We start from the raw sequence: 114,063 nt of genomic DNA, 5'->3' as shown, positions 1-114,063 counted from the left end.
GGAACTGGTCTTCGACTGCGTCTTCTCCGACCAGTCCCCCGAGGCAGGCCCGCAGTCCGGTTTCTGCCGCACACCGGCCGGCGACGAGGTCACCTTCGGAGTCGGCGATCCCGAGGGGGGCAAGGGCGCGGGGGTACGGGCGTTCGCCGGCCCCCGCTGGGATCCGTTCATCCTCGACGCCCCGGCGGCGCTGAAGACGATCGCAACCGGCGAGCTCGCGTTCACCGACCCGTCGGCGATCTTCCTGGACGGCAAGAACGTACTGAGCATCGTCGTCGAACTCGACTGCGCGCAGCTGCTCGGCCGGACGGACGGCCTGGTCGGTGTGGTCGCGGAGACCCTGACCCGGGGCCGGCTCACCATCCGGATCGAGCGGACCGGCCGGCCCGAGGTCAAGAACCTGCTGCTCGGACCGAAGCAGTTCGACCCGGTCAACCGGGACCTGGAGATCCGCGACCTCTACAACATGGAAGACGGCTTCCACCTGGCCGACGGCTATCTCGGCGCCTACCGGGCGCGGCTGAACGCCAACCTCGCCTTCTGGGACGGTCTGGACGGCACCGTCGACTGGCCGGCCGACGAACACGGCGACCACCCACTGACCAAGCTGGTGCTCGCCGACCAGCTCGCGATCGACATCGGCAAGCCCTATCAGGAGCACGGGTCGTTCTTGGAGATCGAGCGGGCCGCCCTGGCGGGGCGGGAGCACCGGACCTGCGGCGGGCGAGCGCTCAACGACGACGTGATGGACACCTTCTTCACCCTGCTGGTCAACGCCGGCAACGGGCCTGTGATCCGGGACGGCGTCGATCGGTCTTCGCGGCCGGCGTCAAGTGTCTTCCCGTACCTCTCCCCCGCGAATCCCACGCCCCCGCAGCCACCCGAACACGTGTAGGCGGCCATGACCGACGTACTCGACCTCGACGACATCCAAGCCGGCGCATTGCACGAGCGGCCGTCGCCGTACGTCGGCGCGTACGTCCTGCTGCGGGTGAACGACCCGGACGACGGCCGTCACCTGATCCGCCGGCTGATCCCGCTGATGTCATCGGCCCGGTCCGTCCTGGACCGCACCCCGTCCGCGTGGATGACGGTCGCCTTCACCTATCAGGGGTTGCACGCACTCGGCGTACCGCAGCAGTCGCTCGACAGCTTCTCCCCCGAGTTCCGGCAGGGCATGGCGGCCCGCGCGGCCGAGCTTGGCGACGTCGGTGCGAGCAGCCCCGACCACTGGGAAGAACCGCTGGGCAGCCATGACGTTCACATCGCCCTCGCCACCCTCGCCCCGGACCAAGCGAGTCTCGACGAGCTGGTGGAGCGGGCGCGCAGCGCCCAGGACGAGTTCCCCGGGATCGACGTGATCTGGCGACAGGACTGCCACCAGCTCGCGTCCGGCCGTACGTCGTTCGGTTTCCGGGACGGGATCGGGCAGCCGGCCGTGGAGGGCGTCGGAACACAGTCGACGAATCCGGGCGAGCCGCCGATCAAGGCGGGTGAGTTCGTCCTCGGCTACCCGGACGAGACCGGGGCGCTGCCGCCGATGCCGACACCGGACGTACTCGGCCGCAACGGCACCTACGTGGTGTTCCGCAAGCTGCACACCCGAGTCGCCGCCTACCGCCGCTACTTGCGCGAACACGCCGCGAACCGGAGGGAAGAGGCGCTGCTCGGAGCGAAGATGGTCGGCCGCTGGCAGTCCGGAGCGCCGCTCGCGCTCTCCCCGGACGATGATGATCCGGAGCTCGGTGCGGACCCGAAGCGCAGGAACGACTTCGCCTATCGCGACGATCCGCGCGGGTTCAAGTGCCCGGCCGGGGCGCACGCCCGGCGTGCCAATCCCCGCGACTCCCTGGAGGACGAACAGACCGTCGACGTACGGCTGCATCGGATGATCCGCCGCGGCACCAGCTACGGTACGGCGCTGCCCGACGGAGTCCTCGACGACGACGGGGCGGACCGGGGCATCATCTTCGTCTTCGCCGGTGCGCATCCGGGGCGGCAGTTCGAGTTCGTCAAGACGCAGTGGCTCAACGACGGCATCTTCATCGGCGCCCCGCAGGAAAGCGACCCTCTCGTGGGGCCCCAGAACGGAACCGGAACCTTCACCGTTCCCCGGCATCCGATCCGCCGTCGCCTGCAGGACATTCCGCCGTTCGTGGTCACCCGCGGCGGCGAGTACTGCTTCGCCCCTGGCCTCCGCGGGCTGCGCTGGCTGGCCGACCTGACCGAGGAGAGCCGATGACTCAAGCCACCGGAACCGACCGCTGGAAAGACCTGGATTTCGGTCCACCCGCACCGGGTGACGCCGACCCGGCCGAGTCGGTGCTGCTCGACTACACGTCCGCGGGCGCCGTCGCGGTCATCACCCTGAACCGGCCACAGGCCGACAACGCGATCACCACCGAGATGGGCGCCCGGCTCACCGAGGTTCTGGAGACCATCGCGGTGGAGCCGGCGATCCGCGTCGCGATCATCACCGGCGCCGGCACCCGCGCCTTCTCGGTCGGCAGCGACCTGCGCCAGCGCAAGAGCATGACCAAGCAGCAGTGGTTGCGCCAGCGGCAGGACTTCGACCGTACGTTGTACACGCTGCGTCAGCTCCGCAAGCCGATCTTCGCCGCGGTCAACGGGATCGCCTACGGCGGCGGTTCCGAGATCGCGCAGAGCACCGACTTCATCCTCGCCTCCGACAGCGCCACCTTCGGCCAGCCCGAGGCGATGATCGGGCTCGCGGCCGGCGGCGGCTCACCGGTCCTGCTGCCCCGGGTCCTGCCGCCCGGCAAGGCCCTGCAGATGCTGATGACCGGTGACCCGATCACCGCCCAGGAGGCGTACCGGCTGGGGATGGTCAACGAGCTCCATCCCGCCGACGAGCTGATGCCGGCGGCCCACCGCGTCGCCGCGAAGATCGCGAGCAATTCGCCGACCGCCGTACAAGCCGTCAAGCGGGCGGTCCAGCTGGGCGCCGGCCAGCCCGTCGAGCAGGCGATCTCGATCATGATGGAGGCGCACTGGCGCTCCGCGGTGCACCCGGACCGGATCGAGGGAATCGGCGCCTTCAACGACAACCGGGACCCGCACTTCCAGGACCCCGACTACTGACACGCCAGCACCGAGGAGCGCATGCCATGTCCGTCACCATTACCGATGCGATCGCCGCGAATCGGGCCGCGCTGGCCATGATCAAGGAGGAGCCGTTCAACGCCGAGGCGCCGCACGCAGCCCTCCGCGATCACATCACCTCGACCGATGAGCACTATGTCCGCAGCAACTTCGCGCTGCCGGAGCACGACGGGGCCCTGCACGTGGGTGGCGCGGTCGCCGCTCCCCTCTCGCTCACACTCGACGACTTGCGGGCGTTGCCGGCCGCCGAACACGCCGTCACCCTCGAGTGCGCCGGCAACGGCCGCCTCGACACCAAGCCGTTGCCGACCGGCGAACCGTGGGGCGGCTACGCGGTATCGACGGCCTACTGGAAGGGGGCCCGACTCGCCGACGTTCTGGCACAAGCGCGGCCCGGCGCGGACGGCGTCGAGCTCCGCTGTGAAGGTGCCGACCACGGCAAATACCACCTCAGCTCGGTCCTCGACGACGTCGACGACCTGACCTTCGTCCGCTCGCTGCCGCTGGAGTACGCCGCAGGTCCGGCCGCCGAGATCCTCATCGCCTACGAGATGAACGGCGAACCGCTGCGGCCCGACCACGGCGCGCCGTTCCGGCTGGTCGTGCCGCACTGGTACGCGGTCGCGTCGGTGAAGTGGCTGACCCGGCTCGACGTACTCACCGAGCCGTTCGTGGGCGAGTTCCAGACCGGCCACTACATCTACCAGTGGCCGGACCGGCCGTTCGAGCCGGTCACCCACATGCGGGTGCGGGCCCGGATCACGGACCCGGCGCCGAGCTCCACCATCCCCGCCGGCACGTACACGATCCGCGGCAAGGCGTGGTCCGGAGACGGTGCAATCACCGAGGTCGGGCTGAGCTTCACCGGTGAGAGCGAATGGAGCCCCGCGGTGGTCGAGCCGCCGCGAACGCCGTACGAGTGGCAGGACTGGAGCTACTCGTGGGAGGCGACGCGCGGCCGGCACAGCCTGCGGGCGCGCGCCACGGACGCGGCCGGCAACGTCCAGCCCGACGTACCGCCGTGGAACAGGATCGGCTACGGCAACAACGCCATCGAGATCTCGTACGTCGACGTCCGCTGACCGGTGCCGCCGACTCAGGCGGGTGCGGGGTTGGCGGGAGCGGGTGAGGACTGTTCGCGGCGGAGCATGAAGCCGGCCACGACGAAGACCAGGCCCCAGCACACCGCGATCAGACCGAGCCAGATCGCGATCCCAACGGCACCACGGCCGGGGTTGGCGACGAAGAACACGCCCAGGAGGATCGACAGCGCGCCACCTACGAGGAGTAACCAGCGGGGTGTGAGCCGGTAACTGCTGAACGCCGTGAAGACCTCGAACAGCCCACGGACGATCAGCCAGATGCCGAAGATCCAGGTCAGTGTCTGCGCGGTCACGCCCGGACTGAAGATCGCGAAGAACGCCACGACCAGCGCGATCACCCCCAGCAGCGCACGCCCCAGCCGACTCCCCTCCGTGCTGGGCCGAAACACCTGCACCAGCAAACTGATGCCCTCCAGCAACGCCCAGAATCCGAACAGCACCATCAGGGCGAGCCCGGTCTCGATCGGCCAGACGATCACCAGGATCCCGAACACGATGCCGACGACTCCGCGGGCCACCATGATCTTCCAGCTCGACGTGAACAGCTCCCGATCCATCTCCAGACCTCCCGGCCTACAGGCCGCTCTCCGCCTGCAGGCGGCCGCTCTTGATGGCGTCCATGAACACCTGGTAGTCACGCTCGTTCTGGTCGGCGTACGCCTCGGCGTACTCGACCATCGCCTCGGGGAAGGCGTCGTCGCTGTTCAGGTACGTCGCCAGCGCGATCCGGTCACCGGATCGCGCATGGGCCCTGGCCAGCGTCCAGCCGCACAGCTGGCCGTACATCGTCATGCCGCGCGGATCCATCTTCTCCACCACTGCCGAACCCTTCATGTCCCGCAACTGGCGGACGTAGAAGTCGCGAGTCTGTCCGTCGATGCCATCGACCCGCTGCCAGCCGAGGAAGATGTCACTGGCTGCCTGCATGAGCCGTTGCCCCAGCACCACGCGCTCGCCCTCGTTGCGGGGCGCGGACCGCTGTCTGAGCACCGTGGGCACCATCGTCTTGAGCACCGAGGGCACGGCCTCCTTGACCTGCAGGAGTAGCGGATCTCCGTCGTCTCTACCGCGCAGCATCACGATCCAGCACCGCGTGCCGACGCTGCCCACCCCAACCACTTTGCGGGCCATGTCGACGAACTCGAACTGGTCGAACAGGTCCCGCTGCTCGGGCGGCAACGACCGGCGGTAGAGGGTCAGCAGCTCCTTGATCCCGGTCTCGAGCTCTTCCCGGCCGACGTCGGGCAGGAGATCGGCGATCGGCACGACCAGCGGTGGGTCGGCCTTGATCCGGACGCCGTCATCGGTCATCTCGGTGAGCTTGGCGAAGGCCTTGAGGCTCCCGCTGCCGCGTGCCTTCAGCAAGGTCTGGTCGACGTTCCTGCGCCGGCTCGCGCTCATCTTGCTGCGCAGGGCCTCCTCGACCTCGTCGATGTCGGCACGGGCGTACCAGACGTCGAGATTTCGCATGGTCGCGAAGTCGGCACTGGCATCGCGATAGCGCCGGACGGTCTCCAGGACGCACTTGCGGCGCTCCTTGCGCGAGAACCCGTTGCTCCGGCCGGCCACCGACAGGCTCGCGGCGAGACGTTTGACGTCCCACTCCCACGGACCGGCGATGGTCTCGTCGAAGTCGTTGAGGTCGAAGAGCAGGCGCCGTTCGGGAGATCCGAACACCCCGAAGTTCGACAGGTGGGCGTCACCGCACAGCTGTGCGGTGAGGCCCGACACCGGTGCCGCGCCGAGGTCGGCGGCCATCCCGAGGGCGTTGCCCCGGAAGAAGGTGAACGGGGACAGCATCATTCGGCCGTGCCGCACCGGCACGAGTTCGGCGACGCGGGACCGGGCCTGCGCCTCGAGCAGTGCGACCGGATCCGGACGGTTCGAGGGAAGTACCAGCTGTCCCTGCTCGCGCGGCGGGAGCGCTGCCCGCGCTGCGAGTCCGAGGCGGGCATGGTCGGACGGAGCGAGACGACGGACAGCGGGTGCCAGTCCACCGTTGGCGCGGGCTGATCTCGCTGTGGGTACGGCTCGCCCTACCCTCACCATCGTGGTCCGTGCACTCATGCTGCTCGTTCCCTCCGGACATGGTCGAGCCAGGGCGTCAGACTCAGATCCGCTAGGGACCCAGCCAACACGGGGATCGCTTGGCCAGCATCACCCGCGCCGGATGAACCGCCCGCCCTCGGTTCGGGCTTCACTGAGGCTGTGAGAGGTACCAAGGTCGGCTACGCCCAGCTCCCGGCGCGGTCCCGCCGCCGCCTCGCCGTGGCGTCGTTGCTGCGTTCCTTGCTGGTGTCCTTGTTCATCGTCGCCGGCTATTTCCTCCTGCCGATGCGCCTGGACGGCACAGTCGCCGTGGTCGGCCTGGTCGGCGGCCTTGCCGTCGTGTCGATCCTGCTCGCCTGGCAGATCCGCGAGATCGCCCGCTCGCCCTACCCACGCGTCAGAGCGATCGGATCCCTGGCGACGTCAGTGCCCTTGTTCCTCGCGGTTTTCGCGACCACGTATTTCCTGATGGCACGGGCCGAACCGGCGAACTTCAACGCTCCGTTGAACCGGCTCGGTTCTGCGTACTTCACGGTGACCGTCTTCGCGACCGTCGGCTTCGGCGACATCGTGGCTGTGTCATCGTCGGCCCGCGCGATCGTCACCGTGCAGATGATCGGTGATCTCGTCATCGTCGGTCTTGTCGCTCGCATGCTCTTCGGTGCTGTCCAGCAGAATCTCAGTCATCGGGAGGACTGAGCGGATCCTTCAGCCGGATCATCCGGAAGGAGACCACCAGCCCGGCAAGGCCGGCGAGAATCGGAATCCCGAGCGCCACCTGAAGGGCGATAGGCCGTGCTTCGGTATTGATGCGGATGATCTCGTCCCGAACGTCCTGCGGTTGCTTGACGAGCAGCTCGTCGAGCGCGGTGTTGCTCATCACCTCGGCATCGGTTTCCAGCGCCTGGGCGACCTGCGCCTTCTCCGCCGGCGGAAGGACGGTGCTCGAGTCCGACAGGGCCGTGAAGGTGAAGGACAGCGTGGCCAGCATGATCGCACCGGCGAAGGCCAGCCCGAAGGACAGTCCGAACGATCCGGCCGCCGAGTTGACGCCGGCCGCCTCGCTGACCCGTTCCTCAGAGATCGGCCCCAGCGTGTAGTTGTTCAGCTGCGACACCAACAGACCCAGACCCACGCCGGCGACGATCAGGGGTCCGATGAGGATCCAGCCGGAGTCGGCCCGGGGAACGATCGGGATCAGCATCAGCAGGCCCGCGGTCAAGCACACGTATCCCCACCTGATGATGCTGGTCGGGCTTCGCCCGGCCGCCTTCTTCTCGGCAAGGATCGCCATCCCGAACATGCTGAGCGACAGCGGCGCGAGGGACAGTCCCGCCTCCATCGCGTTGTACTCGAGCACCATCTGCAGATAGATCGGCAACACGATCATGGTGCCGCCCAGAGCGATCTGCTGGAGCATCTGCCCGGAGATGCCGAGTCGGTAGACAGCGGAGCTGAACAGGGCCGGGTCCAGGAGTGTCGGCTTGCCCTGGCGCTTGCGTCGCACCAGCCAGTAGATGAACGCCGAGAGAGCGATCGCGCCCGTGGCGATGATCAGGCCGACGAACTCCCCGCCCTCCTGCCACACCAGGATGCCCAGCACGATGCCGCCCATGCCCAGCACCGACAGGATGGCACCGACCACGTCCACTCGCCGGGATCCCGTGTACGGCACGTCGTGAACGAGACTTTGGCCTGAGACCACGACTGCGATCACCACGACCTCGAGCAGGAACGCTATCCGCCAGGACAGGTACGTGGTGATGAAGCCTCCGAGCAGCGGTCCGACCGCGGCAGCCAACGCAGCAGCGGCCCCGACCATGGCGTAGGCCTTCACCTGCGCCTTGCCTTCGAAGTTGCCATGGATCAGTGACTGCATGGCGGGCAGCAGGAGCGACGCTCCGAGGCCACCCACCACGGCCCAGAACACGATGATCGCGGTCAGGCTCTGAGCCAAGGTCATCGCCAGGGCACCGACCGCGTAGCCGAGCAGACCCAGCAGGTAGGCGCGCTTGCGCCCGATCAGGTCGCCGACCTTGCTTCCGATCAGGATGAACGCCGCGGACACCAGCGCCTCGAGCGCGATCGCGGACTGGACGCCACTCACCGTCGTGTCGAGATCCTTGACGACCGAGGAGATGGACACGTTCATCAGCGAGGTGTCGACGACGAGCACGAACATCGCCATCGCCAGGAGGACGGCAAGCCGTGGGTTGGCCGCCGTCCCCGCCGGAACGCTCCTGGTCTCCTCAGTCATGACAACGGCTCAGCCGGCGAGAATCTTGGCCTTCTGTGCCTCGAACTCTGCCTCGGTGAGAACACCTGACTGCTTCAGCTCGCCCAAGGTCTTGAGCTGGTCCAAGCGGTCCGCTGTGGCATCCGGCGCCGGTGCGGCCGGCGCGGGTGCGGGTTCGGGTTCGGCCTGTGCCGCGTCGGCGTCCTGCTGGGCGAACTTCTGGTCTTGGTGGTGCCGGACCCGGCCCGCGACAACCGACGCGGTACCCGCGACAGCCGCGGTCCTGGCTAATCCTCGCAACAGTGGCATGTCGGGCTCCTCAACTCGTCGGTTCCAGGGCTTCCAGGGCGTCGAGTGCTTCCATCACGTCCTCGGCCGGAATCCGCCCGCCGGCGATCAGCTGACCGCCAGACTCCAGGGCCGCCGCGACGAACGGAATCGCCCAGGTGTTCTCGTACACGATCAGCGCCGCCAGGGTGCCGGGCTGCATCGCACCGGCCACCTCGAGAAGGTCGTCTTCGGCCAGGATTCCTGACCGGGCACCACCGAGGTCGGCGAAGCTGCCGGCCTGACCTGACGACTCGGCCAGATCAACCATGTAGGTGGAGCCGTCGGCGTCCTTGCCGACCAGCATGACGTCGTACACGTGGACGATGCCGCGCTCGACGAGGTTCACCAGTTCCTCGGCCGCCCTACCGGTCAGCCGGTTGCCCGTGAACTCGAGGAGTACGTAATCGATGGGTCCATGAACCTCTGTATCTGGCATGACTCTGCATCCCTCCACACGGATTGTTCGTCGCCACACTGTCGCGCGGCTGTCAGCAGGGCATCACCCGCGCGGGATGAACTCAGGCGGACACGCTCGCAGCGGCCGGCGGACTGACCTGCCGGATACTCAGGATCGTCAGGCCCGCGGCCTCGAGCATCGCGACCAGATCGGCGATGCCCTGCTCGTCGTTGACCCGCAACCGAAAGACCCCGGACGTCTGGTGATGAGCCTGCCGGCCCGCGCAGAAGACGAGAACGGCCGGCTTCAGCTCTCCCTGAACGGCGACTTGGTACGACGGGCGGAACTCAGGTGCTGTCATCGTCTCCCCTTCCCGGATCGATCTCGGTCCACTCCGTCGATGCCGACGCCGGGTCCAGGATCCGGCGAACCTCGACCACCTCGATGCCCAGGGCCCGAAGTCTGGCCAGCAGGCCGTAGAGCGCCGACTGGTCGGGGATGCTGTAGACGACGGTGCTGGCCTGGTCGACGGCAAGTGTCTCCGCACCCATGTCGCGAAGATCCTGTTCGGGTACGGCGCCCGCCACGCGGATCTCGTATGTCGCGTCGACCATCGAACCCACACTCCGTTCCCAACGTGTGCGTTCGACGCTCGCAGGGGTCGGGTACCGCGGCTTCATCCCTGTGGGGTGAACTGGCCGCGTTCGGCCCCGAGCGCCACCTTCCACCGCGTCTCAAGGAGAGACCACTAGGTGTCGAATTGTCCGGCAATCGGACGAGAAACGCTGGTTTTACAGGGCATTCCGTGATTTCGTCAAGATGTGCGACTCGCAGCGCACCGCCTCCCCAGCGTTGAGTGATGCCGCACGCGCCAGGAGGGGGACCATGCCGAGCAATCAGCACGCAGGGGCGGACAACCGACGCAGTACTTCACCGGACGCACCATTCGACAGTCGCCTGAGGTCCAGACCCACGATCTCGGCGATTCCACCGGGGACAGTGCCGCGGCCGCGTCTTGTCGATCGCGTGAGTCTGGGCGTTCAGCTGCCGCTCACCTTGATCAGTGCGCCCGCAGGCTTCGGCAAGACCATCCTGCTGGAGTCGTGGGCAGCGGTTTACCAGGGTCCGGCCGTCGTCAAGCGAATCGCCTTGGACGCCGGCAGCGAAGATGCCCCGGCCATGGTGGAGTCGGTGCGCGAAGGTCTGCAGGGCCGCGATCACGACGTACTGGTGCTCGTGGTGGACTGCGGCGACCTCGCGGTGACGCCCAAGTTCGGACGGAGCCTCCATCGCCTCATCCGCGGCAATGCCGGACGCGTCCGAGTCGTGCTGGTGACGCGGTCCGACCCGCCCGTCCCCCTGCACCTCTACCGACTGGCGGGCACCATCGCCGAGATCCGGGCCACCGACCTGGCCTTCACGACGGACGAGACCGCAGCGCTGATGCGCGCGCACAAGCTCGAACTGACTGCCTCGGAAGTCGCCGAACTCCAGGCCCGGACCGACGGCTGGCCCGCCGGCCTGATGTTCGCGGCCATGAACCTGGCCGGGAAGGCCGACGCGGAGCGGGTCATCCGGGAGTTCCGCGGTGACTCCGGAAACCTGGCGGCGTACCTGATGACCGAGGTCCTCGACGCTCAGCCGCCGGAGCTGCGCCAGTTCCTGCTCTCCACCAGCATCGTCGACGAGGTCCGGCCGGCGCTGGCCGAGGCGCTGACCGGGCAGGCCTGTGACCTTCGGTCGTTGCAGTTCCTCTCCCACGGCAACTCGTTCATCCGGCCTGTTCCGGGGACAGCGGACAGCTACACCTACCAGCCGCTGTTTCGAGAGTTCCTTCGCGCCCAACTGCTGTACGAGCGGCCTACCGCCGTCCCGGCGCTGCACCGCGCTGCGGCTGCCTGGTTCGCCCGGGACCATCTGCCGCTCGAGGCGATCCACCATGCCGTCACGGCCGGTGAGTGGCAGCACGCAGCCCGGTACCTGGTGGAGGATCTCGACGTCGCCGGTCTCCTCGTCGGGCGCCGGCGTCGGCAGCTGACAACGTTGTTCGCCGGAATTCCCGACGATCTGGACAGTACCGAGGCCGCGATCATCAGAGCCGCCCGCGCGCTGGCCAAGTTCGATGTGGACCGCTGTACGGCGGAACTCGGCAAGGCCACTGTCCGGCTGGACCTTCAGCTGTCGGCTCGACGACAAGCCGCCGAGTTGGCCATCACAGTGCTACAAGCGGTCTGTGCGAGCCTCAGCGAGAATCCCGAGGGCGGGCTGGTCGCGGTCCTGACCGCGGAGGCCGACCTGCGAGCGGCATCGCCGGAGTCAGCTATCGCGCATCCAGAAGCGAGGCTGCTCATCGCCGACTGCAAGGGCAGGGTGCTGCTCCAGCACGGAGACTTCCCGGCAGCCCTCGCGGCCTTCACCGAAGGCATCGCGCTCGCGGAGGACAGCGGTGCCCACGAGGCCCTCGTCGACTTCCTCGGCATGGCCGCGCTGGTGGAAGCGGCCTGGGGACATCTGCGGCGCGCCGGGGAGGTCGTCGCGCACGCGACCGCGCTGGCGGAGTCGGGGGCGCAACTGTCGCAGTCCGCAATCGTGGCCGGGGCCTGGGTGTACACCGACCGGGGCGATCTGCCCAGCGCCGAAGAAATGGTGCAGCGCGCTGCCGAGGCCGCGCCCACCCACGACGCGCGAGTTCTCGCTGCCGCACTCGCTCTGGTTCGGGCCAGGCTGCTGCGGGCAAGCGGCGACATCGATCTCGCCGCTGCGGAACTCCGAGCGGCGCGCCGCAGCTACGGCGTGCAGGGTGGCTGGCTCGGCCAGGCGCTGACCATCGACGAGGCGAAGATGCTCGTGGCACAACACCAGCCACGAGAGGCCGTGACGGCGATCGAGCAGTCCGCGGGTCGCGACCACCTCGGCTCGCGTCTGGTGCTGCAGCGAGCAGCCACCGAGGCCGGCGAGCGCCCGCCCGCTCAGCCACTCCCGGCCACGGATCGCGTCGTCGCACTCGACACCCAGGTGGACGGCTGGCTGGTCCAGGCCGCGGAGTCGATCAGGACCGGAGACACCGGTCGAAGTGGGATCTGCCTGGAGCGGGCCCTCAGACTGGCCGCCCCCGAGCAGCTCCGCCGTCCGTTCGCGGAGGCGCCGCCGGCGGTGCGAAAGCTGCTGCAGCCGTCCGGTGAGCTGATGAGACACCACCCGTGGCTCCGCGCGCCGAGCCTTCGCGGTCGCGACCGCACCGCCGATCGCTGGGCAGTGGCCCGGCCCGAACTGGTGGTCACCGCCGCATTGACCAGCAAGGAGCACGAGGTACTCGAGTACCTCGCCGAGTTACTGACCACCGAAGAGATCGCCAGCACCATGTACGTCTCCGTCAACACGGTGCGCAGCCATGTCCGGAGCATTCTTCGCAAGCTGAGCGCCTCGCGCCGCAACGAGGCCGTACGGCGGGCGTGGGAGCTGGGACTGCTGCCCTCACGCCCAGAGGCTTAGGTACTCATTCAGGCGCCATGCCTGGGCCGCACCTCACGACCGTGGAAGGTCAGTGCCCAGATCACCAGGATGTCCACGGCGATCATGATCGTGCTCCAGCCCGGAGCCGCGGCGAGGAACGCCACGTTCACCAGAATGCTCAGGACGGCGAGGATCACTCCGACGACCCTGGCCCACACCTGCCCCACGAGGACACAGAATCCGGCCACGAAGACGACGGTGCCGACGATCAGGTGCGTCCAGACCCAGCCGGTGTAGCCCATGTGGATCGCGAGACCGTTCTTCTCGACCACGTAGTACCCCTCGTTGAACAGGGCGACGAACCCCTGGAAGCCGTGCGAGAGGCCGAGAATGATCATCATCACGCCGGCGAACGTGATCGGGCCGACCCAGATCCATCGCGGCTTCGCGGCGCTTCGATCGGTGTCCGGCATGGTCGCCTCCTCAGCGTGGCAATCCGGGTCGCCAGTCGTAGATGACCGACGTACGCAGGACGAGATCCTGCACCGAGTGCTGGTGGCCACCGGCGCACAACAGCAGTCCGAGCGGGAACACGGCCGCGAAGACAGCCCGCAGCAGCGCGACGAGCGGGCGCACCCGTCGGCCGCGACGGTCGACCACCCGCAGTGCCATCACGTGGCAGCCGTAGGTCCGTCCGGTGGTCGACCAGGCGACGCTCAGGTAGACGACGAGAACCAGCAGCGCGGTCCCCACGCTCGGCAGCGGCGATGCCTCACTGAACTGGAAATCCCGTGGCCGGATCAGGAACCTCAGCCCGTTGACGCCCACATAGCCGGCCAGCACCGCTACCGCTACGACGACCGCGTCGATGACACTGGCCACCGATCGGGTGACGAGGCCCGCTCGTCGTCCCTGGTACGGCTGGGCCTCCCGCGGGACGATCGACACGGGCTCGTCCGTTCTCATGGTTGCGTGGGCGTCATCTCAGATTCTGTCCGGCCACGCCGCAGCCTCAGCCGGGCGACCACCCGGCCCACGGCCTCGTCGCCGGAGATACCCTGCATGCGTACGCCGCGCACGGTGTCGGAAGCCACAGATCCGGTGGACTGCCGGATCATCTCGGCGAGGTCGACCTCCGCGATGACACCTTCCGCCATCCCGGCCATGTCGAGTCGCTTCAGCACCTCTGCCGCCACCGCGGGAACCAACCGGTCCAGCATGACCGACAGTTGACGCTCCGCCTCCGCACGTCCTTGGCCACCACGCTCGGCCAGGGCTGCCAGCCACGTGGCGGCCTGGTAACGCTCCGCCAGCATCGGCGGCCGCAGGATCACGACGGCGACCGGGTTGAGAACCCCTCCGACCCGGCGCCTGACCGGGCTGAGAGCTCCCCCGAGCCGGCGCCCTACCGTCTGCGCGGCGGCCGCTGCCAGCACTGAGGCCCCGACTGCCGCGTCGAGCACGGGGATCGCGTCCCGGCTCGCCGGCGGCGCGTCAGGCGGGTTCTCGGACTGCTCTGAAGTACCCACGCGACCATGCTGCGTCCGCCCGCCAGGCCCCGCCTCATCCATGGTGGGGGAGACCACCAGGATGAGTGAGGTACTCGACACTCAGGGTCAGAACTCATTGTTGCGGCGCATCTGGCGGGGGCGGCCGTCGGGGTCGTAGATCAGCCGGTACAGCGGTTCGGCCCAGAGCGCCTGGAAACGGGTCACGTGTTGCGTCACGTGCGGACGGATGTGTCCGGGTGGCCGCCTGCCCTTCTTGCCGCCGGCGTACCAGGCCTCCAGGTCCGCGGCGGTTCGCTGCCACAGCTCGAACCCCGTCAACGGGTCGAGCTGCGCGAGGTCGGCGACCGGCCGGCCGAGATGCTCCGACCACACCTCCAGCCGCAGGTCCCGGGCGAGCCGACGGGCGCCCTCGGCAACCAACTCCCGGTCGTCGGGAGTCGGGTCCAGCACCGCACAGGTGAGTTCGCTGTCACAGGTCCAGGAGCGGCGGTTGAAGTTGTCCGAGCCGCAGGTGAACCACACGTCGTCGACGATGCAGATCTTCGCGTGCACGTAGATCGGCGCCCCCTCGGCGTTCTCCAGGTTGTAGATCCCGACCCGCTCGGGCGCGGTCCGGCGCAGCATCCGCACAGCGCGCAACTGACCGAAGCGTGCCGGCGGCCCACTCACGGCACCGTCGGCGTCCGGGTACCGCGGTACGACGATGATCACGCGCAGGCTGGGCGAGCGTTCGAGGGCATCGTGGATCCCCTGCGCGATCAGCTCTGACCACAGGTACTGGTCCTCCAGGTAGATCAAGTGCCGGGCATTGCCGAACGCCTTGCCGTACGCCCGGGCGATGCTCCGCTCCCCCTGCGGCGCGAACGGATAGCCGGGCCGTTTGTGGGCATATGTTCGCAGTACCTGGACGGCGTGCGGCCCGGCCGGCGGCGGATCGGGGAACTGCTCCGGCAGCGACTTCGGATGGCGCGGCATCCGGGCGAGCCGTTGCACGATCATCCGGTACGGCGTCCGCCGGTCGAGCGGATGGCCGTCGTCCCAGCGCTCGATGAAGGTGCGGAGCAGATCGCCGACGACCGGTCCGCGGATCTCCAGCGCCGCGTCGTGCCACGGCGTACGGTCGCCGTACCTGCGATCCATCGGCGCCTGCTGTGGATCCCCGAGATGCTCGCCGTCGTCACGGCGCTGGTGGGACAGGTCGATGCCGCCGACGAACGCGACCGCCTGTTCCGGCCGGCCGTGGTGACGGATCACGAACAGCTTCTGGTGATGCGAGGCCAGGCGCCGGACCCGCTGGTCGAGCAGCACTTCGGCGCCGGCCTTGTTGAGCTTCGTTCCCAGCCGCTGGTTCTCCTGAGCGTTGAACTGCATATGATCCGAATGCGATCGCCAGAGCAGCGCTCTGACCTCGACTCCTGATCGGGCCAGATCGGCCAGCACGGTTCCGATCGTCGGACCGTCGGGCAGCAGCTTCTCGTCCGCGTCGCCACGCCAGTCGGTGAAGAAGATCCGGTCGCCGGGCCGCAGCGCGCACAGTTCTTCGTACAAGCGACGGAAGTACGTCGCCCCGTGGATCAGCGGCCGAACCAGGTTGCCGTCGACCCAGGACCCGTCGATGTCTCCCACCCGGTCGATGTCCGTGCCGGGATTGCCGCGCTCGTCCGGGGTGAGGAACCATTGCCCGGCAGTGTGGTCGGTCATCGTCACACCCCCTCACACGTCCGCGGTATCGCGCGAGATCCCGCTGCGCTGTCCGAGCTGTTCGAGGTACGCGACAAGCACGCGATGGAGCGCGTCCGCGCCGCGGATCGGGTGGTCCGGGATCACCAGGTCGGGTGGAGCCAGCAGCATCGCCCGTCCCTGCCAGCCGCCGAGTCCACCGTGACAGCCGACCAGACCTTCGAAAGCGGAGACCTCGCCGGTGTCCCGGTCGACGGAACTGTTCACATACAAGTCAGGTGCCTCGGGCATCGATACCGCTCTCAGCAGGTCGGCCGAGGCGTGCGGCCCGAACGGCGCCAACGGGTCATCGCCCGTCACCTTGGCGTCGGACAGCCGGTGGACACCCGACGGCCCGAGCACCAGCGGCCCGTGCTCGGTGCTCATCACCGCGACGAATCCGATCCCGTCGTGGTTCACGAGCCCGGGGATGAGAGCCGGCCATCGATCGGTGATGTCCTCCATCGTCAGGCGGCGCTCCTCAGCGGCGTACACCAGGCCGAGGTTGCCGGACCCGAGGACGACGAGGTCCGAAGCGGTGGTGACCGCCGGTGGAGCGGAGCGGTCCTGCACTCGGAGCGCCGCATCCCGGGCGACCCGTCGAGTTCCGGAGCCGCCGCCGGCCAGATCCGTCAGCAGGCCGTTCAGGCGCCCCCAGCCCTCGACCGACTGCTGGACCGCCTCGACCTGTGCCGCGGTGAGCTGCGAGCAGACCGCAGCCAGGTCGATCCCGTACCGATCGGCGAAGATCGCTCCCTGGGACTGCCCGTGGTCGGACAGGACGACCAGCCGGTACGGCCGCGGTGCTTCCGCGGCGACGGCCTCCAGGCATGCCAGCACGTGATCGAGCCGATCCAGCGTGCCCAGCGACTCCGGCCGCAAGGAGCCGGCGTGATGGGCCACCTCGTCGTAGTCGACATAGTCGACATACACGACCCGGGTGCCGTGAATCATCTCCTCGGCCACCAGTGCGGTGTTGAGATCCCGCAGTACGACGTTCGTCACCGCCCGCATACCGGCGAACAGCCAGCCACGGTGTCCCCTCGGCAGAACATCGCGACGGCGTTGCCGACGTGACTCGAACCTCTCCCGGGCGATCTCGGCGATCGCCCCGGACAGGCTGCCGGCGAAACCGTCCGGCCGGGCCAGATACCAAGCAGCGCGACGACGTGTGTCGGCCGAACCGCGCTTGAGTTCGATCTTGCTCATCGTCAGCACCGACCGCTCGGCGTCGCCGCTGAAGAGGTTGGAGATACTCACGCCGCCATCGGCCAGCAGACCGCGGCCGTCGGTGGCCCGGCGCTCGATCTCGGCCGCGTCAGCGGCCCGGTTGCTCACCAGTACCCGCCCCAGGGCCCGGTCGTACCAACGGAAGGCGGGTACGCCGTCGATGCGGCCGTGCAGGATCCCCAACTGACTGGCAGGCGTGGTGGGCGGGAGCACCGGGGTCCACTCCACCAGCCGATAGCCGCCTTCGCGGATCCAGCGACCCATCGTGGGCAGGGTGGCGGCCATGAGTTGCCAGCGCAGGACCGGGAACGGCACGCCGTCGAGCTGTACGAAGATGACGCCAGGAGCCTCGGGATCGTCGACTTTTGTCCGCCGCCGCCTGGTCCGGCGGACGAGGGTTGCCGTGAAGGCTTCCGGCGTACCGGAGGAGCAGAGCCACGCCACGATCGTCGCCGCGGCCGCCGCGATCCACGCCGCCGCGAGCACGACCCAGAACGAGTCCGCCTCGACCCCCGGGATCAGGGTGAGCGCCAACGCGAGGATCGCGGCCTGTCCGAGCACCGCCAGGAGGAGTACCGCGAACCATCCGATCGCGGCACTTGCGGCGACGAGCAAAGGACGCACCAACGCACCGACCAGGAGGGTCGCCGCGGCCGCGGCGAGCAGCTGTGGGAACGACGAGATCCTGAGGCCGGGCAGGACGGCGTCCGCGATGGCAAGGGCCAGCACCGAGCTGACATAGGTGGCGACGATCCGGCCGAGATCGCCGGTGCGGACCAGCGGCGTGGACACGGTTTGTCCGGCCGTCACGTACGGAGCGCGCGCGGACGCGTCAGCGCCCAGATCACCCACACGTCGAGGGCGATCAGCAGCAGCGCCCAGAATGGCTGATAGGGAATGAAGAAGAAGTTGTCGATCGCACTCAGCACCACCAGGAAGAGGGCGACCACACCGGCCCAGCGCGCTCGGGAGAACAGACCGAAGGCGGTCGCGACGAGCGCCAGGCCCAGGATCAGGTGGATCCATCCCCAGGCGGTGATATCCAGATCGAAGGCGTAGCCCCTGACCCGCACGAGGTACTCGTCGTTCAGGATGGCGGCAAAGCCGGCGATCACGTGGAAGGCACCGATCAATAGCAGCATCGCGGCGGCGAAGGCGACTCCGCTCATCGCCCAGCCCGAGTCGGCCTGCGACTCGACAGTGCGGTCGTCGGTCATCTGTGTCCACACCCCTCCTGCTCGGTCCTCGACGGACGTCGAGCGCGGGTCGACAGTAGGACCGCACCGACGGGCGGCGCGTCACCCTTGGCGGACGACGTACCAGGAGTCGGCGAATGATCATCCGGGGTGGGTGATGCTGGCCAGGGCGATCTGAGCGATCTTCGAAGCCCAGGCGGGTCGGGAAAGGGAGGTTGCGACGATGTCCGCAGGCTCGACGGACTCCCCCGACGGCCGGAGGCCGGAAGCCGGCTCGTCGCCTGCCCCACTGGCACTGCCGCGCGGAGTCATCATTCTCCTCGGCACCGGAGCCACGGTTCTGACGGCCGCTGGGCTGCGCGGCTTCGCGGGGATCGTCGGTCCTGTCTTCCTCGCGCTCGTCCTCACGATCGCGGTGAGTCCACTGCGCCGGCTGCTGGTCAGGAAAGGCGTCAAGGGGTGGCTCGCCGCGCTGATCGCACTTGTGGTCGTGAACGTCTTCTTGCTGGGAGTCGCGGCAGCGCTGGCCCTCTCGGTCGCCAAGCTGGCGAGCCTGCTGCCCACCTATGAGGACAAGTTCACCGCGCTGGTCGCGGATGCCCGCAGCTGGCTGGCCGACCATGGCGTGGGCCAGGAGCAACTCGAGGCTGCCCTGAAGAAGCTCGACCTCGGGGCGCTCTTCGACATTCTGCAAGGCTGGCTGAGCGGACTCCTCGGGGTCTTCTCGAGCCTGGCCTTCGTCGTCGCCGTCCTGTTCTTCATGGGCATCGACTCCACCCATTTCCCGGACCGCCTGCGCCAGGCGGCGCGGGTCAGGCCGGAAGTCACCGGCGCCCTGACCGGCTTCGCGCGTGGTACGACGCGGTACCTGATCGTCTCCACCGTCTTCGGGCTGATCGTGGCCATGTTCGACGTCGGGGTCCTCTACCTGCTGGACATCCCGCTGCCCTGGCTGTGGGGGCTGCTCGCCCTCATCACCAACTACATACCGAACGTCGGGTTCTTCATCGGGGTGATCCCACCCGCGCTACTGGGGCTCCTCGACCACGGCTGGGCGACCTTCCTGTGGGTGATCGTGGCATACAGCGTCATCAACTTCATCATCCAGTCGATCATCCAGCCGAAGGTCGTCGGCGACGCGGTCGGGCTGTCCACGACTCTGACCTTCCTCTCCCTGGTCTTGTGGGCGTGGATCCTCGGCCCGCTGGGCGCCGTACTGGCCATTCCACTGTCGCTCCTGGTCAAGGCTCTGCTCCTCGACGCCGACCCTTCCACCCGCTGGCTCGGCGATCTCATCTCCGGCGGCCAACTCCCGGAGGACACCACCCCGCCGGCGAAACCTGCGGAGCTGCCTCCGGGCGAGGTCGCCGCCGAACCGATCGGATGAGGAGATCGCCATGTGGCGCTCAGTGCTGCTGCACGAATTCCCGGATCACAACATCCGGTCCCTGCAAGGTCTGCCCGGCAGCTTGTCGCCGGGCTCGCTCGTGCTGAGCCCGTCCGAGGGCACCGTGTTGATCGCACCAGGCCGCAGTCTCCACTACGTCCTCGAAACTCCCCTTCTCGAGGTGATCGGGGTCAGCTGCCTGCTGCGGATCAAGCACCCAGGCCGAGCCGTCAACTCGTCGCTGCAGATCCTTCGCCTCGGTGATGAGTTCACCCTGAGTCTCGAACCGTTGACCACGTTCCAGGCCCTGGTCCGGGTCCGGCTCCACCGGGTCTGGCACGACATCGGCCAACTGCCGAACCCCAGTGCGCACTTCGCGGAACTGAGGTTCGACTGGCACACCAGCGGCAAGACCTACCTTCGAGTCGACGGGCGCCTCGTCGGCTATCACGATGCTCTGAGTCGAGGTTCCCGGCTCACCATCTCCGACGTCGTCTTCGGCTCGCCGGAGCCGCTCGCCACTTCGTCCGACCCGCACTATCAGCTGGGCGAGTTCCTCGTCCGCGCCCGCACCCGCCGCGCGCGCTGGTCACGGCGGCACGCGACAGCCGTGCGCAAACCCTGACGTCTGCGGCTACCGAGCGGTGCGGCGTTCTTGCGTCGCCGCCCGCGCTGATCCGTTCACCAAGGTGACGATGGCGATCCCGACGGCGAGGTTGATCACTGCTGTCGCGACCTTCGACGACGTCGACCCGCTGGTGATGAAGGGCGCGAGCGCTGCCGCGACGGTGGCCAGCATCATGATCCAGGTGAAGAACTGATGGGGCCGGGGCGTCGAGATCAGCAGCAGATGCATCAGGCCGGTGGCGATCAGCGCCGCCAGAGCGCAGTACAACGCGTACCTCCCCGTGTCCGCGTCTCCCCAGGTGCCCTCGCCTTCGGGCGCCAGGACGGCTACGTCGAAGACGCCGCGGGCGAGCAGGATGCCGACGATGGCGATCAATGCGGCGACGACGGCCGTGGCCGCGCCTCCGGCCCACAGCCGACCGGCTGCTACCGCGTTCGCACCGCCGTGCGTGGGCTGAACTGTCATGACGTGTGCTCCTTCTCATTCGGCTCCGATGGTGGCCAGCGGCGAAGCGCCAGCCGCCCGGTCAACCGCCCGAACAGCGCTCCTATGGTCACCCCGACCAGAACGTCGCTCGGATAGTGCACGCCCGTGTAGACGCGGGAGAACGCGATGACCGACGCCGTCACCCGCAAGGCCGGCCGGAGTCCGGGCAGGACGCCTCCGACGGCAACGGCGAAGGCCGCTGCGGACGCGGAGTGTCCGGACGGAAAGGATCCCGAGGCGGGCATCCGCACCCACCGCTGCACGGGTACGCCGAGGCCGCGCCGGTCGGGCCGGAGACGTTCGCCCGTCAGCTTCTTGATCGGCTGGTTCACCACGAGGGACGTTGCCCCGATCGCGGTGAGCCCCGTCACCGCGGCGCGCCGGCCCCGCGGACCGCCGAACACCGCAAGGGCACCGGCAACGACGAACCACAGCTTGGAGAAGTTGGCGAAATCGGACACCCGCCGGATCGGCTCGTCCAAGGCCGGTGTCGACAGCCGCGCGACCGCTCGGTAGGCAGCGCGGTCATAGCCGGAGATGCGGTGCAGTGAGGCGCTCACGCAACGGGTTCCGTCACCATGTGAGCTCGACCTCGAGTTCGCTCCCGTCGTCCCCGAGTTCGAACTCGAGCTTGAAGTGCACCTGGTCAGGAACGCGGACCTTGACCCGCAGGCCGCCGCGGTCGAACTCGACCTCGTTCTCCTTGGCAAGGCTGTCGGCGAGAGCGTGCAAGCGAGCCGCGGCGTCTTCTCGGCTCATCGACGCCTTCTCTTTGACCTCGATCAGATCCATTGCGGCCTCCTAGGGGTTGGGACTTGCCGGCTTCCGGTCTCGGCCGAGGGCGATGCGCACCAACTGGACCAGTCCGTCGCGAAGGCCCTCGGGAGCCAGCGCCGACGGCGAGGATCCGGGGTGCTGGTGCGCGATGCGCACCCGGAGAGCTCCGGGTCGGATGCGGAACCGCAAAGGCGCGTCGAAGATGAGCGCCTCCCCGTCGACGCCGGCCGGCAGCGGGCGATCGGCGTCGACCTCGAAGGAGGGAGCCGACCACTCGCGCCATGGACGCTGGAGGGGGCGTTGACCGCCGTCGGCTGGTGCTCCGATGACGGTGATGCCGAGCAGGCCGTCGTCGATGTGCGGTCGGGTGCCGGAACCAACGGCACGACCGAGGCGGTAGCGGTTGTTGGACACGAGCACGGCCGCACCCCCGCGATGTCCATGGCCGCCGGGGCCGGTCCAGCGCATGTCGAGATCGCTGCCACCGGTACCGAGCGCATCGGGAACGGTGTCGAGGATGGTCCGGATCTTGGCAGCGCGGTAGCCGGTGCGCTGTACTGCCTCGGCGTACACGCCGAGTGACACGTTGTTGACGAACACCCGGCCGTTGACCTCCGCGAGGTCCACCAGCCGCTCGCCGCCATCGACGAAGGCGTCGAGAGCACCGACCACATCGTCACGGTCGACCCCGAGGTCGAGCGCGAAGTGGTTGCGGGTGCCGGCGGGTATGCAGGCGTAGGGCAGCGAGAGTTCGGCGGCGACCGCGGCGACGACCGCCTGCGATCCGTCCCCGCCGGCCATCGCGAGTCCGTCAGCACCCCGGGCGACCGCGCCGCGGACAAGGGTTTCGAGGTCGTCCCCGCGCTTCAGCTCGATCGGCTCGATCCCGCGGTCGCGTGCTTCCTTGGCGACAGCGAAGCGTTCTGCCTTTCCCCCGCCGGATTTCGGGTTGTAGAACAGCACCGGATGCTGTGGGGCGGGCACCCGCGGCAGATCCACGTGGCCGGTAAAGGTGGCTCGTGACGCTGCCAGAGTGACCAGGAGCCCCACCACGACGAGCAGATCGACGCCGAAGTTCCCACCCACGGCAACCAGGACCACCGCACCGGCCAGCGCCAGGCCGGCCACGGCCAGCCCTACGACGCGCGCGATCCCTCTCCGCAACACGCCGTACCAGGCCGCGCCGGCAGCGATCACCACGCAGCCCAACACGAAAAGCCCGCGCGGGAACTGACTCACCGCGACCACGACGGCAAGCACGACCGTCGCCGCCCCTACCAACAGCGCCACAACCGCGGCAACCCGCCGCCTCACGAATTCCACCCCATCGGCCCGCCCTCAGCATCTCCGCCTCGGCGCCGAGCCCCGACGCCAAGCCCATCCTGTGCGGCCGCTCCCATCGAGGCATCCCACACCCCGGATGATCTGCTCCCGGACCGGCCGTCAGGCTGGCGTCGTGGCGTGATCCTCCCTCAGGGGTGATGCGGTGCGCCCGGGTTCTGCCGGATCGTCGGAGGAGTACGCCGATCGCAGGGTGGGGACCCGGCTCGTCCGACGAGTCGCGCCTGCGATGGCGAGAAGGGGCGGCCGATCATGGCGACGAAGGTTGAACATCCGACTCTCGACGAGCGCACCGCACGAGGTCTGGAAGCGCGCGCCCGGGTGAATCCGGACAGTCACGCCGGTTGGGTGCCCGCCGCGGACCGGCCGGACCCGGTAGCGCTCATCGAGGAGCAGAACCTGCGGCGTGACGCGGACCTGGTCCCGGTGCGGCACGGCCGGATGATGGTCTCGCCGTTCACGTTCTACCGTGGCGCAGCCAAGATCATGGCCACGGACCTTGCCGACACGCCCACGGCCGGTCTCGAGGTCCAGCTGTGTGGGGATGCCCACCTGTCGAACTTCGGCGTCTTCGCGTCGCCGGAGCGCAACCTGGTGTTCGACATCAACGACTTCGACGAGACCCTCCCAGGCCCGTTCGAGTACGACGTCAAACGGCTGGCCGCGAGTTTCATGGTGGCGGCACAGAACAACGGATACTCGGAGTCGGACGCTCGCGCGATCACGAAGGCCTGTGTCACCTCCTACCGGGAGACGATGGCCGACTTCGCCGCCCAGAGAACCCTCGACGTGTGGTATGCCCACATATCCGAGGACGAGATCAACCAGTCGGTGAATGCCCTCCTGGCCGGAGCCGACAGCAAGGGCAAGGGATCCAAGAAGGGTAAGGGCAAGAACAAGACCGCCGACGAGGACGGCACGGGCGGGATGACGGCGAAGCAGGTGAAAGAGGCCCACAAGCGCTTTACGAAGAATGCGCTGAAGGCCCACTCCCGCAACAGCAATCAGGCCCTGTCCAAGCTCGGCGAAGAGGTCGACGGCCGCTACCGCATCGCCAGCGTCCCGCCGGTGATCGTCCCCGCGCGCGAGCTCCACACCGCGTACGGCGTGGAGCCCGGAGATCTCGAGGAGGTCGTCTTCGACCTGTTCCGCGACTACCGCTCCACCCTTCGGCCCGACGTTCGGCAACTGCTCGAGCGCTTCGAGGTCATCGACTGGGCCCGCAAGGTCGTCGGCGTCGGCAGCGTCGGAACGCGAGCGTTCGTCGTCCTGCTGCAGGGCCGTGACCGCGGCGATCCGCTGTTCCTCCAGGTCAAGGAGGCCACCAGGTCGGTTCTCGAAGGGCCGTTGCGCAAGAGCGCGTTCAGGCAGCCGGGCGAGCGGGTGGTCCAGGGCCAGCGCTTGATGCAGGCCAGCAGCGACATCTTCCTCGGCTGGTCCAAAGGGGTTCAGGCCGACCGGTACTTCTACTGGCGCCAACTGCGCGACATGAAGGGCTCAGCGCTCGTGGAGCTGATGTTGCCCGCGGTGATGGCCTACTACGCCCGCACCTGCGGATGGACCCTGGCCCGTGCTCACGCACGATCGGGTGACGCGGTTTCCATCGCTGCCTACCTCGGCGACGACGATGCCTTCGACAAGTCGATCACCGACTTCTCCGAACGCTACGCAGCCCAGAACGACCAGGATTTCGCCGACTTCGCCAAAGCCATCAGCTCGAACCGGATCGACGCCATCCAGCAAGTCTGACCACGACCGGCCGGCATGAATCTGATCCCCGAGCCGCTGCGCGGCTACCGGCGGGCCTGGCTGACGCGCGACCTCATCGCGGGTCTGACCCTGTCGGCGGTGGCGATCCCGGAGGTGATGGGCTACACGTCGATCGCCGGTACGCCGATCGTGACCGGGCTGTACACCATCATCTTTCCCACCCTGCTCTTTGCGCTCCTGGGCTCGTCGCGGCTGCTCGTCGTGGGCGCGGACTCGGCTACGGCCGCGGTGCTCGCCGCCGGCCTGACCGGTCTGGGCATCGCCGGAGTCACGCCCGGATCGCCCGACTGGCTCGCCTTCGCCAGCCTGACAGCGCTGGTCTGCGGTGCCCTGCTGATCCTGGCGCGGCTTCTGCGCCTGGGCTTCATCGGTGACTTCCTGAGCGCGTCGGTACTGATCGGGTTCCTCACCGGCGTCGGCATCCAGGTGCTGTCCGGGCAGATTCCGGACCTGCTCGGCATCCCCAAGGGCAAGGGCGGCTGGTTCGAACAGCAATGGCACTGGATCACTTCGCTGTCCTCGATCGAGCTCGGCACGTTGGCCTTCGGGCTGGCCACGATCGTGGTCATCCAGATCTTCAGGCGTTTCATCCCGGCCGTCCCGGGTGCCGTCGTCGCCGTCGTCCTGCTGACCGCTGTCTCCGCCCTGATCGACGCGCAGGCGCACGGAGTCGCCGTGGTCGGTGCCGTGCAGGGCGGATTCCCGCCGATCGGCCTGCCGTCGGGGATCTCCTGGTCGGACGTGGGAAAGGTGGTGCCGACCGCCCTGTCCTGCTTCGTGCTCATCATCGCCCAGAGCGCCGCCACCTCCCGCAGTTTCGCGTTCAAGCACGGAGATGCCGTCGACATCAACCGGGACATCGTCGGGCTGAGTGGCGCCAATCTCGCCGCGGGCCTCACCGGCACCTTCGTGGTCAACGGCAGCCCGACCAAGACGCAGATCCTCGACGAGCAGAAGGGGCGCACCCAACTCGCCAACCTGACGATGGCGGCCGTCGTGCTGGTGTTCACCCTGTTCTGCACCGGACTGCTGGCGGACATGCCCACGGCGGTTCTCGCCGGGATCGTCTTCCTCATCGGCGTCAGCCTGATCGACGTGCCCGGCCTGCAGCGGCTGTGGATGCGACGCAAGAACGAGTTCGTAGTGGCTGTGATCACGGCGATCACCGTTTTCGCCGTCGGCGTCGAGCAGGGAATCATCCTCGCCATCGTGCTCTCGCTGCTCGATCTCGTCCGGCGGCAGTACACGCCGGGCGACTTCGTCATCGGTCAGAATCAGGCCGGCGAGCCGATCTACCTGCCGGCAAAGCCGGGCGCGCAGAGCCTGCCCGGTCTGGTGGTCTTCCGCTACGACGCGGAACTCTTCTACGCCAACGCCAACCGCTTCGCCGACCACTTCGAGTCGGTCATCTCCGCCGCTCCCGACCCCGTCCGCTGGGTGGCGCTGGACTGCGCCGCGATCGATGACATCGACTACTCGGCCGGCGTGACGCTGGCCAACCTCGTCAACTACAGCAGGGCTCACAACGCCCGCTTCGTGCTCGTCCGGCCGGATACCCAGTTGCTCTCGACGCTCCGGGCGTACGGGACCCTGGACACGATCGGCGAGGACAACATCTTCCCGACCCTGGCGGAGGCGTTCCGCGCCTACCGGGCCGACCCCGACCCGCGTCTGCCTCTCAGCGGATGAGTCGTTGCGAGACATCCTCTGTGGATGAGGCAGGCCCCGCCCGTGCCGAGGCATGGTCGGTGGAAGCCTACGAGAGGAACGACCATGGGGTGCCTGTTCGCGCTGTTCGCCGGAGTCTTCCCACGCCTGGCGCTGTTCATCGTCTGGGTGGCACGGCCCAAGTTGGTGGACGCCGCCTTCGACAGCTGGATCTGGCCGCTCCTCGGACTGATCTTCCTTCCCTTCGCAACACTCATGTACGTGATCCTCTGGCGGACCGGCGGCCTGAGCGGGCTGGACTGGTTCTGGGTGGTCCTGGCCGGCGTTCTCGACATCGCGCACTGGGGCGCGGGGTGGACGCAGCGCAGGCAGGCACCGGGTTATCCGTCCGGCGCGCAGGCCTGAGGACCAAGACCGCAGAGTGACCGACCGCTGACGCGACATGGAGGCAGGCACAAGTGAGCGAGATCGGTACCACAGCGTCGTCGGCGACCGGCGCCGAGCGTCCGCCCTACGCTCTTGCGGCGCATGAGGTCGTCGCCGCGGCCGGCTCCGATGTCGTGACGGGGCTGGCCGGGAGCGAGGCGGCGAGCCGGCTCTCGTCGTACGGCGCGAACCAGATCGCGGCCGAGAAGCCACCCTCGATCTGGGCCATCGCGGGCCAGCAAGTGCGCGACCCGATGAACCTCATGCTGATCGCCGTCGTGGTCGTCAGCCTGCTGATCGGGGAGCTCTCGACCGGAGTCATCGTCGCCCTGCTCATCCTGCTGAACGTCGGACTGGGTACCCGCCAGGAGCTGACGGCACGGGCGAGTGTCGATGCCCTCGCCGATCTGCAGGTGCCGCAGGCCCGAGTGATCCGCGACGGCGACGTGACGATGGTCGCGGCCACGCAGGTGGTTCCGGGCGACATCGTCGAGGTCGAGGCCGGCGACATCGTGCCCGCGGACGGCCGGATCGTCCGGTCCGCGACGCTGGAGGCGCAGGAGGCTGCGCTCACCGGAGAGAGTGCGCCGATCGCCAAGGGCACCGCCGTACTGACCGCCCCCGACGTCGGTCTCGGCGACCAGACCAACATGCTGTTCCAGAACACCTCGGTGACGCGGGGCACGGGCACGATCGTGGTCACCGCGACCGGGATGCAGACGCAGATGGGCCGGATCGCGACAATGCTCACCTCGGTGAAGCGCACCCGGTCGCCGCTCCAGCGCGAGCTGGACTCGCTGACGAAGGTTCTGGGGATCATTGCCTGGGGTGCTGTCGCGGTCATCGTGGTGGTCGGCCTGATCCGCGGGACTCCCGGCAAGGACCTGCTGCTGCTCGGCACCGCGATGGCCATCTCGGCGCTCCCGACCGGTATGCCGGCGTTCGTCTCGGGCCTGCTCTCGCTCGGTGCGAAGCAACTGGCCGCGGCGAAGGCCGTGGTGAAGAACCTCACCGATGTCGAGACTCTCGGTGCGACCAGCGTCATCAACACCGACAAGACCGGGACGCTCACGTTGAACCAGATGATGGTCTCGACGTTGTACGCGAGCGGGTTGTGGTTCACCGTCGACGGCGAGGGCTACCGCAAGAGCGGCGCGATCCATTCGGTGGCCGGCGCCCCCGTGCCGGACTTCACCCGCCTCGGTCTCGGGCTCGCCCTCGACAGCGACGCAGTGGTCGGCGACGACGGATCGGTGATCGGCGATCCGACCGAGGCCGCGCTCGTCGTACTGGCCGCGAAACTCGGTGTCGACGCTGAGGAGACGCGACGTACCTACCCGCGGCTGGCAGAGGTTCCGTTCGATTCCGAGTACAAGTTCATGGCGACCTTCCACCGAGTGAACGTCGACGGCGTCGAGCATCTCATCGAGCTGGTCAAGGGCGCGCCCGACGTCGTCGTGGCGCGCTGCAGCGAGGCGGGCGGACCGCTCAGCGGCTCGCAGGTCCCGATCACGCAGTCGCGGGAGGGCATCGACGAGGCCAACCTGCGGATGGGGCAGAAGGGTCTGCGCGTGCTCGCGTTCGCTGCCCGCCTGGTTGCCGACCACGAGCTGACCGCGATGACCGACGATCCGATGTCCTTGACCAAGGGGCTGTCGTTCGTCGGTATGGCCGGCATCATCGACCCGCTGCGCGCGGAGGCGAAGAGCGCGGTCGGTACGGCGCTCACAGCCGGCATCGACGTCCGCATGATCACCGGTGATCACGCGATCACCGCTCAGGCGATCGGCGAGGAGCTGGGCCTCGGTCCCGGGGCGATCAGCGGCGCGGAACTGCGGGCACTCACCGACGAGCAGCTCAAGCAGCAGTTGCCCGAGTTGCACGTGTTCGGGCGGGTCACTCCCGAGGACAAGCTGCGACTCGCCCGGGCCATGCAGGAGCAAGGCCTGATCGTTGCGATGACGGGCGACGCCGTCAACGATGCCGCCGCCCTCAAACAGGCCGACATCGGGGTGGCGATGGGAAGCGGCAGCGAGGTGACCAAGCAGGCCGCACGGATGGTGCTCACCGACGACAACTTCGGCACCCTCGTGCACGCCGTCGAGATCGGGCGGCGCGTCTACGACAAGGTCGTCTCGTACGTGCGGTATCAGATGACGCAGCTGCTGGCGCTGGTCCTCCTCTTCCTCGCCGCCACCGTGTTCGACATCAACGACGGCGTGGCGATGACTCCGTCGATGGTCCTTTTCCTGTTGTTCTTCGCCACGGCGGTGGGTGTGGTGATCATCGCTGTCGACCCCGGTGATCCCGACGTGATGCACCGTCCGCCGCGCGATCCCGCCGTACCGATCACGAACCGGAACGCGGTGATCCGGTGGATCGTCTACGCGGCCGTGCTCTTCCTGGCGGCTTTCGTACCGCTGGTGGCGGGGCCGGACGACCCGAGTACGACGCAGGGCACCGTCTCGCTGACGATGACGTTCGTGGTGATGGGTCTGGGGACCGTGTTCAACGCGATCGTCAACCGGCGCGCGCCGACCAGCGGATTGACGCCACCGATCATGAAGGCCCTGGGGATCGGCCTGATCCCCGTCGTCCTGTTGTCCTTGGCGACCCAGCTCCCGACGCTTCAGGAAGGGATGCTCACCGTCGCACTCAGCCCGCGCCAGTGGCTCGTCTGCTTCGGCCTGGCCGCGCTCCTTCCGATCGTCGTCGAGGTGGACAAGTTGGTCCGGAGGCGGCGGCTGCGGTCGCGGCCGACACTCAGCCCGGAGCACGCCGTCGCGCCGGCTCGTGCCAGGCGCACCGAAAAGGTAGGGGCCAGCGAATGACATCTCGCGAGCAGCGGATCGCCGACTTCATCGAGCCGTTCCGGGTCGAACCGGGCTCGAACGTCAAGCTGGCCAGGGACTTCGAGCCGGACTTCAGGGGCATGATCCGCTCCAAGAAGCGCGGCCGCAAACTGCTGGCCCAGGGGACCGAACTGTTGTCCGAGTATCAGTCCAGGCTGTACGCGCAGCACACCCATGGCGTGCTGGTGGTGCTGCAGGCGCTCGACGCCGGGGGCAAGGACGGCACCATCCGCCATGTCATGACCGGCGTCAATCCCCAGGGTGTGTCGGTGAACAGCTTCAAGGTCCCCTCCAGCGCGGAACTGGACCACGACTATCTGTGGCGCTACGGGCTGCGCCTACCGGGTCGCGGTGAGATCGGCATCTTCAACCGCTCGCACTACGAGGAGGTGCTCGTCGTCCGCGTGCACCCGGAACTCCTCGACCGCCAGAAGCTTCCGCCGGGCACCCGCCAGGGACTCTGGAAACGGCGCTATCGCGAAATCAACGAGTGGGAGCGGACCCTCAGCGACAACGGCATCAAGATCGTGAAGCTCTTCTTGAACCTCTCCCGGGAGGAGCAGCGGATCCGCTTCCTGCGGCGGATCGACCTGCGCGACCATAACTGGAAGTTCTCCGCGGCCGACATCCGCGAGCGCGAGTACTGGGACGACTACCAGAACGCGTTCTCGCGGATGCTGTCCAAGACCAGCACCGAGTGGGCGCCGTGGTACGTGATTCCCGCCGACCGCAAGTGGTACGCGCGCATCGCCGCCGCCTCGGTGATCGCCAACACGCTGATCGAGATCGATCCCCGGTATCCCAAGGTCGGCAACAAGGCGCAGAAGGCGCTGCAAGAGATCAAGGAGACGCTGGAGGAACAGGCCCCTGAGGGCGCGGCAGCCGATCCGTTCGCCGCGGAAGCATAGGCCGATCGGCTGACCACCATGGCCAGTGTCGAGGAACGCCCCGATGTGAAACCTCCCTGGTGGCAGGAGTACGTGCCCGCGGTCGGGGTGGCCAGGTCGTACGAGCGGGCATGGCTGCCGAAGGACATCGTCGCCGGCCTCGTGCTGTCGGCGCTGCTGGTGCCACAGGGGATGGCGTACGCCGAACTGGCCGGGCTGCCGCCTGTGACCGGGCTGTACACCTCGATTCTCTGCCTGCTCGGCTACGCGGTCTTCGGACCGTCCAGAGTGCTGGTGCTTGGTCCCGACTCGTCCCTGGGTCCGATGATCGCGGCAACGATAGCGCCGCTCCTGCTCGCCAACGGTGACCCCGCCCGGGCCGTCGCGCTCGCCTCGATGCTGGCCGTGATGGTCGGTGTGGTGATGGTGGTCGCCGGCGTGGCCCGGTTCGGGTTCGTGGCGGACCTGCTGTCGAAACCGACCCAGATCGGCTACATGAACGGGCTCGCGCTGACCATCATCGTCGGTCAACTGGACAAGCTCTTCGGTTTCTCGGTCGAGGCCGACGGGCTGGTGGCCGAGGTGCGCGCCTTCGGGTCGGGGCTCGCGGACGGTGACGCCAACGTGACGGCCGCGATCCTCGGGTTAGGTTCGCTGGTCGGCATCCTGTTGCTGAATCGGCTGCTTCCCAAGCTGCCGAGCGTGCTCATCGTCGTGGTGCTGGCCGCCCTACTGGTCAACGCGTTCGACCTCGAGTCGCACGACGTCGACACGGTCGGCGTACTCCCCCAGGGATTCCCGCCCTTCACGGTCCCAGCGGTCAGCTGGGACGATCTGCCGCCGCTGCTCATCGGGGCGTTCGCCATCGCCGTCGTCGCGCTCGCCGACACGATGTCCACGGCATCGGCGTTCGCCGCGCGCAAGGGCGATCGGGTGCGCGGGAACCAGGAGATGGTCGGCATTGGTGCGGCCAACATCGCGGCCGGGTTCTTCCAGGGCTTTCCGGTCAGCACCAGCGGGTCGCGCACCGCCGTCGCCGAGCAGGCCGGATCCCGGTCCCAGGTGACCGGCATCGTCGGCGCCGCGATGATCACCGTGGTCCTGGTCTTCGCCACCTCGCTGATGCAGTACGTGCCTCAGCCGACCTTGGGCGCGATCGTCATCGCTGCCGCGCTGTCCCTGGCCGACATCGCCGGGACCCGCCGGCTGTGGCATCAGCGCCGGACCGAGTTCGGGCTGTCCATCATCGCGCTGCTCGGCGTGGCCTTCCTGGGTGTACTGCCCGGCATTCTCGTCGCCGTGGGCCTGTCCATCCTCAACGTCTTCCGCCGCACCTGGTGGCCGCACCAGGCCGAGCTCGGCCGGGTGGAGGGCATCGCGGGCCTGCACGACACCGAGAACTACCCCGACGCCGAACTCCTGCGCGGTCTGGTCGTCTACCGTTTCGACGCGCCCCTGATCTTCGCGAACGCGCGGATGTTCAGTGACAAGGTGCGGGAGATTGCCACGGATGATCCCGACCTCCGTTGGATCATCGTGGCCGCCGAGCCGATCACCGACGTCGACACCACAGCCTCCGACATGCTGCAGGAGTTGGATGCCTGGCTCAACGCACACGGCGTGTCCCTGGTCTTCGCGGAGATGAAGGATCCGGTGCGCGAGAAGATCGAGCGGTACGAACTCACGCGGACGATCGACCCGGCGCATTTCCTCCCGACGCTCGACGAGGCGGTCGCGGAGTACGTACGGCAGACCGGCGCGAGTTGGCGCAGTCCGCAGCCGGAGGCTGACGACGGAGGGTCGCGGCGATGAGCCCGGCGGTGCGCGAAAGTCGCTTCATCCCTTGCGGGTGAAGACCCCGAATCGGGGCTCGGCGAGGCTGGCCTGACTGCTGCCGATCAGCCAGGAGGGGCATCATGCCTGAGCAGTTCCGAGGGACGATCAACGTCGACATTCGCGACTCCGAGCCGGATTGGACGCCGTTCGAACCGCCCAAGGCTCCCGAGGGTGCACCGAACGTCGTCTACATCGTCCTCGACGACGTCGGCTTCTCGGCGATGAGCTGCTACGGCGGTCCGATCGAGACCCCCCACATCGACGCGATCGCCTCGCGCGGGGTGCGCTTCACCCAGTGGCACACCACCGCTCTGTGCTCGCCGACCCGGTCGTGCCTGCTCACCGGCCGCAACCACACCCGCAACAGCATGGCGTGCATCACCGAGGCGGCGATCGGATTCCCGAACGCGAGCGGCACGATCCCACCGGAGAACGGGATGCTGTCGGAGATCCTCGGCGAGCGCGGCTGGAACACCTACATGGTCGGCAAGTGGCACCTGTGCCCCACCGACGAGATGAACCTCGCCTCGACCCGGCGCAACTGGCCCACCGGCAGGGGCTTCGAGCGGTGGTACGGGTTCCTCGGGGCCGAGACGAACCAGTGGTATCCCGACCTCGTCTACGACAACCACCCGGTCGATCAGCCACGCTCGCCAGAGGAGGGCTACCACCTCACCGATGACATCACCGACAAGGCGGTGGAGTTCATCAAGGACGCGAAGGCGATCGCCCCGGAGAAGCCGTTCTTCCTCTACTACGCACCCGGCGCCTGCCACGCTCCGCACCATGCGCCGAAGGAATGGATCGAGAAGTTCGCGGGCCGCTTCGACCAGGGGTACGAAGTGATCCGGGAAGAGACCCTGGCGCGCCAGAAGAAGCTCGGGCTGGTGCCGGCCGACACCGAACTGCCGCCGGTGAATCCGATCGGCACCCCGGAGTCGCGCAGCGGCCCGGACCACAAGCCGTTCCCGGCGCTGGACTACACCCGTCCGTGGGACACGCTCAACGCCGACGAGCGGCGCCTGTTCGCCCGGATGGCGGAGGTGTACGCCGGATTCCTCGCGCACGCCGACCACCACATCGGCCGGTTGCTCGAGTACCTGGAGCAGACCGACCAACTGGAGAACACCCTCGTCGTGGTCGTGTCCGACAACGGGGCGAGCGGCGAAGGCGGCCCGAACGGCTCGGTCAACGAGATGAAGTTCGCCAACGGGATCGACGACGACCTGGCGGAGAACCTCGCCAAGCTCGACGACCTGGGTGGTACCAGGACGTACAACCACTACGCGAACGGCTGGGCGATGGCGTTCAACACGCCGTTCAAGATGTGGAAGCGCTACGAGTTCAGTGGTGGCACCGCGGACCCCTGCATCATCTCGTGGCCCAAGGGCACCCAGGCCCGCGGGGAACTCCGCCACCAGTACCACCACGCGATCGACATCGTCCCGACGATTCTCGACGTCCTCGACGTCGATGCCCCGGAGGCGATCAAGGGACACACCCAGAGCAACTTCGACGGGATGAGCATGCGCGCCAGCGTCGACGACGCGTCGGCCGAGTCCGGCCGGCGGACCCAGTTCTACTCGATGCTGGGATCCCGGGCGATCTACCACGAAGGCTGGAAGGCGGTCACCACCCACCCGACCATCGCCGGCTGGGGCAACTTCAACGCCGACGAATGGGAGCTCTACCACGTCGAGGTCGACCGGTCCGAGACCAGGAACCTCGCGGCGGAGCAGCCGGACAAACTGCGCGAGCTCGTCAACATCTGGTTCTCCGAGGCCGGCGCGAACAACGCGTTCCCGCTCGACGACCGCTCCGCGGTCGAGATCCTCACCACCGCCCGGCCCCAGCTGACCGCGGCCAAAGACCGCTACGTGTACTACCCGGACACTGCTCCGGTCTCGGAATGGCAGGCGGTCAACACCCGCAACCGCTCCTTCTCGATCGGCGCTCTGGTCGACATCCCGGCGCCGGGCGCCGAAGGCGTGCTGTTCGCGATGGGCGCGAGGTTCGGTGGCCATGCCCTGTACGTGAAGGACAACCGGCTGCACTACGTCAACAGTTTCGTCGGCGCGATCGAACAGCAGGTCGTCGGGACCAAGGACATCCCGACGGGCGAGAACCTGATCCTGTCGGCCTCGTTCGACAAGCAGGGCATGGATCCCGACGGCGCGACCGGAACACTGTCGCTGTACCACGGCGACGAGAAGGTCGGTGAGGGACAGATCAAGACCCAGCTCGGGGCGTTCGCCATCGCCGGCGCGGGTCTGTACGTCGGCAGGCATGCCGGAGAGCCGATCACCGACGACTACCCGGGCCAGCCACCGCACGCCTTCACCGGCGGCACCATCAACCGGGTCGCGGTCGACGTCAGCGGTGATCCGTACCTCGACCTCGAACGCGAGGCCGCCCTGATGCTGATGCGCGAGTAGGCGGCCGGACTCGTGACCGACCCCGTGGAAATGCTGCCGTCCTGGAGGGACACTCCGGCACGACAGGCGATCGTGGACTACGTCGGCCGGGCCGTGCAGGAGGGTGGGGCGCAGTACGTCCCGCCCTCCGAGCGGATCGCGGTGTTCGACAACGACGGCACGCTGTGGAGCGAGAAGCCGATGCCGGTCGAGCTCGGCTTCATTCTGCAGCGGCTGGCCGAGATGGCTGAACAGGACCCGGGTCTTCGCTCACGCCAGCCGTGGCAGGCCGCCCGGGACAAGGACTACGCATGGCTCGGTGGCGTGATCACCAAGCACTATCACGGCGACGACAGCGACGTGAAGGTGCTCCTGGGCGGCATCGTGCAGGCGTTCGCAGGGATGAGTGTCGACAGCTACGCGGAGCTGGCCGGGCGTTTCCTGCAGACGACGCCCCACCCGACACTCGGCCGGCTGCTTCGGGAGTGCACCTATCTCCCGATGGTCGAGCTGCTGCACTATCTCGAGGCCAATGGGTTCACGACCTTCATCGCGTCCGGAGGCGACCGCGACTTCATGCGGCCGGTCACCGAGGAGATCTACGGCATTCCGGCCGAGCGCATCATCGGCAGCTCGACCGGCCTGCGGTACCAGGACGACGACGCCGGCGGATCGGTCGTCTACCAGGCGGAGATGGACGTCTTCGACGACGGTCCCCTGAAGCCGGTACGCATCTGGAGCCGGATCGGCCGGCGGCCCGTCGTTGCCGGCGGCAACTCCAACGGCGACATCCCGATGCTCCGGTACGCCGGGCATCCGACGCGGCCCGGACTACGGCTGCTGGTCCTGCACGACGACGAGGATCGTGAGTTCAGCTACACCGCCGGCGCCGAGACGTCGCTCGAGCAGGCCCGTGCCCAAAACTGGACGGTGGTCAGCATCAAGAACGACTGGGCAACAGTCTTCGCCGAAGCCTGAGCGGGCTAGAAGCTCCCGATGCCCTTGCCGATCATGACCACGCCGATGACGAGCAGGAGGATCGCCATGACGACGGTGTTCTCCCGGACCAGCCATCCGCGCAGAGCCTCGAGCGGCTCGGCCAACCGATCGGCGGCCGCGAGGTAGCCGATCACGGGCACCGCGACGGTACTCGCGGCGATCGCGGTATAGACGAGGATGACGACGACGGTGTCACCGGTGCCGAGGTTGCCAGCACCGATCGCGACGCCGGCTCCGGCGGCCATGATGAGGTTCTTCGGGTTGAGCGCTGCCAGCAGGAAACCGAGGCCGAGCCCTTTGACCGTGGTGAGGGTGTCGATGGCCGACATCCACTTCGGCAGATCGGGCGCCGCCTGACCGTGCGGACGGGCCCTCCACTCCTTCGCGGCCAGGAGGATCAGCAGCACGCCGAGGGCCAGTTGGATCGTGCCCTTGACCGGACTCGAGGCGTCAGAATCGTCCTCGGACAGGAGCGACGAGAGCAGCGTGAAGGCTACGACAGCAATGACGATCCCCGCGATCCAGCCGATGAGGAACCCGATGCTGGTCGTCTTCGCCTTCGGCGACAGCAGCATGAGTATCGCCGCGATGATGGGGACCGGGCTGATCGCGACGCCCAGCGCGAGGGGAAGGAGCTCGCCGATCACGCCACCCATTTCTGCCCCTCTCTCAGCGCTCTGAAGGCTGTGTGCGGTCGAGCTGGGCGTCCAGCGTCATGGCTGCGTCGATCAGGGCGAGGTGGGTGAACGCCTGGGGGAAGTTGCCGATCTGCTCGCCGGTGAGGGCGATCTCCTCGGAGTACAGGCCGAGGTGGTTGGCGTAGGTGAGCATCTTCTCGAAGGTGAGCCGTGCCTCGTCGATCCGGCCGGCCTTGCCGAGCGCGTCGACGTACATGAACGTGCACAGCGAGAACGTGCCCTCCGAGCCGCGGAGGCCGTCCGGCGAAGCCTCGGGGTTGTAGCGGTAGACGAGGCTGTCGGTGACCAGTTCGGAGTCCATCGCCCGCAACGTCGACAGCCACCGCGGATCCTGTGGCGCGACGAACCCCACCGTGGGCATGCGCAGCAGGGAGGAGTCGAGCACCTTGCTGCCGTACTGCTGGACGAAGGCCCGGCGTTCCGGGTCCCATCCGCGCGCCATGACCTGCTCGTAGATGGCGTCCCGGGCCCGGACCCACCGATCCAGCGGGGCCGGCCGCGACCGGCCGGTGGCGAGCCGGATCGCCCGGTCGAGCGCGGTCCAGCTCATGACGCGGCCGTAGGTGAATTCCTTGCGCCCACCCCGCGTCTCCCAGATGCCCTCCTCGGTCTGGTCCCAGTTGTCGGTCAGCCAGTCGATCAGATCCCGGACCGCGAGCCAGCCGTCGTGGCCCATTTCGAGCCCGCGCTGGTCGGCGAAGTAAAGGCTGTCCAGCGCCTCGCCGTAGATGTCCAACTGCAACTGGCCGGCGGCACCGTTGCCGATGTGCACCGGGCGGGAGCCGCGATACCCCTCCCAGTGATCCAGGCTCTCCTCGGTGAGGTCGGAGGAGCCGTCGACGCGGTACATGATGTTCAGCGGCCCGCTGGCCCCTCCTGCCTTCTCCTGCACGCGGTCCCGCATCCAGCCGCTGAAGGCGGTGGCCTCCTCGGTGAACCCCATCCGCAGGAGAGCGTGGATGGAGAAGGACGCGTCGCGGATCCAGGTGTAGCGGTAGTCCCAGTTCCGCTCGCCACCGATCTGCTCGGGCAGCGCGGCCGTGGGCGCCGCCACCAGGCCCCCGGACGGCGCGTAGGTCATGAGCTTCAGCGTGATCGCCGACCGCTGCAGCATCTCGCGCCAGCGACCCTTGTAGGTGGACTGCGCCAGCCAGGTCCGCCAGAACCGGGCCGTCTCGTCCAATAGCCGCTGTGCCTCGGCGGCCCGGATCTCCCGCGGCGGGCCGTCGGCCGCGGTCTCGAGCATCACGCCGCGGACTTGGCCGGCCTCCAGGGCGACCGAGAACTGTACGTCGCCGGTGTCGTCGATCCGCGGCCGCGCGAGACGCTCGTCGTCGGGCTCCCGCACGATGTGGAAGGTCAGCGCCGAGCCATCGCTCGTGCAGACTCCGCCGTGTTCGGTCGCATGCCACTGATGGGGCTTGCGTCCGTAGTCGAACCGCGGCGCGATGTTCACGTCGAACGTCATCCGGCCGCGGACGCAGCGGACCAGCCGCACGATCCGGTGGTTCAGGGTCGCCTGCGTACTGCTCGTCACCGGCATGAAGTCGATCACCTCACCGACGCCGGCCTCGGTCAGGAACCTGGTGATGAGGATCGCCGTGTCCGGGAAGTACAGCTGCTTGGTGTCGAACGTGCCGTGTGCCGGACGGATCCGGAGGTGGCCGCCCTTCTCGTGATCCAGCAGCGCCCCGCACACGCTCGGCGAATCGAAGCGGGGTGTGCAGAACCAGTCGATCGAGCCGTCCGTGCTGACGAGGGCTGCGGTCTGCAGGTCCCCGATCAAGCCGTGATCCGCGATCGACGGGTAGTCCTTCATGGCGGCGCTCCTGGTGATGGCCAACGGTCAGCCGGCTGGACAGCTCTGTGTCAACGTCGTGGCCAACGACGAGGCCGCGGTTCCGACTTGTCTGAGTGCCGAGTTGATCGCCGGCGCCTGCTGTCTGAGGGTGTCCGCGCTCAGGCCACTCGCAGCGGTCTCCAACTCTGAGAAGGCCGTCTTGACACCTTCCACGGCCGGCTGCAGAACGGCCGACGCGGAGGCAACCGCGGCGGCCAGGCTCGTCTTAACGTCGGCCATCGCGGTGTTGAGCGCCGTCAGGCCGTCCTGCAACGGCTGCACGTTCTTCAGGGTGTCCAGGGAGGACTTCAGGTCCGACGCCGCAGCGCAGTTCGCCGTCGGCTCCCCCGTTGCCTGCGGCGCCGCAGTCGGTGACGGAGCCGGCGTGCCCTGTGTCGAGCTGTCACTGCAGGCCGTCGGTACGACGAGCAGGGCAACGGTCACCAACGCGGCGACGACCGATCGACGTACGCCGGTTCGCAGCATGGCTTCTGCTCGCGACTACTCGGCGGCCTTCTTGACCTCATCCGCGCTGTCCGCGTCGACCTCGTGCTTGGTCACCTTGTCCGCATGCGACAGCGCCTTGTCGACATCCGCGACCCACGTCTCTTCGAAGAGAGCCACGATGCCCGAACTGTTGAGCGGCAAGGTGTCTTCGAGGTCAGCCTTGATCGCCTTCTTCTCCCGGTGAGACTTGAGCCCGCCGATTCCGAGTCCGGCACCCGCACCGACCGCGGCACTCGCCAGCAGGCTGGGTGGGAAGATCAGACCGATGACCGCACCGCCGACCGCGCCCCAGGCAGCACCTTTCCGGGCCGTGTGGAAGTCGTCGTCGACGTTGATCTTGCCGTCGGATCCGCGGCTGACGAGGATGAGCCCGTCGACCTTGATCACATCGTCCGAAGCAGCTTGCTTGATGGCGTCCCAATCACCTTGTGCCGCCTCCGCGCCCGGATACGCAGCGATGTACAGGTCGACTGGAGCCTTGATGTCAGATCCCACGGGTCTCTCCTCTGGATCGGGCGACCGCGATCGCGCGGTCCGACGTACCTGTCGTGCACACCTTTCCTCCGGCCCCGGCCGAACGCCTCACCCCCGGCGGACTAGGTGCACCGAGCGGCGGCCCGTCCCGGATCCCTCGGCTGCGACGAGGCGTGAGCCCGAGGTTCATCCGCGCGGGGTGAGGTTCCAATCGCTCGCTGCGGAGACGATCGATACCTTGGCCCGACCGGCGAGGAGGCGCAGCATGTCCGTCCCGGACTCCACGCTGTCCAGCGATCCAGAAGGCAGCACGCCCGAGGCGAAGCGGCCATCCAGGGGACGGTCGGCCGCGGTGATCGTCTGCTTGGTGCTGGCGGCGTTGCTGACGACGCCGGCGGCGATCGCGTACTGGGGACAACGCACGCTGAACGACACCACACGCTACGTGAACACTGTCGGCCCGCTGGTGAACTCGCCAGAGGTACAGAACGCCATCGCCACGAAGGTCACCGACACGATCCAGGATCAGGTCGACATCGAGGCGCTCCTCAACGACGTGTTCGCCGGTGTCATCACCGACCGGCCGCGTTTGCAGCGACTGGTCGGGCCGCTGTCCGGCGCGATCAACAGCCTGATCGACCGCCAGGTCCGGGAATTCATCGCGTCGGACGCGTTCGCCGATCTCTGGACGGCCGCCAACACCAGGGCCCAGCAGACCCTCCAGCGGGTGCTGAAGGGTGATCAGAGCGGCGCCGTCTCGCTGCAGGGTGAGCAGATCGTCCTCGATGTCTCCCAGGTCATCGACCAGGTCAAGCAACGCCTGATCGATCGGGGCCTCACCATCCTGCAGAACGTGCCCGTCCCCGACGTCGACAAGCAGATCGTGCTGGTGGAAGCACCCCAGGTGAAGCAACTCCGGACGATCTATGCGTTCGCGAACCCAGTGGCCCAGTGGCTGATCGTGGTGGTGGCGCTGCTCTATCTGCTCGCTCTGGTGCTCTCGCGGCGGCGTCCACGGACGACGGTGATCATCGGGGCACTGCTGGCGGGGAACGCACTGCTGATCGCGCTGGCGCTGACCATCGGACGGCAGTTGTTCATCGACGCCTTGGCAGGTACGACGTTCGGTCCGGCGAGTGCGGTCTTCTACGACCAACTGCTTTCCTACCTCGAGCGTGGCCGGGAGGTGTTCTTCCGGCTCGGCTTGGTCATCGTGGTCATCGGCTGGTTCGCGGGACCCAACAAGTCCGGTTCTGCCGTCCGCGCTGCCATCCGCGATGGTCTGGAAGGCGTCGGCGGAGCCCTGGCCGACGGCCCGGTCGGCAGCGCGGGCCGCTGGGTCGCGGCCAACGCCCGGTGGTTGCGGGTGGCCATTGGCTTCCTGGGCGCCGTCGTACTGCTCTGGGGCAACAACATCTCGACGTCCCGGCTGTTCTGGTCGCTCGCCCTCGTGGCCCTGTTGCTGGTTGTCGTGCAGATCCTGGTCGGCGCCGGCCGGGCGACGACCGCCTCCCGTCCCGTCCCACCGGCCGAAGCCGAAGCCGTACCCGGAACCGTGAACTAGCGGCGCATGAACATCGTCTGGGCCCTGGTGGTCACGGTTCTCGTGACCGCGGTCACCGTCACTGCAATGCTCCTCGTGCGCAGGCGGGCGCCGGAGGGCAGCTACTTCAGCGACGGTGACCGCGCCTCGGGCGTCTTCGGTGTACTCGCCACCGGATTCTCGGTGCTTCTCGGCTTCATCATCTTCTTGTCGTTCACCTCGTACGACGATTCGCGAGCCGGCGCCGAGACCGAGGCGACCATTGTGGCGCAGCAGGTTCAGACCGCCCAGTACCTGCCTGACAAGACCGCGGCGACGCTCACCGGCGACCTGATCTGCTACGCACGGTCCGTAGCCGGACCGGAGTGGGTGGCCATGGACAACGGCACGCTCAGGAACTCCGTCAACCCGTGGGGTGTGCAGATGTTCCTGACGATGTCGGCCGTCAACCCGAGTACGCCGACCGAGCAGTCGGCGTACGACCGGTGGATGGATCAGACCGCCCAACGGGAACAGGCGCGCATCGACAGGGTGCACGGAGCGGAGGGGATCATCCCGACGCCCTTGTGGCTGGTCCTGTCGGTGATCTCGGTGGTGATCTTCGTGTACCTGTTGTTCTTCGCCGACCGGGCCGAGGGCGCGGTGACGCAGGGCGTCCTGATGGGCAGTGTGACGGTGGTCATCACACTTCTGCTGTTCCTGCTCGTCTTCTTCGACCATCCACACGGCGCAGGAGTGGGAAGGTTGGAGCCGACCGCGATGACGCGAACCATCAGCCTGATCGATACCCAACTCGAGATCGTCGGGCTCGAAGTGGCCCCTCCGTGTGACGAGCATGGCAACCGTCGCTGAGGAGAAGCCCGATCGTGGCCGCACCTGGCAGGAGGTGCTGGTCACCGTCCTGCTGGTGGTCGCCGCCGTCGGGACCTCGTGGAGCAGTTACCAGGCGACCCGGTGGAACGGCGAGCAGGCCAAGGCGGCCGGCCGCACGAACGCGATTCGGATCGACGCTGCCCGGGCGCAGGGCCAGGCCCAGGCCCAGACCCAGGTGGACGTCGCCACCTTCATCGCGTGGGTGGACGCGGATCGCCGAGGTGACGCCGCCATCGCCGACTTCTACGCCGAGCGTTTCCGCCCGGAGTTCCGGCCCGCGTTCAACGCCTGGATGGCGACCCGCCCGGCCACGAACCCGGATGCGCCGCCGACGCCCTTCGCCATGCCGCAGTACCAGCTCGCGTCGCGGCAGGAGGCCGAACGGCTCGACGCGGCCGCCGCGGCCTCCGCGACCGAGGTGCTCCGCGACATACAGATAGCCAGCAACTATGTACTCACCGTCGTCCTGTACGCCGTGGTCCTGTTCTTCGCCGGGATGAGCACCAAGATCGCCCGTCGCCGCCTGCGCTGGATCCTCCTCGGGGTCGGCTGTCTCGTCTTCGTCGCCGCCATCGCCTGGATCGCCACCTTCCCGATCAGCGTCGAGATCTGAGCGGTCGCTCGTCCCCTGGGGATGATGCCGGGCCCGAGGTGGTAGGTCAGCCTGGTGCCATCCTCCGCTGCGGCGGAGCGGTTCGATCACGACGTGACAAAGGAGTGAACGACAGTGGCACAAGGGGCTGCAGCATCGCAGTACGAAGGCGCGGGCGAGGAACACGAGGTCAGCGGCTGGGCGGTCGGCTTCATCCTGTTCGCCGGCGTCATGATGGTCATGTCCGGAGGCTTCCAGGCATTTTCCGGTCTGGTGGCACTCTTCGAGAACGAGTTCTACGTAGCCACCCGTGACTACCTGTTCCAGTTCGACGCCACCGCGTGGGGCTGGATCCACCTGCTGTTCGGCATCGTGGTGATGCTGGCCGGGTTCGCGGTCATGGCGGGCCAGACCTGGGCGCGGGTGCTGGGCATCATCCTGGCCGTGCTGAGTGCGCTGGCCAACTTCACCTTCATCCCGTACTACCCGTTCTGGGCAATCACCATCATCGCCATCGACATCTTCGTCATCTGGGCGCTGGCCGTACACGGTCGCGATCTCCACGAAGCCAGAGCCTGACGGCCGACGAGAGAGGACCGAGATGGCTGAGAAAAGAGGCGGGGGCGTCCTGGCCGGCATCGTTGTGTTCGCCGGCTCGCTGCTCGTGGTGATCGGAATGGTCAACGTCTTCCAGGGATTCATCGCCCTGTTCAACGACGAGCGTCTGGCGATGACGCGGAACAACCTCATCGTCGTGGACACCACCGGGTATGGATGGGTGCTGCTCATCTCCGGGCTGCTCATGCTGGGCGTGGCCGCCGGCCTGCTCGCGGCACAGACGTGGGCCAGGTTCGCGGCCATCGTGCTCGTGTGCCTGCACGCGGTGACGCAGATCGCCTGGCTCGGGGCCTACCCCGTCTGGTCGCTGCTGATGATCGCGCTGGACACCGTCGTACTGTTCGCGCTCACCGTCAGGTGGTCCGACGTACGGGAGCGGATCGGCGGGCAGGGCGACGTGGACTGGAACGAGCAGGAAGAAATCCAGCTCTCTGCCACCAAGCAGCGCATCCCTCCGATGGCCTGAGTGACGGCGCGGCGCCCCAGCTGGGTCCGTGACTCAGCTGGCTCGGCGCCGCGCATCGTCGACGTACGGAAGCGGGTTGCCGGATGCTCGCGCGCCGGAGGCGAGCCAGGCCGCGAGTCCCTCCGGAGACCGCCGCTGGAGCTCGTCGAGGTACTGCTGACGCTTCTTGACAACGGTCAGGCGCTCCGCGGCCGTCGCGGCAGTCTCCAGCAGGCGGAAGCTCCGGCGCCAGGCCAGGCACAACGCCTCATCGCCGAGGGAACTGAGCTCCGGCGCCGGGGCGGCCGCGGGACCGTCGGCAAGCGACGTCACGGAGTTATAGGGTGTCGTCGGCTCCGGCCTTACGACGGGACGATCCCCGTTGGCCTTCCGTCGCGCCCGGACCAGCGAGGTGAGAGCCGGCGTGGTCAGCGCCAGGATCACCACGACCAAAACGCCGGCGACCTTGGCGACCGCGATCAGGCCCACGGCCGCGGGCGTCATCAGCCCGGCGCCGAGCGTGACCCGAACGACCTTGGCCACCGCGACCCGTCCGTCCCCTCCCCACATGGACGAGGCGACGACGGCCGTCGCCATCGCGACAACGACCACACTGATGACGACCCCGACCAGACCCCACGTGGCGATCGCGCAGACGAGGCCGATTGTGGTGGCCAGGTAGACACACCACGACCGGATCGTTCGGCTCGTGCTGCGGGATGTGCCGGGATCGGGTAAATCGGCGCCGGATGACCGCCTCAGCTCGCTCACGTTCTCAGTCCTTTGCCCCGGTTCTCGATCGCGTTCTTCCGCCATCGAGCTCAGCGTCAGCATGCACCGGGCCCACAGGTCCTCGCCTCCTCCTGCCAGGGTGAAACGGGTCAGGGCTCTTGCGGCTGCAGGCGGGCATGCGTCCGGCAGTGGCGAAGGTGGGCCCGCCTCACCCTTGCAGGGTGAGCTACCGCCGCCAGTCCTGGGGCAGCATGGGTACGGTCGACGAATATCGGTGTCATTCCGTCTCGAAAGCTGCGGTCAAACCACCGCGCACCGCCCGCCGACCAGTCGTGTGGTCAATCGCCGGGAGGGGATATGCCGGGCGGTCAGCAGGTAGGGGACGGGCGCGCACACCGCTTGATTCCGATGCACAACCAGGGGCAGACGGCCCGGCCGGATCCGTCGGCGACACCTTGGCGGACGGTGGTCCGGCAGCGTCTTCTGGACCTGGTGAGCCAAGGAGTACAGGGCCCGCTGACGCTTGTCAGTGCGCCCGCGGGCTTCGGGAAGACGATCCTCCTGTTCTCGTGGGAGGCACTCGGCACCTGGGGCAGCCCGGTCAGGCACATCACTGTGGACGCCGCCGGCGAGCACGCCACGGCTTCGCTGCAGTCCGTACTCGACGGCCTCCACCTGAGGGGGGCCGGCCTCGCCGAAGAGCCCGCGCTGGTCCTCGTGATCGACTGCGGCGATCTCACGCTGACGCCGGAGCTCTGGGACAGCGTCGATCGCCTCGTCCGGGGCAATGCGAGCGTGCGGATCGTCCTGCTGACCCGCGCGGATCCGCCGCTGCCGCTCTATCGCTACCGGCTGGCGGGCACCGTGACCGAGATTCGCGCCGCCGACCTGGCCTTCACGGTGGAGGAGGCCGCCGGCCTGATGCGGCAGGAGAACCTCGAGCTGACGCCGGCCGAGGTGGCAGAACTCTGCGCCAGGACGGACGGCTGGCCGGCGGGCCTGACGTTCGCGGCGATGAATCTGGCTGGGAAGGCCGACACCGCACAGGCCATCCGGGAGTTTCGGGGCGATATGGGGAACGTGGCGGCGTTCCTGATGACCGAGGTGCTGCAGACGCAGCCCTCCGCGCTGCGGGACTTCCTGCTCCGGACCTGCATCGTCGACAAGCTCTGGCCCGAGCTGGCCGAGGCGCTGACGGGTCGTGTCTGTGACCGTCGGTCGCTGGAGTTCTTGTCCCACGGGAACGCGTTCACCCAGCGGGTTCCCGGCACCGGCGACTGTTACAGCTACCAGTCACTCTTCCGTGAGTTCCTCCGGGCGGAACTGCTGTTCGAACGGCCGGCTCTGGTCCCCGAGCTCCACCGCACCGCCGCCGCCTGGTTCGCGCAGAACGGGCACCGGCTGACGGCGGTCCACCACGCCGTCACGGCCGGGCACTGGGGGGATGCGGCACGGTATCTGGTGGAAGACTTCGACTTCGCGCAGCTACTTGTCGGGCGCCGGCGGCAGCTACTGAAAGCTTTGGTCGCTGACCTTCCCGACGACCTGGAGGGAGCGGATGCCGCGGTGGTGCGGTCCGCTCGAGCACTCGCGGAGTTCGATGTCGACCGGTGTACGGCGGAACTGAGCAAGGCTCGACGCAGCCTGGAGCAGGGCGTCCCACCACGGACACCCACCCACGACCTGGCGATCAGCGTGCTGCAAGCAATCTCGGCAAGTCTTCGTGCCGATGTCACCACGGCGTTGGACGCCACGCTCGCCGCCGAAGCGGGCCTCGGCGCGGCATCGGTGGGATCGAGGGCCCTGCATCCGGAGCTGACGTTCCTCGTTGCCGGATGCAAAGGCCGGGTCCTGCTCCAGCGCGGTGACTTCCCTGGAGCCGCGGAGGCCTTCGCCGAGGCGATCGCGATTGCCGACGAAGCCGGTCTGCACGAGGCATTGGCGGAAGTCTTCGGGATGGCCGCGCTGGTGGAGGCGGTGTGGGGACATCTGCGGCGGGCCGGCGAGCTCGCCGCGCAGGCGGCCGCGCCGGCGGAGTCCGGGGCTCGCCTGGATGAGCCCCAGTCGGCGATCGTGGCCCGAGCCTGGGTGAGTGCGGACCAAGGAGAGCTCACGGCGGCCCGGGACCTGGTGCATCGCGCCGGGGACGCCGTACCGACGTTCGATGTCCGCGTTCTCGCAGCCCTTGCGGCTCTGGTCCGGGCAAGAGTGCTCCGGGCCGGAGGAGACCCCGACCTGGCCCGGGCTGAGCTGAGGGCGGCCGGCAACAGCTATCGCGGCGGAACTGACGACTGGCTCGGCCAGTCCCTCCTGGTGGACGAGGCGAAGATTCTCGTGGCTCAGCACCTGCCGCATGAGGCCATCGCGGTGATCGAGCACTCCCCTGGCCGCCACCAGGTCGAATCGATCCTCGTGCTGCAACGGGCGGCTACAGAGGTTGGAGTGCGGGGTCCTGCGTTGCCGTCTCCGGTCACGCAGCGGGCCACATCCCTGGAGACGCAGATCGACAGCTGGCTGGTTCAAGCCGCGGAGTCGATCAGAGCCGGCGAGTCCGGCCGGAGCGATCTCCATGTGGAGCGCGCCTTGCGACTGGCCGCGCCCGAGCACCTCCGCCGTCCGTTCTCGGACGCGCCGCCACCACTGCGAACGTTGCTCCAGCCAACCGGCGAACTGATGCGGCGTCACGCCTGGCTCCGCGCGCCGAGATCCACCCGCGACGGCGGCGCGGATCAATCGACTCGCAGCCGCTACGAACTCGTCGTCACCGTCGCCTTGAGCAGCAAGGAGCACGAGGTGCTGGAGTACCTCGCCGAGCTCCTGACCACCGAAGAGATCGCCAGCATCATGTATGTCTCGGTCAACACGGTCCGCAGCCATGTGCGGAGCATCCTGCGCAAGCTGAGCGCCTCCCGGCGCAACGAGGCCGTACGGCGAGCGTGGGAGCTGGGTCTGCTCCCCCCACGCCCCGAGACCTGAGGGTGAGAGAGATGAGCGACCCGGTGGATGCCCGAGTCCGCGCACTGCTCGCCGCGTACCGGTTCGAACCCGTGACGACGGAGGCGGGGCGGTGACGGAGGGCACCTTCGCCGTCCTCGCGCTTCTGATCCTCGCGTGGGCAGTGATCTCGGGCCTCCTGGCCCGCTGGAACATCACCGGGCCGCTGGTGTTCGCGGTCGCCGGTTACGCACTGGGGAACCCTGACTGGGGCCCGCTCTCGGTGGACGTCGAGGCGCCCTCCGTCCATCTGCTCGCGGAGCTGACGCTGGCACTCCTGTTGTTCTCGGATGCGGCCAGAGTCAACATCTCCAGGTTGAAACGAGACATTCGCCTGCCCGGCCGCCTGCTGGCGCTCGGCCTTCCCCTGTCCGTGATCCTGGGCTCTCTCTTGGCCGCCTGGTTCTTCGACGATTTCACCTGGGCGCTCGCCGGCTTCGTCGGCGCCACGCTGGCTCCCACCGACGCTGCTCTCAGCGCCCAGGTGATCAACGATCGCCTCATCCCCGTGCGCCTGCGTCGCGCACTCAACGTGGAGAGTGGACTCAACGACGGCATCGTCACACCGATCGTCACGTTCACGCTGGCTGTCGCCGCCGGTGAACTCGGCATCGAAAGTCACGACGGCGCCGACCACGGCGGCGGCGCGCTGCTCGAACTCGCCGTCGGGCTCATCGCCGGCCTTGCGATCGGGACAGCGAGCGCCTGGCTGTTGACAGTCGGCTCGCGACGGCACTGGATGATTGCCGACGCACGGCCAATCGGAACGCTTGCTGCCGCACTCAGCAGCTTCGCCCTCGCCGTCGCGTTCGGCGGCAACGGATTCATCGCGGCGTTCGTGGCAGGCATCGCCTTCAGAGCAACGCTCGACGAGCAGACTGTCGACGCGGACACCGTCGTCGAGCTGCCGGAGCTGGTCGGCGAGGTCATGGCACTCGCCGTCTGGTTCCTCTTCGGAGCCGCGCTGCTGCCGATCGCCCTGCACAACTTCGGCTTCACGCTCCTCGCGTACGCCGTACTGAGTCTGACTGTGGTCCGCATGGTTCCGGTCGCCCTGTCCCTGCTCGGAGCGGGTCTGGACCGCAAGACCGCTCTGTTCGTGGGATGGTTCGGGCCGCGTGGCCTGGCCTCGGTCGTGTTCGCGCTGCTGGCAGTCGAGGAGCTCGGCGAGATCCCGGTGGTCGAACGCGTCGTCGCCGTCGTCGCGCTCACGGTGTTCCTGAGCGTGGTACTCCACGGTGTCACGGCCGGTCCGCTCGGACGCCGCTACGTCCACCTCGAGCAGGCCGACGAAGACCAGGGCGGCGGACCTCGATCACGACGTACGTCCAGAGATCTCGGCAGCCCCGACGCCCTTCGAAGCGACCAGCCGTGACAAAAGCCCTGTCCCGCAACAGCCGGCAGCGCCATCGGACCGGGCCAGTTTCGGGATCGCTCTCGGGGGGTATAGTTCGGCTGCTGTTATTCGGTCATCAGCATGCCGCTTGCGACGCAGAAAGTCTGAAATCATGGGCTTCCAGCCCGGCGACGGAATCGATCGGCCCCGGATCGACGAGTCCGAGACGACCTCGCTCAGAGAGCAGGCCACCGGCGTACTCGCCGCGTATCACCACATCGAGTTGGCCGAGGCAGGCATGCTTCTGATCGTGCTGGCCGAGTATCGCGACTGCTCGGTCGATGCACTGGCCGCCGAGGTACTGCGCACGGCAGTCACGCACCCTGCGGGGATCGACGAAGCACCTCGGTCCCGCGACTTCTCCCCGGAACGAAGCGGCACAGCGGAGTAGCAGCCCTGTCCGCTCGGATCGTCCGGCCGGGATGAGGTTGCGGCGGTCGCCGGTCCCTAGGCTCGACTGCGCCGGGACAGGATGAGGCCCTTTCTGGATGAGGCCCTTCTGAAGGAGGCGACCTGACGTGGGCGCACATCCCGTACGCCGTTGGCTCCGGTCGGAGCGGCCGAACGTGCGCGCCGATGTGGTCGCCGGTCTGCCGGGCGCGATCAGCAACGTGCCGGACGGGATGGCAGCCGCGGTACTCGTCGGCGTCAACCCGATCCATGGCCTGTATGCGTGTTTCGCCGGTCCGATCGCGGGAGGGCTGTCATCGAGCACCCGGCTGATGGTGATCACCACGACCACGGCGGCCGCGTTGGCGGCCGGGTCGGCACTGTCGGGTGTGGATCCCGCGAACCGGCCGGACGCCCTGATCCTGCTGACGCTGATCGCGGGTGTGGCGATGATCCTGGCCGGCATCGCAAAGCTCGGGCGTTACACGCGGTTCGTGTCGCACTCGGTCATGATCGGCTTCCTGACCGGGATCTCGGTCAACATCTTCTGCGGCCAGATCTCCGCCCTGACCGGGGCGCCGGCCAGTGGAGGATTCCCGCTCGCCAAAGCGGTCGACGTCATCACCCATCCGTCCCGGATCAACATCCCCTCCCTGCTGGCGGGGCTGGCAGCGCTGGGCATCCTTGCCGGCCTGTCCCGGACCCGCCTGGCTCCGGTGGGTGCACTGGTCGCGCTGGTCGTCCCGACCGCGGTGGTGATCATCGCCGGGGCCGATTCGGTGACACGGGTGGAGGACGTCGGGGAGATTCCGCCAGGTATTCCCTTGCCGCACGTGCCGGACCTGAGCCTGCTGTCGTTCTCCCTGGTGACGGGTGCGCTGGCCGTCGCGGCCATCGTCCTCGTCCAGGGCAGCGGGGTCGCCGAGGCCGCACCCAACCGCGACGGAACCGTCTCGAACCCGAACCAGGACTTCATCGCCCAGGGCGTGGGCAACCTCGCGGCCGGCCTCTTCCGCGGCCAACCGGTCGGCGGTTCGGTCGGCCAGACCGCTCTGAACCAGGCAGTCGGCGGCCGCACCCGGTGGGCCGCGATCTGTTCAGGACTGTGGATGCTGGTGATCCTCGCGGCCTTCTCCGGGGTGGTCGGAGTTGTCGCCATGCCGACCCTGGCCGCCGTACTCATCTTCGCGGCCGTCGGCTCGCTCAGGCTGGGTGAGCTGAAGACGATCATGCGCACCGGCCCGACCTCACAGATCGCGATCGTCTCGACGTTCCTGGCGACCTTGTTCCTTCCGATCGCCGCCGCCGTCGGGCTCGGCGTCACGCTGTCGCTGCTGCTGCAACTCAACCAGGAGGCGATGGATCTCAAGGTCGTCGAACTGAAACCCGCCGGCGACGGCCGGTGGATCGAGCACCCGGCTCCCAAACAGCTGTCGAGCCATCAGACGATCGTGCTCGACGTCTACGGCAGCCTGCTCTACGCGGGTTCCCGCACCCTCGGCGCCCGGTTGCCCGATCCGGCCGGCGCCGAAGCGCCCGCCGTCGTACTCCGGCTCCGTGGCCGGACCTCCGTCGGCGCGACCTTCGTCAAGGTCCTGGCCGACTACGCCGCCGCCCTGCACGCGGTAGGCGGCCGCCTGTACCTCAGCGGCGTCGACCACGGCCTGGCCGAGCTGCTACGCCGTACCGACCGAGTGGATGTCTCCGGTCCAGTCACCGTCGTCGAGGCCAGCGAACTGGTCGGGGAATCAACCGAAAAGGCCTTACGCGAAGCAGAAACCTGGGCAGTAGGCCATCGCACCGACACCCCTGATCAGTGAGCGTCGAGGGGGTTCCCGGCGATTCTGCTGGTGAGGCCGGACTGGATTGCACGGGCGGCGGAACTGGTGGGCTTTCGGTCGGCCTGGGACTGGAAGCAGGTGAGGAACTCGGCGGTGAGGTCGAGGCGGGGATGTTGCTGGAGTACTTCGGCTCGGAAGGCGGGAGTGAAGTCGTCGATGTTCTTTCCGACGATGTCCACTGCTGCGGCGCGCGACAACAGGTGACCTTCGGGGTCGTCGGCCGCGTCGACGTCGGGCCACATGTGCCGGACGATGACTTCACCGAGGCGTTCGCGGCGCTCGCTCGGCCAGCCGGCGCCCGCGGCGAACACCCGGGCGACGTGGCCGCTGGCCTCCTCGAAGGAGACGGTATGGCTGTCGAACTCCGCCACCAGGCTGATGTCGTGGAACATCGCAGCCGTGAACAACAACTCGGCGTCGTACTGGATGCCCTGCTGCGTGCCGTACGCGGCCGCCCACACGTAAACGCGGTGCGAATGGCTCAGCAGGGCGGGTGACAGATACGCGGAGGCGACCTCCAGAGCCGCTGACGACGCGGCCGTACCAGGAATGATCATGCTTCGACGGTACGGCGCGAAAGGCCCGCACCACTGGTCCAATCCGGCTGCACGGTCATGGGCCATCCACCGCGGAAGCGGCCCATCACCTACGCCGTCAAATGGCCCACCGGTGGCGGGCCGCAAGCGCGTACGGTCGATGTCGAACCATCACAACCACTAGCGCAAGGATCTTCATGCGTGCCATCACAGCCCGGGACCGCGCGGCCGGCGTCGGCGGATTGACCCTGACCGATCTCCCCTATCCGCACGCTTCGGAGAACGACGTCATCGTGCAAGTGCATGCAGCCGGCTTCACCCGTGGCGAGCTGGACTGGCCAGGGACGTGGACCGACCGCGCCGGCCACGACCGCACGCCAACGGTCCCGGGTCACGAGCTGTCGGGGGTCGTCGCCGAGCTCGGCTACGGCACCACCGGGCTGACGGTCGGCCAGCGGGTGTTCGGACTGACCGACTGGAGCCGCAACGGCACCCTCGCGGAGTTCACCGCCGTCGAGGCCCGCAATCTGGCCCCGCTCCCGGCGAACGTCGACCACGTCACCGCAGCCGCTCTGCCGATCTCCGGCCTGACGGCCTGGCAGGCGCTATTCGACCACGCCCAGCTGAAAGCAGGCCAGATCGTCCTCATTCACGGAGTCGGTGGCGCCGTCGGCTCCGTCGCCGCACAACTGGCCCGCGATGCGGGAGCCCACGTCATCGGCACCGGCCGAGCCTCCGACCAGGCCATGGCCTCCGATCTGGGCGTCCACTCCTTCCTCGACCTCGATGGCGAGCGCCTCGAGGACGCCGGGGCGGTCGACGTCGTACTGGACGTCATCGGCGGCGACATCCGCGACCGCTCCACCGCGCTGCTGCGCCCCGGCGGCACCCTCGTCACCATCGCCGATCCACCCACTCTCCACCCGCACGACGGCCGGGCCGTCTTCTTCGTGGTCGAGCCCCACCGCGAACAGCTCGCCCAACTGGCGACCCGCCTCCACGAAGGCCGGCTCGTCCCCCTCGTCAGCACCGTCCGTCCTCTGGCCGACGCTCCTGCCGCCTTCACCGAACGCGGCAGAACGATCATCCAGGTGACCACGGACTGATACGGCCCTTTGTCGGGACGCGCCGGTAGTGTCCTGCCCGTGGACGTTGGGGAGCGCATTCAGGAACTTGCCGATCAGATCGTCGTACTGCGGGACACCTACTACCGCGGTTCGCCGTCGGTGGCCGACGCGGAGTACGACGCGATCGAGGACGAGCTGCGGACACTGATCGACGCCAACCCGGAGCTGGCGCCCGACCCCAACCCGTTGGACCAGGTGGGTGCGCCCGCGGTTCTGCACGCCCCGATCCGGCACTCGCGGCCGATGCTGTCCCTGGAGAAGGCGACCCGGCCCGAGCAGGTCGAGGCCTTCTTCAGTCGCTTCCCCGGCCAGTCGGTGGTGGTCATGCCGAAGCTGGACGGCCTGTCACTCGCCCTCGTCTACGAGAACGGGCGCCTGGCACGAGCGATCACGCGCGGCGACGGGACGACCGGCGACGACGTGACCCCGCTCGTGCGGGCACTCGCGGACGGAGTCCCGGACCGGCTCGACGTACAGGACCGCACCGAGGTCCGCGGCGAGGCGGTCATGTTGCGCTCCACCTTCGCCGCCTACAACGCCGCCCACCCCGACAAGCCTCTGATCAACCCACGAGGCGCCGCCGCCGGCACACTCCGCGCCAAGGACCCGGCCACCGTCGCCGAACGACGGCTGCAGTTCCTGGCCTTCGACCTGCTCGGCGACCGCGACTCCGCCGACGCCGATCTCGAGCGCGCGCTGCAGACGATGGGATTCACCGTCGCCGACATGCGCCACTGCGACGACGCCGCGGCGGCGCAGGCCGTGATCGCCACGATCGAGCAACAACGCAACGAACTGGACTATGACCTGGACGGCGCCGTACTGCGGTTGGCCGATCGGGACGCCTTCGCCGCGGCCGGCACCCGTTCCAGCTCGCCACGCGGCGCTCTGGCGTACAAGTTCGCCGCCGAGGAGAAGACCACCGTGCTGGCCGACGTGGTCTGGGACGTCGGCAAGACCGGCAAGATCGCGCCAGTCGCCTGGCTGGAGCCCGTCTTCGTCGGCGGTACGACGGTCACCCGCGCGACGCTGGCCAACCAGGAAGTGATCCGCGCCCGCGGCATCAAGATCGGTGACACGGTCCTGGTACGCCGTGCCGGCGACGTGATCCCGTTCGTGGCCGGCGTACTCGACGCGTCCAAGCGCACCGGCGCGGAGAGGGAGATCGTGCCGCCGGCCGTGTGCCCGTCGTGCGAGCAGCCCCTGATCGAGCAGGGCAACAGCCGCGAGCTGTTCTGCACCAACGTCTCCTGCCCAGCCCAGACCGTACGGCGGTTGATCCACTGGGCGTCCCGCGCGGCCGCCGACATCGACGCCATCGGCGGGGTCTGGATCGAACGACTGGCCGAGGCCGGGATCCTCGAACACCCGTCGGACTTCTACCAGCTGACCGCTGAAAGGCTGCTGGAGTTCGATCGCATCGGGGACATCTCGGCCGCTCGCATGATCGAGTCGATCGACACGAGCCGCCAGGTCGGCCTCCGCCGGGCGATGATCGGCCTCGCGATTCCGATGGCCTCCGAAGGCACCGCGGCCAGGCTGTGCCGCGCGGGCTTCGCTTCCCTGGAGGAGGTTGCCGACGCAGGCGTCGACGGCCTCGTCGCCGTCGACGACATCGGTCCGAAGGTCGCCGCCTCTCTGATCGAACACCTCACCCGGCTACGGCCTGAGCTCGAACGGCTTCGCGCGGCCGGCGTCTCGCTCGACGTACGCGACGAGGACCTCCCACCGGTCGTCGCGGCCGGCGCACCGCTGGCCGGCAAGACAGTGGTCGTCACCGGCTCGATCAGCGACCCCCGCTCCGGCGAGAAGGTCGCACGCCCGGCCTTCCAGCGACTCTGCGAGAAGGCCGGCGCCACCATCGCCTCCTCGGTCTCGGCCAGCACCGACTTCCTCATCACCGGCGCCGACGTCGGCGCCGCCAAACTCACCAAGGCCGAAAAACTCGGTGTCACCGTCGTCGACCAATCCGAGATCTGGCAACAACTCGAGGCCGCCGACCTCCTCAACCGCTGAGCCCAGCTGGGCATAGGTGAGAGGACTCTCATGCTCGCTTAAGGTTTGGCGCGCATTTCCGTTGCTAGCTTCCGATGACCATCGGCAGAGACGGAAGAGCGTGCGGACCACCATGCAAAGATCGAAGCCCATGACGTGATCATTGCTCCAGTGGTCGCCCGGGAGGACGCCCGGCCCGCGGTCGGCCGGGTGCTGTTGCCGACCTGTGCGGCGATCATGGCGCTGCACGTCGTGGCCGTCGCGGTGCGGACCCTCCTGCGTCCGGCGGCGGCGTACTGGCGGATGTGCTGAGCCTGCTGAATGCCGCGCAGGAGCGCTCGCTGGCGAGCTGGCGTGTTCTGACCGCAGTCCGAGCACGCCGCTCAGACAGCCGCCTGACCGTGTCCTACGACTGTCCGTAGTCGCCGCCTGACGCTCGGAGATCGTCCGGCGTGATCAGGAATTTGCTCGTGTCCGGCCTCGGTTCGCGCGTAGGCTCGCGGCAAGCAGACCTTGTGCCCAGGGGGGATCACGTTGAGCCAGCCAGCGACCCAGTCCGACTACCCGGACCACATTGATGCCGCTGTTCTGAAGATCGCCGGCGTCGTGGTGCTGGGCGCCATCATGTCGATCCTCGACATCACGGTGGTCAACGTCGCACTGCCGACCTTCCAGCTCGAGTTCGGCACACCCGAGGATCCGGTCACCTACGCGCACGTGGCCTGGACGGTCACGGCGTACACGCTCGCGCTCGCGACCGTGATCCCGCTGACCGGATGGGCGGCCAACCGGTTCGGCACCAAGCGGCTCTACATGGCCGCGATCTTCCTCTTCACCGCCGGATCCGCGCTGTGTGCCACGGCCACGAGCATCGACATGCTCATCGCCTTCCGCGTCCTGCAGGGACTGGGCGGCGGCATGCTGATGCCGCTCGGCATGACGATCATGACCCAGGCCGCGGGACCGCACCGGATGGGCCGGCTGATGGCCATCCTCGGCGTACCCATGCTGCTCGGACCGATCCTGGGACCGATCCTGGGCGGCTGGCTGATCCAGGTGGCGAGCTGGCACTGGATCTTCCTGATCAACGTCCCGCTCGGCGCGATCGCGCTGGTCTACGCCTGGTTCGCCCTGGCCAAGGACCACGCTGAGCCGTCCGAGTCGCTCGACGTCCTCGGCGTGGCCCTCATGTCGCCGGGGCTCGCCCTGTTCCTCTTCGGTATCTCCTCGCTGCCGGCTGAGGGTGGCGACTTCACCGCGCCCCGGGTGTGGGTCTCGATCCTGGTCGGCGTGCTGTTGATGGCGGCCTTCGTCTGGCACTCCTTCCGGCCGGAGCACCCGCTGCTGGACCTGCGGCTGTTCCGCGACCGCAACCTCACCGTCTCGATCATCACGATGTTCCTGTTCGCCGCGGCGTTCTTCGGCGGGCTGCTCCTGGTGCCGACGTACTTCCAGGAGATTCGCGGCGAGTCCACGCTGCATGCGGGTCTCCTGGTAGCACCGCAGGGACTCGGTGCCATGGTGACGATGCCGATCGCCGGGCGGCTGGTGGACAAGATCCCGGTCGGCCGGATCGTGCCCGTCGGTCTCGGGCTGATCGTCATCGGCATGTTCGGACTGACCCAGCTCACGGCGACGACGCCGTACCCCTTGATCATCGTCATGCTGGTCGTGATGGGCTTCGGGATGGGCGGCACGATGATGCCGCTGTTCACCACCGCGCTGCGGACGCTGCGCGGTCCCCAGGTCGCGCGCGGCTCGACCCTGCTCAACATCACCCAGCAGATCGCCTCGTCCTGCGGGGTCGCGACGATGTCGGTCATCCTCACCAACCAGCTCAACGACTCGCCGATCATCCCCGGTACGCAGAACGTCCCCGGGCTGGGCGCAGGACTCAAGGAGACCCAGGCCGCCATCCTCTTCAACACCCAGCCGAAGAGCCTGATCCCGCTCCACATCGACCCCGCCGCCATCGTCCGCGGACTGGTCGAGGCCGCCGAGGCCTTCGCCAACACCTTCTGGGTCGCCTGGGTGCTGGTGACCCTGACCTTGATACCGGCCCTGATGCTCCCCCGCAAACGCGCGGCCTCCCGCCCCGTCGACGAAGGCGCGCCTCCCGCGGTGGTCGACTGACCGCGGGCTAGCGACGACGTTCGGGCGGCAGCAGGCGCTGGGTCAGACGGAGAATCGACGACTCCGGGGCCTGCCAGACCCTTCGGTCGGCTGCTGACCAGGCGTAGGTCAGGGCGCCGGCTTCGATGCAGTCCAGCAGTCCCGGAGCCGCGAGTTCGTACGCCGACCACTCGTAGATCTGCTGCAGCCGCGGCAGGATCACGCCGAAGTCCAGCAACCGGCCGAGCCCGAGCTCGCCCTTGAGATAGGACTGCACACTGTCGCGAAGCGGATACTCGTCCGGCAGGACGCGCGACAGCTGAAGAAAGATCCCGGCCATGCCGAGCCTCGGATCGCCCAGCAGCGGGGCGAGCGGACGCAGCCAGCCGAGCGCGATCCGAGGGGCCGCAACGAGCGTGTGCGTGTACAGCACCCGGCACAGTACGACGTTCATGAAGAAGCGCTCGGCGGCAGTCTCCGCCTCCGCCAACTCACGATGCTCGAGGTAGCCGGCCACGATGCTTCCGTTGTGCGCCCGCCACCACGCCCGAGCGGTCGGGTACTGCGCGAACGACAGCCAGTAGTCAACCGTCCGTGACGAGGCGGCCCCGGACAGATCTCCGCTCAGGGCCACAGCTTCACAACCGTCCCGCAGTACGCGCTCATTCACCGCCCGCCACCACGGACTACCAGGACGGTCACCGAACAACGGCTGCAGTACGCCGCGCTGCAGCTCCCACTGCATCGCGGACATCGCCACGGAAGATGACGAGGCGCCTTGCCGAACGGGCCGTAGTAACACCGCTGCATCAGCGCAAGCCGGCCGGACGGATCGTCACGAACTGCGGCCACCTGCTGATCGGCCCACGCACCGGCAGTCATCCCAGCTGTCACCGGCTCAGGATCGCACCCACACCATCGCGCCGCACCCGCGCAGGACTTCAGCTGGTGTGCAGAGCGCTGGTGGTTTGCGCGACAGTCAGGCGATCGGTGGGGTCTTTGGCCAGCAGGGCTTCGATGATCGGCCGCAGCGGGCCGGCGTTCACGAAGGCGGCCGGCCGGGCTTCGACGACCGCTACCAGGGTGCTGAACGGGTCGCCGGCGCCGAAGGGGGACTTCCCCTCGACCGCCGCGAACAGTGTCGCGCCCAGCGAGAACAGGTCGGATGCCGGGCTGGCCGCGTCGCCGCGAGCTCGCTCCGGTGACATGTACGCCGGGCTGCCGGCCATGGCCTCGCTCGACAGCGTCTGCTCGTCGTCGACCGCGGTTGCGATGCCGAAGTCCATCAGGACAACCCGTCCATCGTCACACAGCTGGACGTTCGCCGGCTTGACGTCGGAGTGCACCAGACCGGCCTGATGGACGGCCCCTAGTGCGTCGACCAGGTGCAGCGCGATCCGCCGTACGTCGGCAACCGGTAGCGGCCCGTCCGACGCCAGCGCGTCGGCCATGGTTCGCCCTGACAGCGGTTCCATGACGATCCAGTGATCGCCGGCGTCCTCGATGACGTCGTACACCTTGACCACATTGTGGTGCTCCACTCGTGCCACCGCACGCGCCTCGGCCAGCGCACTGGCGCGAACCTGCCCGGACTGGTGGCCGGGAAGCACCACCTGCTTGATCGCGACGCGCCGGCCGAGCAACTCGTCATCGGCCAGCCAGACCCTGCCCATACCGCCGCGGCCGAGCAACGTCATCAGGCGGTATCGACCAGTCACGAGGCGATCCGAGCCGACGACCGTCGGTGCTGACTCCACCGCAACTGTTGTCATGATCGCCTCCCTCTGCCGGTGTTCCGTGCTCCCTATACGGACGCCGAGCCATATCGGTTCGATGCTGCTTTGATCGTCCTCGTCAAACGTGCGCGGCACATGGTGGATGACCCCGGATCGAACCCCGGATCTCCACTCACCACACCCTGAGTGGCATTGGATGCCTCCGGCAACCACCTCGGCGGATCCCCGGAAATACGCCGGACTTCGTTTGAACCGACCGGCCACGGCACGCGTGTAGCCCCCCGTAGACAGCACGGCGCGTCGACTCGAGACCGCCGTACCCATTGGGAGGGACAAGATCATGAGTAGTGTGACAAGGCGGCTCCGGCGAGGTCTGAGCGCGGCAGCTGCCGCGGCCATCAGCACCGGCATCGCCGTGAGTCTGGCAGGCACGGCATCCGCGACTCCGTCGAGCGGCGTCGTCATCGACACCGGCCAGCTGATCGTCACCGGAACGAACCACGCGGACAACATCACGCTGAGCGTGCCGGCGGCCAACACGTCGGTTGTCGAGGTCGACTTCGGTCCTGGTACGACGAAGCGCACGGTCAACCGCAGCGACTTCACCCAGATCCTCGTCAGCAGCCGGGGCGGCAACGACGTCGTACGGATCGACTACGGCGCCGAGGTACAGCCGTTCACGATCATCGACACCGGCGACGGCAACGACTCCGCCTTCGGGGGCAGCGGCAACGAACTGTTCCGCACCGGCGCCGGCAACGACACCGTCGACGGCAACCGTGGCACCGACACAGCCCTGCTCGGCAGTGGCCGCGATACGTTCACCTGGGATCCGGGAGACGGCAGCGACGTGATCCAGGGCGGCCGCGACCAGGACACCATGGTGTTCAACGGTGCGGCCGCGGCGGAGAAGTTCGTTGCCGCCGCCAACGGTCCGCGACTGCGGTTCACCCGGGACTTGGGCAACATCGTGATGGACACCGACAACGTCGAGCGGGTCTCACTGAACGCGCTCGGTGGCGCCGACACGGTCACCGTCGGCGATCTGCGCGGTACCGATGTCAAGAACGTCGATGTCGACCTCGGTGCGCAGCTCAACGCCAGCGGCGGCGACTCGGCGGTCGACGCTGTGACCGTCACGGGCACTGCCGGAAGGGACCACATCCGGGTCTCCGGCTCCGGCGGGGACGTGCGGGTGTCCGGGCTGAAGGCCGACGTACGGCTGAAGGACGCGGAACCGACGGACCAGTTGACGATCGACACGCTGGCCGGCCGTGACGACGTGAACACCCGGCGGCTCGCGCCCGGCACCATCGGGCTCAGCATCCTCTGATCGCACGACCCGGCGTCCGCCGTACGGCGGACGCCGGCCGCCCCGCAACGACACGACCATCCGACGCCCGGATCGCTACGAACGATGGCGGAATCCCGATGAAGCCCGCATGGAGTCACCACCATGAACCTCAGAATCCACATCCACCAGGCCTTCACCGGCGGCTGGTGCGCCGACATCGACGACGACCACGACCGTCAGCCCGACGACCCCTACTGGTGCGTCGACCAATGGCCCACCCTGCAAGACGCCATCACCGCCGCCTGCGTCCAACTGGCCGACCTCAAGGCATCCGTCCAGCGAACCCAACCGCCACCACGAGTCAGCGGACAGAGTGCTGCGTGACCTCGGCCTCCTGCCGTTGGCGCGTCCAACGATAGCTAGCTGCAGCGAGGGCGAGCAGACCGACGGTTCCCGCCGGGGGCGGACGCCGAGCCCGGTCATGGCAGCTCGACCTGCTTCTGCCGCGTACGGGACAGCTGCGCGGCACCCGTCGCGATGACCACGACCGTGGCCGCGACGACCATCAGGCCGACGAAGGTCAGGAACGACGGCGCCATGTCCTTGCCGAGCGGCGCGATCATGATCGTCACCGGCAGGTTGGCCGTGGCGTGGAACAGTACGACGATCAGCAGGCTTCCACCGGTGCCGTTGTACATCCACGTGCACAGCACGGACATGCAGATCACGGACACGACGAAGGCGGCGAAAAGGCTGATCGGATGAGACTCCTGCCCGGTCAGCCACAGCGGGAGGTGCCAGGGCCCCCACACCACGCCGATCAGGAGGCTCGCACGCAGGGCGCTTTGGCGACTCTGGAGCCTGGGCAGCACGAATCGCAGGTGTGGAGCGTCGTACCGCTCTTCGTCGCCTACGCCAGCGTGCCGGTCGCCGCGGGCCTCGCGATCCTGAAGTATCGGCTCTACGACATCGATCTGGTCATCAACCGTGCGGTGGTCGCGGCCGTGGTCCTGATCTTCGTGACCGCCGCCTATGTCTCGGCCGTCGCGTTGCTCGGCGCAGTGATCGGTGGCCAGGTCTCGGAACAGTACCCGGTATCGGTGATCGCAACCGCCCTCGTGGCGTTGGTCTTCCAGCCTCTGCGGAGCGGGATGCAGCGCGTCGGCAACCGCGTGGCGTACGGACGTCGCGCCGCGCCGTACCAGGCTCTGGCCGATGTCTGCCGCCACCTGTCCCGGGCGGTGTCACTGGATCAGATCATGCCGGGCGTGGCCGAGGTGGCCGGGCGCAGCGTCGGCGCCGAGCACACCGCAGTACGCCTGGCGGTGGCCGGGACCGACGACATCGTCGCGCAATGGCCCGGCCCAGCAGGCCTGTCGCGGATCGCGTATTCGGAGCCGGTCTGGCACAACGCACGGCAACTCGGCGAGATCAGTGTGAGTATGCCAGCCGGTCGGCAACTGTCGAGGGCAGATCGCACGCTGCTCACCGACCTCGCCACCCAAGCGGGCCTGGGGCTCTCGCGGCCCGGTTACAGGCCCGGGTGGATCAGACCGGCGTCCAGGCCGAGGAGCTCGACGCATCCTGGCGGCGGCTACTGGCTGCACAGGAATCCCAACGTCAACGGTTGACGCGAGCGGTCACCGCCACCGACGGCAGCGCCTCGCAGTGGGATCAGCCCGAGGTCGACCGGGTGCTGGCCTGCGGTGGAACCGCGGTCGTCGATTCCTCGGGGTCGGCGGTCATCCTGCGCGCGAGCATCCCCGTTGAGGGCAGAGAGCAGCCGACATGACCTTGCGGGTCGTCTTCGCCGATGACAACTACCTCATGCGAGAAGGCGTGTCCGCGCTGCTCGCCGGTGCGGATGACATCGACCTGGTCGGTCTGGCCATCGACGGCGACTCGCTGCTGCAGGCGGTCGCCGAGCATCGGCCCGACGCCGTACTGACCGACATCAGGATGCCACCGACGCACACTGTCGAAGGCATCCACGCCGCGAAGCGGATCCGCGCGGACTTCCCGGAGATCGGCGTCGTCGTGCTGTCGCAGTACATCGAGGACGAGTACGCCCTGGAGTTGCTGGAGGACGGTGTGGCCGGACTCGGCTATCTGCTCAAGGAGCGGGTCGCTCAGGTCGACGAGTTGGTTCGCGCGCTCCAGGAGGTCGCCCGAGGCGGCTCCGCCCTCGACCCCCTGGTGATCGAGGAGCTGATCTCCCGCAAGCTGACCGATGCGGGTACGCCCCTGCTCGGTCTGACCGATCGGGAGCGTTCGGTCCTGCAGCAGATGGCGACGGGACGCAGCAACGCCGCCATCGCCAACGTGCTGTACCTGAGCGACCGTGCGGTCGCAAGCACATCGGATCGGTCTTCCAGAAGCTCGGTCTGACCGAGGAAAGCGAGACGAACCGCCGCGTTCTGGCGGTGCTCGCCTTCCTCAAGGCGAGTCGGGCCTCGGGGTGAAGGTGTCGACGAACTGTTTGACGCGGGGCAGTTGGGCCGGATCGATGGTGTGGCCGCCGGCGAAGGGCAGGAGGTCCACGTCGGCCGATCGGCGGCGGAGCTGGGCGGTCAGCCGGGTGGTTTGTTCGGCGGTGGCCATGGGGTCGGTGTCGCCGTTGACGATGAGGACTCGTTTGCCCGCGAGGGCGTCGTCCGCAGGCTCGTCGGCGGCGAACGGGACCATCGCGGCCAGCAGTACCGCGCCGGCAAGGGACTCAGGGTGACGTAGGAGGAGCGCGGATGCCATGTTGGCCCCGTTGGAGAAGCCGACCGCGACCCAGGACCCGGCGGGTACGTCGTACTTCTGCTCGGCAGCCGTGAGGAAAGCGGCAAGCTCGTCGGCGCGCAGTCGCAGATCGTCCTCGTCGAAGACGCCCTCCCGATGTCTGCGGAAGAACCGAGCCATCCCCTCCTCCGACACCGTTCCCCGCGGCGACAGCACGGGTGCGTCGGGCGCCAGGTACTGCCGCAGTACGAGCAGGTCGTACTCGTCTCCGCCGGTGCCGTGCAGCAACAGCAGCGGCGGCGCGGACGTACCCGGTTGCCAGACGTGCGGCCGCTGGAGCAGGTCCTCGGTCATCGGTCGACCTCGTCCGGGGCCGGCGGTACGCGCAGCGATGGCAACGAGGCCTGGATCTGCTCGCGGTTCGGTTCGAGCCAGGGCGGGAGCTTGAGATGCTGACCGAGTTCCAGCAGCGGTTCGTCGACGGTGAAGCCCGGCTGGTCGGTCGCGATCTCCAGCAGGACGCCGCCCGGTTCACGGAAGTAGATCGAGGTGAAGTACTGCCGGTCGAGGATCTCGGTGACCTGTACGCCGGCCTCGATCAGCTCGAGGCGCCACTTCGCCTGGGTCTCGCCATCAGGCGCCCGGAACGCGATGTGGTGAACCGTTCCGGCCGCCTGCACACCGCGCGAGGACGTGCTCGGCTGTACGTCGACCGCCGTACCCGCGGCTCCCCCGGACATCACGAACCTGGCGCCGTCGGCGGAGTCCTGACCGTGCCGCATCCCCAGCATGCCCGCGAGCATCTCGGCGGTCGGGTCGAGCAACTGCTCCGTCATGGTGACCGAGAAGAGGCCGCGAACGGCGTTGTCGAAGGGGATCGCGGCGACGCCGTCCCAGCCGGACCGGGTGTCACCGTCGGAGGCGACCAACTCGATCACGAGGCCGTCGGGATCGCGGAGCCGCAGTACCTCCTCGTCGGAGCGGGCGACCGGCGCGTCCGCGTCGACGCCGAGGCTCTGCATCCGCTGCTGCCACCAGCCGAGCGACTCCGGCGGGACGCTGAACGCGGTCGCCGTGGTGAGGCCGGTGCCCTGCCTGCCGTACGGCGCTCCCGGCCACGGGAAGAACGTCAGGAGCGTCGACGGCCGGCCCGAGGAGTCGCCGTAGTACAGGTGATAGGTGTCCGGGGCGTCGAAGTTGACCGTCCGCTTGACCAGGCGGAGGCCCAGCACCGTCGTGTAGAAGTCGACGTTGCGCTGTGGATCCTCCGCGATCGCGGTGACGTGGTGCAGCCCGTGCGGTGCGACCGAGTCAACCATTGCTGTGCCCTCCCAGTCCGCAGACCCGGGACGACGTCGGCCGCCCCTCCTCGACACTACGACTGGATGTCGCTCACCACTACGGGCCGACGGTTCACAGCACGTAGAAGCCGGTGACAGCAGTCGGGAGGAGGCCGACGATGAGCCACAGCGACAGCAGCGAGCGCCGGAAGATCGCCAGGATGCCGGCGGCGGTGAGGAGGCCGATGACGCCGGACATGATCCACAAACCGACACCCTTGCCGTAGTCGGTGTCCGCCACGCCGATGCTGTAGACGGCGAGCGTGACGGCGGGAACGCTGCCGACGTGGAAGAGGATGGCCGAGGCGACCCATCGCTGGACCGTCTCGATGTTCATCGGAGCTCTGCGGCTCCTGGTGCGCCTGGTCGCCATGGCTCAAGTGTACGCGAATGGTTAGTGCACTAACTATCTTGCGGACGTGACGTTGCACTCACCGCCGTCGTCGCTCGTGGCAGGTCGCGCACCGACCGTGACGCCAGTGTCGCCAGGGCGACCACGACGTACGCCACGCCGGCGATCACCATGATGCGCTGGACGCCGAAGGCCAGTCCGATCGGACCGAACAGCAACTGGCCGACCGGGATCGCCACGAACGAGCCGAGCATGTCGTAGGAGTAGGCGCGCGAGAGCATCTCGTCCGGCACGTGCTCCTGCATGGCGAGGTCCCAGCCCAGACCGAAGACCTGGCTGCCGAGGCCGGCCAGGAAGGCGCCGATCATCACGGCCACCAGCACGGGCTGCAGACCGAGGACCAGCATCGGGATCCCGTTCAGAGCCACCGCGGCCATCCCCCACAGCAGCGGCCTGCGGAAGGAGATGCGGATCAGGACCAGCGAGCACACCAGGAAGCCGACCGCCTGGGCCGACCGGATCAGCCCCCAGCCGGCCTCGCCGATATCGGTTTCGGTGGCGAGCACCGGGCCGAGGGTGTTGAACCCGCCGCTGCTGATCGCGTTGAGCAAGGAGAACGAGGCGACGACGACCCAGAGCCAGGTGGTACTGCGGAAGTACGTCCACCCCTCGCGTAGGTCGGCGATGGCGCCCCCGCGCTGCTGCCCGTCGGCCGGGCGAGGGATGCGGACCTGGGTGAGGACAAGCATCGCGAGCAGGTACGTCGCGCCGTCGACGGCCAGCGCCCATCCCGGTCCGACGACGGCTACGAGCACCCCACTCACGGCCGGGCCGAGCACCATCAGTGCGTTCTCGGGCACCGCGAGTACGAGGTTCGCCGGCTTGAGTTGATCGCGCGGGACGAGCTGAGGCATCACGCCTGCCAAGGCCGGCATCCCCGCCGCCGTGGCGGTGCCGTTGAGCGCGGCGAGCGCCGCCAACTGCCAGACCTCGGCGGTGCCGGTGATCACCAACGCGGCCGTTGCCAACTGGCTGAGCCCGGACAGGACGTTGCTCAGCTGAATCACCAAGGTCCGGCCGAACCGGTCCGCCAGTACGCCGCCGGCCAGCAGGAAGACGACCATCGGGATGCTGTAGGCGGCCAGGACCGTGCCGAGAGCCGTCGGCGAATCGCTGACCTCGAGCACCGCGAACGCGAGCGCGACGCCGGCCATCGTCGTCCCGGCTCTGTCGATGAGCCGGGACAGCCAGTAATACCGGAAGTTCCGCTCGCGCAGCGGGGCGAGCGCCGAGCCTTCCTTCATGACCGCGGCTTCTTGGTCATCTGGAACGTCCAGGACGTGGCGCTGACATGCACCGTGCCTGGTGTCCGCGGCGGCTGGTTGTGGTCGTGCATCAATCCGGACGCCTCCATCAGCAGTTCGCGCACCCGCGCCCAGACCTCAGGCGGCACCCATCCGTCGAGGTCGCTGAGATGGTTCGGCGACTTCGGCTTGCGCTGGCTCATCCGTCGCTCCAACTCGCGACCCAGCGCGCGCACCTGGGCGATCCGGCTCTCCGTGGTGATCGGAGACCGAGGCTCTCCTGGGTCCTCGTGGGGATAGCGGTACCGCTTCGCGACCCCACCGCGGATCCGCTCCTCCCCCGCCTCCACGATCGTGCCCGACTCGAGCAGGATCCGCAGATGGTACGACGCGTTCGCATGCGTCAGGTCAAGCTCCCGGGCCACCTCGGCAGCACTCATCGCCGCACCGGTCAGCAACGACAGAATCCGCAGCCGGACCGGATGAGCCACCGCCCGCAGCTCCTTGACATCGTCCTCAGTCATCTCACTCCCCAACAACCCTTGGGGAGCACAATGCCTCAGGACCCGCCGAACCGTCAAACACTTATTGGGCAGTCTTCACTGTCGCAGCGGGCGGCTACTGTCGGGTCATGGCTGAACTCGTGGTGCATGCTCCGATCACTGCAGTCTCTGTCTATCCGGACCGGGCTCGGGTCACTCGGCGCGGCAAGATCGGTGTGCCGGCGGGCGATCAGACGGTGTACGTCGAGCCGCTGCCGCTCGCGTTGCAGGAGGACTCGGTGAGGGTCTCCGGCCACGGAGCGGCCACCGTGCTCGGCGTCGACCTGGCGATGCGCCACCATCCGCAGGCGCCGGACGAGGCTGTGGCCGAGCTGGAGCGGCAACGCCGCGAGGCTCAGAGCGCGGTTTCGGAATTGAGCGACGCCGATGACGTCCAGGCCCAGCTCGACAGGTTCCTGGCACAGCTGGCGCGTCGAGCCGGCGGCAGCTTCGCGAAGACGCTCGCTTCCGGCGGGACAGTCGCCGAGCTGGGCGGGTTCACCGAGTCGCTCGCCGCCCGGCTGACCGCCGTACGGTCGACGCGCAGGGAGCTCGCCACGCAGCGGCGCGAAGCCGAGGAACGCGTCGCCGCCGCCGACCGACGGCTTGCCGCGGTCGCACAACAACGCACTCCCGACCGCCGCTCCGCTGCCGTCGCGCTGGCCCTGGACGCCGAGGCCGAGGTGGAGATCGAGCTCTCGTACGTCGTGCCGCTCGCCGGCTGGACCAGCTCCTACGACATCCGGCTCGTGGGCGATCAGATCACGCTGAGCTGGTACGGCCTGATCACCCAGCACACCGGCGAGGACTGGCCCGAGTGCGACCTCACGCTGTCGACAGCCCGGCCGGCGAGTGCCGTGAAGGTGCCTGAGCTCGACCCCTGGTACCTCGATCGCTTCCACCCGCCGGTACCGACCGCCCTCGCAGCGAGTCGCGTGCCCACTCGGGCCTCGTTCACCGAGCAGCTCCAGTCAGCCGAGGCGCCTGCCTTCGTCGAGCAGCAGGCGGCCGTCGAGCAGGGCGTGACTGCCGCGGCGTACACCCCGCCCCGGCCGGTCGCCGTACCCGCGGACGGCGCCTCCCACCGCGCGACCATCGCCTCGATCGGCCTCGAGGCGGAGTTGGACTACATCACGACGCCCGTCCGGTCAGCCGACGTCCATCTGCGGGCCACGGTCGTGAACTCGTCCACGCACACGCTGCCCGCCGGGAGGGCCGCCGTCTTCCACGAGGCGGACTTCGTGGGCTCGGCCGCGCTGCCGATGTGGGCCCCCGGCGAGGATGTCGAGCTCGCACTTGGCCTTGACGACCGGATCCGCGTCGAGCGGAAGCTGGTACGCCGTACTGCGACCAAGGCGACGCTGGGATCGACGCGCCGGCGCGAGGTCGAATACGAAACCCGGATCGAGAACCACACGCCACGCGCCGCCCGCCTCACGGTGCTCGACCAGTTGCCGGTAGCGCGCGACCACGAGATCACCGTCAAACCGACCACCACCGAACCGGAGCCGGCCGAGACCACCGACCTGGGCGTCATCACGTGGAAGCTCGACCTGGCCGCCGGTGAGGAGACCAAGATCAAGCTCGGCTTCCGGGTCGACACCGGGAAGTCGGTCGAACTCACCGGATGGCGCGAATAGTCAGTGGAACGGAGGACTCGTGGGCAAGTCGAAGGTGGCGGATGTTGAGCTGTCGGTTCGGCCCTTGGACGTGGATACCTGGCCGGCGTTTGCGCGGCTGGTCGAGGCGAACAACGGCGTCTGGGGCGGCTGCTGGTGTGTGGGCTTCCACGCCAAGCTGGGCAAGGATCGGACCGCGGCGCAGAATCGCGACGAGAAGGAGCAGCGCGTTCGCGAGGGCCGCACCCACGCGGCGCTGGTGTTCGCCGACGACCAGTGCCTCGGCTGGTGCCAGTTCGGCTCCCCCGACGAGTTGCCGGAGGTCAAGAGCCGACGGCTGTACGAGAAGGGCCTGACGGCCCTGCCAGAGTGGCGTATCACCTGCTTCTTCACCGGCAAGGGTCTACGCGGTCGCGGAGTCGCCGGCGCGGCGCTCGGCGGGGCGCTGGCCGAGATCGCCCGCCTCGGCGGCGGCACCGTCGAGGGCTACCCCGAGGAGACCGACGACCGGAAGGTGTCGGGATCCTTCCTGCATACCGGGCCGATGGCCGCGTTCGAGAACCACGGATTCACGCGCACGCGACCGATCTCCCCCCACCGCTGGGTCGTCACCCGCACAGTCGCCCCAGCCTGATCGGAGGACCCCGCCGTGCGGATGTGACGGAGGTCATAACCAGGAGCTGGATTGTTGTGAGCAACTCAGGTGTTTTGGGTTTCGATGCGCAACTCAGCTACCTGCCGAAGGACGTCTGCATGACCGCCGTCGATCTTCCCGCGACCACCTCCGCACCTACCCGCCGCACCCTCAGCCGCCGAGCCAGTTTCTGGGTCGCGGCAGCGGTCGCGGCCATCAGCCTGTGGACGAGCGCCGCGCCGACCACGACGTACCCCCTCTACGCCTCGACCTGGCACCTCACTCCCACCGCGACCACCGCGATCTTCGCGGTGTATCCGGTCGTACTCGTCGCGTTCCTGCTGATCTTCGGCCAAGTCTCTGACTACATCGGGCGCCGGGAGACGATGCTGTACGGCGTCGGCGCGTTGCTGGCCGGCGTACTCCTCTTCGCCGTCGCCCCGTCGGTCGGCTGGGTGTACGCCGGTCGCGCCTTGATGGGGGCCGGTGTGGGTCTGGCGCTGACTCCGGCCACCGCTGCCGCGGTCGAGTTGAGCGCCCGCGGAAAGGCGAGCCGGGCCTCGTCCATCACGACGGCAGCGACCGCGGTCGGACTGGCCCTGGCGACGACCGTCGGCGGCGGGCTGATCGAATACGCGCCGGCACCCCTGCACCTGGACTTTTGGGTGCTGCTAGCAGTGATCGCGATGGTGTTCGTCGCGGTCTGGCGGATGCCTCGGCACACCAAGGACGAGAACCAGGCCCGGTGGCGGCCGCGCCCGATCATCGTTGCCAAAGGCATCCGAGTGCTGTACCTGGCGGCGGCTCTCGCAGTCACCACGGCCTACGCGTTCGGCTCGGTGTTCCTGGCGCTCGGTGCCGAGATCATCCGTGATCTGGTTGGCACCGGCAACATCTTCGTCATCGGCCTGCTGCTGGCGATCTTCTCCGCCGCGACCGGCGCAACGGCGATCGCCGGCCGCCGGTTCCCCGCTAGCCGGCTGGTGCCGGTCGGCGCCGTTCTCACTCTTGTCGATCTCGGTCTGCTCGAGCTGGCGTCGACCGAGCACTCCCTGCCGTTCTTCGTCGCCACAACGGTCGTCGGAGGTACGGCGTACGGGCTGCTCTTCTCCGGTGGACTCGGGCTGATCGCCACCCACGCGCCCACCCACCACCGCGGCGGCACCGTCGCGGCGGTCTACCTGGTCGCCTACCTCCTGCAAGGGGCGATCGCGCTGACCCTCGGTCTCGTGGCGACCGCCTCAGGGTTGAGTGCGGCGCTACTGCTCGGCGTGACCGTCATCGGTACGCTGGCATTGCTGGTGATCCTGGCCGCCGCCCTGCTCGCGGCGCGCAGCCGCGGTCCGGCGAAGGAGGCCCGATGACTAGCCAGCCGAACTGCTCGATCGCACGGACGCTCGACCTGGTCAGCGATCGCTGGACCTTCCTCATCCTGCGCGAGGCGCACCTCGGTACGACTCGGTTCGCCGACTTCCGCGACTACCTCGGCATCGCCCCGAACATCCTCGCGAACCGGTTGGCCGCGATGGTCGAGTCCGGCCTGCTGGAGAAGCACGAATACCGCGCCGACGGCGAGCGGACCCGTTCGTCCTATCACCTGACCCCGGCCGGCGAGGACCTCAAGCTGGTCCTCGCAGCCCTCCAGCAATGGGGCGACGCCCACGTCCCCCGCAAGGCCGGCCCCACCGTCCTACGCCGGGACCAACGTTCCAGCGACCTGGTGAACGTTGCCTTCACCGACCCGAACGGCAACGCCGTACCAACTGAAGACGTCACCTTCGAACCAGTCCCCAAAGGCCCCGCCGACCGAACCAACTGGCGCTGACAGCCTCCCAGGTGTCGATCTGGGAACTTCCGGCGCAGATGTGAACTTTTGGGCGTGAATGTTGCTCTGATCAATTGAGAGGAGCTAGCCATGCGCCAGATTCGGATCCGCCGGAGGCCGGTACGACCTCGCAGGGACACGCAGCAGCTCGACCTGCGCACGCCGTCAGGCCGGACGCTGCCCTTCTAACCGGCGGCAGGCCTGCAGTAGAGGGCTACTGCGCCGCGTCGAATGCCGTTGAGCAGCACGCGGGCCTTCGGCAACCTCTCCACCGCTGGAACCATCTCCATGTTCGAACGAGAAGGCTTCACCGCGGAGAAGCTGATCGGCGACGCGTATGTCCTCATGCGCCGACAGCTCTGACCCCGGTCTGGGGTGTGAGAAAATTCGCCATGGGTGCCGACCACGGTTGGGTAGCCGAGCAGGTGCAGGTCGATGGCAGGTCGGTGTACTACCGGCGCAGCGTCGGCGGGAGTGGCGTGCCCGTCGTACACATCCACGGCTTCGCAATCTCCGGTTCTTATCTCATGCCCACGGCTCGCCTCCTGGCCGGCCGATGGGTCAACGTGGTGCCCGACCTGCCGGGCTACGGCCGCAGCGAGAGACGCGACCAGGTGCTGGACGTTCCCGCGCTGGCCGGTGCCCTGCTGGCGATCCTCGACGCGCTGAACATCGAACGGGCAGTGCTGGTCGGGAACTCGATGGGCTGTCCGATCGGCCTCGAGGTGGCGCACGAGGCACCTGAGCGCGTCCACCGACTTGTGCTGGTCTCCCCCGCAGGGGGCATTCAGAACCGGCCGCTTCCCCGCGCGCTCCGCCAGCTGGCGCTGGACGTGATGCGCGAGAGCCCAAGGATGGCGTCGATCGCGCTGCCGGACTACCTGAGGTTCGGACCGGTCAACGGTCTGCGCCTGTTCCACGAGCTGACCCTGTACCCGTCCCTGGAGCGGTTGCTGCACACCCCCGTCCCGACGTTGGCCGTCCTCGGTGGCCGGGACCCGCTGATGCCGCCTCCGTCCCGCGTCCACGAGGTGGGCCGGCTCGCTTCCCAGCACCTGGCGGTCGTGCTCGTCGAACGGGCGGCGCACGCGGTGAACTTCAACCATCCCGAGGAACTGGCGGAGGTGATCGAGGCCTGGCTGGACGGCGCGCTGCTCGCCCGCGACGCACGGCTGCCTGCCGGTGTGCGCGTGATCCACGGACGCCCCGATCCCATCTGAGATCAGTGGTGGATCGGTGTCTTCACCTGTCGCAAAGGGCGGACGACTTCCAGGCCGGCGCGTTCGGCGATGATTTCGGCGCAGATGGAGACGGCGGTTTCCTCGGGGGTCAGCGCGCCGATGTCGAGGCCGATCGGGGCGTGCAGGCGGGCCAGGGCCGCCTCGGGGACGCCTGCGGAGCGAAGGCGTACCAGCCGATCGCTGTGGGTGTTGCGGCTACCCATGACACCCAGGTAGCCGACCTCGGTGCCCAGCGCCGCGACGATCGCGGGTACGTCGAACTTCGCGTCATGCGTGAGGACACACACCGCATCGCGTGGCGTCAGGCTCGCACCGATTCGGGTGAGCAGTCGCTGGGGCCAGTCGACGATCACTTCGTCGGCCTGCGGGAATCGGGCCCGGGTGGCGAAGATCGGACGTGCATCGCAGACGGTCACGGCATACTTCAGCAGCTTGGCTGCCTGTGTCAGCGCGGCGGCAAAGTCGACGGCGCCGAAGATGATCATCCGCCGCGGTGCCGTGAACGATTCGATGAAGACAGTGAGGTCGGTCCGCTCCGGCTCGCCGTGCCGGCCGAAGTGCCGTACGCCGGTCAGGCCGGCGGCCAACGCACCCAGTGCGTCCCTCTCCACCCGGTCGTCCAGCGCCGCGTCGCCCAGGCTTCCGGTCCGCTCCCCCTCCGCCGTGATCAGCAGCTTGGCACCGGTCGCCGGGCCGTCCACCACGGTGACGAGGACGACGGGCCGCCGTGTCCGCAGCGCCTCGGCGAGTTCGGCGTACACGCCCGTCACCAGTCGAGCGGCTCGACGAACACATGGATCGTGCCGCCACAGGTCAGGCCCACGGCAAACGCCTCGCCGTCGGAGTACCCGAAGGTGTGCACGGACCGCTCACCGGTCTTGAACACCTCCTCGGCGGCGGTGACCAATGCACCCTCCACGCAGCCACCAGACACCGAGCCGGTCACCTCCAGCCGATCGTTGACGGCCATCGCGGCGCCCGGACCGCGCGGCCCGGAACCCTCCAGGTCCACGACCCGGGCGAGTACGACGGCTCGACCGTCGGCTCGCCACCGGTCGATGTCGTTGAGCAGATCGCGCATTCACCGCCTCCCCTCCGGTACGTCGAAACTAGCCCCGATCGGCCCTGTGGGGGCCTGCGATCGATTGGTCGGTGCAGTTCCCGCCTGCGCACCTAAGGAATGGCTTAGGTAGCCGTTGACAGTGGGGTGCCGGCGCGGTGCCATCGAGGTATCCGCGTCGACGAAGGAGCCCGGCATGCAGGTTCCAGCACCATTCGAGTACGAGCGCGCCACCAGTGTCGACAACGCCGTCGAACTCCTCGACCGGCTCGGCAGTTCGGCACGCCTGATCGCCGGCGGGCACAGCCTGCTGCCGATGATGAAGCTCCGGCTGGCCAACTTCGAGTACCTGATCGACATCAACGAGCTGCACGACGAACTCGGCCGGATCACGGTGACGCCGGACGAGGTGCGGGTCGGCGCGATGACCCGGCACCGTGAGCTGCTGGAGTCGGCCGATCTCGCGGAGCTGTTCCCGATCTTCGCCGACGCCGAACGAGTGATCGCCGATCCGGTGGTCCGCAATCGCGGGACGATCGGCGGCTCGCTCTGCCAGGCCGATCCGTCCGAGGATCTGTCCGCGGTGTGTACGACGCTGGACGCGAGCTGTGTGATCCGGGGACCGTCCGGAACGCGGGTGGTCAGCATGGACGAGTTCTACCGTGGCCCGTACGAGACGGCCGTCGGTGACGACGAGATCCTCACCGAGGTGCGATTCCCGGTCCGGCCGGGCGGCTCCAGCGCGTACTACAAGGTCGAGCGCCGAGCCGGTGACTGGGCTGTCGTGTCAGCGGGCGCCGCGGTCTGGATCCGGGACGGTGTGATCGCCGACGCCCGGGCCGGCCTGGCCGCGGTGGGACCGAACACGACCGGCATCCCGGCGATCTCCGAGACGCTGCGCGGCAACCCACCGTCCGAAGAGCTGTTCCGGCAGGCCGGCGAACTGGCCGCGGCGGCGAGTGAGCCCGTCACCGACATGCGCGGCAGCACCGAGTACAAGCGGCACCTCGCCGCAGAGCTGACCACCCGAGCCTTCCGAACGGCGGTCCAGCGGTACGACGAACGCTCCGGACAAGGGAGGGCATGACCATGCAGGTGACGATGACCGTCAACGGCGAAGAGGTCTCGGCCGAGATCGAGGGCCGCACGCTGCTCGTGCACTTCCTCCGCGATCACCTCCGGCTGACCGGGACCCACTGGGGCTGCGACACCAGCAACTGCGGCACCTGCGTGGTCTGGATGGACGACGAGCCGGTCAAGTCGTGCACCGTCCTGGCCGCGATGGCCGGCGGCCACGATGTACGCACGGTGGAAGGCCTGGAGACCGAGGACGGCCTGGACCCCGTTCAGCAAGGCTTCATGCAGTGCCACGGACTGCAGTGCGGCTTCTGTACGCCGGGAATGATGATGACCGCCCGCGCGCTGCTCGACCGCAATCCGGACCCGTCCCCGCAGGAGATCCGCGAGGCGATCTCGGGCCAGATCTGCCGCTGCACCGGTTACGCGACCATCGTCCGCTCGATCCGCTGGGCCGCGACCCACCCCGACGGCGCGCAACCCGCCGACGCCGCCGAACCCGCGCCAGAGACCGCCGGGAGCCCCGCATGACCGCCACACCGACCCGCCCGACCGAGACATTCGACGACAACGACCAGAAGCCGCTCGGCCACGGCCGGATGCTGCGCAAAGAGGATCCACGCTTCATCCGCGGCCTGGGCAAGTACGTCGACGACATCCAGCTGCCCGGCATGCTGCACCTCGCGGTCCTGCGCTCACCGATGGCGCACGCGCGGATCGCGAGCATCGACGTCACCGCCGCTCAGGCCCATCCGAAGGTGAAGGCCGTCATCACCGGCGCCGATCTCGCCGCCCAGGGCCTCGCCTGGATGCCGACGCTCTCGAACGACGTACAGGCGGTGCTGGCCACCGACAAGGTCCGGTTCCAGGGCCAGGAGGTCGCGGTCGTCGTCGCCGAGGACCGGTACGCCGCCCGGGACGCGCTCGAACTGATCGACGTCGACTACGACCCGCTGCCCCCGGTCGTGGACGCGCGAACCGCACTGGCGGCGGACGCGCCGGTCATCCGCGACGACCTGGAAGGCAAGACGGACAACCACTGCTTCGACTGGGAGACCGGCGATGCCGCCGCGACCGAGGACGTGATGTCGCGGGCCGATGTCGTCGTGAAGGAGGACATCGTCTACCCGCGCGTCCACCCCGCGCCGATGGAGACATGCGGATGTGTCGCGGACTACGACCGCGTCGACGGCAAGCTCACGCTCTGGACGACGAGCCAGGCACCGCACGCACACCGGACCGTCTACGCACTCGTGTCCGGCCTGCCCGAGCACAAGATCCGGGTGATCGCTCCCGACCTCGGTGGCGGCTTCGGCAACAAGGTCCCGATCTACCCCGGCTACGTGTGCGCGATCGTCGCGTCGCTCGTACTCGGCAAACCGGTCAAGTGGATGGAGGACCGGTCGGAGAACCTCACCAGCACCGGCTTCGCCCGGGACTACATCATGCGCGGCGAGATCGCGGCGACCCGGGACGGCAAGATCCTGGCGATCCGGACCAACGTGCTGGCCGACCACGGAGCGTTCAACGGTACGGCGGCTCCGGTCAAGTACCCGGCCGGATTCTTCGGGGTGTTCACCGGCAGCTACGACCTCGAGGCGGCGTACTGCAAGATGACCGCCGTCTACACCAACAAGGCGCCGGGTGGTGTCGCGTACGCCTGCTCGTTCCGGATCACCGAAGCGGTCTATCTGGTCGAGCGGCTGGTCGACTGTCTCGCGTACGAACTCCAGATGGACCCGGCCGAGCTGCGGCTGCGGAACTTCATCCGTCCCGAGCAGTTCCCGTACCAGAGCAAGACCGGCTGGGTCTACGACTCGGGCGAGTACGAGAAGACCATGCGGCTGTCGATGGAACTCGCCGGGTACGACGAACTCCGCCGCGAGCAGACCGAACGCCGCGCCCGGGGCGAACTCATGGGCATCGGCGTCTCGTTCTTCACCGAGGCGGTCGGCGCCGGCCCCCGCAAGGACATGGACATCCTCGGCCTCGGCATGGCCGACGGCTGTGAACTGCGGGTCCACCCGACCGGCAAGGCCGTGGTCCGGCTGTCGGTGAAGACGCAAGGCCAGGGGCACGAGACGACGTTCGCGCAGATCGTCGCCGAGGAGATCGGCATCCCGCCGGACGACATCGAGGTGGTGCACGGCGACACCGACAACACGCCGTTCGGCCTCGGCACCTACGGCAGTCGCTCGACTCCGGTGTCCGGCGCGGCCGCCGCGCTGGTCGCCCGCAAGGTCCGCGACAAGGCCCGGATCATCGCGTCCGGCATGCTCGAGGTCTCGGTCGCGGACCTGGAGTGGACCAAGGGATCGTTCCACGTCAAGGGCGACCCGGGCACCGCGGTCACCATCCAGGACATCGCGATGCGGGCGCACGGCGCCGGTGACCTTCCCGAAGGCATCGAGGGCGGCCTGGAGGCCCAGATCTGCTACAACCCGGAGAACCTCACCTATCCGTACGGCGCCTATATCTGTGTCGTCGACATCGATCCCGGCACCGCGGTGGTCAAGGTACGGCGCTTCGTCGCGGTGGACGACTGCGGGACGCGCATCAACCCGATGATCATCGAGGGCCAGGTGCACGGCGGCCTCACCGACGGGGTCGGGATGGCCCTGATGGAGATGATCGCCTTCGACGAGGACGGCAACTGTCTCGGCGGATCGCTGATGGACTACCTGATCCCGACCGCGCTGGAGGTCCCCGACTGGGAGACCGGCTACACCGTCACTCCGTCCCCGCACCACCCGATCGGCGCGAAGGGCATCGGCGAGTCGGCCACGGTCGGGTCACCGGCCGCCGTCGTCAACGCCGTGGTGGACGCACTGAAGCCGTTCGGCATCCGGCACGCCGACATGCCGCTGACACCGTCCAGGGTCTGGGACGCCATGCAGGGCCGGCCGCGGCCGCCGGTGTGAGGTGCGCATGAACACAACCGTCACCGAACGGATCGCCGAACTCACCGGTGCACGAGTGCCGTTCGTGCACGCGACCGTCGTCCGCGCGGAGCACCCGACATCCGCGCGGCCGGGTGACGACGCGGTCGTACTGGCGAACGGATCGCTGGAGGGATTCGTGGGCGGCATCTGCGCCGAGGGTTCGGTCGTGTCGGCGTCACTCGCGGCTCTCAGCGAGGGCCGCGCTGTGCTGCTGCGTGTCGTCCCCACGGCGGCGGATGCGTTTCCGGAGGTTCCCGGCGCCGTGGTGGCGACCAATCCCTGCCTGAGTGGCGGCTCGCTGGAGATCTTCCTGCAGCCACAGATCCCCCCGCCGTTGCTCGGCATCTCGGGCGCGACGCCGATCGCCGAGGCGATGGTCGCGGTCGGAACCGCGGCCGGCTTCGCCATCGAGCGGCTCGACGGGACCCGGCCGCCGTCGCCGGGCACGCTCGCCGTGGTCGTGGCGGGGCTCGGCCGGGACGAGACCGCTCCACTGCGGGCAGCGCTGGACGCCGGTGTCGGCTTCGTCGGATTGGTTGCCAGCGGCAAGCGTGGTCGCGCGGTGCTGGCCGAGCTCGGCCTGACCGACGAGGAGTCGGCCCGCGTCCGGACACCGGTCGGCCTGGACCTCGGCGCGGAGAGCCCCGGGGAGATCGCCCTGTCCGTGCTCGCGGACGTTGTGCGCTCGATGCGGCAGAACGGTCTCCACCCCGCCCAGATTCCGGCGGAGAGCATCGCCGTACAGGTCGTGGATCCGGTGTGTGGGATGTCGGTGCTGATCAAGTCCGATACGCCGTACCTCGAGGTCGACGGCACCACCTACTGGTTCTGCGGCCAGGGGTGCCGTGACGCCTACGCTGCGCAGGTCGCGGGTTGACCGGCATGTTCGTGACCGGACTGGTGCTCGCCGCGGGTGGGTCGCACCGACTGGGTCAGCCGAAGCAGCTTCTCCCGTACGGCGGTACGACGCTGCTGGACGCCGTACTGCGAACCGCGCGGGACTGTGAGTTCGACCAGCTGCTCGTCACGCTGGGCGGCGCGGCCGAGGATGTCCGCGCGACGGTCGACCTGAGCGGGGCGACAGTAGTCCTGAACCCGTCGTACGGCAGCGGCTGCTCGTCCTCGATCGTCTCGGCGCTCGACGTTGTCGACAATCGGACGACCGGAATTGTGCTGATGCTCGGCGACCAGCCCGGAGTCCGGGTCCGATCCGCGCGGTCGGTGATTCAGGCGGAAGCGCCGATCGCCGTCTGCGGCTATCGCGACGGGATCGGTCATCCGTTCTGGTTCGCCCGATCGGTGTTCCCCGAGCTCGCGAACCTGCACGGGGACAAAGGGGTCTGGAAGCTGGTCGAGTCGGGCCGTCACGCCGTTGTCGACGTACCGGTGGACACGGAGGTGCCGGCGGACGTGGACACCTGGGACGACTACGAAAGTCTGCTGGCACAGGGGATCGAGCGATGACGGCACCGTTCCGCGACATCGAGGAGGTCGTCACCCGATTCGACCAGGCCGGCCACCTTCTCGACGAGGGCACCGCGACGGCGCTCTACCTCGCCTGCACGCTCCCCCGCCCGCTGCTGCTCGAAGGCGAGCCCGGTGTCGGCAAGACCGCGTCGGCTCTCACCCTGGCGAACGTTCTCGGCACGTCCCTGATCCGGCTGCAGTGCTACGAAGGGCTGACCGCACGCGAAGCCCTGTACGAGTGGAACTACCAGCGCCAACTGCTGGCGATCCGGCTGGCCGAGTCCAGGCACGACAGACTCCAGGACACCGACCTCTTCACCTCCGAGTTCCTGATCGAGCGTCCGATCCTGCGCAGTGTCACGGCGACCGGCCCGGTGCCACCGGTGCTGTTACTCGACGAGATCGACCGGGCCGACGACGAGTTCGAGGCGCTGCTGCTGGAGTTCCTCGGCGAAGCGTCGGTGACGATCCCCGAGCTCGGCACGTTCGCCTCCGCCCGGCCGCCGTACGTCGTCCTCACGTCGAACCGGAGCCGCGAGCTCCACGATGCGCTGCGGCGCCGTTGCCTCTACCACTGGATCGAGTTCCCCTCGCCCGGCCGCGCGGTGCGCATCGTCCGGCGCCGGATCCCGGCCGCCGCCGAACCGCTCGTGCGCAGTGTCACCGACTTCGTCGGCCGGGCCCGGCAACTCGACCTCGACAAGCCGCCCGGGCTGGCCGAGACGATCGACTGGGTCGCCGCGTTGAGCGCGCTCGGAGTGACCTCGCTGGGTCGCGACGACGCGCTCCGAACGCTGTCGGCGATCGCCAAGTCGCCCGACGACGTGGACGCCATGACCGAACTGTTCGAACCGAGCGAGGGGACAGCATGAGGATCACCCACGAGTTCACCGTGAGCGTGCCGCCCGCCCAGGCGTGGGCTGTGCTGACCGACCTCGAGGCGATCGCGCCGTGTCTGCCGGGTGCCCAGCTGACCGGGTTCGACGGCGAGAACTACCAGGGCAAGGTCCGGGTCAAGCTCGGTCCGGTGGTGAGCGACTTCGGTGGTACGGCGCGATTCGAGACCAAGGACGACGCGACGTACCATGCTGTGATCGATGCCAAGGGCAAGGATTCGCGCGGATCCGGGAACGCCTCCGCGCGGATCACCGCGGACCTCACGCCCGACCCGGCCGGCACCCGGGTGAGCGTCGACACCGACCTGAGCATCTCCGGCAAGGTCGCCCAGTTCGGCAGCAGCATGATCAAACAAGTCTCGGAGAAGCTCCTCGGAGAGTTCACCGCCTGCTTGGAAGCCAAGCTGGCAGCGGGCGCACTGGGCGCCGAGCACGTAGCCGCAGCCGAGCCCGCGCCCAGCCGAGTCGGCGGGGATGGACTGGCCGGCGATCGTGCGGTCGATACGGTGGCGCCGGACCAGGCGGACTCGCTGCGAGCCTCGTCCGACAGCACCGAGCCGGCTCCGCTCGACCTGATGCACCTGGCCGGCGGCTCGGTGGCGCGGCGGTCGGTCCCGGTGCTGGCCGTCGTCGTGATCGTGGCGGTGGTGATCTACTTCCTTGTCCGATGATGCCGTCCTCTTCCGTGCGGTCGACCGTGCGTCGTTCGCCGTGGCGTTCTCCGAGCGACTGCGAACCGCGGGCATCTCCGTCGACCTGACCGCGACGGAACTCTTCACCGAGGCACTGACGGTGCAGCCGGCGGACAACCAACGCCGTCTGTACTGGCTCGGCCGAGTCACCTTGGTACGCCGCAGACAGGACCTGGACAGGTACGACGCAGTGTTCGCCGCCGTCTTCGCGGACACGGTCGTCGCAGTCGATCCGCAGTCCCGTCGCAGGCCGCTCGACTCCGCTCCCGACCGCGGCACCAGCCATGGGATCCCACCATCGGCAATGGTTCACGACGGCGCAGGCCTGCCCTGGATCTCCATGCCCACCGCCGCTACCGGGCGTGCCGAAGACGCGAACACCGGCCTTGCTGTGCCCGAACGACTCCCGAGCGCACTCACCGGTCTGCGCGACACGCCGTTCGACGCGCTCGACCCGGTGCAACTCGCGGAGGTCGGTGCCTGGCTGGAGAGTGCTCGCGAGCACTGGCCGACCCGTCGTACCCGCCGCTTCGCAACCCGCAGCCGCGGCACGATGATCGACCTTCGGGCCACGATGGCGCGCTCGCGCAGCACGGGCTGGGAGCCGACCGAACTGGTTCGCACCGGCCCGGTGCACAAGCCGCGACGCCTCGTCATGCTGTGTGATGTCAGCCAGTCGATGCAGGCATTCATCACGCCGTACCTGCATCTGATGCGGGCGGCAACGATCAGTGCCGGAGCGGAGGTGTTCGCCTTCGGAACGACCTTGACGCGGCTGACCGCCGTACTCGCACATCGCGATGTCGCGGTCGCGGTCGATCAGGCGTCCACGCTGGTCGCGGACCGCTTCGGTGGAACCCGCATCGCCACCAACGTGGCCAGCCTGCTGAAGTCCAGGTACGGCGCACTCGTCCGCGGCGCCGTGGTGATCATCGCCTCCGACGGTTGGGACAGCGACGACCCCGAGCAGTTGGCCCGGACGATGGCTCGACTGTCCCGGCGCGCCCATCGAGTGATCTGGATGAATCCGCGCGTCGCGGCTCCCGGCTACCAGCCGCTCACCGGCGCACTGGTCGCGGCCCTGCCGTACTGCGACGCCCTGCTCCCGGGCAACACCCTCGACGCGCTGGCCGAGGTGGTCAACTCCACAAGGTGACGTGGATCGAGGGCCGGAAATGCCCGATCGTCACGCCCGATCCCCGCAACATCGCCTGGGTGGCGCGCGGCGTGGTGATGAAGCGCGTCAACTCGGCGGCGGCGGGTACGACGGCATGCGCCGGCAACGTCATCGCCGACCAGACCCCGCCCATCGTCAGTCCACGACCGGTGACGATCGTCAACCGGCCGTTCGACACGTCGCCGGCGACCGCGGACGACAAGGCCACCGCGACTCCCCCATCACGTTTGGCCTCCTCGATCGCCGCCGCGTGGCTCTGGAAGATCCGTTGCCTCTGCTCCGGCACCTCCAGCTTGCGCAACATCGCCGCGACCGCGCCGTCAGTGACCGCCGAGGGGCCGAGCAACCAGGTCTGCTCACGCAGCATCGCCGGCCGGGCCGGGCCGATCGCGGCCGGATGCTCGCTGTCGGCAACCACCACGAGCCGGTAGTTGAGGAAGGGGACGCGACGGATCGACTCGGGCAGGCCGGCCGGAACCGGGCCGAGGGCAACGTCGACCGAACGCTCGGACAACAGCGCCGCGAACTGGCGCGGATGGTGCACACTCAACTCGACGTCCAGATCATCCGCCCGGCCGGCGAACAGTTCGATCAGGCCCGGGGCGGCGTACTCCGCGAACAGGGTCGAGGCCGCGATCCGCATCAGCCTCCGGCCGCGCCCGGCCTGGCTGACCTCCTGGATCGTCCGGTTCTGCAGTCCGAGCAACTCCACGGCACGGCTGGCCAGCCGCAACCCGCCGGGAGTGAACGCCAGCCCTGACGCTGTCCGGGTGAACAACTGGTCGCCGAGTTCCTTGCGCAGTTGGGCAACGTGCAGGGAGACGGCGGCCTCGGTGACCTCGAGCTCAGCGGCGGCGGCCTTCACCGAACCGAGGCGCACGACCGCGGAGAACGCGCGTAGCTGAGTAGGCGTCATCGTCTCGCCATCGTAGAACCGCGCCCCAGCTTTCGCCGCGTGCCGGAAGGCACCACGATCAGCTGACTCCCGGAGCAGAGGCGGCCTCGAGGCGGATCGGGAGGGTCTGGTAGCCACGCAGGACGAGTCTGTCCCGGCGGACAGGCTCTTGGGTGGGGTCTGCTGAGAGGTTGCGGAAGCGGGCAAGGATGCGTGGGAACGCGACCGATGCTTCGAGTCGGGCGAGGCTGTTGCCCAGGCAGATGTGTGGGCCGGCGCCGAAGCTGAGAGGTTTGTTGTCGGCGCGCGCCGGATCGAAGTGGTCGGGGTCGTCGAAGCGGGCCGGGTCGCGGTTCGCGGCTCCGAGCAGCAGGATCAGGGCACTGCCGGCGGGAATTGAGACGTCTCCGACGACCAGTCCGCCGGCGCGTGCGATCCGGGTGGCGACCTGCACCGGGGAGTCGAAGCGCAGTACCTCTTCGATGAAGCCCGCGGCCGTCACCTGATCAGAGCGCAGGGCGGCGACGACGTCCGGATGCTGGTGCAGGAGTGCCAGGCCGTTGCCGAGGAGATCGGTGGTCGTCTCGAAGCCGGCGACCAGCAGCAGGATGAGGTTCGCGAGCAGTTCCTCGTCGGTCAGGCTGCCGTCGTCCGCGTCGCGGACGGCCACCAGAGCGCTGACAAGGTCGCTGCCCGGCGCCGCGCGACGTTCGCTGATCAGATGCGTGAAGTAGCTGCCCAGTTCGCGTGCGGCCGCGTCAGCGGGGCCGGCGACGCCGCCGGACAGTTCGAGCGCCGCCGTCAGGTCGGATGCCAGCGGGCGGAAGCGCTGCCGGTCCTGCATCGGGATGCCGAGGAGTTCGCAGATCACAGCGACCGGCAACTGGAACGCGAACTGATCCATGAAGTCCACGGTCTGGCCGTCGGCCCCACACTTGGCGAGCCGGTCGAGCAGGTTGTCCACAGCGTTCAGAACCGACGGTTCCAGTGAGGCGACTCGGCGCGGTGTGAACACCTGGGAGATCAAGGAGCGCATGCGCCCGTGGTCCGGTGGGTTGGCCCGCAGGATCGACCGGTTCATCGACAGGAGGGCGTCGGCGCCGGCCGTCGTTGTGGAGGGGCTCGGTGCCGCGTCCGGGAACCCGAAACCTGGGTCTCGGAGCACCTGATTGACCTCCGCGTAACCGCACACGAGGAAGACATCGTCGGTCACGGCGAGGACCGGACCGATCCCGTGCGCCGCGGCGTACAGCGGGAACGGGTCGGCCCGTCCAGCCGGCGACAGCAGATCCTCAATGATGGTCGCCGCACCAGTGATGGGAGTCCGGGAGGCCGCCATGACTAGGCGGCCGAGACGGGAGGCAGGTTGAGGTCGTTGGCTGCGGCGCGGCCCAGTTGGACGAACCCGACCGCGTACAGGGTGGCGCCGGCGACTTCGAAGATCTGAATGAGCCCGAATCGCGGGCCTGACGTGAAGATGAACAGCCCGCCGATCGTGTAGACCGTGGCGCCGACGCCGAGCAGTACGCCGGTCCACCGCAGGCCAGATCGATTGAGCGTGCGGGCCAGCAACAGGTAGCCGAGTGGAAACGCGAGCAGGGCCGGAATGACGATCAGAGCGGCGGGCGTGTTCAAGTCGGCCGGTTCGTGCACCAAGCTTGGTTCGTACTCCGCTCGGACCGGGTTATGCGATCCGTCGAAGATGATCAGCGCGAACCACAGCAAAGTGCCCGACAAGGCCACGTACCAGGAGCGGAGCGCTCGCCGCCCGGTGACCTGGGTTCCCAACGCGATCATGCTCGCGAGACAGATGATCTGCAGGAACAGGCCTGCTGCCTGGATGTCATGCGTGAGCCCGTACCGCTCCCCGACCTCCGCGATGCTCCACCCGTCACGGGCGGGATGCAGCAGCGTCCCCAGCCAGAACAGCGGTCCGCCGATCAGCGCGGTCAGCCTTGCGGTGGTACGCAACTGCCGGCGTATGACGCCGGACTGCACAACGGTCTCGCTCATCGATCGGATCTCCGTTCGGGGCTGTCACTAGAGTGTTGCTCTAGTGGATCACTAGAGCAACACTCTAGTCAACTGCTAGGCTCCGACCATGAACGCGAGCGAGACCACCAGCAGAGCGGACAAGACGCGCGCCAACCGACGCCGGATGCGCACGGCGGCGCTGGGTCTGTTCACCGCGCGTGGATACGCCGCCACCTCGATGCAGGCCATCGCCGACGAGGCCGGAGTGGCCGTGCAGACCCTCTACTTCACCTTCCGCACCAAGCGGGCCCTGCTCAGCGAGATCCTCGACACCGCGGTTGCCGGCGACGAGGAACCCGTGCCGACCCTGGAACGCCCCAGGGTGCGCGCAGCGATCTCCGAAGCCGGCCAGCGCGAGCAACTTCGCGAGCAGGCGCGACTCGCGCGCGAGATCTATCGACGCGTCGCCCCCGTGCTTCAGGTCGTCGCCAGCGCCGCCTCCGCCGACCCTGAGATCGCCGATCTCTGGGAGACCAACAACACCCAGCGTGCCATCGTGATGGAACAGCTCATCACTGCCCTCGCAGCGAAAGGCCCCCTCCGCGACGGCCTCGACCCAGCCATGGCGACCGACATCGCCCTCGCCCTACTCAGCCCCGAGATGTATCAATACCTCACTGAACGCCGCGGTTGGAGCCCCGGTCGTTGGGAGCAATGGACGGCCGACGCCCTGACCACCCAACTGCTGCCCACCCAGTAGTTGCTGGGGGCAACCGCAGCGCGTGGCCCTGACCGTACTGCCCACCGCTCACCACTGGTGGGCGACGTCGAACACGCTCCGGTCGAAACAGGCATGCCGGCCGGTCCGGACGTTCGTCAGGTGACCCGGTCCGGTGTAGGTACTTGCCTCAGGCAATGAACCCCAGCCGGCGGGACAACCGGCGGCAGCTCCTGCGTTCGTCGTCGTGGTGGCGCCTGCGAACGCAGGTACAGCGACGACTCCCGCCGGTAGTGCTGCGATCGCCAGTACGGCGAACGCGGTGCGGATCGGTCTGCGGATGTGAATGATGGTGTGAATACATTTCACGATGCCCCCTTGGACACCAGTTAGATGCACCCGGCAAGGTCAGAGTTGGTCAATCACCAACACGCTGGTCCGATTCAATCGAACAAATGACGGAGCTCGCGCCGCCGCTTTTCGACCCTGCGTTGCCTCAGGGCGCGGCGCTCCTCCTCGGACAGCCCGCCCCAGACCCCCGCCTCCTGCCCGGTGTTCATCGCCCAGCGACGGCACTCTTCGAGCACACCGCAGCCGCAGCAGATCTGCTTCGCCTGTTCGATCTGCGCTATCGCGGGCCCCGTGGTCCCGATCGGGAAAAACAACTCCGGGTCCAGGCCCGCGCACGCAGCGCTGAACATCCACCTCCCGGACGTCGCCCCGGCAGCGGGCAGGTCCATCGAGAGACTCATCGTGCGGCTCCGTTCTCCGCGGGACAGCTCATTCCAGCCAGACTGACTTGCCCCTGCCAACGTGTCGTCGCAGCCAGCACCCCGTGCGCATTGCAGCCAGCAGGAAGAAACGACGGCCCGCTGGCATCCACGAGGGCGACCGCTGTGCGGGGACGGGGCTGACCCCACGGCCGCTTGCCTTCCGACCGGTAGCCGGGAGTGGTGGTCGCCGGGATACCGGGGCAGATTCACTCAGCCGATCGTGGTGCTCGTACGACAAGGACCTCGGTCCACAAGCCGGATCCTCGGGCCGACCTGTACTCCTTCGGCGCGACCCTGTTCGCCGGCGTCGAGGGCCACCCGCCGTTCGACCGGGGCGAGTGGTCCGACAGCTTCCTCGCCGTACTCCGGGGCACGCCACCCCGGACCGGCCGCCTAGGCCCGATCATCGATGGGCTGCTCGCCAAGCACCCCGAACGCCGACCGACGGCGGATGAGGCCAAGGCCTCGCTGACGGAGATCCGTCAACTCGACAGCGAATAGCCAGAGTCAGCGGGCGCTCTTCACGGGGAGAATGGCGAACGCCCCGATGATCGCGCACACTCCGGCAACGCCGTACAGCACGCCGTAACTGCCACCGCCGACCGCCAGGATGGCCGGAGCGACCGCCGCCGCGACAGAACCTGGGAGGGCGCCGGCGATGTTGAGTACGCCGAGGTCCTTGGCGGCGTTGGCCTTGTCCGGCAGTACGTCGACAACGAGCGCCAGGTCGACGGCCATGTAGATGCCGAATCCGAGACCGCCGATCGCCATCCCGATGAGATAGCCGTTGACGTCGACGGCGACACCGATGACAAGCATCGCCAGCCCGTAGACGATGGACGCACTGAGGACGAAGACCTTCCGCCGGCCCGTCCAGTCGGACAGCCGGCCACCGATGACCGAAGCAACGACGATGACGCTGGACTGGATGAGCGTGCCGAGGAAGATCTGCCGCGGTACGTCGGCCTCGGCGCTGCCGATCTTCTCGAGCAGGTAGTAGGCCTGGTAGGTGAACAGGAAGGCGTACGCCAGCACGAACAGGAACCGGCTGACGAAGACCCAGGCGAAGTCCGGGTTCCTGCGCGGTGAGACGTAGAACGTGCCGGCGAACTCTCGCAGCGACCAGGGCGGCCTGTCCGCCTTCGCCAGTCGCCGATCGTCGAGAACCGCCGCGAACAGCAGGATGAAGAATCCGCCGATCACGCACGGGGCCAAGAACATGAGGACCTGATTTCCGGTGAACAGCTTGACGAGGAAGGTCCCGCTGACTGAGGCGATCGGCAGACAAACCCCCAGTACGCCCGCGACCACGCCGCGTTGCATCGTTGGGACCTGATCCGGCAGGACCGCCACCTGGACGGCGAGCAATGCATTGAAGAACAGCTGGGCAGTGCACCACCCGACGAGCACGATGAGGATGTTCGGCGCCACCGCGACCACGAGAATGCCCAGCGAGCCACCGACCAGGCCGATGACCATCCACGGCCGCCGCATGCCCAGCCGCGACGACGTACGGTCGCTCAACTTGCCGAAGAACGGATTGCAGACCATCGCGACCAGGCCACCGATCCCGGCAACCAGGGCCAGGCTGCGCGGCGCCCTGTCGATCCCCACCAGCGAGTTCACCTTCAACGCCAAGGTGACCAGCAGCGGTGCGATCAAGACCAAGCAGGTACTCAGATACGCCAACGTGTACAGCAGGATGAAGCCCCATCCCACCCGATGCACCTCGGCGTCTGCAGTTCGGGCGCCCCCCGCCCCGCCGGAAACCACTGACATCCGCACATTCCCCCCTCTTCAAAGTCCACCCACCGGCAGCTCCGGTCAATGGCAGGAGTCCCTCCGCAGCTGCTCGAGTCGGGTGAAGAGGTTGTCGAATTCCCACCGGAAGGTGGTGTTGGTCATGGCAACCATCGCGAGTCGCCGGTGCGGGTAGATCCGCATGGCGTTCCAGAAGCCGCATCCCGTCCCGTAGTGCTCGACGTACGCCGGAGTGCGGTCGGCGCCGGCCGGCGGACGAAACCAGCCGATGCCATGGTCGAACGGCTTCCCGGGCGCGCTGATCGTGCGCATCGCCTCCACCTGCTCGTAGGGCAGAAGGGGGTGATGATCCGACAGGCCCGCGCTGTGGGCGGCTGCGAGCAGTGCCGCGTCGGTCACGGTCCCGACCAGACCGCCGTACGCCGGGCCGCTGACGAGGAAGGGGCGCAGAGCGGTGTGGCCGGCAACTCGGTTGCCGACGATCCCGCTGGGCAACGCCCAACGAAGTACCGGAACCGCGGCCGGGTTGAGGCGGACGTAGCCGATGGATCGAGGACCGCTCGCCTGGAACTCATAGCCGGTGTTCTTCATCCCGAGTGGCTCCAGGACAGACCGGTGGACATGGTCCTGGACCGACTCCCCCGTGACAGCCTCGATGACCTTTCCTGCGAGGAGATATCCGATGTTCGAGTACGCCGCTCGACCTCCGACTGCTCTCCTGGGCGATCCGTGCTTCCGGACGATCCGGTCCAGCAGCGCCGGGTCCTCGCGATCACCCTCGGGTCGGACCCAACGGATCGGGAGCGGGTTCGCCAGGCCCGCGGTGTGGGTCAGCAACTGGCGCGTGGTTGGGTGCCCCGACTTGGCAGACGGCCGGTAGCCAGGAAGGTAGGTGCCGATCGGTGTGTCGAGGTCCAGCTTGCCGTTGACGTGCAGCCGTACGACGGCTGTCGCCGTGGCGATCTTGGTCATCGAAAACCACGGGTACTGGTCGTCGACGGTGGACTCCCGGCGCTCCGCCAGGTCGGCGTACCCGACTGTCCCGGCGTACAGAAGTCCTTCAGGTCCGGCGACGGCAAAGGACAGCCCGGGCATCTTTCCCTTCGCGGCGACCTCTTCGGCGATGCGTTGGGCAACCTCGGAGTTCATGACCGCCTCCCCGAGACAATCGCGATCACCGCTGTCAGCAGCAGCACAGCGACCAGTCCGGCCAGCTTCCGCCCATCCCCCTCGAGAAGTCCAGCGACGACCCCTTCGTCGTTGTTACTGCGGTTGAAGACGCTGTGGTCGACTGCGACCGCAAGAATGCTGCCACCGGTCCCGCGCAGGTACACACCGATCATCAAGCGGACGAGCGCGCAGATGACGAGCAGCGCAACCAGAGCGCCCGCGAGCGAGGCGAGCGAGAAGTCGCCGATGAGTTGCAGCGGCAGGTGGACCAGCGCGAACGGCACGGCAGTGAGCAGCGCCGCTCTGACCAGGCCGTGACGTCGCTCCAGCCGCGTCTGCACGACCCCCGACCACGCGGTCTCCTCCCAGAGGTTGATCAGGACGAGATTCACGAGCAGCCCGACCACCTGGCCGATCACGAACGGCGCAACGTCGACCCGCTTGAACGTGTCTCCCGACAGCAGCGCCAGCGCGACTGTCAGCGTCGGCAAGCCGGCCAGGATGACAAGCCACCAACCTGACCCGATGCGCCACCGGAACATCCGGCCCACCAGGACCCGGACTCCGGCCGGTCCGTCCGTGGCCCACGTCGTCCACAAGGCGGCCGGGACCAGCGCCACGAAGACCAGCAGCACGGACGCGATCCGCTCCGCGCCGACGCCCGGTACCGCCGGCATCCACCCATCGGCGATCACGCCGTGCGCGGCCAGAACCGGCAGTGACATCACCGGATAGGCACTGGCGAAAGCCAGGGCCAGGAACGCCGTCACCGGGTGCCGGGCCGTCCATCCACGCAGCCGCATCACCCGGCTGGAGCGCTCACGCCTGCCGCTCCGTCCTGGGGCTGCCTGTTCGACGCCAATGCTGTTCATGAGCCATCCGCCCTTCACTTTCACCGAGCCCTCAGAGGCTCGACGAGTACTACGATCTCGCAGTACTTTGATACTGCGATCTCGTAGTACTCTTGTCAAGGGGCTGGACCGGCTAGGTCCCGGGGTCGTGCCGGATCTCGTCGAGAACAGTCCGGAGGGTGAGCAGCGCGTCACGCACCTGCTCCTCCCGTCCACCGAGTCCGTGCTCCACGCGCGTTCTCAACGGGACGAAGAGTTTGGCCGCCGCCGAATGCGCGCGCCGGCCAGCCGGCGTCAACTTGATCCGGTAGGAACGCCGGTCGGTGGGGTTCGGCTCGCGCTTCACGTGGCCCCGCGCCTCGAACCGCTTCACGTAGCTGGACACCGTGGTAGGTGGCGCAGCCATCCAGCGCGCCAGCTCCGTGGGAGTGATCGACGGTGCCGCCACCAGTACGGAGTAGATCGCGAACTCGTCACTGTCCAACCCCGCCGGCGCCAGCGCCGCGTCGAGCAGGTCGGCAGTCGCTCGCGACGTCAACCACACCATGAACGTCACGTCCACCCCCTCGACCAGCACCTCAGCAGCCGAAAGCCCATCCCCAGTCCCCTTGCGTTCACGCGCCATCCAGCGATAGTACTGCGAAACCGCAGCAACTACCTCTGGGATCGCAGGTCTTGACCGGTTCGGCGCCTAGGATTTGGGGATGCTGCCGATACACGTGACGGTGTGGGATGACGGTGAATCCTCGGCTGACCAGGTGATCCTGGTTCACGGCACGTTGTCTTGGGGACAGGCGTCGTACGCAGGGCAGCGGGAACTTGGTCGGGATCGGCGGATTCTTGTCGTGGACCGGCGGGGGTTCGGGGAGAGTCCGGACACGGAGATGAGCGACTACGACGTCGACGCGGACGACATCGCCGGACTGATGGACAAGCCGAGTCACCTGGTCGGGCACTCGTACGGCGGCGTGGTCGCGATGCTCGCTGCCACACGCCGACCCGACCTGGTCGCCTCGCTGGCCTTGATCGAGCCGGCGGCGCTGGCTGTCGCGACCTCGGATCCGGTGGTTGCGAAGGCACTCGAAGGCAACCGCCGCTACTGGCCGAGTACCCAGTCGATGACGGCGGAGGAGTATCTCCGGGTTGTCTGGGGCGATCAGCCGGTTCCCGAGCCCTACGAATGGTCGCTGCGCGCCGCTGGTTCGGCGCTCCACGAGCGGCCGTGCTGGAACGCCGACGTACCGCTGGGGCCTCTCCGCTCCGCGACGTATCCGAAGCTGGTCCTGGCCGGCACCTGGGAGACAGCCGCGGCTGACTACCGCGCCGCGGCCGGCGAAGCACTCATCGCCACTTCGAGGTTCATCGCGACGGAGACCGGCGCCACCTTTGTCCAGGTCGAGGGTGCTGACCACTCCCCCCACCAGCAACGCCCCGACGAGGTGAACGAGCTTCTGCTCGACCTGTGGCAACAGGCAGACCCACCGCCAGGAAGTGGCACCACGCAGCGGCGCGCACTACGCTCCGACGATGGAGCGGAGTGAGGCGGCCGAGACACGCGAGCGAGGCGACCGGCGGTCGCTGTTCGATCGGTTCGTGCAGACGGCCTATCTCCGCGTCAGCCAGGCTCCGTTCTTCTTTCTCTGTGCCGGGATCGTCATTGTCTGGCTGGTGAGTCTGCCGTTGTGGGTTGATCTGAAGTCTTGGCAGGTCGCCATCCACACAGTCGCCAGTGTCGTCACCCTGCTCCTGCTGGTCCTGCTCGAGAACGCCGCCCGCCGGGCCGAGGAAGCGTCCCAGGAGAAGCTCAACGTGATCGCCGAGGCCCTGGCCGAACTGATGGCATCACAGTCCCGCACCGACCCGGACCTCGAAGAAGCCACTCAAAAACTCCGCGACGCCATCGGCCTCGAAGCCCGCCACTGACATGCCGAACCACCCCACAGGCCCAGGCCTGCTGGTGCTGATGTGCGGTACGGCGTACTCCGGCAAGAGCACCTATGCGCAGGCACTCGCGGCGAGGCTTGACGCGGTGGTGGTCAGCCTCGACGAGATCAACGAACGCCGTGGACTGTGGGGCGGTGACGGGATCCCGGTCGAAGAGTGGATCCGCACCCACGAGCTCGCCGGCGCCGAAGTCCGCGCTTTGCTCGCCGCCGGTCGGACAGTGATTGTCGACGACACCAGCTCGCTGCGCTCGCTGCGCGACGGCTGGCGTTCCCTGGTCGCCGGCGCCGGGTTCGTGCTGGTCTACCTGGACGTTGACCACCCGACGATCCGCCGGCGCCAGGCGGGCAACCGGGTCAGTGCGGCTCGGCGGGACGTGGCCGACGCGGTCCTCGAACAGCACCTGGCCGACTTCGAACCACCCGGCCCCGATGAGAGTCCGGTCAGGATCACGTCGGTTTGAGCCGGTGAAGGCGTATCAGGAGCGGGGCCCTCTGCATCCAGTCGGTGAGCGCGCGCTTGCGCGGAGGGGGACGCATCGCCATGAGTCGCACAACGCACGGACCGGGGTAGACCTATGTACCTGCCGCCGGTCCTTCGCCCCCTGGCCGCCGCGAGCGCGACCACCCCAGGGGTGCGGCGCATCGCGGAGGCTCCGATTTCCGTGGTTCGCGGGGTACCGGGTTCCTACGCCGCCGAGCGGCTGGCCGGCGTGGTCGACAGTTGGCAGCGGCTGCACGATTGCGTCTGGTTGCGCGCCCACGACGTACGCACGACGGAACTGGCGCAGTCCCTGGCCGCGGCCTGCGAGCATCGCTGGTCACCTGTCGAGCCGCAGACCCTTCGACTGCCGGCTGCTCGACTCGGCGACGAGATCCAAGGAGCACCGGAAGGCGCCGTCATCGTGCTCGAGCTGGGCAGCCGAATGACTCCGGGCGTCGCCCGGCTGGTCAAGGCGATCCGGCCGGCCGTCATCGATCGGGGCGTCAGGATGGTGGTGGTCGCCGAAGGCTGGTTGCATCCTCAGCTCGGCCGCGGACCGGACTGCGTGGTGCCCGCGTCCGAACTGGTCGACGAAGGCGCTCTCGAGGAGTACTGGTCAGCCCAGAGCCGGGCACGTCTGCTCAGCTACGCGGGTCGCCACGCGGCTGTTCTCGGAGACGTACTGACCGCCGCACAGCTGTGGTCCCCAAACGCAGTCGACGAAGCGCTCGGCTCCTCACACAGCCTGTCGTCGCTACTCGGCCGCCTCACCGCGGGACTGCTCGACCAACTGACGCCAGATCAGCGGAGCGCGCTACAGGTCGCGCTGACTGTCGGCTATTGGCATCCGCAGATGAGCACCGGCCCGATCGCCTCCGGCCAGCTTCGACCGTGGCTGGTTCCGATGGAGCAGCAGTGGGGTTGGTTGCGCCCGATCTGGCGTCCATCCCTTCGGCGAGAACTGACCCGGCCGACAGAGACCAAGCGACGCTGGTTCAGTAGCGAACGACCGGCGCCGGCGTACCCGGAGAGCGTACGCAGCTCCCCCGCCGTCCGAACGGCCCCACGCCAAGGTCTACTCGAAGCGCGGCTGCTCGGCTCTCTCGAGGTGCGGATCGATGGCTCGCCAGTGACGTCCTGGAACGGCCAGAGAGGTACGAGCGTCCTTCGGTATCTGCTCTCACGCCGGCATCACGCCTGTGCCAGGGACGAGTTGCTCGAGGAGTTCTGGCGCGATGTGCCGGCCTCCGCCGCACGCAACCGGCTGCAGGTGGCCGTCAGCGGCCTGCGCCGCGCCTTCCTCGACGTCACCGCGCTCAACCTCGTGGAGTACGCCGACGGCCGGTACCGGCTCAACCCGGACCTGCTCGTCGAGGTCGATGTCGAGACATTCGAGCAAGGACTGCGTACCGCCGCCGCCGCTGAGCGGGCGCACCTTCACGAGGAGGCCAGAACGGCGTACCAGCAGGCGATTGCGCTCTACAGCGGCGACTTCGCCGCGGATGCGCCGTTCGAGCAATGGACGTTGCTGCCACGGGAGAGCCTGCGCATCAAGCTCGTCGACGCACTGGACCGGCTGAGCCGCATCGACCTGGCCGACGGCCGAGTGGATGACTGCATTGCCACCGCGCACCGGATGCTGGACATCGACCCGTGCCGCGAGGACGCGCACCGACTGCTGATGCGGTGCTACGCCGCCCAGGGACGGACCTATCAGGCAGTGCGGCAGTACGAGTTCTGCACGCGGATCCTGCGGGTCACGATCGACGCCAGCCCTACACCCGACACCACCGTTCTGTACGACGTGATCCGGAACGGTTCCGCGACCGAACTGTCCAAGCTCCGCTGACCGGGTCGCGTCCCTGGCTCGGGGACACGACCCGGTCTGTTACGCCAGTGTCAGAGCCGCAGGCCGCTCGGCGTGCGTCCCAGGGTCACTGCGGGTCCTCGACCTGGATGATCGGACCCTCGTTGAACCCGGTCATGTCGAACCCCGGGGTGCCCAGGCTGCTGTCGAGGAACACCGAGACCACCACTTTGTAGATCCCGCTGATCTGGCTGCCCGGGTTCCCCTCGTCCAAGGTGTTCGGCGGAACGTTGAGCTCGACGGCGTAGTTCGAGACGGCCGGGTCGGCGTTCACGGTGTTGTCGGCGGCCAGCAGAATCTCCGGACCACCGCCCAAGGACTCGGCGAATGCCTGGACGTTCCACTGGCCACCGAGGGCGGCCAGCCACAGTGGCCGCAGCGGACCGGTGACCTTCCACTCCACGCTGATCTTGAACGCGTCAGTGCGGTCCAGGACATGGTTGCCGACCTGGAACGGCGGGAACTCACCGGCGGGGTCGATGATCGTGACGGTGGTGACTTCGCCCTCGATCAGGCCGGGAATGTTGGGATCGAACTGCTGCATGACATCTCCCCAAGTGGGTGGGCGGCCCGGGATGGGCTCGCCTCACGGAGAGAGTGCAGGGCAGCGCTGAGTGAACCGCCACAGTAGCGCTGAGCGGCGGCGCTCAGTCTTGACTAAGCGGAAACGCGCAGGTCAGCCGCCGATTCCGGCCTCGATCTCGAGGCCCTGGGTACCGCCGGAGTGCAGCGCGAAGAAGTCACCGCGGTCGAGCACGGTCAGCCCGCCCGACCGCTTGAGCACCAGGCGACGACCACAACCGTCGTACGGGCAGACGAACAGAAGCTCCGCTCCGTTGTCCGCCTCGAGAACCATCCGGTGCTGGTTCATAGTCACACCTCCTGGGCATGGCGATCACTGCGAGCCACTGACCGCCCACCCAGGACATGTACCCGGGAACGTTCGTCACCAGTCCTCACGCCGGTGGTGGATGATGTGCGGGTGTCTGTTGATGTTGCCGCGCTGGCTCGGGAGCGATTGGCGTTCGACTCGTTGCGGCCGGGGCAGGAGGAGTCGGTCCGGGCGGTGCTCGACGGGAAGGACACGCTCGCCGTTCTTGCCACCGGGACCGGGAAGACCGCGATCTACCAGTTGGCGGGGCTCGCGCTGGGTGGAGTAACGATCGTGGTGAGCCCGTTGGTGGCGCTCCAGCGCGATCAACTGCGGGCGTTGTCGGAGCATCCCGCGGGTGTCGAGGTCGCCGAGTTGAATGCGAGCGACTCGGCCGGTCGCCGGACAGCCCGCGACATGCTGTCCAACGACCGGCCCGGATTCGTGCTCCTGTCGCCGGAGCAGCTCACGCATCCCGACGTACTCGACCTGCTGGCCGCGTCCCGGCCGCGGCTCGTGGCCGTCGACGAGGCCCACCTCGTGAGCGAGTGGGGCCAGGACTTCCGCCCCGACTACTTGCGGCTCTCCGCCGCCATCCGCGCGATGCAGCGGCCCCCGGTCCTCGCGTTGACCGCGACTGCTGCCCCGCCGGTGCGCAAGGAGATCATCCACCGGCTGGAGATGCGCGACCCGGCCGTGGTGGTCGGCGGTTTCGATCGGCCGAACCTCAATCTCGCGGTGTTCACCTTCGCCGACGACGAGACCAAGAACCGCCGGCTGCTCAGCCATGTCCGGTCATCGCGCGGACCAGGCATCGTGTACGTCGCCACCCATCGGCACGCGGAGGACGTGGCGCACGAGTTGGCGATCGCGGGCGTCCCGGCGCAGGCGTACCACGCGGGTCTGTCGGCCAAGCAACGTCGCGAGGTGCAGGACAGTTTCCTCTCCGACCACTGCCGGGTCGTCGTCGCCACGATCGCCTTCGGGATGGGCATCGACAAGCCGGGCATCCGCTGGGTCAGCCATGCCGAGGCACCGGGCTCGATCGACGCGTACTACCAGGAGATCGGGCGTGCCGGCCGCGACGGCGAACCGGCCGACATCGAACTCTTCTACCGCCACGCCGACCTCGGCCTCAACCGGTTCTTCGCCTCGGGAGGGGTCACCGACGCGGACCTCCTCGCCGTCGCCACGGCGATCGACGAGCACCGCCCGGCGGACATCCCCGAACTGGCCGCCGCGAGCGGCCTCAGTCCGGCCCGGGTCGAACGCGCCCTCGGCCGGCTGACGGATGCCCGGATGGTTGCCGTCAGCCACCGTTTCCACCTGGCCGCCCGAGTCGACGTCGACCGGGCCGTCGCCGCCGCGTCGGCAGTCGAGCACGATCGCCGCGAGGCCGCCCGTTCCCGCGTCGAGATGATGGCGGCGTACGTGGAGTACGGCGGCTGTCGTCGTGAATGGCTGCTCAGCTATTTCGGCGAGCGGTACGACGGCCCGTGCGGTAACTGCGACAACGACCTCGCCGGCCGCACTGCAACCCCAGCCGCCGACCAACCCTTCCCGGTCGGCAGCAGAGTGATCCACCCCACCTTCGGTCCCGGCCAGGTCGAGCACTACACCGGCAATGCGATGACAGTCCTCTTCGACCGAGTCGGCTACAAAGAACTCCGGACCGCCTTCATGATCCACAACCACTTACTCAAACCCGAGTCGTGAGCGGCGACGCGGTCCATCCCCCGCAGGGGTAGGGATGGACCTGCGCCGGCATCAGCGGATGAGCTGCGGTGTCGGAAGGTTGCCGCAGCCCCCGGAGTTGTGGTCAGGAGTGACGGTCACGGTCTGGCCGAGATCGTTGTAGCCGGTCGCGGCCTGCCAGGTGCCGGTGTTGGCCAGTTGGATCGCGTACGCCGAGTTGTAGGTCTGGGTGGAGCCCGGCAGCCGATCCTGCGACTGCAGTCGGGGCGCCGGGTCGGCGAGGTTGAGCAGCAGGCGGTACTTGCCGGGCACGGCCGGTGCACAGACCTGCTTGTCGAGCGTCGTGGTTGCGCCGGCCGGCCAGCGACGGGGGTCGGCAGGCAGGTTGACGCGGTAGCTGTGCTTGTCACCCTGGAAGATCAACTGGACCTGCCGCGGGTTGTACGGCGCCGCCCACCCGTCGTTGCGGATCTTCAGGCCGACGTCGACGGCGCCGCCCGGCCGGGTGGTGCTCGTGACCGTGCTCTGCTGAAGGGCGAACCGGTAGCCGAGCCGTTGCTTGGCGATCGTGATGTTGTCACCCCAGCTCGCCAGCACGTCCGGGTGGTAGTCGGTGTTCAGGAAGGAGAAGTGCAGCCTGGCCATCTCCGCCGACGCCGAGTCCCAGTCGGACCGCGGCGAGTTCACTGCGCAGGTCTCACCGCCCTCGGGCACATACTTGGTGTCCTGGGCAACGAATTCCTTGTCGAGCTCGATCGGGTCACTGAGGTAGGTCCCGAAGTCGTCCGGACTGGCGAGGAAGCAGTCGTTGTGATGACCGACCCGCGCCACCGGCGACCCGTCGTACGCCTGCTCGGCGGTGAGACCGCCTTCTGCCCCAGTCGGTACGCCGAGCATTCGCTGCTTCATGTACGGCGTCCGCACCTGGATCATCCGGTCCGTCGGGAGGGCCTTCAGCAGGGCCATGATCACCGCGCGACGGTCCGCCCAGTTCTGGTCCGAGACCTGGCTCGGGTCCTGCGGGTCGGCGAAGTAGTCGGTGTAGTACCCCTCACCCCACAGCCCGACGAAGCCGGCCTGGACGACCGCGATCACGTCGGCGTTCTCCCGGAGGATCGGCGTCAGTTGGGCGATGTGCTTCTGGACCCGCGCCAGCGGTGCGTCGCCGTACGGGATGGTCGGCGGCCAGCCGGGCGGCTGGGCGTACGCGAAGCGGACGATGGCTTTGATGCCGGCCGCGCGGATCGTCCGGAAGTCGGCTCGGACCAGGTCGAGGTACGCCTTGTCGAGCGTGTCCTGGCCGGCGAACTTCTCCAGGTAGAACACCCGGAGGATCTGGGTGACGTTCTCCTGCGTCCGGAAGTTGCGCAGCGTTGTCACGTTGAGTGGCACGTAGCCCGAGCCGTCGGCGCGGTAGTGCGTCTCGGTGTGGTGGTAGAAGCCGCGCTCCTGGTTGGAGATCACGGCATCGGTCGACGCATAGTCGCGGGTCGTGACCGGCCCGGTTCCGTGGGCCGCGGCGGCGGCCTGTGGCGCGAAGACCAGACTGACGAGGGCGATGATCGTGACGAACCGTCTCATGGGCGGGGCCTCCCTGACGCATCCTGCGACCTGGGAATAATCATGGAGTCCAGGAAAACTATGTCAAGAGCTCGGCGCGGTCAGATCGCCGAGACGGACAGTTTCCCGTCGTACCGGGTGGCCTCGACCTGCTCGAGCGCGAGCCGGACGGCACCGAGCGCGACTCCCTCGGCTCCGAACTCCGACACCCTGATCTCGGGGGTTCGCAGACACCAGCGGTCGAGCTCGCGACGCAGAGGTTCGACCAGTACGTCGGCCGACCGGGAGAAGCCGCCGCCGATCACGACGAGCTCCGGATCGAGGGTGAGAACCAGCGCCGATGCGCCGACCGCGATGTCGCGAACGTACCCGCGGACAGCCCGGATCGCCGTCCGGTCCCCGTCCCGGGCGGCGAGGAACACCTCTTCCACATCGTCGCCACCACCCAGCCAGTCGTACAGGTGCTGCGGAGCCCTCAGCCAACCGGCCGCCGGCAACGCGCCGATCTCCCCCGCGGCGTTGCCGAACCCTCGGTGCAGCTTGCCGTCGATGATCAGACCGGCACCGGTGCGGAGGCCGGCGAGCAGGAACACGACGTTCCCGGCGTACCGGGCGACACCACGCCAGGACTCCGCGAGTGCGGCCAGCTTGCAGTCGTTCTCGACTCGGACGGGTCCGGGGACGAGTCGGCGAAAGTGCGCGGCCAGGTCGACACCGGTCCACTCCGGCACGGAGTCGGACAGCATCACCTTGCCGGTGCCGTCGACGAGTCCGGTGGAGGCGACTCCGGTCGACCAGATCCGATCGGGGGTCACGCCGGCTCCGGCGAGGGTGGTGGTGACGCAGTCGTCGAGCATTGCCAGGCGTTCCCGGCGTCCGATCCGCGGGCTGACCGCGACACGGGTCTGGTTCAGCACCACGCCCTCGAGATCGGTGACCATGGCAAGGATCTTGTGGCCGCCGATGTCGACGCCGAGGATCCGGCCCGCGTCGGCGCGGAAGCGGTAGCGACGGGCGGGCCGGCCGACGGTGCCTACAGTCGGGGCCAACTCGGCCACCCAGCCACGCGCCAGCAGTTCGCGGGCGACATCCTCGGTCGAGGCCCTGGACAGGCCGGTCCGCTTCGCCAGCTCGGTCAGCGTCAACGGCTTCTCGTCGCGCAGGATTCGCAGCACGCTCAGTGCGTTGAGCTGCCGCAGCCGGGACAGATCGCCACCGCTCGGCTCATCGGTCATCGCGACCCCCGGAGTTCGGATGGACTCCCTGATAACTATATGCATTCCAGCGACGGGTAGCGTCGGACCACCCGGACTGGAGGTATGAGCCTGTGACGAGTGCCGAGGGTCGCCTGGTGTGCATCGGCGATCTGGTTGAGGACGTTGTGGTCTGGTCGGAGGGGACGCTGCGGACCGGGACGGACAACTCGGCGCGGATCCGGCGCGGGCGAGGTGGTGGGGCGTCGAACGTCGCTGTGTTCGCGAGCAGCCTCGGTACGCCGGTCCGGTTCATCGGCCGGGTTGGGGACGACGCCGTCGGCGAGGCACTCGTGCGGGAACTGGCGACGGTCGGCGTTGACGCCAAGGTGCAGCAACAGGGCCGAACGGGCACGATCGTCATCCTCGTGGATGCTGGCGGAGAGCGAACGATGTTCCCCGATCGAGGTGCCGCGGCCGAGCTGGCCGACGTTCCGGACTCCTGGATCTCCGGTGCCGCGGCGGTCCATCTCTCGGCGTACTCGCTGACTGGACTGTCCTTGCCTGTCCTCCGTCAAGCCGCGGAGATCGCTCGGGCCGAGAGCGCGATCCTCACGATCGATGCGTCGTCGGTCGCTCTCATCGACTCGATCGGACGGGACACCTTCCGCTCGCTGGTCGGAGCGCTCCAGCCCACGTACATCTTTGCCAACGGCATCGAAGCCGACCTCGGCTCCCTGCGAGAGCTCGCCGGTTCCGGTACGACGGTTGTGGTCAAGAACGGCGTGGAGCCCACCGAGGTGCATGCCGGCGGCAACAAATCGGCCACCGTCCGGGTGCCGGCGATCGACGAAGTACGCGACACGACCGGAGCCGGGGATGCGTTCGCGGCGGGCTTCCTGTCCGCGGTGCTCACTCACGCCGAGGTCGTCGACGCGGTGGAAGCCGGTCACCGGCTCGCCCGGCGGGTTCTCACCGAACCCGGCGCCACCTTGACCACAGAGGGAGTTGTTCGTGACTGACAATGGCAGGGTGCAGACCCTCCAGCCCATCGTGGCCGACGACGTAGCGCAGGCTCTCGACGAGGGACGCGCGGTCGTCGCGCTCGAATCGACCATCTTCTCGAACCTCGGGCTGCCGGCCCCTGCGAACGCCGAGGCCCTCGAACTCTGCAAGCGAGCGGTCCTCGACGAAGGCGCCACACCGGCGGTGACCGCGATCCTCGACGGCCGGCCACACGTCGGGCTCTCGTCGGACGAGGAGAAGCGTGTGCTGCAGGGCACGCGGAAGGTCGCCGAGCGCGATCTGGCCGTGGCGCAAGCACAAGGATGGGATGTCGGGGTCACCACAGTCTCGGCGACGGTCACGCTGGCGCACGCGGCGGGCATCTCGGTGTTCGCCACCGGCGGCATCGGTGGTGTGCACCGCGGATCCGAACTCAGCGGGGACGTCTCGGCCGACCTCGACGCCATCGCCAACCACCCGGTCATCACCGTGTGCGCCGGAGCCAAGGCGTTCCTCGACCTGCCGCGAACCCTCGAGTACCTCGAGACCGTCGGCGTCCCGGTCCTGGGCTGGCAGCACGACTGGTTCCCGGCGTTCTACACCCGGTCGAGTGGACTGCCGGTTCCGCACCGGGTCGACGACGAGCGGGTGGTCTGCGACGTACTGCGCTTCCGCTCGCGGCCCAATACCGGCGTTCTGCTGACCGTCCCGATTCCCGTCGAGGACGAGATCCCGGAGTCACGGATCACCGACGTACTCGCCGCGGCTCTGGCGGCAAGTGCGAGCGCAGGAGTCACCGGGCCGGCCGTCACGCCGTACGTCCTGGAGCGCATCGAGAAGGAGACGGACGGCGAGAGCATTCCGGCGAACCTCGCCCTGGCCCGAAACAACGCGGGCGTCGCCGCCCGGGTAGCCGTCACCCTCGCTTCGCTCGGTCAGTAGTTCGGACAGTAGTGAGGACCGTTCGGGCGAGGCCTTCCGCGTCCAGGCCGTAGGAGTGCAGGAGGTCCTTGCGGGAACTGGCGGGGACGAAGTCGGCCGGCAGGGTCAGGCTGTGCAGTTGGGTGGTGGCGCCGGCTTGGCGTAGTTCTCTGGCCAACGCGTCGCCGAAGCTGCCCGACGGTGCGTTGTCCTCGATGGTGAACACGGTCCGGAAGCGTCCGGCGGCTTGCACCAGCGCTGGGTCGAGCGGTTGCAACCAGCGCGGGTCGGCAACAACCACCGGTACGCCGTGTCGCCGCAACTCGTCAGCCGCGTCGACCGCGGCCTCCGCGAGCGGTCCGACGGACAGCAGCAGGATTTGGGCATCCGGCTCGGCGCGCAGTACGGACGCACTCCCCCAGCGTCCGACCGAGGCCAAGGTCCGTCCGCTGTCGCCTCGCGGAAAGCGCAGTACGGTCGGTCCGTCGTCACACGCGACGCACTCCCGCAGCAGGACGCGCAACTGGTCCGGATCACGCGGAGCCGCGACCCGGGCGCCCGGCACCAACCCGAAGAGACCAACGTCCCACATTCCGTGATGCGACGGCCCGTCCGGACCGGTGATGCCTGCGCGGTCGAGGACGAAGGTGACTGGAGCGTGGTGCAGTGCCGTGTCCATCAGCACCTGATCGAAGGCGCGATTGAGGAACGTCGAGTAGATCGCCACGACCGGGTGCATGCCCGCACCCGCTAGCCCGGCCGCCGATACCACCGCATGCTGCTCGGCGATACCGACGTCGAAGATACGGTCGGGGAACTCCACAGCGAACGGATGCAAGCCTGTCGGCCGCAGCATCGCCGCGGTGATCGCGACGACGTCCGGCCGCTGTCGGCCGATCTCGAGCATGACGTCGCCGAACACACTCGTCCAGGACGGACCTGACGCCGCGGATGATGCGGCCGGCGAGACAGTGTGCATCCGATCCGCCTCGTCCTCCTCGGCGGCTCGATAACCCTTGCCCTTGGTCGTCACGCAGTGCACCACGACCGGGCGACGCAGTACGGCGGCCGCCCGTAGCGCGCCTTCCATCGCTGCGAGATCATGTCCATCCACGGGCCCGACGTACGCGAAGCCGAGATCCTCGAAAAGGTTGCCGCGGGCCACATTGTCGCGCAGTTGGTGCAAGTGCCGTGGCAGGTACCCGGCCGTGGGTTCGTAGGAACGCCCGTTGTCGTTCAGCACCACGACGACCGGCCGGCTCGGTGCGGCGGCGAGGTTGTTCAAGGCCTCCCAGCACATGCCGCCGGTGAGGGCACCGTCGCCGACGATCGCGACGACGCGCCGATCATGGTTCTCGGCCAACTCGAACGCCTTCGCGATGCCGTCTGCGTGCCCAAGCGCCGTGGACGCATGGGAGTTCTCCACCAGGTCGTGCGTACTCTCGAGCCGGTTGGGATAGCCCGAGAGTCCACCGGACTGCCGCAGTGTGCCGAACGAATCCCACCGGCCCGTGAGCATCTTGTGCACGTAGGCCTGGTGCCCGGTGTCCCAGACGATCGCGTCGGTGGGTGACTGGAAGACCCGGTGCACCGCGATCGTCAGTTCGACGACACCGAGATTCGGTCCGAGGTGTCCGCCGGTGCGACAGACCTGCCGGATCAGCTCCGCACGGATCTCCTCGGCCAGCGTGGGCAGGGCGTCGGCCGGCAAGCCGCGCAGGTCCTCGGGACCACGCAGACCGGGGAGGAACCGCGCCGCCGCGTCGGCGCCGAGCACTGTGCTCATCGAAGCCACCCCGCGCAGCCGGACATCGTCATGCCCCGACTGCTGCGCGCAGGGACTGTCGCAGCGACCCCATTGTGGCAACGACTGCGGTCGGCTCGTAGCCGCAGTGCGCCATGCAGTTGGCGCAGCGCGGATCCTTTCCACGCCCGTACGAGTCCCAGTCCGTGTCGTCGAGCAGTTCCCGGTACGTCGCGACGTACCCGTCGTCCATCAGGTAGCACGGCCGCTGCCAGCCCTTCAGCGAGTAGAGCGGGATCGCCCACGCCGTACAGTCGAAATCGACCTTGCCTTCGAGGAAGTCGAGGAACAGCGGCGAGTGGTTGAGCCGCCACTTCTTCCGCCGCCCGTCGGCGAACGCCTTGCGGAACAGCTGCCGGGTCTCCTCCGGACCGAGCCAGTGCTCCTGGTCGGGCGCCTTCTCGTAGGCGAACCCCGGCGAGATCTGCATGTTGTCGATGCCGAGGTCGTCGTTCAGATAGTCCAGTACGTCGATGACGTCCTGCGGACTGTCGGTGTCGAAGAACGTGGTGTTCGTCATCACCCGGAAGCCGGCCTCCTGCGCCTGCTTGATCGCCGCGACCGCCTCGTCGAAGACGCCGTCCTTGCAGACCGACTGGTCGTGCCGCTCGCGGAGGCCGTCGATGTGCACCATCCAGGCGAAGTTCTTGTGCGGCGTGAACTTGTGCAGATGCTTGGGCATCAGTACGGCGTTCGTGCAGAGGAAGACGATCTTGTTGCGCGCCAGCAGTTGCCGGACGATCTCGTCGATCTCCTTGTGCATCAGCGGCTCGCCGCCGGCGATCGAGACCATCGGTGCGCCACACTCCTCGACCGCGGCCACCGCCTGCTCGACCGGCATCCGCTTCTTCAGCCAGTCGTGCGTCTGCTGGATCTTGCCGCAACCGGCGCACTTCAGGTTGCAGGCGTACAGCGGCTCGAGCTCCAGCAAGATCGGGAACTTCTCCCGCCGGAGCAGCTTCTGCTTCATCAAGTACCCGCCCAGACGGACGGACTGCCGCAGCGGCATGCTCACTGCTGGGTCACCTCTTTCGGTAGTGAGAACCGGACGTCTTCGGTGACCGCCCCGCTCTCGGTCACGGTCACGGACCCGAGTCCGGACAGACTGCGGACCAGATCGTCGACAAGGGCCGGCGGCGCCGAGGCGCCCGCCGAGATACCGATCCGCGCCACGCCGGCCAGCCAGTCCAGCCGCACCTCCGCGGCGTCCTCGACGAGTACGGCGCGGGTGCCTTCAACTTCTGCGACCTCGGCGAGCCGCTGGGAGTTGGAGGAGTTCTGCGATCCGATCACGATCACCAGGTCCGAGCGGCGGGCGATCTCGCGGACTGCCGCCTGACGGTTGCTGGTGGCGTAGCAGATGTCGTCCTTGCGCGGACCGGCGAGAGCAGGGAATCTGCGCCGCAGCACGGCCGCGGTCTCGGCCGCCTCCTCGACCGCGAGCGTCGTCTGCATCGCGTAGGCGACCCGGCCGGGATCAGGAACCTGTACCGTCTCCGCCTCGGCCGGGCCGGGGACGACGATCACGTTGCCCGGAGCCTCACCCGTCGTACCGACGACTTCCTCGTGGTCGGGATGGCCGATCAACAGCACGGTGTTGTCGCGTACGGCGTACCTGCGGACCTCGTGGTGCACCTTCGAAACGAGCGGGCAGGTGGCGTCGACCACCCGCAACCGCCGCTCGGCGGCCTGCGTACGCACGGCCGGCGCGACTCCGTGGGCGGCGAGGACCACCACGCTGCCCTCGGGGATCTCGTCGACCTCCTCCACGAAGACGGCGCCCCGTTGCTCCAGATCGCGGACCACATGGAGATTGTGGACAATCTGACGACGTACGTAGACGGGTGAGCCGAACCGCTCCAGCGCGCGCTCGACGATCTCGATCGCTCGTTCGACACCGGCGCAGAACGACCGCGGGGCGGCGAGCAACAACTCCCGGTCGCCGGTTGCGGCGGCCCACGCATCCAGGACGGGTGCCGCCCGCCGCAGCGAGGCGAGCGCCTTGATCCCACGCAGCGGCATTCCGGCGCGCGCCAGCGGTCGCTCGACGTTGTCGACAATCGCACGGACGACAATGCACCGGCCCTCGTCTCCCGCGATCAGAGCAGACTCGGTGTCGACGGCGATCGCACCGGATGCGGCCAGCGCTCTGCGCTCGTCGGCGGAGTCGACGACGTGGTCGGTGGTGACCAGCGGCCCGGTGTGCACCCTCAACCCGGCGCGGCGAAGTTCGCCCGCGACCAGGTCGGCTGCGTGGCTCGGCACGGTCCGGTCGTCGCGGCGGATCTCGGTCGCCACGACGAGGTCGCCGGGAGCGATCCGATCGGTCAGTGCACCACCGACCCCGGCGACGAGCACTGGATCGTCGCGGATCGTGCCAGTTGCCCGCCCGGTGCGGATCAGCGGCGCGGTGAGCTTGTCGCGCAGCGTGAGCCACTCGACGTACAGGGGCGTGCAGACCGTTCCCGAGGTCATCGTGAGACCGCCCCCTCCTGATGCGGACGGTCTCTGCCGAGGTAGCGACCGAGCGCCCAGATCGGGAACACCAGCCGGTACAGGTGGTAGCCGATGTAGAAGTCGCCAGGGAAACCAGTCCCGGTGTAGCGGTGTTCGTCCCAGCCGCCGTCGGGTCGCTGAGTGTCGACGAGGTAGCCGACGCCCCGGCGTACCGTCTCGTCCTGTTCATCGGCCGCCAGCAGGGCGAGCAGGGCCCACGCCGTCTGCGACGGCGTCGAGTCACCACGGCCTATCCAGCTGGGATCGACGTACGAGCGCAGATCCTCACCCCAGCCGCCGTCGGGATTCTGATGGTCCGCCAGCCAGCTCACGGCACGGCGGATGACCGGGTCATCGGTGGACGTGCCGGCTGCGATCAGTGCCGGTACGACGGCTCCGGTGCCGTAGACGTGGTTCGTGCCCCAGCGGCCGAACCAGGACCCGTCCGCCTCCTGGGAATCGAGCAGCCAGCGCACTCCGCGACGGCACTCGTCGGTGCCGGTCCTGCCCTCGGCCGCGAGCATCTCCACGACATGAGCCGTGACGTCGGCCGACGGCGGGTCGATCACCGCACCGAAGTCGCAGAAGGGCAGCCGCAACGGCGTGGTGTCGGTGTTGTCCGCATCGAAGGCGCCCCAGCCACCGTCGGTGGACTGCATGCCTGTCGTCCACTCCACCGCGTCGTCGAGGGCCGCCCGGAGCACCTGCGGCTCCGGATGGACAACCCGGCGTAGAGCGAGCACGATCTCGGCGGTGTCGTCGGTGTCGGGGTAGCCGTCGTTGGCGAACTCGAAAGCCCACCCGCCCGTCGTCAGCGTCGGCCGCCGTACTTGCCAGTCGCCGGGTGCATCGATCTGCTCCTCGAGCAGCCAGTCGGTGGCCTTGAGCACGGCCTGGTCGTCCGGTGCGACGCCCGCATCGAGCAGAGCGCCCACCACCAGCCCGGTGTCCCAGACCGGCGACTGACAGGCCTCCAGCCAGCGCACCGGACCGTCAGCGGTGTCCGCGTGGACCGTGAAGCCCTCAAGCCCGCGCAGGCCGGCGGCCATCACCGGATGATCCGTGGCGTAGCCCATCAGGTGCAGTGCGATCAGCGAGTACACCCACGGCGGCTGGATGCCGCCCCATCCGCCGTCGGCCTCCTGCCGAGCGACGATCCACTCGACCGAACGTCGCATCGCCAGCCGACGGATCCCACCGAGGGGGCCGCGAGGTCCCCAGCGCGTGTAGGCGTTCAGTACGACGTCCAGCCGTTGGAAACCACCGTCGAGGGTCCACGGCGGAGCCTTGCGCGCGGTCGGCGTACCGGCGCGAAGTTGGTCGACGCTGAAGTCGACTGGCCGGACCGGACGCAACGCGCTGACGATCGTCAGCGGCACGATCGTCTGCCGTGCCCAGCAGGCCCAGTTGTAGACGTTCAAGGGTGCCCAGCTGGGCAGGAAGATCAGCTCCGGCGGCAGGTCGGGGCAGTCGTCCCACTCCCACAGGCCGAACAGTGCGAGCCACAGATGCGTGAAGACGCGCGCCTTCTCGACTCCACCCGCACCGCGGATGAACTCCGCGGCCTCGGCCATGTACGGCTCGGCAGGGTCGTTGCCGGCCATCCGCAGCGCCACCCACGCCTCGACTGTGGTCGACAGGTCACCAGGCCCACCAGGGAACGTCGCCCACGTCCCATCGTCGCGTTGCTGGGACCGGATCCACCGCGCCGTCTCCGCGTCGGTCCTCGGGGTCGCCACGCCGAGGAATCGCCGCAGCATCAGATCCTCGGCATCCATGGTCACGTTGGTGGCGAGATCTCCCTTCCACCAGCCGTCCTCGTGCTGCAGGGACCGCAGGTACTCCACCGCCGCGTCCAGACAGTTCTCAGCGCGGACGTCGGACTTCTCGTCCTGAGCGAGCCGTTCGGCCGTCACAGCTGTCGCTCCGCCACGAACTGCGCCAGGTGATCGAGCTGGTCCCGGTTGGCCGGTGCGACGCCCGCGGCGTCGAGTGCCTTGCCGGCCTTGCGAACCCGCTCGTCCGCCTCGGCCGAGGCCCATTCGCGACCACCGGCGCGTTCGATCAGTACGGCGGCGTGCCGCAGGCTGTCCTCCGTCGGTGTCGCCGGGTCCGCGAACCAGTCCGCGAGCTCACGACCGGCCGCACCGCCGTACTCGAGCGACCACACCACCGGCAGCGTCTTCTTGTGCGCGCGCAGATCCGAGAAGACCGGCTTGCCTGTGCGCTCCGGGGCTCCCCAGACGCCGAGGAGGTCATCGACGAGCTGGAACGCCAGCCCCAACTCCCACCCGTAGGTCCGGAACGCGTCGGACGTCACCTCGTCGGCACCGGCCAGGATTGCGCCCAGTTGCGCCGACGCCCCCAGCAGTGCGCCCGTCTTGCCGCCGGCCATGTCAAGGCACTCGGCCAGCCCGACATCGTCGCGCCGTTCGAACGCGACGTCGAGGACCTGCCCGCGGATCAACTCCCGGGTGGCGACGGCGAGCGCACGTCCGGCGCGACGCGCGGGCGGGGCCTCGCACTCGGCCAGTACCTCGTCGGCCAGGCAGGCGAGCGCGTCACCGACCAGGACCGCCGTAGCGTCACCCCAGATCGCCCAGACCGTACGCCGGTGCCGTCGCTGCGTGTCCCGGTCCATCAGGTCGTCGTGGATCAGCGAGAAGTTGTGCACCAGCTCGACCGCAACGCCGCCTGGCACCCCCGGCCCGGGCGACCCGCAGACCGCCTCGGCCACGAGCAGGACAAGGCCAGGCCGGATCGCCTTGCCGGAGCTGACGCTGGTCGGCGTCCCCTCCTCGTCGCACCAGCCGAGGTGGTACGACGCGACGAGCCGGGTGTGGTCGTCGAGACGAGCCACGGCCTCACGCAGTTGGGGTTCGACCAGGTCCCGGCTGCGGGCGAGAAGCTCCAGGACGTTGCTCTCCGCCGGCATGGTCGAGGGCTCGACCGCCGTCACGACAACACGTCCTCGGACGGCAGCGATGGGCGAAGGGGCGTCCGCAGTACCGAGGCAGCGGCCGACTCTCCGCTGCGTACGGCGCCCTCCATGGTGGCCGGCCAACCGGTGGCCGTCCACGCACCGGCAAGGTGCAGGCCCGGACGTGCTGTGGTCGCGTTGGGCCGGAATCGACCGGAACCCGGTGCCGGCCGGAAGGTGGCATGTCGCTCTCGGGTCACGAAGAACTCCTTCACACGTGCGTCTGCAGCCGCGGGCAGCAGCTGCCGGAGGGCGGGCACCAGCACCTCGCGCAGCTCGGCAACTGGCATGTCGATGAAGTCATCCGCGGCTGAGAGCGAGATCGCGAGGTACTGCTCGCTGTCGGCGTGGCTTGCGAGGCTCTGCGGCGTACGGTCGAAGACCCACTGCAGCGGGCTGTCCACCGCGGCGACGAACGGGTCGTCGAGAGCGACCCGGTCGAGAACCACGTGTGCGTTGACGATGGGTGAGCTGCCCAGCGCGTCTGCCCACCCGGTCGGCAGATCGACCGCGTCCTCGGGAAGCAGCCGCTCGGCCTCCGAAGGCGGCACCGCGAGTACGACGTCGTCGTACCTGTCGGCATCGATCTGCCAGCCGCCTTCCACATCGTCGAGCGACTTCACCCGCGCATGCAGGCGGACCTCGACACCTGCGGTGGCGAGCGCCCGAGCGGCGGCATCGCCATGCAATTGCTGCAGCGGAACGAGCGGCCAACCGATGTCGGCGGCATCGCTCTGCTCGAGCAGACCGACCTGGAAGACAGTGGCCGCGACCGCGAGCGAGGCATCGACGGCGCGTGCGTTCAGGGTGGCGACGCCGATGAGCTCCCAGAGCGCCTCCACTGCGCGCGCGTCCTGCCCATGTGCGGCCAGCCACGCACCGAACGACTGGGCGTCAGTGGCCAGGTCCTCCCGGTCCACCCGGCCCAGCGCCAGCGCGGCACGCACCGCCTGGACCCGTTCCGACATGCTGAGCCAGCGGTACGTCGCCAAGGCCGGCCCGAGGTGCAGCGGCGCCGGCATCTTGGTACGCCGGATCCGCCCAACACCAGCGTGCCGGCCGCTGCGTACCGGTACGTCGAGACGCGGCTGCAGGTGTACGTGGTCGCGAACACCGAGCCGATCGAGCAGCCCGAGGTACGACGTACAGCAGCGGAGGAAGACATGCTGGCCGTTGTCGATCCACCGGCCGTCGCGCTCGAACGAGTGGGTCAGCCCACCGAGCTTCGGTCGGGCCTCCAGCAGCTGCACCTCACGGCCGGCGTCGGCGAGCGCGAGAGCGGTGGTGATGCCGGCGAGGCCGCCCCCGACGACAGCCACCCGACTCATGACCGTGCTCCCGCCAGTGACGCGAGTGCGACCTGCGCCTTCTCCCCCGCCGACAGCGACAGCCGGCGGTCGTACACGAGCACCGGGTTGGCCGCGATCCGTCGCAGCAGGTGGTGGTAGATGCCCGACATGGCTCGGCAGGACGCGCCGCTTCGCCAGTCCAGGTACGGCAGCAGCCGCCAGCCCAGCGAGTACCAGTCCTGGGCCCGTCCGGCGGCGAAGCGGATGTACGCGGCCAGGCGGCCTTGCGGATCGTCCAGATTGCCCCGCGCGTCGAAGGTCAGCCGGACTCCGAAGCGCTTGAGCTCGTCGGCGGGCAGGTAGATCCGGTCGTTGCCGAGGTCCTCGCGGATGTCGCGCAGGATGTTGGTCTGCTGCAGCGCGATGCCGAGCTGGTCGGCGTACAGCGACAGGGTGTCGAGGTCGGCATCGGCTTCGGTCGGGCCGAAGATCGACAGGCAGAGCCGGCCGACCGATCCGGCGACGCGACGGCAGTAGACGACGAGCTCGTCGAAGTCGGCGATGCGGACCTGCGACAGGTCGGTCTCGACTCCGTCGACGAGCTCCTCGAAGGCCCCGATGGGCACCGGGAACCGGCGTACGGCGTCGGCAACGGCCACGTAGACGGGCTCGTGCAGGTCGTCGAGGCGCCCGAGGTTCTTCCGGATCCGATGCAGTGCCGTTCGCTTGTCCTCCAGCGGCAGGTCACCGTCGCCAATGTCGTCGATTCGCCGCGCCAGGGCATACAGCGCACACAGCGCGTTGCGCTTCTGCGGGGGCAGCAGCCGGATGCCGTAGTAGAAGTTACGGGCTTCGGTCCGGGTGATCTCCGCACAGGCGACGTACGCATCCAGGACCGTGGGGCTCCCCGTCATCGTCATCGAGCAACCGCCCCGGCGATCAGTCGTAAGGCTCGGGCGGCGGTATCCAGCCTGGACGGACGAGCAGACCGGGCCAGGACGTCGCCATCGGTACGCCGCAGCGCGCGGACCGTGGACTGACCCCCGGCGACGAATCCCGCCACGCTCACCCGAGCCCATCCGTCGAGCCTGGTCACGATCGCGGCCCCCTCCTCGAGCAGCGCGGCGGCGCGCTCGATCTCGAAGTTCATCAGCGCTCTCAGTTGCGGTGTCGCCACGCGGTTGTCCAGGTCGGCCTCGGCGACGGCGTACGTCTGGAGATCCTGCTGCGGCAGGTAGATCCGGCCGGCCCGCCGGTCCTCGGCCACGTCCTGCCAGTGCTCCAGCAGTTGCAGCGCGGTGCAGACCCGGTCGGACAGCCGCTCGGTCTCAGCGTCGTGTACGTCGAAGACACCGAGCACCATGCGGCCGACCGGATCGGCCGACAGCCGGCAGTAGCCCTCCAGTTCCGCAAAGGTCTGGTAGCGCGAGACTGTCTGGTCCTGCAGGTTGGCCTGCACCAGCTGGTGGAAGGGTTCGGCGGTCAGGGCGTGGTCGAGGACGATCGGGCGTAACCGGCGCAGTACAGGGTGATCGGGCTCGGTGCCGGCCCAAATGTGGTCCAGGTCGGCCGCGAAGGCGCGCAGCGCAGCCGTCCGGTCTCCCGCCCAGCTGTCACCCAGCTCGTCGACGGTCCGGGCGAACCCGTAGACGGCGTGCAGCGCCCCCCGATGCCGCGCAGGAAGCAACCTCAGCGCCACCGGGAAATTCTCGCCCTGCTCCCTCCTGCTCAGTGCCTGATCATGGGCTTGTTCATCCACCCGGTCCGATGGGACCCTCTGCACTCCTTCAGGATGCACGTTCCCATGATGGGAAGCGGTTTCGTGCCAACTCTGCCCCACTGGACCACATTCGTCCGGCAAGAATTTGTCACGGGGATACAGTTACCCGTGGGATGACGTATCCGTAGGACACCTGTCTCGCCGGCGTTCGGCAAGGAACGCGTGGGAGTCTTCACATGACCGTCGCCACATTCGACCGTGCCCGCCTCGAGGAGGCCTTGCTCGAGGGGCTGCCTGGCCTGCTCTCCGAGGTTCGCGACCGGCTCGCGGAGCACTGGCCGGACTACGCCGCGTTCCTCGATGCCGAGCGCGACGCGGTCGTAGAACCCGCAGCCCTGTTCGTGCATCGGCTGCTCGACATGTCGATCGCCGACCTGTCCAGCCCGGAGCGGGCCAGCCTTGATCGTGCCGACGAGACGGTACGCCTGGTCTTCGAAGAGATCGGTCGCCGGCAGCAACAGGTCGGCAACGACCTCACCCGGCTGCTCACCGCCTTCCAGCTCGGTGCCCGGATCGCCTGGCGGCACGTCGCCGCGACCGCCCTGCGACTGGAGTTCGCACCGGACAACCTGGCCGCGCTGGCCGACTCGGTCTTTGTCTTCGTCAACCAACTCTCGTTCTCGGCCGCCAACGGCTACGTGCAGGAGCAACTCGACGACGCGCTCGCCCGCGAGCGCCGCCGGGAGGAGCTCGCCAACCTGCTGCTGTCCGGCCGGTCCAGCACCGAGGCGATCCGGGCTGCGGCGTTGCAGGCGGCGTGGCGGATCCCGGAGACGGCCGCGGTGGTGATCTACATCGACGGCGACCACGAGCTCGCCCGCACGATGGTCAGCCGGCTCGAGCCGGGAGCACTCCCGATCCGTCGCAACGGCGTGGTCTTCGGCGCGATCATCCCGGAACCGTCCGGCCCCGGCCGCCGCCTCCAGCTGAGCCGGGAGCTCACCGGCCTCGGCGCCGTGGTCGGCAACCCGGTGCCACTGGCGGAGCTGCCCCGCAGTCTCGAGATCGCCCGGATCGCGGCCCGCCTGCGCAAGACGGGAGTGCTCACCGACGACCCGGTGTTCGCCGACGAGCACCTCGATGCCTTGATCGTCTGGCGTGACGAGTCACTGGTGGCCGCGCTGCGCGAGGAGATGCTGGCTCCGCTGCAGGGCGAGACCGAGGCCGCCCGAGCGCGGCTCACCGAGACGCTCGCCAGTTGGCTGCGGCAGTTCGGGGACCGGCACGCGATCGCCGAGGAGCTGCGGATTCACCCGCAGACCGTGCGGTATCGCATGGCGCGGCTCCGGGCCCTGTTCGGCGACCGCCTTGACGACCCGGAATCACGCGCTCGGCTCTTCCTCGCCCTCGAGTGGCCGGCTCCCTGAGACCGGCACGGGACTGCTCTCCCGCAGCCGCGCCAACGTGGCGTCGAGGTGCCTGGCCACCGCCGCGGCGTCGAGCAGTTGCGGATCGGTCGCCAGCCCGATGCCCAGTACTCCGTTCCAGCTCAGCGCGCCGACAGCGAGCGGAGTCTCCGGCACCAACGGCAGGATCGGGTACGTCGGTCCCGTGCCGACCCCTGCGAATGTCAGCGCGACAGTCGGCCCCGGCATGTTGGACACAACCGCGTGCAGGAAGCGCGGCCCGTAGACGGTCCGTGCGAACCATCGGGCGAACGGCTCAGGGACGAGCCGCAAGCCAGTGGCCATGACGAAGCGGGACGCCATCGCCCGGGTGGGCCGACGGAGCCGCCGGGTGCGTGTGGCCACCTCCACGAGCAGGTCGTCGAACGGCCGGCCATCGACCGGTACGTCGACGATCACCGCAGCCGTCGCGTTCCCCTCCGCCGCGCTGTCGGGCGTGCGCACCATCGTCGTCACGGAGAACCGCATCCGGCCGTCCACCGCTCGTGCGAGTTCGGGTGCCACGGCGTACACCGCATCGGCGAGCAGAGCGATCACGACGTCGGTCACGCGCACTCCGCGAGCGGCAGCGGTACGACGTACCACTTCGAGCTCGACGTCGGCGACGCCGAACCCGCGCCGCGCTGAACTCGGTGGCAGTGACGCGGCGGTGCCGTCGGTGGCCAGTTGCGCGAGTCCCACGGCCACTGCGGCGGCGCGTCGGAGCCGGCTGGGAGCGCGTCCGGGCGGTACGGGGAGCGTGGCTCGGGGCTCGAACAGACTGAGGGCCTGCAGCACCGTTCCGATGCCGTCGGCGATCGAATGGTGGACGAGCACGACCAGAGCGTCGGCGCCGCACAGCCCGACGTCGCGAACGATCGCCACCCGCCACATCGGCCGGTCCCGAGGCATCGGGTTCTCGGCGAGCTCCCCGAGGATCCGCATCAGTCCGGCCTTCCCGTCCGGGGAGTGGATCTCGGTGACGTGCCAGTCCAGATCGACGTACTCGGCCTCGATCCAGCGCGGCCGTCGCCACCGTGACGTCGGAGCGAGGCACTGGTGCATGCGCGGCAACCGGGCGAATCCGTCGCGGACCAGCGCCCGTACGTCGTCGATCGACGGACGGCCCTCAGTCGGCTCCAGCATCACCAGGCCGCCGACGTGCTGCGCGGCCCCCGTGCTCTCGATGTGGAGGAAGAACGCGTCGCTGGACGGTACGACGGTGCCCGGTGTCTCGTGCAGCCACGTGGCGATCCTCACGATGAACACGGTAATCCCGACGTGGACCGCGCTGCTGCGGACGGCGCCAGCCGACCCAAGCGAGCGTCGCCAGGGGTGCCGGCTCCTTACTCACCGACGCGCCTACCCCGGTCGGGAGATCACCTGCTCGCCGAATCGGGCTGCCAGCCGCCGGTAGAGGCCCGGGGTCAGTGCCCGTAGGGCGGGAGCCACGCGGAGCCAACCGGGGATCCACACCTCGGCGCGGTCACGCGCGATGGCGCCGACGAGCGCCTTTGCGACGTCGGCGGCGGGGACTGGACGCGGGCGGCGGCGATCGTAGGGCCTGCCGCGGGCGGCGAAGAAGCCGGTGTCCACGACGCCTGGAATCGTCAGGCTCACGGCTACGCCGGTGCCTAGCAGCTCCGGCCGCAGGCTCTCGGCAAACACGTCGAGCGCAGCTTTGGTTGCGGCGTACACGGCCTCACCGGCGACACCGGTGCGCCCGGCGATCGAGCCCACGAGCGCGACGTGGCCGGTCCCGCGATCGAGCATCGGCGGTAGGAGGCGGCGTACGAGCTGAAGAGGCGCCACAAGATCGAGCATGACCAGGCGGTCGATCTCGGCGGCGGTCATCTCTGCGAACGGGCCTGACCAGCCTTGCCCGGCGTTCGCCACGACGATGTCGATGTGGCCGTGGACGTCGAGGGCGGCGTCGGCCAGCTTGGTCGCCGCGCCGGGCACAGCGAGATCACCGAGGATTGCCACTCCCCCCGTCCGATTGGCGACTGCCTCGGTCCGCTGCTCATCCCGGCCCTGCACGATCACCCGGGCGCCCGCTTCGGCCAGCTGCTCCGCAACCGCCGCACCGATCCCCGCGGACCCACCAGTCACCAGCGCGACCCTCCCATCAAGTCGCATCCACACCTCCTCCCCTCCATTCCAGCACGAGTCGCCGACGAGAAGCCCTCAGG

114 protein-coding genes (1 of these 114 cut by a window edge) are annotated in these 114,063 nt (G+C 68.4%); 58 read left to right on the top strand and 56 right to left on the bottom strand.

Annotated elements, in window-relative coordinates; genetic code table 11:
- The 4 genes in view from OG817_RS11810 to OG817_RS11795 are tightly spaced (at most 26 nt apart) and all read left to right on the top strand, a layout consistent with a single transcriptional unit that may run on beyond the window.
- Positions 1–895: the 3' portion of a DUF4331 family protein gene (locus OG817_RS11810; protein WP_406054019.1), read on the top strand. The gene continues 236 nt to the left of window position 1, outside the view; the window shows 895 of its 1,131 coding nt (coding positions 237–1,131); its start codon lies beyond the left edge, outside the window; the stop codon is at positions 893–895.
- A gap of 6 nt (positions 896–901) precedes the next feature.
- A complete protein-coding gene (locus tag OG817_RS11805; protein WP_406054017.1) occupies positions 902–2,242 on the top strand; it encodes a Dyp-type peroxidase in 1,341 nt (446 codons plus the stop codon).
- Positions 2,239–3,102, top strand: a complete 864-nt coding sequence (locus OG817_RS11800) for an enoyl-CoA hydratase/isomerase family protein (RefSeq protein WP_406054015.1) — start codon at positions 2,239–2,241, stop codon at positions 3,100–3,102. Before OG817_RS11805 ends, OG817_RS11800 begins: the two co-directional genes overlap by 4 nt.
- Before the next feature lie 26 nt (positions 3,103–3,128).
- A complete protein-coding gene (locus OG817_RS11795; protein ID WP_406054013.1) occupies positions 3,129–4,205 on the top strand; it encodes a sulfite oxidase in 1,077 nt (358 codons plus the stop codon).
- Positions 4,206–4,219: 14 nt separating this feature from the next.
- Here the strand turns inward: OG817_RS11795 and OG817_RS11790 are convergent, their stop codons facing one another.
- Positions 4,220–4,783 carry an HdeD family acid-resistance protein gene (locus OG817_RS11790; protein WP_406054011.1) on the bottom strand — a complete coding sequence of 188 codons (564 nt, stop codon included), beginning with the start codon at positions 4,781–4,783 and terminating at the stop codon, positions 4,220–4,222.
- A gap of 16 nt (positions 4,784–4,799) precedes the next feature.
- Entirely contained in the window at positions 4,800–6,293 is a 1,494-nt protein-coding gene (locus OG817_RS11785) for a DUF2252 domain-containing protein (protein WP_406054009.1), read from the bottom strand.
- A gap of 141 nt (positions 6,294–6,434) precedes the next feature.
- Between OG817_RS11785 and OG817_RS11780 the strand changes: the two genes are divergently transcribed.
- Positions 6,435–6,974 (top strand): potassium channel family protein, encoded by a 540-nt coding sequence (locus OG817_RS11780; RefSeq protein WP_396393585.1) that lies wholly within the window; start codon positions 6,435–6,437, stop codon positions 6,972–6,974.
- On the opposite strand, the gene OG817_RS11775 is transcribed toward OG817_RS11780, so the two are convergent.
- The 5 genes from OG817_RS11775 to OG817_RS11755 form a co-directional block, all read right to left on the bottom strand.
- A complete protein-coding gene (locus OG817_RS11775; protein WP_406054007.1) occupies positions 6,955–8,532 on the bottom strand; it encodes an MFS transporter in 1,578 nt (525 codons plus the stop codon). The two genes, OG817_RS11780 and OG817_RS11775, sit on opposite strands and share 20 nt — an antisense overlap.
- A 9-nt stretch (positions 8,533–8,541) precedes the next feature.
- On the bottom strand, positions 8,542–8,820 hold the full coding sequence (locus OG817_RS11770; RefSeq protein WP_406054005.1) for an SHOCT domain-containing protein: 279 nt from the start codon (positions 8,818–8,820) through the stop codon (positions 8,542–8,544).
- 10 nt (positions 8,821–8,830) lie between these two features.
- A complete protein-coding gene (locus tag OG817_RS11765; RefSeq protein WP_406054003.1) occupies positions 8,831–9,277 on the bottom strand; it encodes a DUF6325 family protein in 447 nt (148 codons plus the stop codon).
- Between the two features lie 82 nt (positions 9,278–9,359).
- Positions 9,360–9,599: a hypothetical protein gene (locus OG817_RS11760; RefSeq protein WP_406054001.1), complete on the bottom strand. Its 240-nt coding sequence runs from the start codon at positions 9,597–9,599 to the stop codon at positions 9,360–9,362.
- On the bottom strand, positions 9,586–9,852 hold the full coding sequence (locus tag OG817_RS11755; protein WP_360455935.1) for a hypothetical protein: 267 nt from the start codon (positions 9,850–9,852) through the stop codon (positions 9,586–9,588). The genes OG817_RS11760 and OG817_RS11755 overlap by 14 nt, the downstream gene beginning before the upstream one ends.
- A gap of 412 nt (positions 9,853–10,264) precedes the next feature.
- Here OG817_RS11755 and OG817_RS11750 point away from each other — a divergent pair, with 412 nt between their 5' ends.
- Positions 10,265–12,730, top strand: coding sequence for a LuxR C-terminal-related transcriptional regulator (locus OG817_RS11750; protein WP_406053999.1), 2,466 nt, complete (start codon positions 10,265–10,267; stop codon positions 12,728–12,730).
- Positions 12,731–12,738: 8 nt separating this feature from the next.
- Here OG817_RS11750 and OG817_RS11745 read toward each other — a convergent pair whose 3' ends face one another.
- The 6 genes from OG817_RS11745 to OG817_RS11720 all read right to left on the bottom strand — a co-directional run bounded on the left by OG817_RS11745 (position 12,739) and on the right by OG817_RS11720 (position 18,368).
- Entirely contained in the window at positions 12,739–13,164 is a 426-nt protein-coding gene (locus tag OG817_RS11745; RefSeq protein ID WP_396393579.1) for a hypothetical protein, read from the bottom strand.
- 10 nt (positions 13,165–13,174) lie between these two features.
- Complete coding sequence (locus OG817_RS11740) at positions 13,175–13,639, bottom strand: RDD family protein (RefSeq protein WP_406053997.1); 465 nt, start codon at positions 13,637–13,639, stop codon at positions 13,175–13,177.
- Positions 13,640–13,653: 14 nt separating this feature from the next.
- Positions 13,654–14,220 carry a hypothetical protein gene (locus OG817_RS11735; protein WP_396393577.1) on the bottom strand — a complete coding sequence of 189 codons (567 nt, stop codon included), beginning with the start codon at positions 14,218–14,220 and terminating at the stop codon, positions 13,654–13,656.
- Between the two features lie 87 nt (positions 14,221–14,307).
- Positions 14,308–15,903, bottom strand: a complete 1,596-nt coding sequence (locus OG817_RS11730) for a phospholipase D family protein (protein WP_406053995.1) — start codon at positions 15,901–15,903, stop codon at positions 14,308–14,310.
- A 12-nt stretch (positions 15,904–15,915) separates the two neighbouring features.
- Complete coding sequence (locus tag OG817_RS11725) at positions 15,916–17,961, bottom strand: alkaline phosphatase family protein (protein ID WP_406053993.1); 2,046 nt, start codon at positions 17,959–17,961, stop codon at positions 15,916–15,918.
- The gene (locus tag OG817_RS11720) at positions 17,958–18,368 is read right to left on the bottom strand and encodes a hypothetical protein (protein ID WP_396393574.1); all 411 of its coding nucleotides are present in this window, start codon (positions 18,366–18,368) and stop codon (positions 17,958–17,960) included. Before OG817_RS11720 ends, OG817_RS11725 begins: the two co-directional genes overlap by 4 nt.
- 202 nt (positions 18,369–18,570) lie before the next feature.
- Between OG817_RS11720 and OG817_RS11715 the strand changes: the two genes are divergently transcribed.
- Complete coding sequence (locus OG817_RS11715) at positions 18,571–19,734, top strand: AI-2E family transporter (protein WP_396393573.1); 1,164 nt, start codon at positions 18,571–18,573, stop codon at positions 19,732–19,734.
- Between the two features lie 10 nt (positions 19,735–19,744).
- Positions 19,745–20,359, top strand: a complete 615-nt coding sequence (locus tag OG817_RS11710; protein ID WP_360455909.1) for a hypothetical protein — start codon at positions 19,745–19,747, stop codon at positions 20,357–20,359.
- A gap of 9 nt (positions 20,360–20,368) precedes the next feature.
- Here the strand turns inward: OG817_RS11710 and OG817_RS11705 are convergent, their stop codons facing one another.
- From OG817_RS11705 to OG817_RS11690, 4 genes are read right to left on the bottom strand one after another with little or no spacing between them, the layout of a single operon-like run.
- Positions 20,369–20,827: a DUF6069 family protein gene (locus OG817_RS11705; RefSeq protein WP_406053990.1), complete on the bottom strand. Its 459-nt coding sequence runs from the start codon at positions 20,825–20,827 to the stop codon at positions 20,369–20,371.
- Complete coding sequence (locus OG817_RS11700) at positions 20,824–21,408, bottom strand: phosphatase PAP2 family protein (RefSeq protein WP_406053988.1); 585 nt, start codon at positions 21,406–21,408, stop codon at positions 20,824–20,826. Before OG817_RS11700 ends, OG817_RS11705 begins: the two co-directional genes overlap by 4 nt.
- 13 nt (positions 21,409–21,421) lie before the next feature.
- Entirely contained in the window at positions 21,422–21,640 is a 219-nt protein-coding gene (locus OG817_RS11695; protein WP_406053986.1) for an amphi-Trp domain-containing protein, read from the bottom strand.
- A gap of 9 nt (positions 21,641–21,649) precedes the next feature.
- Entirely contained in the window at positions 21,650–22,939 is a 1,290-nt protein-coding gene (locus OG817_RS11690) for a diacylglycerol/lipid kinase family protein (RefSeq protein ID WP_406053984.1), read from the bottom strand.
- Positions 22,940–23,218: 279 nt separating this feature from the next.
- Between OG817_RS11690 and OG817_RS11685 the strand changes: the two genes are divergently transcribed.
- From OG817_RS11685 to OG817_RS11650, 8 genes are all read left to right on the top strand, one after another.
- Complete coding sequence (locus tag OG817_RS11685) at positions 23,219–24,715, top strand: DUF2252 domain-containing protein (RefSeq protein ID WP_406053982.1); 1,497 nt, start codon at positions 23,219–23,221, stop codon at positions 24,713–24,715.
- A 15-nt stretch (positions 24,716–24,730) separates the two neighbouring features.
- Entirely contained in the window at positions 24,731–26,425 is a 1,695-nt protein-coding gene (locus OG817_RS11680) for a SulP family inorganic anion transporter (protein ID WP_406053980.1), read from the top strand.
- Between the two features lie 84 nt (positions 26,426–26,509).
- On the top strand, positions 26,510–26,809 hold the full coding sequence (locus OG817_RS11675) for a hypothetical protein (RefSeq protein ID WP_396393567.1): 300 nt from the start codon (positions 26,510–26,512) through the stop codon (positions 26,807–26,809).
- 53 nt (positions 26,810–26,862) lie between these two features.
- Positions 26,863–29,661 (top strand): cation-translocating P-type ATPase, encoded by a 2,799-nt coding sequence (locus OG817_RS11670; protein WP_406053977.1) that lies wholly within the window; start codon positions 26,863–26,865, stop codon positions 29,659–29,661.
- Positions 29,658–30,590 carry a polyphosphate kinase 2 family protein gene (locus tag OG817_RS11665; RefSeq protein ID WP_406053975.1) on the top strand — a complete coding sequence of 311 codons (933 nt, stop codon included), beginning with the start codon at positions 29,658–29,660 and terminating at the stop codon, positions 30,588–30,590. The genes OG817_RS11670 and OG817_RS11665 overlap by 4 nt, the downstream gene beginning before the upstream one ends.
- Positions 30,591–30,608: 18 nt before the next feature.
- Positions 30,609–32,381: a SulP family inorganic anion transporter gene (locus tag OG817_RS11660; RefSeq protein WP_406053973.1), complete on the top strand. Its 1,773-nt coding sequence runs from the start codon at positions 30,609–30,611 to the stop codon at positions 32,379–32,381.
- A gap of 104 nt (positions 32,382–32,485) precedes the next feature.
- Positions 32,486–34,840, top strand: coding sequence for an arylsulfatase (locus OG817_RS11655; RefSeq protein ID WP_406053971.1), 2,355 nt, complete (start codon positions 32,486–32,488; stop codon positions 34,838–34,840).
- A 12-nt stretch (positions 34,841–34,852) separates the two neighbouring features.
- Positions 34,853–35,797, top strand: coding sequence for an HAD family hydrolase (locus OG817_RS11650; protein ID WP_406053969.1), 945 nt, complete (start codon positions 34,853–34,855; stop codon positions 35,795–35,797).
- Positions 35,798–35,802: 5 nt separating this feature from the next.
- Here OG817_RS11650 and OG817_RS11645 read toward each other — a convergent pair whose 3' ends face one another.
- Genes OG817_RS11645 through OG817_RS11630 form a run of 4 tightly spaced genes read right to left on the bottom strand, consistent with a single transcriptional unit; the run spans position 35,803 to position 39,358 of the window.
- Positions 35,803–36,474, bottom strand: a complete 672-nt coding sequence (locus tag OG817_RS11645; RefSeq protein WP_406053967.1) for a GAP family protein — start codon at positions 36,472–36,474, stop codon at positions 35,803–35,805.
- Positions 36,475–36,487: 13 nt separating this feature from the next.
- A complete protein-coding gene (locus tag OG817_RS11640; RefSeq protein ID WP_406053965.1) occupies positions 36,488–38,335 on the bottom strand; it encodes a glycoside hydrolase family 15 protein in 1,848 nt (615 codons plus the stop codon).
- A gap of 27 nt (positions 38,336–38,362) precedes the next feature.
- Entirely contained in the window at positions 38,363–38,842 is a 480-nt protein-coding gene (locus OG817_RS11635; RefSeq protein ID WP_406053963.1) for a hypothetical protein, read from the bottom strand.
- Between the two features lie 15 nt (positions 38,843–38,857).
- Positions 38,858–39,358: a DUF1269 domain-containing protein gene (locus tag OG817_RS11630; protein WP_406053961.1), complete on the bottom strand. Its 501-nt coding sequence runs from the start codon at positions 39,356–39,358 to the stop codon at positions 38,858–38,860.
- Between the two features lie 244 nt (positions 39,359–39,602).
- Between OG817_RS11630 and OG817_RS11625 the strand changes: the two genes are divergently transcribed.
- The 5 genes from OG817_RS11625 to OG817_RS11605 all read left to right on the top strand — a co-directional run bounded on the left by OG817_RS11625 (position 39,603) and on the right by OG817_RS11605 (position 43,429).
- On the top strand, positions 39,603–40,901 hold the full coding sequence (locus OG817_RS11625) for a hypothetical protein (RefSeq protein ID WP_406053958.1): 1,299 nt from the start codon (positions 39,603–39,605) through the stop codon (positions 40,899–40,901).
- A 6-nt stretch (positions 40,902–40,907) separates the two neighbouring features.
- Positions 40,908–41,732, top strand: coding sequence for a hypothetical protein (locus tag OG817_RS11620; protein WP_406053956.1), 825 nt, complete (start codon positions 40,908–40,910; stop codon positions 41,730–41,732).
- Positions 41,716–42,366, top strand: coding sequence for a hypothetical protein (locus OG817_RS11615; protein ID WP_406053954.1), 651 nt, complete (start codon positions 41,716–41,718; stop codon positions 42,364–42,366). Before OG817_RS11620 ends, OG817_RS11615 begins: the two co-directional genes overlap by 17 nt.
- Before the next feature lie 114 nt (positions 42,367–42,480).
- Entirely contained in the window at positions 42,481–42,924 is a 444-nt protein-coding gene (locus tag OG817_RS11610) for a hypothetical protein (RefSeq protein ID WP_406053952.1), read from the top strand.
- 22 nt (positions 42,925–42,946) lie between these two features.
- Positions 42,947–43,429: a hypothetical protein gene (locus tag OG817_RS11605; protein WP_396393553.1), complete on the top strand. Its 483-nt coding sequence runs from the start codon at positions 42,947–42,949 to the stop codon at positions 43,427–43,429.
- Positions 43,430–43,462: 33 nt separating this feature from the next.
- On the opposite strand, the gene OG817_RS11600 is transcribed toward OG817_RS11605, so the two are convergent.
- Complete coding sequence (locus OG817_RS11600; protein WP_406053950.1) at positions 43,463–44,179, bottom strand: hypothetical protein; 717 nt, start codon at positions 44,177–44,179, stop codon at positions 43,463–43,465.
- 453 nt (positions 44,180–44,632) lie between these two features.
- Here OG817_RS11600 and OG817_RS11595 point away from each other — a divergent pair, with 453 nt between their 5' ends.
- The 4 genes from OG817_RS11595 to OG817_RS11580 all read left to right on the top strand — a co-directional run bounded on the left by OG817_RS11595 (position 44,633) and on the right by OG817_RS11580 (position 50,740).
- Positions 44,633–47,116 carry a LuxR C-terminal-related transcriptional regulator gene (locus tag OG817_RS11595; protein WP_406053948.1) on the top strand — a complete coding sequence of 828 codons (2,484 nt, stop codon included), beginning with the start codon at positions 44,633–44,635 and terminating at the stop codon, positions 47,114–47,116.
- A 91-nt stretch (positions 47,117–47,207) separates the two neighbouring features.
- Entirely contained in the window at positions 47,208–48,509 is a 1,302-nt protein-coding gene (locus tag OG817_RS11590; protein ID WP_396393550.1) for a cation:proton antiporter, read from the top strand.
- A 133-nt stretch (positions 48,510–48,642) separates the two neighbouring features.
- Entirely contained in the window at positions 48,643–48,921 is a 279-nt protein-coding gene (locus OG817_RS11585; RefSeq protein WP_406053945.1) for a hypothetical protein, read from the top strand.
- A gap of 127 nt (positions 48,922–49,048) precedes the next feature.
- Positions 49,049–50,740, top strand: a complete 1,692-nt coding sequence (locus OG817_RS11580; RefSeq protein ID WP_406053943.1) for a SulP family inorganic anion transporter — start codon at positions 49,049–49,051, stop codon at positions 50,738–50,740.
- On the opposite strand, the gene OG817_RS11575 is transcribed toward OG817_RS11580, so the two are convergent.
- Positions 50,734–51,318, bottom strand: a complete 585-nt coding sequence (locus tag OG817_RS11575; RefSeq protein ID WP_406053941.1) for a hypothetical protein — start codon at positions 51,316–51,318, stop codon at positions 50,734–50,736. The two genes, OG817_RS11580 and OG817_RS11575, sit on opposite strands and share 7 nt — an antisense overlap.
- A 176-nt stretch (positions 51,319–51,494) precedes the next feature.
- On the opposite strand from OG817_RS11575, the gene OG817_RS11570 reads away from it, so the two are divergent.
- The 4 genes from OG817_RS11570 to OG817_RS11555 all read left to right on the top strand — a co-directional run bounded on the left by OG817_RS11570 (position 51,495) and on the right by OG817_RS11555 (position 56,552).
- Positions 51,495–52,403 carry an NADP-dependent oxidoreductase gene (locus tag OG817_RS11570; protein WP_406053939.1) on the top strand — a complete coding sequence of 303 codons (909 nt, stop codon included), beginning with the start codon at positions 51,495–51,497 and terminating at the stop codon, positions 52,401–52,403.
- A gap of 39 nt (positions 52,404–52,442) precedes the next feature.
- Positions 52,443–54,440 carry an NAD-dependent DNA ligase LigA gene (ligA, locus tag OG817_RS11565; protein ID WP_406053937.1) on the top strand — a complete coding sequence of 666 codons (1,998 nt, stop codon included), beginning with the start codon at positions 52,443–52,445 and terminating at the stop codon, positions 54,438–54,440.
- A 135-nt stretch (positions 54,441–54,575) separates the two neighbouring features.
- Positions 54,576–54,731 carry a hypothetical protein gene (locus OG817_RS11560; RefSeq protein WP_406053935.1) on the top strand — a complete coding sequence of 52 codons (156 nt, stop codon included), beginning with the start codon at positions 54,576–54,578 and terminating at the stop codon, positions 54,729–54,731.
- A 222-nt stretch (positions 54,732–54,953) separates the two neighbouring features.
- Entirely contained in the window at positions 54,954–56,552 is a 1,599-nt protein-coding gene (locus OG817_RS11555; protein ID WP_406053933.1) for a DHA2 family efflux MFS transporter permease subunit, read from the top strand.
- Positions 56,553–56,559: 7 nt separating this feature from the next.
- Here the strand turns inward: OG817_RS11555 and OG817_RS11550 are convergent, their stop codons facing one another.
- Both OG817_RS11550 and OG817_RS11545 read right to left on the bottom strand, forming a co-directional pair.
- Positions 56,560–57,285, bottom strand: a complete 726-nt coding sequence (locus tag OG817_RS11550) for a hypothetical protein (protein WP_406053931.1) — start codon at positions 57,283–57,285, stop codon at positions 56,560–56,562.
- A 187-nt stretch (positions 57,286–57,472) separates the two neighbouring features.
- Positions 57,473–58,303 carry a serine/threonine-protein kinase gene (locus OG817_RS11545; protein WP_406053929.1) on the bottom strand — a complete coding sequence of 277 codons (831 nt, stop codon included), beginning with the start codon at positions 58,301–58,303 and terminating at the stop codon, positions 57,473–57,475.
- A 304-nt stretch (positions 58,304–58,607) separates the two neighbouring features.
- On the opposite strand from OG817_RS11545, the gene OG817_RS11540 reads away from it, so the two are divergent.
- Together OG817_RS11540 and OG817_RS11535 are read left to right on the top strand one after the other, a co-directional pair.
- Positions 58,608–59,600 (top strand): calcium-binding protein, encoded by a 993-nt coding sequence (locus OG817_RS11540; RefSeq protein ID WP_406053927.1) that lies wholly within the window; start codon positions 58,608–58,610, stop codon positions 59,598–59,600.
- A gap of 123 nt (positions 59,601–59,723) precedes the next feature.
- Positions 59,724–59,945 (top strand): hypothetical protein, encoded by a 222-nt coding sequence (locus OG817_RS11535; RefSeq protein ID WP_406053925.1) that lies wholly within the window; start codon positions 59,724–59,726, stop codon positions 59,943–59,945.
- A gap of 95 nt (positions 59,946–60,040) precedes the next feature.
- Here OG817_RS11535 and OG817_RS11530 read toward each other — a convergent pair whose 3' ends face one another.
- Entirely contained in the window at positions 60,041–60,376 is a 336-nt protein-coding gene (locus tag OG817_RS11530) for a type II CAAX prenyl endopeptidase Rce1 family protein (protein WP_406053923.1), read from the bottom strand.
- A gap of 30 nt (positions 60,377–60,406) precedes the next feature.
- Between OG817_RS11530 and OG817_RS11525 the strand changes: the two genes are divergently transcribed.
- From OG817_RS11525 to OG817_RS11515, 3 genes are read left to right on the top strand one after another with little or no spacing between them, the layout of a single operon-like run.
- Positions 60,407–61,192: a hypothetical protein gene (locus tag OG817_RS11525; protein ID WP_406053921.1), complete on the top strand. Its 786-nt coding sequence runs from the start codon at positions 60,407–60,409 to the stop codon at positions 61,190–61,192.
- Positions 61,189–61,353 (top strand): hypothetical protein, encoded by a 165-nt coding sequence (locus OG817_RS11520; RefSeq protein ID WP_406053919.1) that lies wholly within the window; start codon positions 61,189–61,191, stop codon positions 61,351–61,353. Before OG817_RS11525 ends, OG817_RS11520 begins: the two co-directional genes overlap by 4 nt.
- Positions 61,350–61,949: a response regulator gene (locus OG817_RS11515; protein WP_406053917.1), complete on the top strand. Its 600-nt coding sequence runs from the start codon at positions 61,350–61,352 to the stop codon at positions 61,947–61,949. The genes OG817_RS11520 and OG817_RS11515 overlap by 4 nt, the downstream gene beginning before the upstream one ends.
- Before the next feature lie 48 nt (positions 61,950–61,997).
- On the opposite strand, the gene OG817_RS11510 is transcribed toward OG817_RS11515, so the two are convergent.
- The 5 genes from OG817_RS11510 to OG817_RS11490 all read right to left on the bottom strand — a co-directional run bounded on the left by OG817_RS11510 (position 61,998) and on the right by OG817_RS11490 (position 65,808).
- The gene (locus tag OG817_RS11510; RefSeq protein ID WP_406053915.1) at positions 61,998–62,642 is read right to left on the bottom strand and encodes an alpha/beta hydrolase; all 645 of its coding nucleotides are present in this window, start codon (positions 62,640–62,642) and stop codon (positions 61,998–62,000) included.
- On the bottom strand, positions 62,639–63,607 hold the full coding sequence (locus OG817_RS11505) for a ring-cleaving dioxygenase (RefSeq protein WP_406053913.1): 969 nt from the start codon (positions 63,605–63,607) through the stop codon (positions 62,639–62,641). The genes OG817_RS11510 and OG817_RS11505 overlap by 4 nt, the downstream gene beginning before the upstream one ends.
- A gap of 94 nt (positions 63,608–63,701) precedes the next feature.
- Positions 63,702–64,001 (bottom strand): hypothetical protein, encoded by a 300-nt coding sequence (locus OG817_RS11500; protein ID WP_360447409.1) that lies wholly within the window; start codon positions 63,999–64,001, stop codon positions 63,702–63,704.
- A 29-nt stretch (positions 64,002–64,030) separates the two neighbouring features.
- Positions 64,031–65,284, bottom strand: a complete 1,254-nt coding sequence (locus OG817_RS11495) for an MFS transporter (protein ID WP_406053911.1) — start codon at positions 65,282–65,284, stop codon at positions 64,031–64,033.
- Positions 65,281–65,808, bottom strand: a complete 528-nt coding sequence (locus OG817_RS11490; protein ID WP_406053909.1) for an ArsR/SmtB family transcription factor — start codon at positions 65,806–65,808, stop codon at positions 65,281–65,283. The genes OG817_RS11495 and OG817_RS11490 overlap by 4 nt, the downstream gene beginning before the upstream one ends.
- Before the next feature lie 107 nt (positions 65,809–65,915).
- On the opposite strand from OG817_RS11490, the gene OG817_RS11485 reads away from it, so the two are divergent.
- From OG817_RS11485 to OG817_RS11460, 6 genes are all read left to right on the top strand, one after another.
- Entirely contained in the window at positions 65,916–67,466 is a 1,551-nt protein-coding gene (locus tag OG817_RS11485; RefSeq protein WP_406053907.1) for a mucoidy inhibitor MuiA family protein, read from the top strand.
- 19 nt (positions 67,467–67,485) lie between these two features.
- Positions 67,486–68,079, top strand: coding sequence for a GNAT family N-acetyltransferase (locus OG817_RS11480; RefSeq protein WP_406053905.1), 594 nt, complete (start codon positions 67,486–67,488; stop codon positions 68,077–68,079).
- A 119-nt stretch (positions 68,080–68,198) separates the two neighbouring features.
- Positions 68,199–69,443 (top strand): MFS transporter, encoded by a 1,245-nt coding sequence (locus OG817_RS11475; RefSeq protein ID WP_406053903.1) that lies wholly within the window; start codon positions 68,199–68,201, stop codon positions 69,441–69,443.
- Positions 69,440–69,904 (top strand): winged helix-turn-helix transcriptional regulator, encoded by a 465-nt coding sequence (locus OG817_RS11470; RefSeq protein WP_406053901.1) that lies wholly within the window; start codon positions 69,440–69,442, stop codon positions 69,902–69,904. Before OG817_RS11475 ends, OG817_RS11470 begins: the two co-directional genes overlap by 4 nt.
- Positions 69,905–70,141: 237 nt before the next feature.
- Positions 70,142–70,267 carry a hypothetical protein gene (locus tag OG817_RS11465; RefSeq protein ID WP_406053899.1) on the top strand — a complete coding sequence of 42 codons (126 nt, stop codon included), beginning with the start codon at positions 70,142–70,144 and terminating at the stop codon, positions 70,265–70,267.
- 14 nt (positions 70,268–70,281) lie between these two features.
- The gene (locus tag OG817_RS11460; RefSeq protein ID WP_406053897.1) at positions 70,282–71,124 is read left to right on the top strand and encodes an alpha/beta fold hydrolase; all 843 of its coding nucleotides are present in this window, start codon (positions 70,282–70,284) and stop codon (positions 71,122–71,124) included.
- A 2-nt stretch (positions 71,125–71,126) separates the two neighbouring features.
- Here OG817_RS11460 and OG817_RS11455 read toward each other — a convergent pair whose 3' ends face one another.
- Both OG817_RS11455 and OG817_RS11450 read right to left on the bottom strand, forming a co-directional pair.
- The gene (locus tag OG817_RS11455; protein ID WP_406053895.1) at positions 71,127–71,906 is read right to left on the bottom strand and encodes an XdhC family protein; all 780 of its coding nucleotides are present in this window, start codon (positions 71,904–71,906) and stop codon (positions 71,127–71,129) included.
- A 5-nt stretch (positions 71,907–71,911) separates the two neighbouring features.
- Entirely contained in the window at positions 71,912–72,226 is a 315-nt protein-coding gene (locus tag OG817_RS11450; RefSeq protein ID WP_406053893.1) for an XdhC family protein, read from the bottom strand.
- Between the two features lie 175 nt (positions 72,227–72,401).
- Between OG817_RS11450 and OG817_RS11445 the strand changes: the two genes are divergently transcribed.
- Genes OG817_RS11445 through OG817_RS11410 form a run of 8 tightly spaced genes read left to right on the top strand, consistent with a single transcriptional unit; the run spans position 72,402 to position 80,435 of the window.
- Positions 72,402–73,292 carry an FAD binding domain-containing protein gene (locus OG817_RS11445; protein ID WP_396393522.1) on the top strand — a complete coding sequence of 297 codons (891 nt, stop codon included), beginning with the start codon at positions 72,402–72,404 and terminating at the stop codon, positions 73,290–73,292.
- Positions 73,289–73,813: a (2Fe-2S)-binding protein gene (locus tag OG817_RS11440; protein ID WP_360447431.1), complete on the top strand. Its 525-nt coding sequence runs from the start codon at positions 73,289–73,291 to the stop codon at positions 73,811–73,813. The genes OG817_RS11445 and OG817_RS11440 overlap by 4 nt, the downstream gene beginning before the upstream one ends.
- Positions 73,810–76,203, top strand: coding sequence for an aerobic carbon-monoxide dehydrogenase large subunit (locus tag OG817_RS11435; protein ID WP_406053890.1), 2,394 nt, complete (start codon positions 73,810–73,812; stop codon positions 76,201–76,203). The genes OG817_RS11440 and OG817_RS11435 overlap by 4 nt, the downstream gene beginning before the upstream one ends.
- Before the next feature lie 7 nt (positions 76,204–76,210).
- A complete protein-coding gene (locus OG817_RS11430) occupies positions 76,211–77,101 on the top strand; it encodes an XdhC family protein (RefSeq protein WP_406053888.1) in 891 nt (296 codons plus the stop codon).
- 5 nt (positions 77,102–77,106) lie between these two features.
- Entirely contained in the window at positions 77,107–77,688 is a 582-nt protein-coding gene (locus OG817_RS11425; protein WP_406053885.1) for an NTP transferase domain-containing protein, read from the top strand.
- The gene (locus OG817_RS11420) at positions 77,685–78,563 is read left to right on the top strand and encodes an AAA family ATPase (RefSeq protein WP_406053883.1); all 879 of its coding nucleotides are present in this window, start codon (positions 77,685–77,687) and stop codon (positions 78,561–78,563) included. The genes OG817_RS11425 and OG817_RS11420 overlap by 4 nt, the downstream gene beginning before the upstream one ends.
- Positions 78,560–79,258 carry an SRPBCC family protein gene (locus OG817_RS11415; RefSeq protein WP_406053881.1) on the top strand — a complete coding sequence of 233 codons (699 nt, stop codon included), beginning with the start codon at positions 78,560–78,562 and terminating at the stop codon, positions 79,256–79,258. The genes OG817_RS11420 and OG817_RS11415 overlap by 4 nt, the downstream gene beginning before the upstream one ends.
- A complete protein-coding gene (locus OG817_RS11410) occupies positions 79,248–80,435 on the top strand; it encodes a vWA domain-containing protein (RefSeq protein ID WP_406053880.1) in 1,188 nt (395 codons plus the stop codon). The genes OG817_RS11415 and OG817_RS11410 overlap by 11 nt, the downstream gene beginning before the upstream one ends.
- On the opposite strand, the gene OG817_RS11405 is transcribed toward OG817_RS11410, so the two are convergent.
- The 3 genes from OG817_RS11405 to OG817_RS11395 are packed head-to-tail and all read right to left on the bottom strand — an operon-like array spanning position 80,419 to position 83,364.
- Positions 80,419–81,372, bottom strand: coding sequence for a LysR family transcriptional regulator (locus OG817_RS11405; protein WP_396393515.1), 954 nt, complete (start codon positions 81,370–81,372; stop codon positions 80,419–80,421). The genes OG817_RS11410 and OG817_RS11405 overlap by 17 nt on opposite strands.
- A gap of 58 nt (positions 81,373–81,430) precedes the next feature.
- Positions 81,431–82,690 carry a cytochrome P450 gene (locus OG817_RS11400; protein ID WP_406053878.1) on the bottom strand — a complete coding sequence of 420 codons (1,260 nt, stop codon included), beginning with the start codon at positions 82,688–82,690 and terminating at the stop codon, positions 81,431–81,433.
- A 2-nt stretch (positions 82,691–82,692) separates the two neighbouring features.
- Positions 82,693–83,364 (bottom strand): hypothetical protein, encoded by a 672-nt coding sequence (locus tag OG817_RS11395; RefSeq protein ID WP_396393513.1) that lies wholly within the window; start codon positions 83,362–83,364, stop codon positions 82,693–82,695.
- Positions 83,365–83,452: 88 nt separating this feature from the next.
- Between OG817_RS11395 and OG817_RS11390 the strand changes: the two genes are divergently transcribed.
- Complete coding sequence (locus tag OG817_RS11390) at positions 83,453–84,085, top strand: TetR/AcrR family transcriptional regulator (RefSeq protein WP_406053875.1); 633 nt, start codon at positions 83,453–83,455, stop codon at positions 84,083–84,085.
- A gap of 48 nt (positions 84,086–84,133) precedes the next feature.
- Here the strand turns inward: OG817_RS11390 and OG817_RS11385 are convergent, their stop codons facing one another.
- Both OG817_RS11385 and OG817_RS11380 read right to left on the bottom strand, forming a co-directional pair.
- On the bottom strand, positions 84,134–84,412 hold the full coding sequence (locus OG817_RS11385) for a hypothetical protein (protein ID WP_406053873.1): 279 nt from the start codon (positions 84,410–84,412) through the stop codon (positions 84,134–84,136).
- Positions 84,413–84,486: 74 nt separating this feature from the next.
- On the bottom strand, positions 84,487–84,795 hold the full coding sequence (locus tag OG817_RS11380) for a WhiB family transcriptional regulator (RefSeq protein ID WP_406053871.1): 309 nt from the start codon (positions 84,793–84,795) through the stop codon (positions 84,487–84,489).
- 201 nt (positions 84,796–84,996) lie between these two features.
- Here OG817_RS11380 and OG817_RS11375 point away from each other — a divergent pair, with 201 nt between their 5' ends.
- On the top strand, positions 84,997–85,317 hold the full coding sequence (locus OG817_RS11375) for a hypothetical protein (protein WP_406053869.1): 321 nt from the start codon (positions 84,997–84,999) through the stop codon (positions 85,315–85,317).
- A 6-nt stretch (positions 85,318–85,323) separates the two neighbouring features.
- Here OG817_RS11375 and OG817_RS11370 read toward each other — a convergent pair whose 3' ends face one another.
- The 4 genes from OG817_RS11370 to OG817_RS11355 form a co-directional block, all read right to left on the bottom strand.
- Complete coding sequence (locus OG817_RS11370) at positions 85,324–86,535, bottom strand: MFS transporter (RefSeq protein WP_406053867.1); 1,212 nt, start codon at positions 86,533–86,535, stop codon at positions 85,324–85,326.
- A 105-nt stretch (positions 86,536–86,640) separates the two neighbouring features.
- A complete protein-coding gene (locus tag OG817_RS11365; RefSeq protein ID WP_406053864.1) occupies positions 86,641–87,726 on the bottom strand; it encodes a serine hydrolase domain-containing protein in 1,086 nt (361 codons plus the stop codon).
- Complete coding sequence (locus tag OG817_RS11360) at positions 87,723–88,619, bottom strand: CPBP family intramembrane glutamic endopeptidase (RefSeq protein ID WP_406053862.1); 897 nt, start codon at positions 88,617–88,619, stop codon at positions 87,723–87,725. Before OG817_RS11360 ends, OG817_RS11365 begins: the two co-directional genes overlap by 4 nt.
- Before the next feature lie 112 nt (positions 88,620–88,731).
- Positions 88,732–89,223 (bottom strand): MarR family winged helix-turn-helix transcriptional regulator, encoded by a 492-nt coding sequence (locus tag OG817_RS11355; protein ID WP_406053860.1) that lies wholly within the window; start codon positions 89,221–89,223, stop codon positions 88,732–88,734.
- A gap of 79 nt (positions 89,224–89,302) precedes the next feature.
- Between OG817_RS11355 and OG817_RS11350 the strand changes: the two genes are divergently transcribed.
- The 4 genes from OG817_RS11350 (at position 89,303) to OG817_RS11335 (ending at position 92,874) form a co-directional block, all read left to right on the top strand.
- Positions 89,303–90,139 (top strand): alpha/beta fold hydrolase, encoded by an 837-nt coding sequence (locus tag OG817_RS11350; RefSeq protein WP_406053858.1) that lies wholly within the window; start codon positions 89,303–89,305, stop codon positions 90,137–90,139.
- Positions 90,126–90,521 carry a low affinity iron permease family protein gene (locus tag OG817_RS11345; protein ID WP_406053856.1) on the top strand — a complete coding sequence of 132 codons (396 nt, stop codon included), beginning with the start codon at positions 90,126–90,128 and terminating at the stop codon, positions 90,519–90,521. The genes OG817_RS11350 and OG817_RS11345 overlap by 14 nt, the downstream gene beginning before the upstream one ends.
- A gap of 1 nt (position 90,522) precedes the next feature.
- Positions 90,523–91,005, top strand: a complete 483-nt coding sequence (locus OG817_RS11340) for an AAA family ATPase (protein WP_406053854.1) — start codon at positions 90,523–90,525, stop codon at positions 91,003–91,005.
- 114 nt (positions 91,006–91,119) lie between these two features.
- Positions 91,120–92,874 carry a BTAD domain-containing putative transcriptional regulator gene (locus tag OG817_RS11335; RefSeq protein ID WP_406053852.1) on the top strand — a complete coding sequence of 585 codons (1,755 nt, stop codon included), beginning with the start codon at positions 91,120–91,122 and terminating at the stop codon, positions 92,872–92,874.
- Between the two features lie 85 nt (positions 92,875–92,959).
- Here OG817_RS11335 and OG817_RS11330 read toward each other — a convergent pair whose 3' ends face one another.
- Together OG817_RS11330 and OG817_RS11325 are read right to left on the bottom strand one after the other, a co-directional pair.
- Positions 92,960–93,436, bottom strand: coding sequence for a hypothetical protein (locus OG817_RS11330; RefSeq protein ID WP_396393501.1), 477 nt, complete (start codon positions 93,434–93,436; stop codon positions 92,960–92,962).
- 132 nt (positions 93,437–93,568) lie between these two features.
- Positions 93,569–93,763: a hypothetical protein gene (locus tag OG817_RS11325; RefSeq protein ID WP_131515165.1), complete on the bottom strand. Its 195-nt coding sequence runs from the start codon at positions 93,761–93,763 to the stop codon at positions 93,569–93,571.
- Positions 93,764–93,874: 111 nt separating this feature from the next.
- Between OG817_RS11325 and OG817_RS11320 the strand changes: the two genes are divergently transcribed.
- Positions 93,875–95,479, top strand: a complete 1,605-nt coding sequence (locus tag OG817_RS11320) for a RecQ family ATP-dependent DNA helicase (protein ID WP_406053849.1) — start codon at positions 93,875–93,877, stop codon at positions 95,477–95,479.
- Between the two features lie 51 nt (positions 95,480–95,530).
- On the opposite strand, the gene OG817_RS11315 is transcribed toward OG817_RS11320, so the two are convergent.
- Both OG817_RS11315 and OG817_RS11310 read right to left on the bottom strand, forming a co-directional pair.
- On the bottom strand, positions 95,531–97,039 hold the full coding sequence (locus tag OG817_RS11315; RefSeq protein WP_406053847.1) for a DUF4832 domain-containing protein: 1,509 nt from the start codon (positions 97,037–97,039) through the stop codon (positions 95,531–95,533).
- 80 nt (positions 97,040–97,119) lie between these two features.
- A complete protein-coding gene (locus OG817_RS11310) occupies positions 97,120–98,253 on the bottom strand; it encodes an ROK family protein (protein WP_406053845.1) in 1,134 nt (377 codons plus the stop codon).
- Between the two features lie 92 nt (positions 98,254–98,345).
- On the opposite strand from OG817_RS11310, the gene OG817_RS11305 reads away from it, so the two are divergent.
- Together OG817_RS11305 and OG817_RS11300 are read left to right on the top strand one after the other, a co-directional pair.
- Positions 98,346–99,233: a carbohydrate kinase family protein gene (locus OG817_RS11305; RefSeq protein ID WP_406053842.1), complete on the top strand. Its 888-nt coding sequence runs from the start codon at positions 98,346–98,348 to the stop codon at positions 99,231–99,233.
- On the top strand, positions 99,226–100,158 hold the full coding sequence (locus tag OG817_RS11300; RefSeq protein ID WP_406053840.1) for a pseudouridine-5'-phosphate glycosidase: 933 nt from the start codon (positions 99,226–99,228) through the stop codon (positions 100,156–100,158). Before OG817_RS11305 ends, OG817_RS11300 begins: the two co-directional genes overlap by 8 nt.
- Here the strand turns inward: OG817_RS11300 and OG817_RS11295 are convergent.
- From OG817_RS11295 to hpnC, 8 genes are read right to left on the bottom strand one after another with little or no spacing between them, the layout of a single operon-like run.
- Positions 100,133–101,923: a 1-deoxy-D-xylulose-5-phosphate synthase gene (locus tag OG817_RS11295; RefSeq protein ID WP_406053838.1), complete on the bottom strand. Its 1,791-nt coding sequence runs from the start codon at positions 101,921–101,923 to the stop codon at positions 100,133–100,135. The two genes, OG817_RS11300 and OG817_RS11295, sit on opposite strands and share 26 nt — an antisense overlap.
- A gap of 28 nt (positions 101,924–101,951) precedes the next feature.
- Positions 101,952–102,950, bottom strand: a complete 999-nt coding sequence (hpnH, locus tag OG817_RS11290; protein WP_360447646.1) for an adenosyl-hopene transferase HpnH — start codon at positions 102,948–102,950, stop codon at positions 101,952–101,954.
- Between the two features lie 2 nt (positions 102,951–102,952).
- The gene (gene ispH / locus OG817_RS11285) at positions 102,953–104,416 is read right to left on the bottom strand and encodes a 4-hydroxy-3-methylbut-2-enyl diphosphate reductase (RefSeq protein ID WP_406053836.1); all 1,464 of its coding nucleotides are present in this window, start codon (positions 104,414–104,416) and stop codon (positions 102,953–102,955) included.
- Positions 104,413–106,353, bottom strand: coding sequence for a squalene--hopene cyclase (gene shc / locus OG817_RS11280; protein WP_406053834.1), 1,941 nt, complete (start codon positions 106,351–106,353; stop codon positions 104,413–104,415). The genes ispH and shc overlap by 4 nt, the downstream gene beginning before the upstream one ends.
- On the bottom strand, positions 106,350–107,396 hold the full coding sequence (locus OG817_RS11275) for a polyprenyl synthetase family protein (RefSeq protein WP_406053832.1): 1,047 nt from the start codon (positions 107,394–107,396) through the stop codon (positions 106,350–106,352). Before OG817_RS11275 ends, shc begins: the two co-directional genes overlap by 4 nt.
- Positions 107,393–108,745 carry a hydroxysqualene dehydroxylase HpnE gene (gene hpnE / locus OG817_RS11270; RefSeq protein WP_406053830.1) on the bottom strand — a complete coding sequence of 451 codons (1,353 nt, stop codon included), beginning with the start codon at positions 108,743–108,745 and terminating at the stop codon, positions 107,393–107,395. The genes OG817_RS11275 and hpnE overlap by 4 nt, the downstream gene beginning before the upstream one ends.
- Positions 108,742–109,626, bottom strand: a complete 885-nt coding sequence (gene hpnD, locus OG817_RS11265; RefSeq protein WP_406053828.1) for a presqualene diphosphate synthase HpnD — start codon at positions 109,624–109,626, stop codon at positions 108,742–108,744. Before hpnD ends, hpnE begins: the two co-directional genes overlap by 4 nt.
- Positions 109,623–110,465, bottom strand: coding sequence for a squalene synthase HpnC (gene hpnC, locus OG817_RS11260; RefSeq protein ID WP_406053826.1), 843 nt, complete (start codon positions 110,463–110,465; stop codon positions 109,623–109,625). Before hpnC ends, hpnD begins: the two co-directional genes overlap by 4 nt.
- 197 nt (positions 110,466–110,662) lie before the next feature.
- Here hpnC and OG817_RS11255 point away from each other — a divergent pair, with 197 nt between their 5' ends.
- Positions 110,663–111,853 carry a PucR family transcriptional regulator gene (locus OG817_RS11255; protein WP_393382707.1) on the top strand — a complete coding sequence of 397 codons (1,191 nt, stop codon included), beginning with the start codon at positions 110,663–110,665 and terminating at the stop codon, positions 111,851–111,853.
- Here OG817_RS11255 and OG817_RS11250 read toward each other — a convergent pair.
- Both OG817_RS11250 and OG817_RS11245 read right to left on the bottom strand, forming a co-directional pair.
- Entirely contained in the window at positions 111,809–113,131 is a 1,323-nt protein-coding gene (locus tag OG817_RS11250; RefSeq protein WP_406053824.1) for a wax ester/triacylglycerol synthase domain-containing protein, read from the bottom strand. The two genes, OG817_RS11255 and OG817_RS11250, sit on opposite strands and share 45 nt — an antisense overlap.
- A gap of 102 nt (positions 113,132–113,233) precedes the next feature.
- Positions 113,234–114,010 (bottom strand): SDR family NAD(P)-dependent oxidoreductase, encoded by a 777-nt coding sequence (locus OG817_RS11245; protein ID WP_406053823.1) that lies wholly within the window; start codon positions 114,008–114,010, stop codon positions 113,234–113,236.
- Between the last annotated feature and the right edge of the window lie 53 nt (positions 114,011–114,063).

This window comes from Kribbella sp. NBC_00889, from assembly GCF_045207705.1.
In the GTDB taxonomy this organism is placed as follows: domain Bacteria; phylum Actinomycetota; class Actinomycetes; order Propionibacteriales; family Kribbellaceae; genus Kribbella.
Note: the sequence above shows the minus strand (reverse complement) of the source record. Positions and strands in the feature narration are given on the sequence as shown.

Coding starts and splice junctions, on each gene's coding strand:
- OG817_RS11805 (WP_406054017.1), top strand. CDS start 902: ATGACCGACGTACTCGACCTCGACGACATCCAAGCCGGCGCATTGCAC.
- OG817_RS11800 (WP_406054015.1), top strand. CDS start 2,239: ATGACTCAAGCCACCGGAACCGACCGCTGGAAAGACCTGGATTTCGGT.
- OG817_RS11795 (WP_406054013.1), top strand. CDS start 3,129: ATGTCCGTCACCATTACCGATGCGATCGCCGCGAATCGGGCCGCGCTG.
- OG817_RS11790 (WP_406054011.1), bottom strand. CDS start 4,783: ATGGATCGGGAGCTGTTCACGTCGAGCTGGAAGATCATGGTGGCCCGC.
- OG817_RS11785 (WP_406054009.1), bottom strand. CDS start 6,293: ATGAGTGCACGGACCACGATGGTGAGGGTAGGGCGAGCCGTACCCACA.
- OG817_RS11775 (WP_406054007.1), bottom strand. CDS start 8,532: ATGACTGAGGAGACCAGGAGCGTTCCGGCGGGGACGGCGGCCAACCCA.
- OG817_RS11770 (WP_406054005.1), bottom strand. CDS start 8,820: ATGCCACTGTTGCGAGGATTAGCCAGGACCGCGGCTGTCGCGGGTACC.
- OG817_RS11765 (WP_406054003.1), bottom strand. CDS start 9,277: ATGCCAGATACAGAGGTTCATGGACCCATCGATTACGTACTCCTCGAG.
- OG817_RS11760 (WP_406054001.1), bottom strand. CDS start 9,599: ATGACAGCACCTGAGTTCCGCCCGTCGTACCAAGTCGCCGTTCAGGGA.
- OG817_RS11755 (WP_360455935.1), bottom strand. CDS start 9,852: ATGGTCGACGCGACATACGAGATCCGCGTGGCGGGCGCCGTACCCGAA.
- OG817_RS11745 (WP_396393579.1), bottom strand. CDS start 13,164: ATGCCGGACACCGATCGAAGCGCCGCGAAGCCGCGATGGATCTGGGTC.
- OG817_RS11730 (WP_406053995.1), bottom strand. CDS start 15,903: ATGACCGACCACACTGCCGGGCAATGGTTCCTCACCCCGGACGAGCGC.
- OG817_RS11720 (WP_396393574.1), bottom strand. CDS start 18,368: ATGACCGACGACCGCACTGTCGAGTCGCAGGCCGACTCGGGCTGGGCG.
- OG817_RS11715 (WP_396393573.1), top strand. CDS start 18,571: ATGTCCGCAGGCTCGACGGACTCCCCCGACGGCCGGAGGCCGGAAGCC.
- OG817_RS11710 (WP_360455909.1), top strand. CDS start 19,745: ATGTGGCGCTCAGTGCTGCTGCACGAATTCCCGGATCACAACATCCGG.
- OG817_RS11705 (WP_406053990.1), bottom strand. CDS start 20,827: ATGACAGTTCAGCCCACGCACGGCGGTGCGAACGCGGTAGCAGCCGGT.
- OG817_RS11695 (WP_406053986.1), bottom strand. CDS start 21,640: ATGGATCTGATCGAGGTCAAAGAGAAGGCGTCGATGAGCCGAGAAGAC.
- OG817_RS11685 (WP_406053982.1), top strand. CDS start 23,219: ATGGCGACGAAGGTTGAACATCCGACTCTCGACGAGCGCACCGCACGA.
- OG817_RS11680 (WP_406053980.1), top strand. CDS start 24,731: ATGAATCTGATCCCCGAGCCGCTGCGCGGCTACCGGCGGGCCTGGCTG.
- OG817_RS11675 (WP_396393567.1), top strand. CDS start 26,510: ATGGGGTGCCTGTTCGCGCTGTTCGCCGGAGTCTTCCCACGCCTGGCG.
- OG817_RS11665 (WP_406053975.1), top strand. CDS start 29,658: ATGACATCTCGCGAGCAGCGGATCGCCGACTTCATCGAGCCGTTCCGG.
- OG817_RS11660 (WP_406053973.1), top strand. CDS start 30,609: ATGGCCAGTGTCGAGGAACGCCCCGATGTGAAACCTCCCTGGTGGCAG.
- OG817_RS11655 (WP_406053971.1), top strand. CDS start 32,486: ATGCCTGAGCAGTTCCGAGGGACGATCAACGTCGACATTCGCGACTCC.
- OG817_RS11645 (WP_406053967.1), bottom strand. CDS start 36,474: ATGGGTGGCGTGATCGGCGAGCTCCTTCCCCTCGCGCTGGGCGTCGCG.
- OG817_RS11640 (WP_406053965.1), bottom strand. CDS start 38,335: ATGAAGGACTACCCGTCGATCGCGGATCACGGCTTGATCGGGGACCTG.
- OG817_RS11635 (WP_406053963.1), bottom strand. CDS start 38,842: ATGCTGCGAACCGGCGTACGTCGATCGGTCGTCGCCGCGTTGGTGACC.
- OG817_RS11625 (WP_406053958.1), top strand. CDS start 39,603: ATGTCCGTCCCGGACTCCACGCTGTCCAGCGATCCAGAAGGCAGCACG.
- OG817_RS11620 (WP_406053956.1), top strand. CDS start 40,908: ATGAACATCGTCTGGGCCCTGGTGGTCACGGTTCTCGTGACCGCGGTC.
- OG817_RS11615 (WP_406053954.1), top strand. CDS start 41,716: ATGGCAACCGTCGCTGAGGAGAAGCCCGATCGTGGCCGCACCTGGCAG.
- OG817_RS11605 (WP_396393553.1), top strand. CDS start 42,947: ATGGCTGAGAAAAGAGGCGGGGGCGTCCTGGCCGGCATCGTTGTGTTC.
- OG817_RS11585 (WP_406053945.1), top strand. CDS start 48,643: ATGGGCTTCCAGCCCGGCGACGGAATCGATCGGCCCCGGATCGACGAG.
- OG817_RS11575 (WP_406053941.1), bottom strand. CDS start 51,318: ATGATCATTCCTGGTACGGCCGCGTCGTCAGCGGCTCTGGAGGTCGCC.
- OG817_RS11570 (WP_406053939.1), top strand. CDS start 51,495: ATGCGTGCCATCACAGCCCGGGACCGCGCGGCCGGCGTCGGCGGATTG.
- OG817_RS11550 (WP_406053931.1), bottom strand. CDS start 57,285: ATGTCCGCGATGCAGTGGGAGCTGCAGCGCGGCGTACTGCAGCCGTTG.
- OG817_RS11545 (WP_406053929.1), bottom strand. CDS start 58,303: ATGACAACAGTTGCGGTGGAGTCAGCACCGACGGTCGTCGGCTCGGAT.
- OG817_RS11540 (WP_406053927.1), top strand. CDS start 58,608: ATGAGTAGTGTGACAAGGCGGCTCCGGCGAGGTCTGAGCGCGGCAGCT.
- OG817_RS11535 (WP_406053925.1), top strand. CDS start 59,724: ATGAACCTCAGAATCCACATCCACCAGGCCTTCACCGGCGGCTGGTGC.
- OG817_RS11515 (WP_406053917.1), top strand. CDS start 61,350: ATGACCTTGCGGGTCGTCTTCGCCGATGACAACTACCTCATGCGAGAA.
- OG817_RS11510 (WP_406053915.1), bottom strand. CDS start 62,642: ATGACCGAGGACCTGCTCCAGCGGCCGCACGTCTGGCAACCGGGTACG.
- OG817_RS11505 (WP_406053913.1), bottom strand. CDS start 63,607: ATGGTTGACTCGGTCGCACCGCACGGGCTGCACCACGTCACCGCGATC.
- OG817_RS11500 (WP_360447409.1), bottom strand. CDS start 64,001: ATGGCGACCAGGCGCACCAGGAGCCGCAGAGCTCCGATGAACATCGAG.
- OG817_RS11495 (WP_406053911.1), bottom strand. CDS start 65,284: ATGAAGGAAGGCTCGGCGCTCGCCCCGCTGCGCGAGCGGAACTTCCGG.
- OG817_RS11490 (WP_406053909.1), bottom strand. CDS start 65,808: ATGACTGAGGACGATGTCAAGGAGCTGCGGGCGGTGGCTCATCCGGTC.
- OG817_RS11485 (WP_406053907.1), top strand. CDS start 65,916: ATGGCTGAACTCGTGGTGCATGCTCCGATCACTGCAGTCTCTGTCTAT.
- OG817_RS11475 (WP_406053903.1), top strand. CDS start 68,199: ATGACCGCCGTCGATCTTCCCGCGACCACCTCCGCACCTACCCGCCGC.
- OG817_RS11470 (WP_406053901.1), top strand. CDS start 69,440: ATGACTAGCCAGCCGAACTGCTCGATCGCACGGACGCTCGACCTGGTC.
- OG817_RS11450 (WP_406053893.1), bottom strand. CDS start 72,226: ATGCGCGATCTGCTCAACGACATCGACCGGTGGCGAGCCGACGGTCGA.
- OG817_RS11445 (WP_396393522.1), top strand. CDS start 72,402: ATGCAGGTTCCAGCACCATTCGAGTACGAGCGCGCCACCAGTGTCGAC.
- OG817_RS11440 (WP_360447431.1), top strand. CDS start 73,289: ATGACCATGCAGGTGACGATGACCGTCAACGGCGAAGAGGTCTCGGCC.
- OG817_RS11435 (WP_406053890.1), top strand. CDS start 73,810: ATGACCGCCACACCGACCCGCCCGACCGAGACATTCGACGACAACGAC.
- OG817_RS11430 (WP_406053888.1), top strand. CDS start 76,211: ATGAACACAACCGTCACCGAACGGATCGCCGAACTCACCGGTGCACGA.
- OG817_RS11425 (WP_406053885.1), top strand. CDS start 77,107: ATGTTCGTGACCGGACTGGTGCTCGCCGCGGGTGGGTCGCACCGACTG.
- OG817_RS11420 (WP_406053883.1), top strand. CDS start 77,685: ATGACGGCACCGTTCCGCGACATCGAGGAGGTCGTCACCCGATTCGAC.
- OG817_RS11415 (WP_406053881.1), top strand. CDS start 78,560: ATGAGGATCACCCACGAGTTCACCGTGAGCGTGCCGCCCGCCCAGGCG.
- OG817_RS11405 (WP_396393515.1), bottom strand. CDS start 81,372: ATGACGCCTACTCAGCTACGCGCGTTCTCCGCGGTCGTGCGCCTCGGT.
- OG817_RS11400 (WP_406053878.1), bottom strand. CDS start 82,690: ATGGCGGCCTCCCGGACTCCCATCACTGGTGCGGCGACCATCATTGAG.
- OG817_RS11395 (WP_396393513.1), bottom strand. CDS start 83,364: ATGAGCGAGACCGTTGTGCAGTCCGGCGTCATACGCCGGCAGTTGCGT.
- OG817_RS11390 (WP_406053875.1), top strand. CDS start 83,453: ATGAACGCGAGCGAGACCACCAGCAGAGCGGACAAGACGCGCGCCAAC.
- OG817_RS11380 (WP_406053871.1), bottom strand. CDS start 84,795: ATGAGTCTCTCGATGGACCTGCCCGCTGCCGGGGCGACGTCCGGGAGG.
- OG817_RS11365 (WP_406053864.1), bottom strand. CDS start 87,726: ATGAACTCCGAGGTTGCCCAACGCATCGCCGAAGAGGTCGCCGCGAAG.
- OG817_RS11360 (WP_406053862.1), bottom strand. CDS start 88,619: ATGAACAGCATTGGCGTCGAACAGGCAGCCCCAGGACGGAGCGGCAGG.
- OG817_RS11355 (WP_406053860.1), bottom strand. CDS start 89,223: ATGGCGCGTGAACGCAAGGGGACTGGGGATGGGCTTTCGGCTGCTGAG.
- OG817_RS11350 (WP_406053858.1), top strand. CDS start 89,303: ATGCTGCCGATACACGTGACGGTGTGGGATGACGGTGAATCCTCGGCT.
- OG817_RS11345 (WP_406053856.1), top strand. CDS start 90,126: ATGGAGCGGAGTGAGGCGGCCGAGACACGCGAGCGAGGCGACCGGCGG.
- OG817_RS11340 (WP_406053854.1), top strand. CDS start 90,523: ATGCCGAACCACCCCACAGGCCCAGGCCTGCTGGTGCTGATGTGCGGT.
- OG817_RS11335 (WP_406053852.1), top strand. CDS start 91,120: ATGTACCTGCCGCCGGTCCTTCGCCCCCTGGCCGCCGCGAGCGCGACC.
- OG817_RS11330 (WP_396393501.1), bottom strand. CDS start 93,436: ATGCAGCAGTTCGATCCCAACATTCCCGGCCTGATCGAGGGCGAAGTC.
- OG817_RS11325 (WP_131515165.1), bottom strand. CDS start 93,763: ATGAACCAGCACCGGATGGTTCTCGAGGCGGACAACGGAGCGGAGCTT.
- OG817_RS11315 (WP_406053847.1), bottom strand. CDS start 97,039: ATGAGACGGTTCGTCACGATCATCGCCCTCGTCAGTCTGGTCTTCGCG.
- OG817_RS11310 (WP_406053845.1), bottom strand. CDS start 98,253: ATGACCGATGAGCCGAGCGGTGGCGATCTGTCCCGGCTGCGGCAGCTC.
- OG817_RS11295 (WP_406053838.1), bottom strand. CDS start 101,923: ATGAGCACAGTGCTCGGCGCCGACGCGGCGGCGCGGTTCCTCCCCGGT.
- hpnH (WP_360447646.1), bottom strand. CDS start 102,950: ATGCCGCTGCGGCAGTCCGTCCGTCTGGGCGGGTACTTGATGAAGCAG.
- ispH (WP_406053836.1), bottom strand. CDS start 104,416: ATGACCTCGGGAACGGTCTGCACGCCCCTGTACGTCGAGTGGCTCACG.
- hpnE (WP_406053830.1), bottom strand. CDS start 108,745: ATGAGTCGGGTGGCTGTCGTCGGGGGCGGCCTCGCCGGCATCACCACC.
- hpnD (WP_406053828.1), bottom strand. CDS start 109,626: ATGACGATGACGGGGAGCCCCACGGTCCTGGATGCGTACGTCGCCTGT.
- OG817_RS11255 (WP_393382707.1), top strand. CDS start 110,663: ATGACCGTCGCCACATTCGACCGTGCCCGCCTCGAGGAGGCCTTGCTC.
- OG817_RS11245 (WP_406053823.1), bottom strand. CDS start 114,010: ATGCGACTTGATGGGAGGGTCGCGCTGGTGACTGGTGGGTCCGCGGGG.